General features: G+C 65.7%; 84 protein-coding genes and 2 pseudogenes (2 of these 86 only partly in view). 45 read left to right on the forward strand and 41 right to left on the reverse strand.

Translation table 11 applies throughout. The features are described 5' to 3' along the window. The 4 genes in view from ACQY5A_RS15070 to ACQY5A_RS15085 are tightly spaced (at most 4 nt apart) and all read left to right on the forward strand, a layout consistent with a single transcriptional unit that may run on beyond the window. Positions 1-750, forward strand: partial view of a carbohydrate ABC transporter permease gene (locus ACQY5A_RS15070; RefSeq protein WP_428341126.1) — the 3' portion only. Its footprint begins 129 nt before the window's first position; the window shows 750 of its 879 coding nt (coding positions 130-879); its start codon lies off the left edge, out of view; it ends in the stop codon at positions 748-750. Positions 751-754: 4 nt separating this feature from the next. After that, positions 755-1,579 (forward strand): carbohydrate ABC transporter permease, encoded by an 825-nt coding sequence (locus tag ACQY5A_RS15075; RefSeq protein ID WP_428341527.1) that lies wholly within the window; start codon positions 755-757, stop codon positions 1,577-1,579. 4 nt (positions 1,580-1,583) lie between these two features. Next, positions 1,584-2,774 carry an ABC transporter ATP-binding protein gene (locus tag ACQY5A_RS15080; protein WP_428341127.1) on the forward strand — a complete coding sequence of 397 codons (1,191 nt, stop codon included), beginning with the start codon at positions 1,584-1,586 and terminating at the stop codon, positions 2,772-2,774. Beyond that, complete coding sequence (locus tag ACQY5A_RS15085; protein ID WP_428341128.1) at positions 2,771-3,376, forward strand: suppressor of fused domain protein; 606 nt, start codon at positions 2,771-2,773, stop codon at positions 3,374-3,376. The genes ACQY5A_RS15080 and ACQY5A_RS15085 overlap by 4 nt, the downstream gene beginning before the upstream one ends. Before the next feature lie 74 nt (positions 3,377-3,450). Here ACQY5A_RS15085 and ACQY5A_RS15090 read toward each other — a convergent pair whose 3' ends face one another. Beyond that, positions 3,451-4,578 carry a magnesium and cobalt transport protein CorA gene (locus ACQY5A_RS15090; protein WP_428341129.1) on the reverse strand — a complete coding sequence of 376 codons (1,128 nt, stop codon included), beginning with the start codon at positions 4,576-4,578 and terminating at the stop codon, positions 3,451-3,453. A gap of 210 nt (positions 4,579-4,788) precedes the next feature. On the opposite strand from ACQY5A_RS15090, the gene ACQY5A_RS15095 reads away from it, so the two are divergent. Genes ACQY5A_RS15095 through ACQY5A_RS15105 form a run of 3 tightly spaced genes read left to right on the forward strand, consistent with a single transcriptional unit; the run spans position 4,789 to position 7,875 of the window. Next, the gene (locus ACQY5A_RS15095; RefSeq protein ID WP_428341130.1) at positions 4,789-5,778 is read left to right on the forward strand and encodes a malate dehydrogenase; all 990 of its coding nucleotides are present in this window, start codon (positions 4,789-4,791) and stop codon (positions 5,776-5,778) included. Positions 5,779-5,836: 58 nt separating this feature from the next. After that, positions 5,837-7,027 carry an NAD(P)-dependent malic enzyme gene (locus tag ACQY5A_RS15100; protein WP_428341131.1) on the forward strand — a complete coding sequence of 397 codons (1,191 nt, stop codon included), beginning with the start codon at positions 5,837-5,839 and terminating at the stop codon, positions 7,025-7,027. Next, a complete protein-coding gene (locus ACQY5A_RS15105) occupies positions 7,024-7,875 on the forward strand; it encodes a glycine betaine ABC transporter substrate-binding protein (protein WP_428341132.1) in 852 nt (283 codons plus the stop codon). The genes ACQY5A_RS15100 and ACQY5A_RS15105 overlap by 4 nt, the downstream gene beginning before the upstream one ends. Before the next feature lie 68 nt (positions 7,876-7,943). Here the strand turns inward: ACQY5A_RS15105 and ACQY5A_RS15110 are convergent, their stop codons facing one another. From ACQY5A_RS15110 to ACQY5A_RS15130, 5 genes are all read right to left on the reverse strand, one after another. Next, positions 7,944-8,774 carry an SDR family NAD(P)-dependent oxidoreductase gene (locus tag ACQY5A_RS15110; RefSeq protein ID WP_428341133.1) on the reverse strand — a complete coding sequence of 277 codons (831 nt, stop codon included), beginning with the start codon at positions 8,772-8,774 and terminating at the stop codon, positions 7,944-7,946. 347 nt (positions 8,775-9,121) lie between these two features. Next, positions 9,122-9,406: a WXG100 family type VII secretion target gene (locus ACQY5A_RS15115; RefSeq protein WP_428341134.1), complete on the reverse strand. Its 285-nt coding sequence runs from the start codon at positions 9,404-9,406 to the stop codon at positions 9,122-9,124. Positions 9,407-9,437: 31 nt separating this feature from the next. Then, positions 9,438-9,734: a WXG100 family type VII secretion target gene (locus tag ACQY5A_RS15120; RefSeq protein WP_428339132.1), complete on the reverse strand. Its 297-nt coding sequence runs from the start codon at positions 9,732-9,734 to the stop codon at positions 9,438-9,440. A 49-nt stretch (positions 9,735-9,783) separates the two neighbouring features. Then, a complete protein-coding gene (locus tag ACQY5A_RS15125; protein WP_428341135.1) occupies positions 9,784-11,007 on the reverse strand; it encodes a PPE family protein in 1,224 nt (407 codons plus the stop codon). A gap of 15 nt (positions 11,008-11,022) precedes the next feature. Then, complete coding sequence (locus ACQY5A_RS15130; protein WP_428341136.1) at positions 11,023-11,319, reverse strand: PE family protein; 297 nt, start codon at positions 11,317-11,319, stop codon at positions 11,023-11,025. Positions 11,320-11,620: 301 nt separating this feature from the next. On the opposite strand from ACQY5A_RS15130, the gene ACQY5A_RS15135 reads away from it, so the two are divergent. From ACQY5A_RS15135 to ACQY5A_RS15170, 8 genes are all read left to right on the forward strand, one after another. Continuing rightward, complete coding sequence (locus ACQY5A_RS15135) at positions 11,621-12,331, forward strand: thioesterase II family protein (RefSeq protein ID WP_428341137.1); 711 nt, start codon at positions 11,621-11,623, stop codon at positions 12,329-12,331. A gap of 623 nt (positions 12,332-12,954) precedes the next feature. Beyond that, on the forward strand, positions 12,955-14,700 hold the full coding sequence (locus ACQY5A_RS15140; RefSeq protein ID WP_428341138.1) for an AMP-binding protein: 1,746 nt from the start codon (positions 12,955-12,957) through the stop codon (positions 14,698-14,700). A gap of 258 nt (positions 14,701-14,958) precedes the next feature. Further along, positions 14,959-20,283 (forward strand): type I polyketide synthase, encoded by a 5,325-nt coding sequence (locus ACQY5A_RS15145; protein ID WP_428341139.1) that lies wholly within the window; start codon positions 14,959-14,961, stop codon positions 20,281-20,283. Then, on the forward strand, positions 20,283-25,067 hold the full coding sequence (locus ACQY5A_RS15150; RefSeq protein WP_428341140.1) for an SDR family NAD(P)-dependent oxidoreductase: 4,785 nt from the start codon (positions 20,283-20,285) through the stop codon (positions 25,065-25,067). Before ACQY5A_RS15145 ends, ACQY5A_RS15150 begins: the two co-directional genes overlap by 1 nt. A gap of 3 nt (positions 25,068-25,070) precedes the next feature. Continuing rightward, entirely contained in the window at positions 25,071-30,395 is a 5,325-nt protein-coding gene (locus ACQY5A_RS15155; RefSeq protein ID WP_428341141.1) for an SDR family NAD(P)-dependent oxidoreductase, read from the forward strand. After that, positions 30,395-35,815 (forward strand): type I polyketide synthase, encoded by a 5,421-nt coding sequence (locus tag ACQY5A_RS15160; protein ID WP_428341142.1) that lies wholly within the window; start codon positions 30,395-30,397, stop codon positions 35,813-35,815. Before ACQY5A_RS15155 ends, ACQY5A_RS15160 begins: the two co-directional genes overlap by 1 nt. After that, complete coding sequence (locus tag ACQY5A_RS15165) at positions 35,812-40,212, forward strand: type I polyketide synthase (protein WP_428341143.1); 4,401 nt, start codon at positions 35,812-35,814, stop codon at positions 40,210-40,212. The genes ACQY5A_RS15160 and ACQY5A_RS15165 overlap by 4 nt, the downstream gene beginning before the upstream one ends. A gap of 26 nt (positions 40,213-40,238) precedes the next feature. After that, positions 40,239-41,492 carry a phthiocerol/phthiodiolone dimycocerosyl transferase family protein gene (locus ACQY5A_RS15170; protein ID WP_428341144.1) on the forward strand — a complete coding sequence of 418 codons (1,254 nt, stop codon included), beginning with the start codon at positions 40,239-40,241 and terminating at the stop codon, positions 41,490-41,492. Here the strand turns inward: ACQY5A_RS15170 and ACQY5A_RS15175 are convergent. After that, the gene (locus tag ACQY5A_RS15175) at positions 41,485-42,315 is read right to left on the reverse strand and encodes a class I SAM-dependent methyltransferase (RefSeq protein ID WP_428341145.1); all 831 of its coding nucleotides are present in this window, start codon (positions 42,313-42,315) and stop codon (positions 41,485-41,487) included. The genes ACQY5A_RS15170 and ACQY5A_RS15175 overlap by 8 nt on opposite strands. 43 nt (positions 42,316-42,358) lie before the next feature. On the opposite strand from ACQY5A_RS15175, the gene ACQY5A_RS15180 reads away from it, so the two are divergent. From ACQY5A_RS15180 to ACQY5A_RS15205, 6 genes are all read left to right on the forward strand, one after another. Beyond that, positions 42,359-43,072, forward strand: a complete 714-nt coding sequence (locus ACQY5A_RS15180; RefSeq protein ID WP_428341146.1) for a flavodoxin family protein — start codon at positions 42,359-42,361, stop codon at positions 43,070-43,072. A 7-nt stretch (positions 43,073-43,079) separates the two neighbouring features. After that, positions 43,080-43,580, forward strand: a complete 501-nt coding sequence (locus ACQY5A_RS15185) for a DUF2505 domain-containing protein (protein WP_428341147.1) — start codon at positions 43,080-43,082, stop codon at positions 43,578-43,580. A 4-nt stretch (positions 43,581-43,584) separates the two neighbouring features. Next, positions 43,585-44,337 (forward strand): nitroreductase family protein, encoded by a 753-nt coding sequence (locus tag ACQY5A_RS15190; protein WP_428341148.1) that lies wholly within the window; start codon positions 43,585-43,587, stop codon positions 44,335-44,337. Between the two features lie 164 nt (positions 44,338-44,501). Next, on the forward strand, positions 44,502-44,648 hold the full coding sequence (locus tag ACQY5A_RS15195) for a hypothetical protein (protein WP_428341149.1): 147 nt from the start codon (positions 44,502-44,504) through the stop codon (positions 44,646-44,648). 232 nt (positions 44,649-44,880) lie between these two features. Beyond that, a complete protein-coding gene (locus tag ACQY5A_RS15200; protein WP_428341150.1) occupies positions 44,881-46,242 on the forward strand; it encodes a hypothetical protein in 1,362 nt (453 codons plus the stop codon). A gap of 196 nt (positions 46,243-46,438) precedes the next feature. Further along, a complete protein-coding gene (locus ACQY5A_RS15205; RefSeq protein ID WP_428341151.1) occupies positions 46,439-48,070 on the forward strand; it encodes a hypothetical protein in 1,632 nt (543 codons plus the stop codon). A 36-nt stretch (positions 48,071-48,106) separates the two neighbouring features. Here ACQY5A_RS15205 and ACQY5A_RS15210 read toward each other — a convergent pair whose 3' ends face one another. Both ACQY5A_RS15210 and ACQY5A_RS15215 read right to left on the reverse strand, forming a co-directional pair. Then, positions 48,107-48,925 carry an SDR family NAD(P)-dependent oxidoreductase gene (locus ACQY5A_RS15210; RefSeq protein ID WP_428341152.1) on the reverse strand — a complete coding sequence of 273 codons (819 nt, stop codon included), beginning with the start codon at positions 48,923-48,925 and terminating at the stop codon, positions 48,107-48,109. Positions 48,926-48,951: 26 nt separating this feature from the next. Next, the gene (locus ACQY5A_RS15215) at positions 48,952-50,226 is read right to left on the reverse strand and encodes a PE-PPE domain-containing protein (RefSeq protein WP_428341153.1); all 1,275 of its coding nucleotides are present in this window, start codon (positions 50,224-50,226) and stop codon (positions 48,952-48,954) included. A gap of 229 nt (positions 50,227-50,455) precedes the next feature. Here ACQY5A_RS15215 and ACQY5A_RS15220 point away from each other — a divergent pair, with 229 nt between their 5' ends. Both ACQY5A_RS15220 and ACQY5A_RS15225 read left to right on the forward strand, forming a co-directional pair. After that, on the forward strand, positions 50,456-51,262 hold the full coding sequence (locus ACQY5A_RS15220) for an SDR family NAD(P)-dependent oxidoreductase (RefSeq protein ID WP_428341154.1): 807 nt from the start codon (positions 50,456-50,458) through the stop codon (positions 51,260-51,262). Positions 51,263-51,340: 78 nt separating this feature from the next. Beyond that, positions 51,341-52,126, forward strand: coding sequence for an alpha/beta hydrolase (locus tag ACQY5A_RS15225; RefSeq protein WP_428341155.1), 786 nt, complete (start codon positions 51,341-51,343; stop codon positions 52,124-52,126). A 10-nt stretch (positions 52,127-52,136) separates the two neighbouring features. On the opposite strand, the gene ACQY5A_RS15230 is transcribed toward ACQY5A_RS15225, so the two are convergent. From ACQY5A_RS15230 to ACQY5A_RS15240, 3 genes are all read right to left on the reverse strand, one after another. Next, a complete protein-coding gene (locus ACQY5A_RS15230; protein WP_428341156.1) occupies positions 52,137-53,453 on the reverse strand; it encodes a cytochrome P450 in 1,317 nt (438 codons plus the stop codon). Positions 53,454-53,510: 57 nt separating this feature from the next. Continuing rightward, positions 53,511-54,347 (reverse strand): phthiotriol/phenolphthiotriol dimycocerosates methyltransferase, encoded by an 837-nt coding sequence (locus tag ACQY5A_RS15235; protein WP_428341157.1) that lies wholly within the window; start codon positions 54,345-54,347, stop codon positions 53,511-53,513. Positions 54,348-54,501: 154 nt separating this feature from the next. Then, a complete protein-coding gene (locus tag ACQY5A_RS15240; protein WP_428341158.1) occupies positions 54,502-55,527 on the reverse strand; it encodes an AurF N-oxygenase family protein in 1,026 nt (341 codons plus the stop codon). 516 nt (positions 55,528-56,043) lie between these two features. Here ACQY5A_RS15240 and ACQY5A_RS15245 point away from each other — a divergent pair. Continuing rightward, positions 56,044-57,537, forward strand: a complete 1,494-nt coding sequence (locus tag ACQY5A_RS15245; protein WP_428341159.1) for a flavin-containing monooxygenase — start codon at positions 56,044-56,046, stop codon at positions 57,535-57,537. 7 nt (positions 57,538-57,544) lie between these two features. On the opposite strand, the gene ACQY5A_RS15250 is transcribed toward ACQY5A_RS15245, so the two are convergent. From ACQY5A_RS15250 to ACQY5A_RS15260, 3 genes are read right to left on the reverse strand one after another with little or no spacing between them, the layout of a single operon-like run. Then, positions 57,545-58,351 carry a phthiotriol/phenolphthiotriol dimycocerosates methyltransferase gene (locus ACQY5A_RS15250; RefSeq protein ID WP_428341160.1) on the reverse strand — a complete coding sequence of 269 codons (807 nt, stop codon included), beginning with the start codon at positions 58,349-58,351 and terminating at the stop codon, positions 57,545-57,547. 30 nt (positions 58,352-58,381) lie between these two features. Beyond that, on the reverse strand, positions 58,382-59,749 hold the full coding sequence (locus ACQY5A_RS15255; protein ID WP_428341161.1) for a cytochrome P450: 1,368 nt from the start codon (positions 59,747-59,749) through the stop codon (positions 58,382-58,384). A 53-nt stretch (positions 59,750-59,802) separates the two neighbouring features. Continuing rightward, on the reverse strand, positions 59,803-60,642 hold the full coding sequence (locus tag ACQY5A_RS15260) for a phthiotriol/phenolphthiotriol dimycocerosates methyltransferase (protein ID WP_428341162.1): 840 nt from the start codon (positions 60,640-60,642) through the stop codon (positions 59,803-59,805). A gap of 509 nt (positions 60,643-61,151) precedes the next feature. On the opposite strand from ACQY5A_RS15260, the gene ACQY5A_RS15265 reads away from it, so the two are divergent. After that, a complete protein-coding gene (locus tag ACQY5A_RS15265; protein WP_428341163.1) occupies positions 61,152-61,589 on the forward strand; it encodes an MmpS family transport accessory protein in 438 nt (145 codons plus the stop codon). After that, on the forward strand, positions 61,586-64,525 hold the full coding sequence (locus tag ACQY5A_RS15270) for an RND family transporter (RefSeq protein WP_428341164.1): 2,940 nt from the start codon (positions 61,586-61,588) through the stop codon (positions 64,523-64,525). Before ACQY5A_RS15265 ends, ACQY5A_RS15270 begins: the two co-directional genes overlap by 4 nt. On the opposite strand, the gene ACQY5A_RS15275 is transcribed toward ACQY5A_RS15270, so the two are convergent. The 4 genes from ACQY5A_RS15275 to ACQY5A_RS15290 form a co-directional block, all read right to left on the reverse strand. Next, positions 64,522-65,808, reverse strand: a complete 1,287-nt coding sequence (locus tag ACQY5A_RS15275) for an MFS transporter (RefSeq protein WP_428341165.1) — start codon at positions 65,806-65,808, stop codon at positions 64,522-64,524. The genes ACQY5A_RS15270 and ACQY5A_RS15275 overlap by 4 nt on opposite strands. Before the next feature lie 30 nt (positions 65,809-65,838). After that, positions 65,839-66,981 (reverse strand): PPE family protein, encoded by a 1,143-nt coding sequence (locus tag ACQY5A_RS15280; protein ID WP_428341166.1) that lies wholly within the window; start codon positions 66,979-66,981, stop codon positions 65,839-65,841. 798 nt (positions 66,982-67,779) lie between these two features. Further along, on the reverse strand, positions 67,780-71,487 hold the full coding sequence (locus ACQY5A_RS15285; protein WP_428341167.1) for a multifunctional oxoglutarate decarboxylase/oxoglutarate dehydrogenase thiamine pyrophosphate-binding subunit/dihydrolipoyllysine-residue succinyltransferase subunit: 3,708 nt from the start codon (positions 71,485-71,487) through the stop codon (positions 67,780-67,782). Positions 71,488-71,617: 130 nt separating this feature from the next. Then, positions 71,618-72,373: a hypothetical protein gene (locus ACQY5A_RS15290; protein ID WP_428341168.1), complete on the reverse strand. Its 756-nt coding sequence runs from the start codon at positions 72,371-72,373 to the stop codon at positions 71,618-71,620. Between the two features lie 154 nt (positions 72,374-72,527). Here ACQY5A_RS15290 and ACQY5A_RS15295 point away from each other — a divergent pair, with 154 nt between their 5' ends. Next, a complete protein-coding gene (locus ACQY5A_RS15295; protein ID WP_428341169.1) occupies positions 72,528-73,154 on the forward strand; it encodes a PadR family transcriptional regulator in 627 nt (208 codons plus the stop codon). Next, the gene (locus ACQY5A_RS15300) at positions 73,151-75,232 is read left to right on the forward strand and encodes an MFS transporter (RefSeq protein ID WP_428341170.1); all 2,082 of its coding nucleotides are present in this window, start codon (positions 73,151-73,153) and stop codon (positions 75,230-75,232) included. The genes ACQY5A_RS15295 and ACQY5A_RS15300 overlap by 4 nt, the downstream gene beginning before the upstream one ends. A gap of 3 nt (positions 75,233-75,235) precedes the next feature. On the opposite strand, the gene ACQY5A_RS15305 is transcribed toward ACQY5A_RS15300, so the two are convergent. After that, entirely contained in the window at positions 75,236-78,658 is a 3,423-nt protein-coding gene (locus tag ACQY5A_RS15305) for a TM0106 family RecB-like putative nuclease (protein ID WP_428341171.1), read from the reverse strand. Between the two features lie 31 nt (positions 78,659-78,689). Continuing rightward, positions 78,690-79,277, reverse strand: a complete 588-nt coding sequence (locus ACQY5A_RS15310; protein ID WP_428341172.1) for an LppP/LprE family lipoprotein — start codon at positions 79,275-79,277, stop codon at positions 78,690-78,692. An 85-nt stretch (positions 79,278-79,362) separates the two neighbouring features. On the opposite strand from ACQY5A_RS15310, the gene ACQY5A_RS15315 reads away from it, so the two are divergent. Next, positions 79,363-81,072, forward strand: a complete 1,710-nt coding sequence (locus ACQY5A_RS15315) for a DEAD/DEAH box helicase (protein ID WP_428341173.1) — start codon at positions 79,363-79,365, stop codon at positions 81,070-81,072. Continuing rightward, positions 81,069-82,205, forward strand: a complete 1,137-nt coding sequence (locus tag ACQY5A_RS15320; protein WP_428341174.1) for an acyltransferase family protein — start codon at positions 81,069-81,071, stop codon at positions 82,203-82,205. The genes ACQY5A_RS15315 and ACQY5A_RS15320 overlap by 4 nt, the downstream gene beginning before the upstream one ends. Here ACQY5A_RS15320 and ACQY5A_RS15325 read toward each other — a convergent pair. After that, positions 82,186-82,773 (reverse strand): TetR/AcrR family transcriptional regulator, encoded by a 588-nt coding sequence (locus ACQY5A_RS15325; protein ID WP_428341175.1) that lies wholly within the window; start codon positions 82,771-82,773, stop codon positions 82,186-82,188. The genes ACQY5A_RS15320 and ACQY5A_RS15325 overlap by 20 nt on opposite strands. After that, positions 82,774-84,018: a cytochrome P450 gene (locus tag ACQY5A_RS15330; protein ID WP_428341176.1), complete on the reverse strand. Its 1,245-nt coding sequence runs from the start codon at positions 84,016-84,018 to the stop codon at positions 82,774-82,776. Positions 84,019-84,173: 155 nt separating this feature from the next. On the opposite strand from ACQY5A_RS15330, the gene ACQY5A_RS15335 reads away from it, so the two are divergent. Next, positions 84,174-84,575, forward strand: a complete 402-nt coding sequence (locus ACQY5A_RS15335; protein WP_428341177.1) for a VOC family protein — start codon at positions 84,174-84,176, stop codon at positions 84,573-84,575. On the opposite strand, the gene ACQY5A_RS15340 is transcribed toward ACQY5A_RS15335, so the two are convergent. Continuing rightward, entirely contained in the window at positions 84,509-85,255 is a 747-nt protein-coding gene (locus tag ACQY5A_RS15340; protein ID WP_428341178.1) for a helix-turn-helix domain-containing protein, read from the reverse strand. The genes ACQY5A_RS15335 and ACQY5A_RS15340 overlap by 67 nt on opposite strands. A gap of 246 nt (positions 85,256-85,501) precedes the next feature. Between ACQY5A_RS15340 and ACQY5A_RS15345 the strand changes: the two genes are divergently transcribed. Continuing rightward, entirely contained in the window at positions 85,502-85,666 is a 165-nt protein-coding gene (locus tag ACQY5A_RS15345; protein WP_428341179.1) for a hypothetical protein, read from the forward strand. A 163-nt stretch (positions 85,667-85,829) separates the two neighbouring features. Here the strand turns inward: ACQY5A_RS15345 and ACQY5A_RS15350 are convergent, their stop codons facing one another. The 8 genes from ACQY5A_RS15350 to ACQY5A_RS15385 form a co-directional block, all read right to left on the reverse strand. After that, positions 85,830-86,432: a nitroreductase/quinone reductase family protein gene (locus ACQY5A_RS15350; protein WP_428341180.1), complete on the reverse strand. Its 603-nt coding sequence runs from the start codon at positions 86,430-86,432 to the stop codon at positions 85,830-85,832. Then, positions 86,429-87,424: an SDR family oxidoreductase gene (locus ACQY5A_RS15355; RefSeq protein ID WP_428341181.1), complete on the reverse strand. Its 996-nt coding sequence runs from the start codon at positions 87,422-87,424 to the stop codon at positions 86,429-86,431. The genes ACQY5A_RS15350 and ACQY5A_RS15355 overlap by 4 nt, the downstream gene beginning before the upstream one ends. After that, positions 87,421-87,891, reverse strand: a complete 471-nt coding sequence (locus ACQY5A_RS15360; RefSeq protein ID WP_428341182.1) for an SRPBCC family protein — start codon at positions 87,889-87,891, stop codon at positions 87,421-87,423. The genes ACQY5A_RS15355 and ACQY5A_RS15360 overlap by 4 nt, the downstream gene beginning before the upstream one ends. Continuing rightward, positions 87,888-88,799 (reverse strand): NmrA family NAD(P)-binding protein, encoded by a 912-nt coding sequence (locus tag ACQY5A_RS15365; protein ID WP_428341183.1) that lies wholly within the window; start codon positions 88,797-88,799, stop codon positions 87,888-87,890. The genes ACQY5A_RS15360 and ACQY5A_RS15365 overlap by 4 nt, the downstream gene beginning before the upstream one ends. 62 nt (positions 88,800-88,861) lie before the next feature. Then, positions 88,862-89,404: a carbonic anhydrase gene (locus ACQY5A_RS15370; RefSeq protein ID WP_428341184.1), complete on the reverse strand. Its 543-nt coding sequence runs from the start codon at positions 89,402-89,404 to the stop codon at positions 88,862-88,864. A 66-nt stretch (positions 89,405-89,470) separates the two neighbouring features. Next, the gene (locus ACQY5A_RS15375; protein WP_428341185.1) at positions 89,471-90,295 is read right to left on the reverse strand and encodes a class I SAM-dependent methyltransferase; all 825 of its coding nucleotides are present in this window, start codon (positions 90,293-90,295) and stop codon (positions 89,471-89,473) included. Next, entirely contained in the window at positions 90,292-91,404 is a 1,113-nt protein-coding gene (locus tag ACQY5A_RS15380) for an NAD(P)H-binding protein (protein ID WP_428341186.1), read from the reverse strand. The genes ACQY5A_RS15375 and ACQY5A_RS15380 overlap by 4 nt, the downstream gene beginning before the upstream one ends. 244 nt (positions 91,405-91,648) lie before the next feature. Beyond that, positions 91,649-91,795 (reverse strand): MmpS family transport accessory protein, encoded by a 147-nt coding sequence (locus ACQY5A_RS15385; protein WP_428341528.1) that lies wholly within the window; start codon positions 91,793-91,795, stop codon positions 91,649-91,651. Between the two features lie 493 nt (positions 91,796-92,288). Here ACQY5A_RS15385 and ACQY5A_RS15390 point away from each other — a divergent pair, with 493 nt between their 5' ends. Continuing rightward, positions 92,289-92,951 (forward strand): winged helix-turn-helix transcriptional regulator, encoded by a 663-nt coding sequence (locus ACQY5A_RS15390; RefSeq protein ID WP_428341187.1) that lies wholly within the window; start codon positions 92,289-92,291, stop codon positions 92,949-92,951. Between the two features lie 92 nt (positions 92,952-93,043). Here the strand turns inward: ACQY5A_RS15390 and ACQY5A_RS15395 are convergent. Together ACQY5A_RS15395 and ACQY5A_RS15400 are read right to left on the reverse strand one after the other, a co-directional pair. After that, positions 93,044-93,646, reverse strand: a pseudogene (locus tag ACQY5A_RS15395) (IS110 family transposase); the annotation flags it as partial. A gap of 213 nt (positions 93,647-93,859) precedes the next feature. Next, on the reverse strand, positions 93,860-94,759 hold the full coding sequence (locus ACQY5A_RS15400; RefSeq protein ID WP_428341188.1) for a hypothetical protein: 900 nt from the start codon (positions 94,757-94,759) through the stop codon (positions 93,860-93,862). 647 nt (positions 94,760-95,406) lie between these two features. On the opposite strand from ACQY5A_RS15400, the gene ACQY5A_RS15405 reads away from it, so the two are divergent. From ACQY5A_RS15405 to ACQY5A_RS15425, 5 genes are all read left to right on the forward strand, one after another. Beyond that, on the forward strand, positions 95,407-95,553 hold the full coding sequence (locus tag ACQY5A_RS15405) for a GMC oxidoreductase (RefSeq protein ID WP_428341189.1): 147 nt from the start codon (positions 95,407-95,409) through the stop codon (positions 95,551-95,553). A 92-nt stretch (positions 95,554-95,645) separates the two neighbouring features. Continuing rightward, positions 95,646-96,335, forward strand: a complete 690-nt coding sequence (locus tag ACQY5A_RS15410) for an SDR family oxidoreductase (RefSeq protein WP_428341190.1) — start codon at positions 95,646-95,648, stop codon at positions 96,333-96,335. 527 nt (positions 96,336-96,862) lie between these two features. Beyond that, entirely contained in the window at positions 96,863-97,294 is a 432-nt protein-coding gene (locus ACQY5A_RS15415) for a MarR family winged helix-turn-helix transcriptional regulator (protein ID WP_428341191.1), read from the forward strand. Positions 97,295-97,304: 10 nt separating this feature from the next. Further along, the gene (locus ACQY5A_RS15420) at positions 97,305-97,760 is read left to right on the forward strand and encodes a hypothetical protein (protein WP_428341192.1); all 456 of its coding nucleotides are present in this window, start codon (positions 97,305-97,307) and stop codon (positions 97,758-97,760) included. Next, positions 97,757-98,023, forward strand: a complete 267-nt coding sequence (locus ACQY5A_RS15425) for a hypothetical protein (protein WP_428341193.1) — start codon at positions 97,757-97,759, stop codon at positions 98,021-98,023. Before ACQY5A_RS15420 ends, ACQY5A_RS15425 begins: the two co-directional genes overlap by 4 nt. 367 nt (positions 98,024-98,390) lie before the next feature. Here ACQY5A_RS15425 and ACQY5A_RS15430 read toward each other — a convergent pair. The 6 genes and pseudogenes from ACQY5A_RS15430 to ACQY5A_RS15455 form a co-directional block, all read right to left on the reverse strand. After that, positions 98,391-98,687: pseudogene (locus ACQY5A_RS15430) on the reverse strand (helix-turn-helix domain-containing protein); the annotation flags it as partial. Between the two features lie 293 nt (positions 98,688-98,980). After that, positions 98,981-99,727: an alpha/beta fold hydrolase gene (locus ACQY5A_RS15435; protein ID WP_428341194.1), complete on the reverse strand. Its 747-nt coding sequence runs from the start codon at positions 99,725-99,727 to the stop codon at positions 98,981-98,983. A gap of 104 nt (positions 99,728-99,831) precedes the next feature. After that, complete coding sequence (locus ACQY5A_RS15440; protein ID WP_428341195.1) at positions 99,832-101,223, reverse strand: FAD-dependent oxidoreductase; 1,392 nt, start codon at positions 101,221-101,223, stop codon at positions 99,832-99,834. 113 nt (positions 101,224-101,336) lie between these two features. Next, the gene (locus tag ACQY5A_RS15445) at positions 101,337-103,970 is read right to left on the reverse strand and encodes a LuxR C-terminal-related transcriptional regulator (RefSeq protein ID WP_428341196.1); all 2,634 of its coding nucleotides are present in this window, start codon (positions 103,968-103,970) and stop codon (positions 101,337-101,339) included. Positions 103,971-104,027: 57 nt separating this feature from the next. Beyond that, positions 104,028-104,237, reverse strand: a complete 210-nt coding sequence (locus tag ACQY5A_RS15450; RefSeq protein WP_428341197.1) for a hypothetical protein — start codon at positions 104,235-104,237, stop codon at positions 104,028-104,030. A gap of 86 nt (positions 104,238-104,323) precedes the next feature. Next, complete coding sequence (locus ACQY5A_RS15455) at positions 104,324-106,963, reverse strand: LuxR C-terminal-related transcriptional regulator (RefSeq protein WP_428341198.1); 2,640 nt, start codon at positions 106,961-106,963, stop codon at positions 104,324-104,326. Between the two features lie 745 nt (positions 106,964-107,708). Here ACQY5A_RS15455 and ACQY5A_RS15460 point away from each other — a divergent pair. Both ACQY5A_RS15460 and ACQY5A_RS15465 read left to right on the forward strand, forming a co-directional pair. Then, positions 107,709-108,062: a hypothetical protein gene (locus ACQY5A_RS15460; RefSeq protein WP_428341199.1), complete on the forward strand. Its 354-nt coding sequence runs from the start codon at positions 107,709-107,711 to the stop codon at positions 108,060-108,062. Positions 108,063-108,068: 6 nt separating this feature from the next. After that, a complete protein-coding gene (locus ACQY5A_RS15465) occupies positions 108,069-108,329 on the forward strand; it encodes a hypothetical protein (RefSeq protein WP_428341200.1) in 261 nt (86 codons plus the stop codon). Positions 108,330-108,961: 632 nt separating this feature from the next. On the opposite strand, the gene ACQY5A_RS15470 is transcribed toward ACQY5A_RS15465, so the two are convergent. Then, positions 108,962-110,773 carry a hypothetical protein gene (locus ACQY5A_RS15470; protein ID WP_428341201.1) on the reverse strand — a complete coding sequence of 604 codons (1,812 nt, stop codon included), beginning with the start codon at positions 110,771-110,773 and terminating at the stop codon, positions 108,962-108,964. A gap of 634 nt (positions 110,774-111,407) precedes the next feature. On the opposite strand from ACQY5A_RS15470, the gene ACQY5A_RS15475 reads away from it, so the two are divergent. The 5 genes in view from ACQY5A_RS15475 to ACQY5A_RS15495 are tightly spaced (at most 54 nt apart) and all read left to right on the forward strand, a layout consistent with a single transcriptional unit that may run on beyond the window. After that, positions 111,408-112,070, forward strand: coding sequence for a hypothetical protein (locus tag ACQY5A_RS15475; protein WP_428341202.1), 663 nt, complete (start codon positions 111,408-111,410; stop codon positions 112,068-112,070). A 54-nt stretch (positions 112,071-112,124) separates the two neighbouring features. Beyond that, positions 112,125-113,291 carry a hypothetical protein gene (locus tag ACQY5A_RS15480; protein ID WP_428341203.1) on the forward strand — a complete coding sequence of 389 codons (1,167 nt, stop codon included), beginning with the start codon at positions 112,125-112,127 and terminating at the stop codon, positions 113,289-113,291. Positions 113,292-113,303: 12 nt separating this feature from the next. Further along, the gene (locus ACQY5A_RS15485; RefSeq protein WP_428341204.1) at positions 113,304-113,777 is read left to right on the forward strand and encodes a hypothetical protein; all 474 of its coding nucleotides are present in this window, start codon (positions 113,304-113,306) and stop codon (positions 113,775-113,777) included. 17 nt (positions 113,778-113,794) lie between these two features. Then, complete coding sequence (locus ACQY5A_RS15490) at positions 113,795-114,040, forward strand: hypothetical protein (RefSeq protein WP_428341205.1); 246 nt, start codon at positions 113,795-113,797, stop codon at positions 114,038-114,040. After that, positions 114,037-115,343: the start of a hypothetical protein gene (locus ACQY5A_RS15495; protein WP_428341206.1), read on the forward strand. It continues 1,558 nt past the right edge of the window; the window shows 1,307 of its 2,865 coding nt (coding positions 1-1,307); the start codon lies at positions 114,037-114,039; the stop codon falls past the right edge of the window. Before ACQY5A_RS15490 ends, ACQY5A_RS15495 begins: the two co-directional genes overlap by 4 nt.

Consider the following 115,343-nt stretch of genomic DNA (forward strand, 5'->3'; position numbering starts at 1 on the left):
CTGGCCACCCCGAACGACACCCGGTTCATCGGTCTCGGCAACTATCAGACGATCCTGACCGACCGCTACTGGTGGACGGCGCTCGCGGTCACACTGGCGATCACGGTGGCGTCGGTGGCCATAGAGTTCGTGCTCGGCCTGGCGCTGGCGTTGACGATGCACCGCACGCTGATTGGCAAGGGTCTGGTGCGCACCGCCGTGCTGATCCCGTACGGGATCGTGACGGTGGCCGCCTCCTACAGCTGGTTCTACGCGTGGACACCGGGCACCGGCTATCTGGCTAACTTGTTGCCGCACGGCAGCGCTCCACTGGCGCACCAGTTTTCGTCGCTGGGCATCGTGGTGATCGCCGAGGTGTGGAAGACGACACCGTTCATGTCGTTGCTGTTGCTGGCCGGTTTGGCGTTGGTGCCGGCGGATCTGTTGAAGGCCGCGGAGGTCGACGGCGCCGGAGCGTGGCGTCGGCTGCGTACGATCACACTGCCGCTTATCAAACCAGCGATCCTGGTCGCGCTGCTGTTCCGTACCCTGGACGCGTTTCGGATCTTCGACAACATCTACGTGCTCACCGGGGGCACCGGCAACACCGGATCGGTGTCGGTCCTGGGCTACGACAATTTGTTCAAGGGCTTCAATGTCGGCCTCGGCTCGGCGATTTCGGTGCTGATCTTCTGCTGCGTCACCATGATCGCGTTGCTCTTCATCAAGGTCTTCGGCGCCGCGGCACCCGGTGGTGGCGATGGGCGCTGAACGGATCGCTGCGCGGCGCGCGGCCGGATGGGTGATCGTCGACGCCTTGGTGCTGCTGTACGCGTTGGTGCCGGTGCTGTGGATTCTCAGCCTCTCGCTCAAACCGACGTCAACGGTCAAGGACGGCAAGCTGATTCCGTCACACGCGACGTTCGACAACTACCGCGGAATTTTCCGCGGGAACTACTTCAGCTCCGCGTTGGTCAACTCGATCGGGATCGGTGTGCTCACCACGGTGATCGCGGTGGTGATCGGCGCGATGGCGGCGTATGCGGTGGCGCGCCTGGAGTTCCCCGGTAAACGCGCGCTGATCGGGGCGGTGCTGTTGATTTCGATGTTCCCGGCGATCTCGCTGGTCACCCCGCTGTTCAATATCGAACGCCGGATCGGGCTGTTCGACACCTGGCCCGGGCTGATCATCCCGTACATCACGTTCGCACTGCCGCTGTCGATCTACACGCTGTCGGCGTTCTTCCGGGAGATCCCGTGGGATCTGGAGAAGGCGGCCAAGATGGACGGCGCCACCCCGGCCCAGGCTTTCCGCAAGGTGATCGTGCCACTGGCGGCGCCGGGCATCGTGACGACGGCGATCCTGGTCTTCATCTTCGCCTGGAACGATCTGCTGTTGGCGTTGTCGCTGACCGCCACCAAAGCGGCGATCACCGCGCCGGTGGCGATCGCGAACTTCACCGGCAGTTCGCAATTCGAGGAGCCGACCGGCTCGATTGCGGCGGGCGCCATGGTGATCACGGTGCCGATCATCGTTTTTGTTCTAGTCTTCCAACGACGGATCGTTGCGGGGTTGACGTCCGGTGCGGTGAAGGGATAGCGCGATGGCCGAAATTGTGTTGGACCGAGTGACCAAGAACTACCCCGACGGCGCGTTGGCGGTGCAGGAATTCAGCCTCACCATCGCCGAGGGCGAGTTCATCATCCTGGTCGGGCCGTCCGGCTGCGGAAAATCGACGACGCTGAATATGATTGCCGGCCTTGAGGATATCTCGTCGGGGGAGCTGCGCATCGGCGGCGAGCGGGTGAACGAGAAGGCGCCCAAGGACCGCGACATCGCGATGGTGTTCCAGTCGTATGCGCTGTATCCGCACATGACGGTGCGCCAGAACATTGCCTTCCCGCTCACGCTGCAGAAGATGAAGAAGGCCGAGATCACCAAGAAGGTCGAGGACACCGCGAAGATTCTCGACCTGACCGAGCTGCTCGACCGAAAACCCGGGCAGTTGTCCGGCGGGCAACGCCAACGGGTGGCGATGGGCCGGGCGATCGTGCGGCACCCCAAGGCATTTCTGATGGACGAGCCGCTGTCCAACCTCGACGCGAAGCTGCGGGTGCAGATGCGCGGTGAGATCGCCCGGCTGCAGCGGAGGCTGGGCACCACCACCGTCTACGTCACCCACGATCAAACCGAGGCGATGACGCTCGGCGACCGCGTGGTGGTGATGCGCGGCGGCGTGGTACAGCAGATCGGGCCGCCCGACGAGCTGTACGAGCGGCCCGCCAACCTGTTCGTCGCGGGCTTCATCGGATCACCGGCGATGAACTTCTTCCCCGCCGGCGTGACCGCCACCGGGCTGCGCCTGCCGTTCGGCGAGGTGACCCTGACCCAGCCCGTCCTCGATGTGCTCGCGGCACATGCGGCGCCGGAGAACGTGATCGTCGGCGTCCGGCCGGAACATCTGAAGGACGCCGCCCTGATCGACGCCTACCAGCGGATCAGCGCGTTGAGCTTCGAGGTGAAGGTCGACATGGTCGAGTCGCTCGGTGCCGACAAGTACGTCTACTTCACCACCGAAGGCTCCGCCGTGCACTCCGACCAGCTGTCCGATCTCGCCGAGCTCGAGGCCGAATCCGGTTCCCCGGAGCACGAATTCGTCGCCAGGGTGCCGGCCGCGTCGAAGGCCGCGAAAGGCAAGACGCTGGAGTTGGCTTTCGACACAACGCAACTCGCCGTGTTCGATCCCGACACCGGGGCGAACTTGACTCTTCCGCCGCCGCCCGAGGCCGCGTGACCCAGCCGTTGGACCGGGTGCGCGCGCACCTGGATACCCACTTCGAGCACGCCGAGCCCGCTGTGGCCAGCGTGACGTTCTTGGGCGCCGAGTCGATCGAGGTGCTGCGCTACCGCGTCGACGCGGACGCCCGGGGTGCGGTGGCGCACTATGTCTCGCTGGGCTGCTCGCGCCACCCGATGGTCGACCCGACCGCGGTGCTGGCCGATCCCGAACTCGGCCCGCGGGCCGAAGTCGTTCTGCGGCTGCGTGATACGAAGGCCATTACCGGCCTGGCCCGCAGTCTGGCCATCGTGGCGGCATCGCCGGCCGTGGAGGGCGTCGTGCTGATGCCCGACGCGCTGGTCGACCTGAGCGGGCCGCTGTGGACCCAGCCGTCGGTGCGGGTGCCGTTCAGCGCGGTGTTGTTGGGCGACAGCGACATTGCCGAGCTGCCGCTGGACCCGCCTCGCGATCCGGTGCGCTTCCTGTCCGCGACACCGATCACCGCCACCGAGGCGGCGTGGGTCCGGCTGAAAGGCGCCGACGCGATGCGCGAGGCGTGGCAAGCCGACGGGGTCGACGTGCTGGACCCCAATCGGCCCGCCGCGCAGCCGCACTGAGCGTTGAGTCTGCGCCTGCGGCGGCAAAGTGCGAGAGAGCTCCGCCCGCAACGCAGAGTCAAACCCGTAGACCGTTACAGCCAGTCGTTGCGCCGGAAGTTGCGGTGCAGCAGTAGACATACCAACGCCGTGCCGACGATGGTCGTCGGATAGCCCCAATGCCATTTCAGCCCGGGCATGTACTCGAAGTTCATCCCGTAGATACCGGCGACCATCGTCGGTATCGCCAGCAACGCCGCCCACGCCGACATCTTGCGCATGTCGGTGTTCTGCTGCATCTCGACCCGAGCCAGCGCGGCCTGCACCAGCGAGCTGAGATTCTCGTCGTAGCTGGCGATCTGATCCGCCGCATGGGTGTGGTGGTCGCCGACGTCACGCAGATAGCGCCGGACCTCTTTGGAGACCAGGTCCTTGTGTTCGCTCTGCAATCGCGCGAACGGCACCGACAGCGGGTTGACCGACCGTCGCAGCTCGACCACCTCGCGCTTCATCTGATAGATCGGCTCGATCTGGGTGCGGTGGTCGGGCGCGAAGGCCTCTTCCTCGATGGCATCGATGTCGCCCTCCATCAACTGGGTGACGTCGAGGTAGTGGTCGACGACCGCGTCGGCGATGGCGTGCATCACGGCGAACGGGCCCAGCTGCATGTGCTCGGGGTCGGCATCCATCCGTCTGCGGACATCGGAGAGCCGTCCGTGATCGCCATGCCGGACCGTCACCACGAAATCGCGGTTGACGAAGACCATGATCTCGCCGGTCTCGACGATCTCGCGGGCCAGCAAGGTCGACTCGTGTGGGACGTAGTTGAGCGTCTTGAGGACCAGGAACAGCGACTCGTCGTAGCGCTCGAGTTTGGGCCGCTGGTGAGCGCAGACCGCGTCCTCGACGGCCAGCTCGTGCATGCCGAAGGCTTCGCCGACTTCCTGCATCTGGTGCTCGGTGGGCGCGTGCAAGCCGATCCAGGCGAAGGCTTCCTGGCCGCCGAGCTGAAGGTCGGTCACTTTGGCCCGCGCTTCGGCGTAGCTGAAGGTCCCCGGAAGCCGCTCGCCGTTGACGTAGATCCCGCAGTCGACCACCGCCTGGTCGGCGGTCAGACGATCGGGCTGCCCGTCGAGCGGCGGATGGGGAGGTTCGTCCCGCTGGGGCCATGCCAGTGGACGCAGTGTCTCGGGTATGTCGCGTAGTTCACGAAACGAAGGCATCCGTAACCTCCCGTCTGCAGCGCGAATCCAATTGAGCCTTGGTGATGCTACGCGCGTCGGCTGGCTATTTCGTGTCGGCGATCTCGCTGGCCAGCGTCTATCCGGGGTAAGGATTTCTCCAGCTGCTGCGTGCGCTAGTTTCGACGCGACGCGATTGGCGTACCAGGGCCGATATCCACCTGCCGATCTCCACGCAAGGAGCGAATGACCGTGAGCACTGCACCCCTGAAGGTTGCCGTCACCGGAGCCGCCGGCCAGATCGGCTATAGCCTGCTGTTTCGGCTGGCCAGCGGCTCGCTGTTGGGCCCAGACCGTCCGATCGAGCTGCGGCTGCTGGAGATCGAGCCGGCCCTCAAGACACTCGAGGGTGTCGTGATGGAGCTCGACGACGGCGCGTTCCCGCTGCTGTCCGGCGTCCAGATCGGCGCCGACCCCAACAAGATCTTCGACGGCGTGAACCTGGCCCTGCTCGTCGGCGCCCGCCCGCGTGGGCCGGGCATGGAGCGCGGCGATCTGCTGGAAGCCAACGGCGCGATCTTCACCGACCAGGGCAAGGCGCTGAACTCGGTGGCCGCCGACGACGTCCGCGTCGGCGTGACCGGCAACCCGGCCAACACCAACGCGCTGATCGCGCAGAACAACGCTCCCGACATTCCCAAGGAGCGGTTCTCCGCGCTGACCCGACTGGACCACAACCGGGCCCTCTCGCAGCTGGCCAAGAAGACCGGCGCGAAGGTCACCGACATCAAGAAGGTCACCATCTGGGGCAACCACTCGGCCACCCAGTACCCGGACATCTTCCACGCCGAGATCAACGGCAAGAACGCCGCCGAGGTCGTCGACGACGAGAAGTGGATCGCCGACGACTTCATCCCGACCGTCGCCAAGCGCGGCGCGGCGATCATCGACGCGCGCGGCAGCTCCTCGGCCGCCTCGGCGGCGTCGGCCACCGTGGACGCGGCCCGCGACTGGCTGCTGGGCACGCCGAAGGACGACTGGGTCTCGATGGCCGTCATCTCCGACGGCTCCTACGGCGTGCCGGAGGGTCTGATCTCGTCGTTCCCGGTGACCACCTCCGGTGGCGACTGGAGCATCGTGCAGGGTCTGGACATCAACGACTTCTCCCGTGGCCGGATCGACAAGTCGACTGCCGAGCTGGCCGACGAGCGCAGCGCGGTCACCGAGCTGGGCTTGATCTGAGCCGCCGGCAGCACTCGTCGATTAGGGCTACTAATGAGTAGTCGTTACGCTGGGCAACGTGTCTGAATTGGTTGAATCGATACAGACCCACAGTGACGAGGGCGCGATCACCGATGCGGAGATCTTCGAGGCGCACTCCGGGGGCAAACTGTCCGTCGGCTTGACGACGGCGCTGGACACTCAGCGCTCGCTGTCGATCGCCTACACCCCCGGTGTGGCGCAAGTGAGCCGTGCGATCGCCGGCGACCACACGCTGGCGGCCCGCTACACGTGGTCTGGCCGACTGGTCGCGGTCGTCAGCGACGGCAGCGCGGTGCTCGGTCTGGGCGACATCGGGCCGGCCGCCTCGCTGCCGGTGATGGAAGGCAAGTGCGGGCTGTTCAAAGAGTTCGCCGGCCTGGACGCCATCCCGATCGTGCTGGACACCAAGGACCCCGACGAGATCGTCGAGACGCTGGTCAGGCTGCGCCCGACATTTGGTGCGGTGAACCTCGAGGACATCTCCGCGCCGCGCTGCTTCGAGATCGAGCGCCGCGTCGTCGAGGCGCTGGACTGCCCGGTGATGCACGACGACCAGCACGGCACGGCGATCGTGGTGCTGGCCGCGCTGATGGGGGCTGCCACCGCGCTCGACCGTGACATGACCACGTTGCGGGTCGTCGTCTCCGGCGCCGGGGCAGCGGGCGTGGCATGCGCTAATCTTCTTCAGGCCAGGGGCATTTCGGACATCACCGTGCTCGACTCCCAAGGCGTCCTGCACCGCGACCGGGCCGGCATGAACGACGTCAAAGCCGAACTCGCCGCGCGCACCAACCCGCACGACCGCACCGGTGGCATGGTCGAGGCGCTCGAAGGCGCCGACGTCTTCCTCGGCGTCTCCGGCGGTGTGGTGCCCGAGGAACTGATCGCCACCATGGCGTCCAACAGCATCGTGTTCGCGCTGTCGAACCCCGACCCGGAGGTCCACCCGGACGTGGCGGCCAAGCACGCCGCGATCGTCGCCACCGGGCGCAGCGACTTCCCGAACCAGATCAACAACGTGCTGGCCTTCCCAGGCGTGTTCCGCGGAGCGCTGGACGCCGGTGCCCGCCGGATCACCGACGAGATGAAAATCGCTGCGGCCGAGGCTATTTACGCCATCGCCGCCGATGACCTGGCGAACGACCGAATCGTTCCGAGTCCGCTCGATCCCCGGGTCGAGCCGGCGGTTGCCGCCGCGGTTGCCGCGGCGGCAGACACCGCGGAGTGACGGCCGGCCGACTCCCTGCGCTGGCGCTGACCGCTGCGCTGGCGACGGCGGGTTGTGGCCACCGCACCGCACATCACCCAGCCGACTTGGTGGTCGGATCCCGCGCCGGTGTCGAGTCGACGCTGCTGGCGGACGTCTACACCGGGGCGTTGCGGTCGTATGGTTTTCCGACGCATACCGAGCAGGCGCCAGATCCACTGTCCAAGTTGGACTCCGGCGCGTTTGTCGTCGTCCCCAGCCTCACCGGACGGGTGTTGCAGGCGTTCCAGCCGGGGGCCAACGTGCGCTCCGACGCGCAGGTCTACAAGACGATGATCGGCGCGTTGCCGGAGGGCATCGCGGCCGGCGATTACGCCACCGCCGCCGAGGACAAGCCCGCGCTGGCGGTGGCCGGGTCCACGTCGAAGGATTGGGGCGGAAGTGATCTCGGCGTTTTGGCCAAGCACTGCGACGGACTGACCGTCGGATCGATCCCCGGCGCCCGGACACCCGCGGCGATCGGCGGCTGCCGACTATCTGCCGGTCACGAATTCAGCGACGATGCAGCGCTTTTCGCGGCTGTGAGGTCCGGCGAGGTGACGGCGGCCTGGACCACAACGGCGGACCCGAACGTGCCCGCCGATCTGGTGGTGCTGACCGACGGCAAGCCGGCGCTGGTGCAGGCCGAGAACGTGGTGCCGCTCTACCGTCGCAACGAGTTGACCGATCGTCAGTTGCTGGCGATCAACGAGGTGGCCGGCGTGCTGGACACCGCCGCGCTGGTCGACATGCGCCGCCTGGTGACCGCCGGGGCCGATCCGCAGGCGGTGGCCGACGCCTGGCTGAACGAACACCCGCTCGGCCGCTGACGACGATGCAGACCGGAACGGTCTGGGGAGGAGCAGCGCAAACGGCACCGCTGACGACGATGCAGACCCTAGCGCGACGCCGGTTTGATCCGGCGGATGACGGGGGCGAAAAGCTTCTGGTAGTTCGAACCGGTGATCCGCACAAGCAGGTCGATGATGACGGCGTCCTGGCCGACCAGCACCCGGGCCTTGTTCTTGCGAACGCCGTCCAAAATGATTTCCGCCGCTCGTTGCGGGGTGGTGGAGGCCAGTCGCTTGTCGAAGACTTTCGACTGCGCAGCGGGATCCACGCCCTCGGCGGTCAGGCCGTTGCGGGCGATCGCGGTCTTGATCCCGCCGGGGTGGATCGATGTCACCTTGACCGGCTCGCGGTTGAACACCATCTCCTGGCGTAACGCCTCGGTGAAGCCGCGGACCGCGAACTTGGCCGAGTTGTACGCGGCCTGCCCGGGGATGGACAGCATCCCGAACAGGCTGGAGATGTTGACGACGTGGCCGTCGCCGGAGGCGACCAGATGAGGCAGAAAAGCCTTGGTGCCGTTGACAACTCCCCAGAAGTCGACGTCCATCACCCGCTCGATGTCCTTGAACGCGGTGATGTCGACGTCGCCGGTGTAGGCGATTCCGGCATTGTTGTAGATCTGGTTGACCTTGCCGAAGTGGTCCTTGATGTGATCGGCGTAGACCTGGAAAGCCTCACGCTCGGTGACGTCGAGGCGGTCGCTGCGGACTGGGGCGCCGATGGCCTCGAGCTGTTCCCGGGTTTTCGCGAGCCCTTCGAGGTCGACATCGCTGATCGCCAGCGAGGCGCCCGAGCGGCCGAGCTCGAGGGCCAGTGCCTGGCCGATTCCCGATCCGGCGCCGGTCACTGCGGCAACTTTTCCGGCAAAGCCGTCCATGGACACTCCTCGTCACGTCATTGTTGTCCAGGCTAGCCGGTACCGGCGGTATCGCCCTCGCGCGGGTGGTCCCGACGACGAGACACGACCCTCGCATCCGCCGCTGAGGACGGCGGCACACGTTTTGGTTTGTGACCACTGGAGATATCACGGCCGGGCTGATATCGCGCGTGACCGCGTTTTACAAAAGAGCGGCAGCCAGCTGTCGGTGCTGCTGTGGCTCGTGGTGACTAACTCCTTAGCCACGAGCGGCTGTTACACACCAAAACGCCAACAGGCCCGCGTGGTGCGGGCGCTGCCGGCGCCTCGAACAACGTTCAACGCCAACGCAGTTGAGTTTTACAGCGTCAGGCCCAGCTGGAGCCGACGGCGGAGTCGGTGCTCGACATGTTGTTGCCAGCGGTCTGCACCTTCTGGCCGTGGCTGTTGGCCTGCTCGTAGATGGTCTGGAAGTTGCGACCCAACTGGGTGATGAACTCCTGGCAGGCTACGGAACCCGAGCCGCCCCAGAAGTCACCGGCAGCCAGCACATCGCGAACGATGGCCTGGTGCTCGGCCTCCAGGGAAGCGGCCTGGGAACGGATCATCGCGCCGTGGGCGTCGACATCACCGAACTGGTAACTGATCGACATGACTGTTCTCCTACAGGGTTTCGGTGATCGACTAGCTGGACAGGATCTGCTGCGAGCCCTGCTCTTGGGCCTCGTAGTTGTTGGCATCGCGGATCAGCCCGTCACGCACACCGTGCAGCATGTTGACGATGTTGCGGAACGCGGTGTTCATCTGGCCCATGGTGTCGTGCGACGTCATCTGAGCGGTACCGCTCCAGCCAGCTCCGGCGATGTTCTGCGAAGACGCCCACATCTTGCGGGCCTCGTCCTCGACAGTCTGGGCGTGCACGTCGAAACGTCCCGCCATCGACCGCATCTCGTGCGGGTCGGTCATGAAGCGTGTGGGCATGTTGTTCTCCTATCGGGGCGTGTTAGCTGGTCACTGCGTTGTGAGGATTTTATCCGCCGGCGGGCGAGCGCGGCATCACCTTGGCGGCGACACGCGAGCCCACGGTGCTCATACCGCGTCCGGCCAGCGCGCCCATCAACCCTTGCGAGAACGGGCTGGTGGGCAGGCCGTGCATCAGGCTCGGCGGCGCGACGCTGGTCGACGGCAGCAGCGGGGCGGCGCGGTCCAGGCCGCCTTCCGCACCGGTGTGCCACGCGTGCGGTACCGACAGCCCGCCCGCGTGCATCGCGTTGGCCATCTGCGCCTGGATCCCGGCCTGGATGCCGGCACCCCATTTGCCGAGTTGGCCGCTGACGCCGCTCATCACGGTCGAGGCCTTGTCGTCGATCAGCTTGCTGACGTTGCCCAGCAGCGAGTCCTTCATGCCGACCAGGGTGTCGCCGCTGACGCCGGCGCCGCTGCTGCCGCCGCCGCTCATGAACATACGAGCGGGCGTGCTGCCCAGCATGCCCATGTAGTACGTCGCCTGCACGGGAAGCAATGCGGCGGAAGGGTTAGCGGCGATCGCTGTGGCGACGGTCGGGAGGAAGGTCGGCAGATCGGCCAACGACGTCAGCGCGGTTTGACCCGTCGACCCGGCGGCTCCGTAGCCGAACAAGTCCGCAAGGGCGTTGATGGCGCCGATGGTCAGCGAGTCGGTGCTGCTGTCGGCCGCGGCCGCTGCGGGCGCCGCGGCCTGGGAGCCGCTCGTCACCAGCGGTGCGACCGTCTGCGCGGGCAGGGCGCCGGAGGCACCAGTCGATGCCTGCTGGTAGGTGTCCATGCCCAAGGCGTCCTGGATCCACATATCCAGGTACTCGGCCTCGTTCTGGGCGATCGCGCCGGTGTTCTGGCCGAGGAAGTTGTTGGAAACCAGCGTGGCCAACTCGGCGCGGTTGGCCGAGATCAGCGGCGGCGGAACCATCGATGCGTACGCCGTCGTGTAGGCGCCGGCAGCAGCCTTGGCCTGGGCCCCGGTCTGGGCGGCTTCGGCCGCGGTGCTCTGCAGCCAGGCGATGTACGGCTCAGCCGCCGCGGCCATGTGCGTCGACGACGGTCCGAGCCACGTTCCGGTGGTCAGGTTGGTGATCGCGGTCTGGTATTGCGTGGCGGTGGCCTCCAGATCGGCGGCCAGCCCGTCCCACGCCGTCGCGGCCTCCAACAACGGAGCGGACCCCGCGCCCTGGTACATCAGCGCAGAGTTGATCTCGGGAGGTATCAGCGAGAAGCTCATCGACCTACGCCCCGCCTAGCCGGACGCAGCCGCGTTGGCCGCTTCGGTCAACGCGTACGCGCCGGCGCCGGAGCGCAGCGCGGCCACCAACTGCTCGTGCACCTCTGCGGCCTGCGCGGCGATCTGCTGGTACGTCGCGCCGTGCGTGCCGAACTGCGCGGCCGTCATCGCCGAGACGAGATCCGAAGCCGCCGGGGCCAAGGACGTCGTCGGCCCAGCCGCGGCCGAGTTCTGAGCGATCATCGCGTCGCCGATTCCGGACAGCGTGCCTGCAGCCCCCTGCAACACGTCTGGCTGTGTGGTTACGAACACTTTCCAACCTCCTCCAACAACCGCACCGACTCTGAAGCTGAACACTACTTCAGATCGGGGCGTTTGGATTGACCTCCCCTAGAGCGATCGCCACACATGATGGCGTTGAAATCCTAAGGCTTTTTCGCCTTTGGCGATAGCCGAATCGGGAAACCGTTCGACCGGAAACGGCTCAGTTTTCTCTTTGCTTTTTCACAGGTCTTCATTTGGTTGTGTGAACGGCGTTAGCTCATCGGCCGTCGGAACATGCCGCCGTCGCGTCGCGGCGGGACCTGCACGTGGGGGACTGTATCGTTGCCGCGTGACCGGGCAGCCACCAAAGCTTTACATCTTTCCGCACGCAGGGGGATCGGCCGAGTTTTACGTCCCCTTTGCCAAAGCCTTTGCCAGCGATATAAAACGTGTCGCCGTCAGGTATCCCGGGCGCGGTGGTAATCACGACCTCGGGTCTTTCACCACGATCGGTGATCTGGCCGACAAGGTTTGCCAGATGATCAAGCCGCCTCAGGACGCGGACGAGAAAATCGCCTTCTTCGGCCACAGCATGGGCGGGCTGCTGGCCTTTGAGGTCGCGCGCCGATTCGAGCTGGCAGGCAGTCCGATTGCTGCACTGTTCGTCTCGGCCGTCGCCGCACCGGGCCACGTGGGCTACGAGCATGTGCCCGAATCCGACCGTGGACTGCTGGACGCGGTGAGCGAGATGACGGGGGTTGATCCGGAGTTTTTGGAAAACGAGGAATTCGCGGCCGCGATCCTGCCGACGCTTCGGGGCCTCAAGGCGATCTCGAAATACGATTGTCCGCCGGGCGAGAAGCTCTCCTGCCCGATCTCGGCGTTCTTGGGTGATGACGACGAAGTCGCGACCCCGGAGAAGGTTCAGCCTTGGGTTGAACGCACAACTTCACAGTTCACGATGAAAGTTTTTCCCGGTCACCATTTTTATCTGACCGAACACATCACCGAGTTGGTAGGCGACATCGAACCCAAGATCTTGTCCTCTTGTAGAGGTTGAGCTACTTCCCCAATTAAATCGATTCCTGTCAATTTTCTGTACGTATTCAATCGTCGAAATCCTTAAACAGCCAAACAATTGGACGTGACCACCGATAACCTGGACGGCGGGGCCCTCGGGTGCCGGATCCGGGTCTCCACGGGTGCCCAACTGGGGGATCTTCGAAAAAAGTGAATAACGCCACATCACGGTGCCAGTGCGGCGAAACACAGCAAACCCCCTCTTCGGCGGAGGTTTCACAGGCGCCGCAGGCGTCTCACGAGTCGCGCCGGCGCGTCGGCGCCTCCTCGCCCGCGGCCGAGTGGTCCCTGAACCTCCAGCACCGCCGCCACCACGCAAAAGAGCCCGCAAAGGAGTTAATTATTCGGCGTCGTGCGTTTCAACTAACCGTCCGGTAAGGTCGGCCTGTCGTGACTGGGGAGTGGATACCTCCGGAAGCGACCCAGATAGCAAACCTATAGTCTCAGCAATGACGCTGATGGGAACGGCCCATCCGTTTGGCGCGCGTCTTACATTCTTGGGTTTTTGGTCCGAGAAGTGCGTTGCCCCTGTTAATCTCCTGCATCACAAGCGCCCGTCTAGTTGTTGTCCGGGGCTCTAGATCTTTGAGGGGTGGTGTCCCGATGGCAGTTACGGAAGCCTCAATTGCCGTGGTACTGCGGGAATGGGCGCGGCAGCAACCAGACGCACCGGCCTATACGTACGTCGACTACGACGTCGACCCGGCCGGCTATCGCCAGACCCTCACGTGGTCTGAGCTCTACGGTCGCGTGCAAGCGCTGGCCGCGGAAATCGCCACCGTCGGCGCGCCGGGGGACCGCGCCGCCATCCTCGCGCCGCAGGGCCTGGAGTACATCGTTGCGTTCTACGGAGCGCTGGAGGCCGGGTTGGTTGCGGTGCCGCTTCCCGTACCGCAGTTCGGCGCCCACGACGAGCGGGCCTCGGCTGCGTTGCAGGATTGCGCTCCCACCGTTTTGCTGACCATCTCGTCGGTCGTCGACGACGTCGTCGGCAACGCCCGCTCGCTGCCCGGCAAGGCCCCGGCGCTGATCGAGGTCGACAGTCTCGACCTCGACGCGGTGCCGGACTTCCAAATCCCGCCGGCCCCGCGGACCAAGAACGCGGTGCTGCAGTACACCTCCGGCTCGACGCGTCAGCCGAAGGGCGTCGTGGTCACGCACAAGAACATCCTGGCCAACTGCCAGCAGGTGCGGGAGGACTACTTCGAGGCCGAGGGAGCAGTGCCGCCGTCCGACACCACGCTGCTGTCCTGGCTGCCCGTCTACCACGACATGGGTTTGCTACTGGGCGTCACCGGAGCGCTGACCATGGGCCTGCACTCGGTGCTGATGAGCCCGATGGCGTTCTTGCAGCGTCCCGCGCGTTGGATCCAGGAGATGGCGAACAACACTCGCGTCTTCACCGCGGTGCCGAACTTCGCCTTCGAGCTGGCCGCGCGGCGGACCACCGACGAGGACATGGTCGGGCTCGACCTGTCCGGCGTGCACACGATCCTGTCCGGCAGTGAGCGCGTGCACGCGGCCACCATCCGGCGTTTCACCGACCGCTTCGCGCAGTTCGGCTTCCCGGCCAGCTCGCTGAAGCCGTCGTACGGCCTGGCCGAGGCGATGGTCTACGTGAACTCGTCCGGCCCGAACCGCGCTCCGACGGTCGCCATTTTCGACTACGAGAAGCTGTCCGCCGGCCACGCGGAGGCCTGCGACAACGAGACCGGAGTCGAACTGGTCAGCGTCGGCATCCCGCGCGCGTCGACCATTCGCATCGTCGACCCGGAGACCCGGGTCGAAAACCCGGCCGGCATGGTCGGCGAAATCTGGCTCCATGGCGATAACATCGCCGCCGGTTACTGGCGCAAGCCGCAGCAGACCCAGAAGGCCTTCGGTGGTCAGCTGGTCGACCCGTCGAGCGGCACTCCGCTGGGCCCGTGGCTGCGTACCGGCGACCTTGGCACCATCCACGACGGCGAGCTGTACATCATCGGCCGGATCAAGGACCTGCTGATCGTCGACGGGCGTAACCACTACCCCGACGACATCGAGGCCACCACCCAGGAGATCAGCGGCGGCCGGGTCGCGGCGATCTCCATCGAGGACGGTCGCACCGAGCGCCTGATCGTGATCGCCGAGATGAAAGACAAGGGCAACTCCCAGGAGATGCAGAACCGTCTCCGCGATGTGAAAGCCCAAGTCACGTCGGCCATTTCGAAGTCGCATGGGCTGCGGGTGGCTGACCTCGTGCTGGTTCCGCCGGGGTCGATTCCGATCACCACCAGCGGGAAGATCCGCCGTTCGTCGTGTGTTGAGGTCTACCAGCAGGACGACTTCAGCCGTCTGGATTCCACTGCTTAGCGGGGCCCGGACGGCTTTACACCGCAGCGGGAGTAAAGCCAGTGTCTTCTTTAGAATTCTCAATGCCCGCTGTGCAGGGGGGGTGCGTTCGGCAACAGCCGAGTGACGGTAACATCAGTCACTTCGGCTGGGTGGAACGTTGTGGGCGCGACGAGGCGAACCGACTGGACACGCCCGGATGACATCGGTGGGCGGCGCGGCGTCTCTCGCACACGGTGTAAAACAACAACAACTTTCCGACAGACCGGGGGGAGCGCGATGACTGCTGCACCGTCGGACCGTCGGGCCATCATCACCGAGGCGTTGCGCAAGATCGACGACCTGACAGCGCGGCTGCACATCGCCGAACAAGGCGACACCGAACCCATCGCGGTAGTAGGGATAGGTTGCCGGCTCCCGGGTGGAGCAGACAGCCCCGATCAATTCTGGCGGATGCTGCAGGACGGCGAGAGCGGCATTGTCGGAGTTCCGGCCGGGCGCTGGGACGCCGACGCCTTCTTCGCCGAGGACCACTCCATCCCCGGCACGATCGTCAGCAAGGAGGGTGGATTCCTCACCTCCTGGCGTCCCGACGAGTTCGACGCCGACTTCTTCGGGATCTCACCACGCGAGGCCGCGGCGATGGATCCCCAGCAGCGGCTGTTGCTCGAAGTCACTTGGGAGGCACTAGAAAACGCGGGCATCACCGCGCCCGAGATCCGCGGCACCCAGACCTCGGTGTTCGTCGGCATGACGACACACGATTACGGGCTGAGCCTGTCCAGTCGGCTGCCGCCGGAACACGTCGACCCACACGTGCCGTTCGGTAACGCGGCGAACTTCGCTGCCGGACGCCTGTCCTACTTCCTGGGTGCGCACGGCCCCGCGGTCGTGCTCGACACCGCCTGCTCGTCGTCGCTGGTCACCGTGCACTTGGCCTGTCAGAGCCTGCGCCGGCGCGAGAGCGACCAGGCGCTGGTGGCCGGAGTCAACTTGATGCTGAGCCCGGAGAACAGCATCGCCACCTCGCGGTGGGGGATGCTGGCTCCCGACGGACGCTGCAAGACTTTCGACGCCAGCGCCGACGGCTACGTGCGCAGCGAGGGCTGCGGCGTCGTGGTGCTCAAACGGCTCAGTGACGCAGTGCGCGACGGTGATTCGGTGCTGGCCGTGGTGCGCGGGTCGGCGGTCAACCAGGACGGGCCCAGCAGCGGCCAGACCGTGCCCAGTGGGCCTGCCCAGCAGGCGGTGCTGCGGGCGGCGCTGGCCGCGGCTCGACTCGAGCCCTCGGACATCGATTACATCGAGGCCCACGGCACCGGTACCGCGCTGGGCGATCCGATCGAATTAGGAGCGCTACACCAGGTTTTCGGCGAACGCAGCGGCTCGGCTCCGTTGGTGCTGGGGTCGGTCAAGACCAACCTCGGCCACCTGGAGTCGGCCGCCGGCATCGCCGGTCTCATCAAGACCGTGCTCACCGTGCAGCGCGGCTACATTCCACGCCATCTGCACTTCACCGCGCTGACGCCCAACGCCGTTGAGGGAGCGTCGGACTTCACCATCGCCGCGGACGGTATGGACTGGCCTGCCGTCGGGCGTGTGCGCCGCGCCGGGGTGTCGTCGTTCGGGGTCAGTGGCACCAACGCCCACGTGGTCATCGAGCAGGCGCCGGCACTTGAATCTGTTGCGCCGCAACCGGAACCGGTAACCACCACGCTGGTGGTCTCGGGCAAGACTCCGGCGCGTGTCGCCTCGACGGCCGCGACGCTGGCCGACTGGATGATCGGTGCGGGCGCCGCGGTGCCGTTGGTCGATGTCGCCCACACGCTGAACCACCACCGCACTCAGCACAAGAGTTTCGCGACGCTGGTCGCGCGGGAACGAGCCCAAGCCGTTGCCGGTCTGCAGGCGCTGGCGGCCGGCCAGTCCGCGATCGGGCTCGTCGAGCCGCACGAGGGATTGTGCAAGCCCGGAACCGTTTTCGTGTATTCGGGGCAGGGCTCGCAGTGGCCCGGAATGGGCCGGCAGTTGCTGGTCGACGAGCCGGCGTTCGCCGCCGCGGTCGAGGAGTTGGAGCCGCTGTTCTTCGAGCACATGGGGTTCTCGCTGCATCAGGTGCTGATCGAGGGCCAGCGGGTCTCCGGCGACGCCCGGGTCCAGCCGGTGCTGATGGGCCTGCAGTTGGCGCTGACCGCGTTGTGGCGCTCCTACGGCGTGGAACCCGATGCGGTGATTGGACATTCGATGGGGGAGGTGACCGCGGCCGTGGTGTCCGGGGCGCTGACCCCGGACGAGGGTCTGCGTGTCATCGGGACCCGGTCGCGGCTGATGGCCCGGCTGGCCGGTCAGGGCGCGGTGGGCCTGCTGGAGATGGACGCCGAGGCGGCGGAGCAGCTGCTCGCTGACTACCCGCAGGTGGGCCTGGCCGGATTCCTGTCGCCGCGTCAAACCGTGATCGCCGGTGCGCCTGCGCAGGTCGACGCGGCGATCGTCGCGGTCGGCGAGCAGGAGCGTTTCGCGCGACGGGTGAAGATGGAAGTCGCCTCGCACACCGCGCTGATGGATCCCATTCTTCCCGAATTACGTTCAGCGCTGGCCGATTTGAAGCCCAAGGCGCCGACGATTCCATTCATCTCCACCGTCGCCGACCCGGCCGCGGCGCCGACGCTGGGCGCCGACTACTGGGTCGACAACGTGCGCCAGCCGGTGATGCTGCACCAGGCCGTCACCGCCGCCTCCGCGCAACACGCCACCTTCGTTGAGATCAGCCCGCACCCGACGCTTACCCATGCCATCACCGAGACGCTGGAGTCGGTGCACCATCACAGCGTTGGGACGTTGTCGCGCCAGGGCGATGACACCGTCAGCTTCCACACCAACCTCAACAGCACGCACGTCTTGCGCCCGCCGACGGTGCCGCATCCGCCCGAGCCGCACCCGGTGCTGCCGAGCGCGCCGTGGCACCACACTCAGCACTGGATCAGCGCCGAGGAATTCGTGAAGACCGCCGAGTCGGCGCCACAACGCGGCACGCTGCTCGGTCAGCATATCCCGGTCGCTGCGACACCGCCGACGCACCTGTGGCAGGCGCGCTTGACGTCCACCACCAAGCCGTACCCGGGCTCGCACCACAACAACGGTGTCGAGATCATCCCGATATCGATTCTGCTGCAGACGCTTTCGGCGGCCGGTGCAGAGTATGACGCATCGGCGCTGTCCGACATTCGCTTCGAGTACCCGATCGTCGTCGGAGAACCACGCGTCATTCAGGTGGTCGCCGACGGCGGTTCCGTCACGGTGTCATCGAGCGCCTCGGGGTCGAATTCCGAGGGCGGGGGCCAACATTGGATCCGGCACGCCACGGCGCGCATCGCCCGTGACGCCGATCGCCCGTCGGTCGGCTTGGCGGAGGCAGTGGCTGCCCCGGGTTCAGCCGACACGCAGTTCTCCGACGAGTCGGTGACGTCGCTGTGGCGGACCTGGGGAAGTGAAGGACGTCCGTTTGGTTGGTCGATCGTCTCGTGTGAATCGAAGGCCGGCGAACTGCGGGCCGACGTCGAACTGACCCAAGCCTCGCCGGTTGCGTTGCTGGACGCCGCTATTCACATCGCTCGACTGCTGGACAGTGACAATCCGCGGCTGATGGTTCCGGCCGCCGTAACCGACGTCCGGTTCGAGGGTGAGCTCGCCGACCCGAGCGGTCGCGTCGAGGTCCGCCGTCGCGGCGGCGACGACGACGAGCTCGTCGTCGACATCACCGTGACCGCGTCGGACGGTAGCCCCTGCATCGAGGTGCGCGGACTGCGTTACGCGGCGGTGGATTCCAGCGCAGCCGCCGGTCGTATCGACGATCCCGCCGCGATGGTGCACGCCATCGACTGGCAGCCGTTCACCCCCGACGAGGGCAACGACGGCAACACCGTCGGCGGTCCGAACACCCTCGCGGTGCTCGGCGAGGGCGACATTGCCGCCGGCCTGCGCGGCGGGCTGACCCACGACGGCTATTCATCAGCCGCGGCCGCCGATGCGCGCTACGTCCTCTATGTCGCCGAAACCCGTTCCGGGGAAAGCCATGTCGACGTTGCTGTACGGACGTCGATGGAGCTGGTGGACCTGGTCCGCGGGCTGGCCGAGCGCGACGAGAGTCATCCGGCCACGCTGTGGATCATCACCCGCGGTGTGCGCGAAGGCAGCTCCGACGCCGCGGTCGCGCAGAGCCCGCTGTGGGGGACCGCCGGAGTCATCCGGGCCGAGCAGCCGCAGCTGTGGGGCGGTCTGGTCGACCTGCCGGACGGCGCGACGATCACTTCGCTGCTGCCGGCATTGACCCCGATGCTGCGGACCCCGGCGAAGTCGATCCTGGCGCTGCGCGACGGCGAATTCCTGGCACCGGGCCTCGTGCCGCTCTCCGGCGAGCCGGTGCGCGAGCCGCTGCGCTGCCGCCCGGACGCGGCCTACCTGATCACCGGTGGACTGGGTGCGCTCGGTCTGCTGACGGCCGGTTGGCTGGCCGAGCGCGGAGCCCGTCGGGTGATCCTGGCCGGCCGCACCGCGCTACCGCCCCGCCGTGAGTGGGACAGCGACAGCAACGACGCCGCCACCGCGCAGAAGATCACCGCCGTCCGCGCGCTGGAGGCCCGCGGTGTGGTGGTCGAAGCTGTGGCGCTCGACATCGGATCACCCGAGGCCATCCGGGCGCTGCTGACCAAACGCGACGACGAGGGCGCGGTGCCGATCCGCGGCGTCGTCCACGGCGCCGGCATCACCGACGCCGAGCTGTTCACCGAGATGGAAGAAAGCCGGTTGCGGCGCACGGTCTGGCCCAAGATCGCCGGGGCGCAGGTCCTACACCAGGCTTTTCCGCCCGGCACCCTCGACTTCATGTTCTTGACGGCCGCGGCCGGCGCGGTCTTCGGCGTCCCGGGCCAGGGTGCCTACGCGGCGGCCAACGCCTACCTCGACGGCTTGGCCCAGGCCCGCCACCGGCAGGGCTGCCGCACCGTCAGCCAGGACTGGGTGGCCTGGCGCGGGCTCGGCTTCGGCGCCGAAGCCCAGATCGCGCTGCAGGAACTCGAGCGTCTCGGGTCGCGGGCCATCACCGCCGAGGAAGCCTTCGCCGCCTGGGATCACCTCGCGCGCTACGACGTCGCGCAAGCCGTCATGGCGCCGATGGCTTCGACTTCGGCGACCGCTGGCTCCAGTACCGAGTCGCACGCGGCGACCCCGGCCTGGTCAGAGATGCCCGCCGACGAGGTCCGCAGCGAACTGCAGACCGGGTTGCGGGCCATTCTGGCCCGCGAGCTGCACCTGGCCGAGGCCGATCTCGACCTGGACCGGCCGTTCGCGGAATACGGTCTGAACTCGGTGATGGCGATGTCGGTCCGGCGCGACACCGAGTTGTTCGTCGGCATCGAGCTATCCGCGACCATGCTCTTCAACTATCCGACTATCGTGGCGCTCGCGGAGCACCTCGCCAAAAAGTTGGCTCCGCAGCCGGAATCCGACAGCGAAATCGACGTTCTGGGCGATTCGGACGGCGGCGTGTTGAGTGAGCTGTTCGCTCACGTGGAGTCGGCACCGGCTGGCAGCGAAAGGGGCATCTGATGACGTCCTCGTATGACGAGGAAGCGCTGCGGCACTGGCTGGCCGACTACCTTGTGACCACTGTCGGTTGCAGCCCGTACGACATCGACTTCGACGCCCCGATGAGCGATCTAGGGCTGGGTTCGCGCGACGCCGTGGTGCTCTCCGGTGAGCTGTCCGAACTGCTCGGCCGCAAAGTCTCGCCCGTCGAGTTCTGGCAGCATCCGACGATTGCCGACCTGGCCCGGTTCCTGACCGGCGTCGAGTCGCTGCCCACCGAAGCCGAGGGCGAGGCCTTCCGCGGTCACCTGGACGAACCGGTCGCGGTGATCGGTCTGGGCTGCCGGCTCCCCGGCGGCATCTCCGGCCCGGACGAGTTCTGGCAGTTCATCTGCGAGGGCCGCAACGCGGTCACCGAGGTGCCGGCCGAACGCTGGGCACCATTCGACGACGGCACCCCCGAGGTCGCGGCGGCGCTGGCCGACACCACCCGGTTCGGCGGCTACATGGACAACCTCGACGCCTTCGACGCCGAGTTCTTCGACATCTCCAGCCGCGAGGCCGCCAAGATGGACCCGCAGCAGCGCATGCTGCTCGAAGTCGCTTGGGAGGCACTGGAACACGCGGGCATCCCGCCGAGTGCACTGCGCCGCTCGCAGACCGGGGTGTTCGCCGGCGCGTGCTACACCGACTACGGCTATGTCGCGGGCATGGACCTCACCAACGTCGACGCGTGGACCAATTCCGGTGGCGCACTGAGCATCATCGCCAACCGGCTGTCGTACTTCCTGGACTTCCGCGGACCATCGGTCACCGTCGACACCGCCTGCTCGTCGTCGATCGTGGCCCTGCACCTGGCCTGCCAGAGCCTGCGCACCGGCGACTCCGATGTGGCGCTCGCCGCGGGTGTGAACCTGATGCTGGCGCCGTCGGTTGTCCGCGCCTTCGACCAGACCGGCGCGCTGTCGGCCACCGGGGCTTGCCGCGCCTTCGACGCCGACGCCGATGGGTTCATCCGTGGTGAGGGCTGTGGCGTCGTGGTGCTCAAGCGCCTGAGCGACGCCGTGCGCGACGGCGATCGGGTGCTGGCAGTGGTGCGAGGCTCGGCGGTGAACCAGGACGGCCGGTCCAACGGCCTGCTGGCCCCCAACCCCGCTGCCCAGATGGCGGTGCTGCGCTCGGCCTACGTCAACGCGGGCGTGGCGCCGCAAGAAGTCGACTACGTCGAGGCGCACGGCACCGGAACGCCACTCGGCGACCCGATCGAGGCACGCGCTCTCGGCACGGTGCTGGGACGCGGTCGCGCCGAAGACGCGCCGCTGCTGATCGGTACCGCCAAGACCAACCTCGGCCACCTCGAGGCCGCCGCCGGCATCGCCGGTCTGATCAAGACCGTGCTCGCGGTGCACACCGGCACCATCCCGCCGAGCCTGCACTTCCACACCCCCAACCCGCACATCCCCTTCGACCAGCTGCGTCTGAAAGTGGTTGCCGAGCAACAGGACTGGCCGCACACCGGCCAGCCGCGCCGGGCGGGCGTGTCATCGTTCGGTTTCGGTGGCACCAACGCGCACGCGGTGATCGAGCAGGCGCCCCCAGCCCTGCCGGTGATCCGCGAGGCCGACCCGGCCGTGACCACGCTGGTGGTGTCGGGCAAGTCGAACGAGCGAATCTCCTCGCAGGCCCGCGCGCTGGCCGAGTGGCTGCAGGGTGCCGGCGCCGAGGTGCGACTGCCCGACGTGGCGCACACCCTCAACTATCACCGCGAGCGGCACGCCCAGTTCGCCACCGTGTGCGTCCGCGACCGCGAGCAGGCAGTGGCCCAGTTGCAGGCGCTGGCCGACGGCCGATACACCGATGGTGCAGAGGGAACAGTCGGCCCGCATGACGGGCCGTGCAGCCCCGGCACGGTGTTCGTGTTCTCCGGCCAAGGTTCGCACTGGGCCGGGATGGGCCGGCAACTGCTGGCCGACGAGCCGGTGTTCGCCGAGGCGATCGCCGAGCTGGACCCGATTTTCGTTGAGCAGGTTGGCTTTTCGCTGCAGCAGATCATCGCCAACGGCGAGGCGATCAGCGGCGATGCGCAAGTCCAGCCGGTGCTGATGGGCCTGCAACTGGCGCTGACCGAGTTGTGGCGGTCCTATGGCGTCCACCCGGACGCGGTGATCGGCCACTCGATGGGCGAGGTCACCGCGGCGGTGGTGGCCGGCGCGGTGAGCGTGGTCGACGGCCTGCGGGTGATCGCGATCCGGTCGAAACTGATGTCGAAGCTCGCCGGCCAGGGCGCGGTGGCGCTGCTCAAGCTCGACCCCGCGGCGACCGAGGCGTTGATCGCCAACCATGCGGGAGTCAGTGTGGCGGGCTACATCTCGCCGCGCGAGACGGTGATCGCCGGCCCGGTGGCCTCGGTCGACGCGGTGGTGGCCGCGGTGAGCGCGCAGAACAAGTTCGCCCGTCGGGTCAACATGGAGGTGGCGTCGCACACCGCGTTCATGGACCCGATCTTGGACGAATTGCGAACGGCGCTAGCCGATTTGACCCCCGAGATCCCCACAATCCCGTTCTATTCGACGGTGATGGAGGGCATCGCGTCGCCGATGCTGGACGCCGATTACTGGGTGTCCAACGTGCGTCAGCCTGCGCTGCTCAGCCAGGCCGTCGCCGCAGCGGCGGAAGAACACGGCACCTTCATCGAGATCAGCGCGCACCCGATCCTGACCAACGCGGTCGGCGACACGGTGGATCCTGCCAGCCACCATCACAGCGTCGGCACGTTGTGGCGCGACGGCGACGACACGGTCCGGTTCCACACCAACCTGAACGCCGTCCACACCAGCCACCCGCCGCAGACGCCGCATCCGGTCGAGCCGCACCCGATGCTGCCGACCACGCCGTGGCACCACAGCCGGTTCTGGGTCAATACGCGACCGGTCACACCGACCAGAAGTGTTGCGGCCATTGACAACACGGTCGTGCCCGTGGACGGCCCGATTCCGTCGCAGTGGTACCTCGACCTGGCCTGGCCGGCCCGTCCGCTGTCCGGGGCGCGCGAACTATCCGGAAAAGAGGGCGAGGCCGAAAGCTCGTGGCTGGTCATCACCGACTCCGAACTGGGCGATGAGATCGGCCACGTTCTCGGCGACGAATTCGCCGCCACGGTCGAGTCGACGTCGCTGCTGGCGCAGGGAGCCGACCCGGAGGCGATCACCGATGCGCTGGCCGGGGTGACCCACGTGCTCTACGCGCCGAAGGTGACCGGCGGCCAGTTCGATTTCGAGGACGGCTACGAACTGTTCAACGCCGCGCGTCGACTGACTGCGGCGATCGCCGAAATCGGCGTGCCACCAAAGCTTTACCTGCTCACCCGCAACGCCCAACCGGTCGGCGACGGCGACCGCGCCATCGCGTCCCAGGCGGTGCTGTGGGGCCTGGGTCGCACGCTGGCGCTGGAGCACCCCGAATTCTGGGGCCGCGTGATCGACATCGACGAGTCGGTGCCCGATGGTCTGGCCGCCGTCTACGTCGTGGACGAGGCCCAGGCCGACGACGACGAGGACCAGGTCGTCTACCGGGCCGGCCTGCGTCGGGTTCCGCGTCTTCAGCAGGCCCACCAGCCGTCGACCGGGCCCGCTGAATTGTCCAAAGCCAGCAGCTATCTGGTCATCGGCGCGACCGGAAACATTGGGCCGCACCTGATCCAGCAACTCGCCGACTCGGGTGCGGGCACCGTGGTCGCGGTCTCGCGTAATCCCGGTTCGCGCCTCGACGATCTCACCGCCCGGCTGGCGAGTTCCGGCACCACCGTGGTGACGGCCGCCGCCGACGCGGCGGACGAATCCGCCTTGAGCGCGGTGTTCGACCGCTTCGGCGCGGACCTGCCGCCGCTGGCCGGGATCTATGTGGCCGCATTCGGCGGTGGGCCGATCACGCTGCTGGACATGACCGACGACGACGTCACCGCGATGTTCCGGCCCAAGCTGGACGTGGTTGCGCTGCTGCACCGGCTTTCGTTGCGGCACAAGGTGGAACAGTTCGTGCTGTTCTCGTCGATCTCCGGCCTGACCGGGTCTCGCTGGCTGGCGCACTACACCGCGACCACCACGTTCCTGGACACCTTCGCGCTGGCCCGCCGGGCCGCCGGACTTGCGGCCACCGCGATCAACTGGGGACTGTGGAAGTCGTTGTCCGACGGGCAATCCGAAGAGGAGCGTCAGGTCACCCTGGCTTCCGGTCTGGAGCCGATGGCCGACGATGTCGCGATCCAGGCGCTGTCGTTGCTCACCGGCCCCGGTGCCGCGTCGCGGCCGACCGTGGTGGCCGCGGACTGGCCGCTGCTAGCCGCCGCGTACCGGACCCGGGCAGCGCTGCGCATCGTGGATGACCTGCTGGCCACCGACACCGCCGCTGGCGACAGCTCGGCTGAACGCAGCACCGAATTCCGGAATGCGTTGCGCGCGGCCGACCCGGCCCGGCGCCGCGGCATCCTGGTCGATCACGTCACCGCACAGGTGGTCGGGGCGATGGGATTGGCCTCGGCGCAACTGCTCGACCCGTCCGCCGGCTTCTTCCAGTCCGGCATGGACTCGCTGATGAGTGTGACGCTGCAGCGTGCCCTGTCGGACAGCCTCGGCGAGACGCTGCCCGCGTCGGTGGTGTTCGACTACCCGACCGTCGAGGCGTTGTCGGAGTACCTGGCCACGCTGATTCCGGAGGTGGCCGACGCCGCCGACGACGAAAGCGCTGACGACTACGACGACTTCAGCGACGACGAACTTCTCAAAGAGCTTTCGGAAAGGCTTGGTTAGGCGATGACAGCCCCAGATCGTCGGGCGATCATCACCGAGGCGCTCCGCAAGATCGATGACCTGACGGCTCGGCTGGAGATCGCCGAGAAGGCCGACCTCGAGCCGATCGCCGTCGTGGGCATGGCCTGTCGGCTGCCCGGTGGCATCAGCACTCCCGCCGACTACTGGCAGCTTCTGCATGACGGTCGCAGTGGGGTGATCCGGGTTCCTGAGGACCGCTGGGACGCCGACGCCTACTTCTCCGAGGACCACACCCGTCCGGGCACGATCTGCACCCGGGACGGCGGCTTCCTCACCTCGTGGCAGCCCGACCAGTTCGACGCCGAGTTCTTCGGGATCTCCCCGCGCGAGGCCGCTGCGATGGACCCGCAGCAGCGGCTGCTGCTCGAAGTCGCCTGGGAGGCACTGGAAAACGCCGGCGTCACGCCAAAGGCGGTTCGCAACACCAAGACCGGGATCTACGTCGGCCTGACCACCTATGACTACTCGTTGATGTTGGCGAAGGCGCCGCCAAAGGACGTCGACCCGTACGTTCCGTTCGGGAGTGCGTCGAACTTCGCCGCTGGGCGATTGTCATATTTCCTGGGAGTACACGGCCCGGCGGTGGTGCTCGATACCGCGTGCTCGTCGTCGCTGGTCGCCATCCATCTGGCGTGCCAGAGCCTGCGTCGGCGGGAAACCGATCAGGCGTTGGCCGCCGGAACCAATTTGATCATGAGCCCGGAAAACAGCATCGCGTGTTCGCGGTGGGGCATGCTGGCGCCCGACGGGCAGTGCAAGACCTTTGACGCCGCCGCCAACGGTTACGTGCGCAGCGAGGGATGCGGCGTCGTCGTGCTCAAGCGGCTCAGCGATGCACTGCGCGACCGGGATCCGGTGTTGGCCGTGGTGCGCGGTTCAGCGGTCAACCAAGACGGACCAAGCAGTGGGCAGACGGTGCCCAGCGGGCCCGCCCAGCAAGCAGTCCTGCGTGCGGCGCTGGCATCGGCCCGGCTGCAGCCTTCCGACATCGACTACATCGAGGCGCACGGCACCGGCACCGCGCTCGGCGACCCGATCGAACTCGACGCCTTGAGCCAGGTTTTCGGCGAGCGCGACGAGTCGGCGCCGCTGGTGTTGGGATCGGTCAAAACCAACCTGGGCCACCTGGAGAACTCGGCGGGAATCGCCGGCTTCATCAAGACCGTGCTCAGCCTGAATCACGGGTATATCCCGCCGCACCTGCACTTTACGGCGCTGACGCCGAATGCCGGTGCCGGTGCGTCGAAATTCACCATTGCCGCCGACGGCATGGCATGGCCGGCGGTGAGCCGGCCGCGCCGCGCCGGGGTGTCGTCGTTCGGTGTCAGCGGCACGAACGCCCACGTGGTGATCGAGCAGGCGCCCGTCTCCGAATCGGTTGCCGTGCAATCAGAGCCGGTGATCAGCACGCTGGTCATCTCCGGGAAGACCCCGGCGCGCATCGCGCCGATCGCCGAAATGCTGGCCGACTGGATGGCGGGTGCCGGCGTCGAGGTGCCGCTGGCCGACGTGGCGCACACCGTCAACAACTACCGCGGCCGCTACCGGAGCTTCGCCGCCGTTGCTGCCCGCAGCCGCGAGCAGGCCGTCGCCGGATTGCGTGCGCTGGCCGCCGGCGATCCCGCGACCGGGGTGGTGGAGCCGACGGAGAAGCCGAACGGTTCGGGCACGGTGTTCTTGTATTCGGGTCAGGGTTCGCAGTGGGCCGGTATGGGTCGGCAGTTGCTGGCCGATGAGCCGGCGTTCGCTGCGGCGGTGGCCGAGTTGGAGCCGGACTTCGTTGCGCAGGTGGGTTTTTCGTTGCGTGAGACGTTGCTCTCCGGTGAGCCGGTGGTGGGGATCGAGCGGATTCAGCCGGTGCTGGTGGGTATGCAGTTGGCGTTGACCGCGTTGTGGCGCTCCTATGGGGTTGAGCCGGATGCGGTGATCGGTCATTCGATGGGTGAGGTGACCGCGGCGGTGGTGTCGGGTGCGTTGAGCCCGGCGGATGGTTTGAAAGTCATTGCGACGCGGTCGACGTTGATGTCGCGGCTGTCGGGTCAGGGTGCGATGGCGTTGCTGGAGTTGGGCGCTGCCGAGGCCGAGAAGCTGGTCGGCCAATACCCGGACACCACGGTGGCGGTGTACGCCGCTCCGCAGCAGACGGTGATCGCGGGCCCGCCTGAGCAGGTCGATGCGGTCATCGCGGTGGTGGACGCCCGCGGTCTGTTGGCGCGTCGGGTCGAGGTGGACGTGGCCTCGCATCACCGGACGGTCGACCCGATCCTGGCCGACCTCGAGGTCGCACTGGCCGACCTCAAGCCCCAGACGCCCAAAATCCCGTTGATCAGCACGGTCGGTCAGGCGAATGAGGCCGAAGTGCCAAGTTTCGACGCCGACTACTGGGTGGTGAACCTGCGTAACCCGGTGCGGTTCAGCCAGGCTGTAACCAAGGCCTTGGAAGGGCCAGTAAGTCACACCACGTTCGTCGAGATCAGCCCGCACCCACTGCTGACCCACGCCATCGGCGAGACGCTGGCCGCGGTGTCCTCGCGCGACCAGTTCGCCGTCACCGCCGCGATGAAACGCGGCGATGACGAAACACTCTCTGTGCATGAGCAACTCGCCTCTCTCGGCGTCACCGAGCCGGTGACCGAAGGGCGTCGCCGCGTCGACATTCCGGCGTCGCCGTGGCTGCATTCCAGCTACTGGCTCGAGGTGAAGCCTGCGGGGCCGCAAGCGTCCGATGCGCACCCGTTGTTGGGTGCGCACGTCGACCTGCCGTCCGGCCGTGAGCATGTGTGGCAGACCGACATCGGTGTCGCGTCGCTGCCGTGGCTGGCCGACCACACCGTCGGCGGTCAGGCCGTCGTCACGGCGGCCGGCTTCGCCGAGATGGCTTTGGCCGCCGCCGCTCAGGCGCTCGGCGACGGTGTGCAGGTCAGCACGCTCGCCGTCGAACGCCCGCTGATCCTGGATGCCCAGACCCGCGTCAGCACGCAGCTTTCGCTGAGCCCGGACGTGAATCGTCTTGAGATTCAAGCCCGCTCGGCCGGCGGCAGCTGGACCCGCCACGCGGTCGCTGACGTAACCCGGCAAAGCGCGCCGGCCGGTCCGGCCGCCGGGCAGGGTGTCGAGATCACGCTGCCGGACGAGGTCGCCGATCACCCCGAGTACCGCATCCATCCGGTACTGCTGGACGCGGCGTTGCAGCAACTGGCCGCCGCCATCCCGACCGAACCCGAAGACGGCTCTTACCAAGCGGTTTCGGTGGAGACGATCCGGGTGTTCGCCCCGATCCAACGCCGAGCCCGCGCACACGCCGAGTTGGCCGACGAACGCGGCCACCGTGGCCATATCGTACTGACCGACACTGCCGGCGCTGTGCTCGCGGAACTGACCGGTGTCGAGCTCAAGCCGGTCGACCTGGCCACCGTCCCGCTGTCGCTGGAGCAGATGATCTTCGACGCCGCCTGGGTGCAGAGCCCGGCGGCACAGGGCGGCGCCGTCGCCGACGGCACCTGGGTGGTGTTGTCAGAATTTGACCCTGCCGGCGAGACAGCTGATCTCGCGGCCGCGCTGACGGACAAGCTCACCTCGTCGACCCGGCGTGCGGTCAGCGCCACGCTGGGTGATGAGTCCGCGGTGGCGGAAGTCTTCGCCAAGACCGCCGCCGACGCGAAGCGGGTCGGGATCGTCGTGTTGCTGGCCACGCCGCCGTTCGACGGTGTCGACACCGACGTCGCCCTGCATCGTGCCCACAATCTGGTGCTGGACATCACCGCGGCGGCGCACGCGGCCGTCGACGGCTGGAAGGGCACCTCAGCACGGCTGTGGCTGGTCACCCGCGACGGGCTGTCGGTGCACGACGAAGAGCCGGGCGACCCGGCGATCGGCGCACTCAAGGGACTGATCCGCAACTGGCGGTTCCCCGGCGAGGCCGCCCGCGTGCTGGCCGGCGAACCGGATCTCGGCGCCACGCTGCTCGATGTGGGCAGCGGCCCCGATGTCGTCGCCGCACTTGCCGATGAACTCGCCGCCGCGACCGGCGACGACGTGGTGGCCGTCCGCCACGACGGCCGCTACGTGGAACGGCTGATGCGCGCCACCCTCGACGGTGGCCCGCACGAAGCGGTGGTCCGCGCCGACGGCTCCTACATCATCACCGGTGGGCTCGGTGGTTTAGGCACCGTCGTCACCCGCTGGCTGGTTGAGCGTGGGGCCGGCCGGATCGTACTCAACGGCCGCAGCGAGCCGTCCGACGAGCAGCGCGAATACATGAACAGCCTGGGCACGGAGGTCGTCTTCGTGGCGGGCGACATCGCCACCGCAGGTGTGGCGGAACGGCTGGTGGCCGCCGCCGAAGAGACCGGACGCCCGCTTCGCGGACTGGTGCACGGCGCCGGCGTCACCGGCGACGGCCTGGTGAGCGCCGTGACCCGGGGGAGTCTGGAACGGGTCTGGACGCCCAAGGTCGCCGGCGCACTGCGATTGAACGCTGCGACCGCTGACACAGAGATGGACTGGTGGGTCGGCTTCTCGTCGATGGCCACCATGCTCGGCCTGCCCGGCCAGCTGGCCTACGCGACCGGCAACGCGTGGCTCGACGCGCTGATGACGTGGCGGCGCGCATCCGGGCGGCCCGCCACCGCGATCAACTGGGGTCAGTGGTCCGCCGTCGGCATGAGCAGCAAGCTGACCTACAGCGTGCTCGACCCGATCACGCCCGAGGAGGGCGTCGAGGCGCTGCAAACCCTGGTCGGCGGCCCGCTCAACCGGGTCGGCGTCGGAAGACTGCGGCTGGACCGCGCGGTCGCGGCGACCCCGGAGTTCCGCGAACTCGCCTACTTCGACCGGATCGCCTCGGAATTCGAGGCCGCCGTCGCGATCGTCGAGCACCGGCCCGCCGCCGAGGACGCGGTGGCCGCGGCAGCAGCGGCCCCGGACTGGTCGACGCTGTCCGCCGAAGAGCGGCTGACCGAGTTGCAGACCAGGCTGCAAGCCATCCTGGGCCGTGAGCTTCGGATGTCGCCGTCGTCGATCAGCCTCGACGCGCCGTTCCCGGAGCTGGGCCTGGACTCGATGATGGCGATGACGGTGCTCAAGGAGACCAAGAAGCTGGTCGGCCTCGATGTGTCCGCGAACATGTTGTTCAACCATCCGACGATCGCCTCGCTGGCGACCTACGTCGCAGGTCTGCTTGCACCTCCCGACGCGCCAGAGGAAGATACCGCCGAGCTAGCGGCCGACTCGGCGAGCAGCGTGTTGGATGAATTGTTTTCCCATGTGGAGTCGGCTTCGGCGGGCAGTGAGAGCGGTATCTTCTGATGGCGACCATTTACGACAGAGTTTCGGCGATGCCCGACGAGAAACGGGATGCGCTGACCCAGCAGTTCGACAAGGCGTCGCGAATCGCCGCCGCCGAGCCGATTGCGGTCGTGGGTGTGGGTTGCCGTTTCCCCGGCGGCGCGGACGGCCCCGAGGGCTACTGGAATTTTTTGGCCAACGGCGGCGACGGGATCAGCGAGATCCCGGCGGACCGCTGGAACGCCGACGAGTTCTACGACGCCGACCAATTCGCGCCCGGCCGGATGTCGTCCAAGTGGGGCGGCTTCCTCTCTGATGTGTCCGGCTTCGACGCCGACTACTTCGGCATCTCGCCGCGTGAAGCCGAGGCGATGGACCCCCAGCAGCGGTTGATGCTCGAGGTGGCCTACGAAGCCCTCGAGCATGCCGGGATCGCGACCGAGGATCTGTCCGGTGTGCGCGCCGCCGTGCTGATAGGCGTGTATTACGGGGAATACCAGACGATTTCGGCGGCTAACCCGGACGCCATCGACGCCTACTCCGCGACCGGCAACGCGCACGCCGTCGCCGTCGGGCGCATCGCCTATCTGCTGGGGCTACGCGGTCCGGCCGTCGCCATCGACTCCGCGTGCTCCTCGTCACTGGTGACGATCCACCTGGCCTGTCAAAGCCTGCGGCTGCGCGAAAGCGACCTCGCCCTGGCCGGCGGGGTCAGCCTGATCCTGCGCCCGGAGACGCAGATCGCGATGGCCAAGTGGGGAATGCTGTCGCCGAACGGCCGCTGCTACTCCTTCGACTCGCGCGCCGACGGGTTCGTCCGCGGCGAGGGCTGCGGTGTCGTGGTGCTCAAACGCCTCACCGACGCGGTGCGCGACGGTGACCGGGTCCTCGCGGTTGTGCGGGGGTCGGCGGTCAACCAGGACGGCCGGTCCAACGGCCTGACCGCGCCCAATACCATTGCGCAGCAAGACGTGATCAAGGCCGCGTTGCGCAGCGCGGACGTCACCGCGGGCTCGGTCAACTACATCGAGGCGCACGGAACCGGCACCGGGCTGGGCGACCCGATCGAATTCGAGGCGCTGGCCGACCAATACGGTCGCGGCGAGGCTCAATGTGCCCTCGGGGCAGTGAAATCCAACTTCGGCCACCTCGAGGCCGCCGCGGGCATCGCCGGCTTCATCAAGGCCGCCCTGTCGGTGCAGCGGTCGCAAATACCGCCGAACCTCAACTTCGCACAATGGAATCCGGCGATCGACCACAAGTCCACCCGGCTGTTCGTGCCGACCGAGCCCATCCCGTGGCCGCTGGAAGAAGGTCCGCGCCGCGCCGCCATCTCGTCGTTCGGCATCGGCGGGACCAACGCCCACGTGGTGATCGAGCAAGGTCCCGAACCCGTAGCGGTTTCCGATGGTGAGTCCGCATCGCCGGTGACGACGCTGACCATCGCCGGTAAGTCCGAGCAGCGGATCGCCTCGTGGGCCGCCGCACTCGCCGACTGGATGTCGGGTCAGGGTGCCGAGGTGCCGCTGGCCGACATCGCACATACCGTCAACCTCTATCGCAGCCGGCACAACAAGATCGCGACCGTGTCCGCCCGCGACCGCAACGAGGTGGTGGCCGGGCTGCGGGCACTTGCTGCCGGCCAGCCCACGCCGGGAGTCGTTGGAGCGCACGAGGTTCCGCGCGGCAAGGGCACGGTGTTCTTGTATTCGGGTCAGGGTTCGCAGTGGGCCGGTATGGGTCGGCAGTTGCTGGCCGATGAGCCGGCGTTCGCTGCGGCGGTGGCCGAGTTGGAGCCGGACTTCGTTGCGCAGGTGGGTTTTTCGTTGCGTGAGACGTTGCTCTCCGGTGAGCCGGTGGTGGGGATCGAGCGGATCCAGCCGGTGCTGGTGGGTATGCAGTTGGCGTTGACCGCGTTGTGGCGCTCCTATGGGGTTGAGCCGGATGCGGTGATCGGTCATTCGATGGGTGAGGTGACCGCGGCGGTGGTGTCGGGTGCGTTGAGCCCGGCGGATGGTTTGAAAGTCATTGCGACGCGGTCGAGGTTGATGTCGCGGCTGTCGGGTCAGGGTGCGATGGCGTTGCTGGAGTTGGGCGCTGCCGAGGCCGAGAAGCTGGTCGGCCAATACCCGGACACCACGGTGGCGGTGTACGCCGCTCCGCAGCAGACGGTGATCGCGGGCCCGCCCGAGCAGGTCGATGCGGTCATCGCGGTGGTGGACGCCCGCGGTCTGCTGGCGCGTCGGGTCGAGGTGGACGTGGCCTCGCATCACCGGACGGTCGACCCGATCCTGACCGACCTCGAGGTCGCACTGGCCGACCTCAAGCCCCAGACGCCTAAAATCCCGTTGATCAGCACGGTCGGTCAGGTGAATGAGGCCGAAGTGCCAAGTTTCGACGCCGACTACTGGGTGGTGAACCTGCGTAACCCGGTGCGGTTCAGCCAGGCTGTAACCAAGGCCTTGGATGGGCCAGTAAGTCACACCACGTTCGTCGAGATCAGCCCGCACCCACTGCTCAGCCACGCCATCAACGGCACACTGGAAGCGGCCAAGCCGCGCGGCGGCGCACTGGTGTCGGGGACGCTGACTCGCGACAACCCGGAAACGCTGACGTTCCACACCCAGCTGGCGACGGTCCGGCCGCCGTCGGTCGCCGCGGCCCAGAACGCCAGCGGCATCAAGAAACTCATCGACCTGCCGCCGACGCCCTGGCAGCACGTCCGCTACTGGGCGGCGCCGACGGCGACCAACCGTGGGCCGGCCAGCGCCCACCCACTGCTGGGCACACACGTCGAGCTGCCATCCGGCCGCGACCACGTCTTCACCGCCGACGTCGGGACCGATCTCGTCCCCTACCTGCTCGACCACAAGGTGCACGGCCAACCCGTCATGCCCGGCACCGGTTTCGGCGAGATCGCTTTGGCCGCCGCCAGCGAAGCCCTCGGCTTGCCGGCCACCTCGGTGTCCGTCGGCGTCGAGGTCGAGCAGATGCTGCCGCTGGGCGAGTCGACTCAGCTCACCACGCAACTCACCCGCGGCGAAAAGGACGGCGACGAGATTCGCGTCGAGATCCATTCGCGGTCGGCCAACGGCGCCTGGATCCGTCACGCCGTCGCGAAAGTCGAAGTGGGGCAGTCGGAAGCGCCGACCGTGCCGCCCGTCTCGTCGGAGCCCGGCACGGTGCTCTCGCCCGCCGACTTGTACTCCGCGTTGCGCGCCACCGGCCTGCACCACGGGCAGGCGTTCGCCGCTCTGACCCGCATCGTCCGGCGACCCAACGGCACGTCGGAGACCGAGATCGTCCTGCCCGACGAGGCGACCGGCCACCGCGGATACCGGATCCATCCGGTGCTGCTCGACGCGGCCCTGCAGGGCCTGGCCGCCGCGCTGAGCAGTGATTCGCTGGCCGACGCCGACGAGGCGACCTATCTTCCGGTGTCGTTCGAGAAGATCCGGGTGTTCGGCGAAGTCGGCCGTCGCGCCCGGTGCCGGGCCGAGTTGGTCAACCCGGACGGCGAAGGCGCGGGGATCGAGGGCCGCGTCCTGATCACCGACGAGACGGGTACGCCCACCGCCGAGATCAGCGGCATCTACCTGCAGCGCGTGCAACGCCGCAGTGTGCCATTGCCGTTGGAGCAGAAGATCTTCGACACCGAATGGGTCGAGACGCCGGTGGACGCCGCCGCGTCGGCCCCGGACGGCAGCTGGCTGGTGCTGACCGACGGCGCCGAGTCCGAGGCGGTCGCCAAGGAATTCACCGCCGCTTTCGGCTCCCCGACGCGACGGGTGCTCACCGCCGACCTGTCCCGGGAATCGGCTGTGCTGGAAGCGTTCTCGCAAGCCGCCGGGGACGCCGAGCTACCGCCGGTCGGCGTGGTCGTCTTCGCGGGCCACCAGTCCTTCGACGGCTCCGAGTCCGGTGACGCGCCGGGCCGCGGCCGCGACCTGACATGGGGAGTCGCATCGACGGTCCGCACGATCCTCACCGGGTGGCACGGCAAACCGCCGCGGCTGTGGGTGGTGTCCCGCAACGGACTGCCCGTCGGCGACGGCGAGTCGGGCGATCCGTCGATCGCGGCCCTGACCGGTCTGATCCGGGTGCTGGCCTACGAGCACCCGGACCTGCGCACCACGCTGGTGGACCTCTCCGGCGATGACGTCTCCTCGCTGACCGCAGAGTTCGGCCTGACTGGTGACGATGTCATCGGCTGGCGTAACGAAAAGCGTTACGTGAAACGGCTTTCCCGCGCGACGCTCGGCCCGGCCAAGACCGAGACGGTGGTCCGGCCGGACGGCTCCTACATTCTCACCGGCGGTCTGCGTGGGCTTGGGTTGGCCATGGCCCGTTGGCTGGTCGACAGCGGCGCGGGTGGGGTCGTGCTCAACGGCCGTTCGGAACCGTCCGAGGAGGCGCAGGCGCTGATCTCCGAACTCGAGCAGCGTGCCCACATCGCTGTGGTGCTGGGGGACATCGCCGCACCGGGCGTCGCCGAGAAGCTGGTGAGCGCGGCCGAGCAGACCGGGCTGACGCTGCGCGGCCTGATGCACAGCGCCGTCGTGCTGGACGACCAGATCGTCGCCGGCCTCAGCCAGGACAGCCTGGAGCGGGTGTGGGCGCCGAAAGCGATTGGTGCGCTGCGCCTGCACGTCGCGACCGCCGACAAAAAGCTCGACTGGTGGGTCGGCTTCTCGTCGACGTCCTCACTGCTGGGCGCGCCCGGGCAGGGTGCCTACGCGGCCGCCAGCGCGTGGCTCGACGGCTTGGTCGACTGGCGACGGGCATCGGGATTGCCTGCCACCACGATCAACTGGGGCCAGTGGTCCGACATCGGTGTGGCCCGCGCGCTGACCTTCAGCGCGCTGGACCCGATTTCGCCGGCCGAGGGCATCGAGGCGCTGGAGGCCATCCTGGCCAGCCGGCCCACCAACATCGGCGTGGCCCGGCTGCGGCTGGACCGTGCCGCGGCCGCCTTCCCGGAGATCCAGCAACTCGGCTTCTTCGCCAAGCTGGCCGAGGAATTGGACATCGACGACGAGGACGACGACTGGGCCGGCCCCGACGCGCTGCGCGAGCTGGACCCCGCCGAGGCGAACCGGGTGGTCATCGGGCGACTGGGCGCGCGGATCCTGGCCATCATGGGCTATCCGAAGGGGAGCACCCTAGATGCTGATCAGCCGTTGACCGAGTTGGGCATGGATTCGCTCATGGCGGTGCGAATCCGCAACACTGTTCGTGGCGACTTCGGTGTGGAACCGCCGGTGGCCCTGCTGTTGCAGGGCGCCTCGTTGACCGCATTGACCACCGACTTGATCCGCCAGCTGGGCTTGGAGAGCGACGACAAGGCTGACAGCGGTGGCGGTGTTCGCGACCGAGCCAAGCAGCGCGCCGCAGCCCGGCAGCGAGCGGCGGCTCGGCGAAAGGTAGGAGATCGAGTGTGACCAGCAACGGCGAACTGCCGCCCAACGCAATCGCGGTGGTCGGCATGGCGGCCCGCTTGCCAGGCGCCAACACGCTGTCGGCATTCTGGGACAACCTGCGCCGCGGCGAGGAGTCGATCGTCACGCTGGCCGAAGACGACCTGCTGGCCGAGGGCATTCCCGAGAAGGCGCTGGCGAACCACGCGTACGTGCGGCGTGCCGCATTGATGGACGGCATCGACGAATTCGACGCCGACTTCTTCGGCTTCACCCCGCAGGTGGCGCGTTCGACCGATCCGCAGCACCGGCTTTTCCTGCAGACCGCGTTCCACGCGATCGAGGACGCCGGCTACGACCCCGCCGAGATCGAGGGTTCGGTTGGCGTCTACGCGACCAGCACCACCAGCGGCTACCTGCTGCACAACATCATGTCCAACCATGACCCCAATGTGGTTCTGGGACAAGGCATCACCTTCGACATGGTCAACCTGTCGATGCAGAACGACAAGGACTACCTGGCCACCAAGGTCGCGTACGCGCTGAATCTGCGCGGGCCCGCCCTGTCGGTGCAGACGGCCTGCTCGTCGGCGTTGGTCGCGGTGCACCTGGCCTGCCAGAGCATCCTGAACGGCGAATGCGAGCTGGCGCTGGCCGGTGGCGCGTCGCTGCGCATCCCGCACCACGTCGGATACTGGTACGCCCCAGGCTCGATGGTGTCGCCGACCGGACACTGCCGACCGTTCGACGCCCGTTCCGACGGCACGATTTTCGGCAGCGGCGTCGGGGTCGTCGTGCTCAAGTCGCTGCAGGACGCCGTCGACGACGGCGACCGGATCCACGCGGTGATCCGCGGTTCGGCGTTGAACAACGACGGCTCGACGAAGATGACCTACGCCGCCCCCACCGCGGCCGGCCAGGCCGACGTCATCGCCGAAGCGCACGCGATCGCCGACGTCGACTCGTCGGAGATCAGCTACATCGAGACCCATGGCACCGGCACGCCGCTGGGTGACCCGATCGAAATCGAAGGCCTGCGACAGGCTTTCGAGGTATCCGAGGAGACCCGCTCCGGCCCGTGCTATGTCGGCTCGGTGAAGTCGAACATCGGCCACCTGGAATCCGCCGCCGGTATCGCCGGCCTGATCAAGGCCATTCTGTGCCTCAAGCACCGGGCCATCCCCGCGACCCTGCACTACACCAGCCCGAACCCCGAATTACATCTGGACCGTGGACCTTTCAAGGTTCGCAGCGAATACGGCCCGTGGGAATGGGACGGCGTGCTGCGCGCCGGGGTCAGCTCATTCGGTGTCGGTGGCACCAATGCGCACCTGGTGCTCGAAGAAGCGCCCGCCGTCGCGGCGTCGGTGTCTTCGGCACCGGTGTCCGGCCCGCAGGTGCTGCTGATGTCGGCGCGAAGCATCGACGCGCTGGAACAGTCACGCAAGTCGCTGGCCGCCGCAAGCTCCGGCGACGACGCGCTGAACTTAGCTGATGTCGCCTACACCCTCGGCCGTCGCCGCAAAGAGAAGATCCGGATGGCCGCGGTGGTCAACGACGAGCAGCATGCGAGAACCGTGCTGGAGACCGCCGAGAACGACAACGTGTTCGTCGGCGAATTCGCCGGGAACAAAGATAATTCAGATCAGGTGGTCTTCCTGTTCCCCGGTCAGGGCGCGCAGCACGTCGGGATGGCGCGCGGCCTCTACGACGCCGAGCCGGTGTTCGCTGAGCACTTCGACCAGTGTGCGACCGGGTTCGGCGAGGAGCTCGGCGTCGACCTGCGCGCTGACATCTTCGAGGGCACAGCCCGCAACCTCGAGCGCACCGACCGGACTCAGCCCGCGCTGTTCACCGTCGAGTACGCGCTGGCGAAACTGGTCGAGAGCTACGGTGTCCTGCCCGCAGCGCTGGCCGGACACAGCATCGGCGAGTACGTCGCCGGCACCATCGCCGGGGTCTTCGACATCGATACGGCCATCAAGGTGGTCGCGATGCGCGCGCGCCTGATGCACGCCGCGCCGCGTGGCGTCATGGTCGCGGTGGCGCTGAGCCCCGAGGCGGTCAGCGAATACCTCAACGGTGAGGTCGACATCGCCGCGATCAACGAGCCGGGTGGCTGCGTCGTCGCGGGGTCCGAGGAGGGCATTCGCCAATTCAGCGAACGCCTCACCGAAAAGGGCATCGTGGCGCGCCGGGTCCGCACGTCGCACGCGTTCCACTCGCGGCTGATGGACTCGATGATCCCGGAGTTCACCGGCTTCCTGTCCCGCCAGACGCTGCGCGAACCGCAGATTCCGTTGCTGTCCAACGTGACCGGAACCTGGCTGGCCGCGAGCGAAGCCACCAACCCGGCAACCTGGGCGCGCCAGGTGCGCTCGACCGTCCGGTTCTCCGACGAGGTCGACGTGGTGCTCGGCGAGCCGAACCGCATCCTGGTCGAGGTCGGCCCGGGCGGCACGCTGACCTCATCGGCGAGCCGACACCCCCGGTGGTCGAACGGGCACCGGGCGGTACGGTTGATGCGCCATCACGCGCAGAACCGCGACGACCGCGACGCATTCCTGCTTGCCCTCGGCCAGCTCTGGGCGGCCGATGTCGAGGTGGACTGGTCGCCGCTGCGCGGCGGGCAGCGCGGGCAGCTGATCACGTTGCCCGGCTATCCTTTTGAACGTCAACGGCATTGGATCGAGCACCGTCACACGACCTGGACCGGTGACGCCGCAGCGACCAACGGGGCCGCCGGCGCGGCGGGCGCCGAGGCAACCCCGGCGGCGGCCAAGAACGGCCAGTCGCCGATGGAAGCCACCCTTCAGCGCATCTGGGAACAATGCCTGGGCCTGAGCGCGGTCGACCGCAAAGCCAACTTCTTCGAACTCGGCGGTGACTCGCTGGTCGCGATCAGCGTGGCGATGACCGCCTCCAACGAGGGTCTCGACCTCACCCCGCAGGATCTCTACGAGAATCAAACCGTTGCCGCACTTGCCAAGGCGTTGACGGCCCGGTACGCGGCCGGCGGTCTGGGGCGGCAATCGCCGGCCGACGTCGCGCATCCGCCGGTTCCGCCGAACATCGCGTATTTCCTCGAGCACGGGGTGCGTGAGCATGAGCAGTGGCGCGTTCCGCTGATCCTGCAACTGCGGCCCGACGTGAAGGTCGACGACGTGTGCGCGGTGCTGACCGCGCTTCGTAACCATCACGAGGCGCTGCGGCTGCGACTCGTGGAACGCGCAGGTACCTGGGAGCAGGTGATCGGTGAACCCGGTGACTTCGACGACCTGGCCGCCCGTTCGCTGCCGGAAGACATCAAGCCGGGCACACCGCAGGAACGCGATGCGATGCTGTCGACGCTGATAGACGTTGTCCGCCAACAGGACCCGTCCAACCCGCTGATCGCCACCTACGTCAACGGGGTGCCGGGCGGCTCGTGTTATCTGGCGATCAGTGTGCGGGCGATCGTGGCCGACAACGCTTCTCGCGACATCCTGCTCAATGACATCTTCACCGCGTTCGGGCAACAACTGGCCGGCGAAGACATCGCGCTGCAGCCGGTGACGACGCCGTGGACCGAATGGTCCCAGCGATGCGCGGCACTGGCCGTGCACCCGGCCGTCGTGGAGAGTCGCGACTACTGGCTCACGACCGCGACGGCGTCGACGCTGAACGTGGTGGGCGAGCAGACCGCTGGGGCGCCGAGCCTGCCGGAGCTGGCGCGCAGCGCGTCGTCGCTGACCGTGGCGGAGACGACTGAGATCGACGATGCCCGCCGACGGCTGCGGGTGCCGATCGACGAAATGCTGTTGGCTGCCTTGGGCCGGACGATCGCTCACCAGGTCGGTGACGGGACCATCGCCGTCGACGTCAGCGGCGAGGGTCGGTCGGTACTCAAACCCGACGTCGACCTGCGTCGCACTGTCGGCTGGTTCACCACCATCTATCCGATCGCGCTCAACTGTGCCAAGGACGACGACGCCAAGCAGCTGCTCGACAGCGTGCACAGCACACTGACCGCCGTCCCACACTACGGACTCGGCTACGGGCTACTGCGTTACCTGTATGCCCCGACGGCGCGACAGCTCGGCGCTGCCGCTCCGGCCGACATCTTCTTCTCTTACATCGGCACCATTCCCGATCTGCCGCCGCTCGGCGAGGATGTCGCGGTCAGATTCGACTCCGACACGTCATTGTCGGTGCGCGAAGCGATTCCGGGCCTGGGCCATGGAATAGAGCTGCGTGTCTTCCGTACGGCCGGTGTGCTGCATCTGGACTGGTGGTACGACAGCCGGCGGGTCGACGGGGACACCGTGCAGACACTCGTCGGCGGGTTCTCCCGGACACTGCTGGAGTTGATCCGGGAAGCGCTCGCGGCGGACGAGATGGACTCCGGCAGCGACGAGATGGAACTCGTTGACCTGTCGTAGATCTCGACAAGGCTAGGAAGGCAATCGTGTTTCCATCGTCGGTCATTCGCAAGTTGGCGCTCAGTGAGGAAATGCTCGCCGAGACGCACAACTTCGTGGGTCTCTCTGCACACCTCGAGGGTCCCATCGACGTCGACGCGTTGACCGACGCCTTCGACCTACTGCTCGAGGTGCACCCGGTGCTGACCGCGCGCCTCGAGCGCGGCGCCGACGGCCGTCACGAACTGGTCGCCGACGACCTGATGCACGCCGGGCTCGAAGTCGTCGACGTCGACTCGTCGCAGATCGACAATCCGCCACCGCATTTCGACCAGGGCGAGTCGCTGGTGCACCTACGGCTGTTCATCCGCGACGGGCAGGCGCATCCCACGCTGTATGTTCACCACGCCCTGGCTGACGGTCACCACATGTACGGCCTGATCGAAGAACTGTTGTCGTTCTACACCGATCTGGTCGCAGGCGGGAAGACCGGTCCGGTGACCGCGCAACCCGCGCCGGAATCGATCGAGACCGTGCTCGCCGACCGGGGCATCCAAAAGGGGCCGCGATCGGGCATCGAGCGGTTCATGCCGGCGCTGTTCGCCTACGACCTGCCGCCGTCGCGGCGAGGCGACACTGGCGCGAAACCCAAGTCGCCCGTACGTGTTCCGATGGTGTCGTGCCGGCTGAGCGAGGAGCAGACACACTCAATCGTCGAACTGTGCCGCGCCGAAAAGCTCGGACTGCACTCGGTGTTGTCGGCCGCCATCCTGATCGCGGAGTGGCAGGTGCGCGGCCGGCTGAACATCCCGGTGCCGTTCATCTATACCGTCGACCTGCGGTACTTCCTGTCGCCGCCGGTGTCGGCGACCGGATGCACCAACCCGGTGGGGCTGGGCACCTACCTCGCCGAGATCAGCCAGAAAACCACAGTGGTCGAGCTGGCCCGCGACATCGCGGCAACGTTCAAGGGCGACCTGGACGGCGGTGTGATCCAGCAGTCGCGGCTGCACTTCAGCCCGCAGTACGTCGGCAACGCACCGGGCATGCCGGACGTTGTTCTGTTGTCCGACAACGGTTTAGTGCCCCCGGTGCGCACCCCTGAAGGCGTGGAAGTGACCGCGACGCACGGCGAGCTCTACTTCAAGGTCAGCGCCGGCATCGAGATCTACTTCACCCAGATCTACGCCGAACAGCTCAACGTCGAATACCACTCACACGGGCCAGAACCGGAGAAGTCGATCGAGGCCGTCCATTCGCTGCTCGTCGAGGTCGCCGAGCAGCACGTAAGCGTCAGCTGATCGGTCCGTAGGCATAGCGGTGGTACTGGAAGGTTCGGCGCAGCGGCGGCAACGGGCGAACCAACTGCCGCATCACCCGGAACACTCCCGACGCGCGACCGAAGGTGCTGGCGTCGAAAAACGTCACCCCGTCCACCAATCGGGCACCGGACAGGCGATCAAGAACCTCCGACGGCTTGTTCACGGCCCAGTACAGCGTCGAACCGGACTGCCGTTGCAGGCGATGCGTTTTCTGCGATCGGACGACGAGCCGGCTGTAGTAGTCGATCTGAATCTCGCCGGTACCGAAACGGTCGATGACGTGCTGCAGGAGCGCGACGCCGTCATCCTCGGCCAGGTACATGCTGATGCCCTCGGCCAGCAGCAGCGTGGGCCGGTCGGCCGGGATCTGGTCCAGCCAGGACGGGTCAGTCGCCGGCGTGGCAATCAGATGGTAGTTCGGCCGGCTCGGAAAAACTCTCTCGCGCAACGCGATTACCGACGGAAAGTCGACGTCGTACCATTCCACGCCGGGGCCGGGATCCAGCCGGAACACCCGGCTGTCCAGACCGCACCCGACGTGGATGACGGCGGCCTCGGGATGAGCGGCCAGGAATTGGCCGGCCCACACGTCGAACTGCGCGGTGCGCACGGTCACCAGCGGCGTCCAGCGGTTGGCGACCTTGAGTTCAGTCCAGTCGTAGTCGATTCGGGCGACAGCCGCCTTGGCGAAGTCGTCACCCAGTATCGGCCGGTCCCAGTCGGCGTCCAGTGCCTTGCAGTACAGCGTGGTCAGCATCGTCTGCGAAGGACCGCTGAGGTCGATGGAAACTTTGTCGGTCACGACGCTAGAGCCTAGTGTCTGACATTTGGAGAGGGAGGAAGCCATGACGGATGCGACCACTGCCGGTGGCGGTACACGCCCGCCGCGGGTCTTGCTGTTGTACTACTCGTACACCGGTCAGGCGCACAAGGTGCTCGACGCCGCGGGCGAGGTTTTTCGCGACCGGGGCTGTGACGTGCAGACCGCCGAGATCACATTCACCGACCCGAAGTACGCGGAGAAGTTTTCGCGCTTCCCGATGCGACGGGTGTGGCCCGACATGCTCAGCGTGCTGGGCGCCCAGAAGCGCAACGAGATCGGGGAGATACAAACCCCGGACACCGTGCGCGACGGCGACTACGACCTGATCCTGATCGGCTCGCCCACTTGGTGGGACAACGTCAGCATGCCGCTGCGCTCCTTCCTGAAGTCGGATGAGGCACGAAAGTTGCTGTCCGGCAAGCCGTTTGCGGTGTTCGTGGTGTGCCGCACGTTCTGGCAGGCGAACCTCGAGGGGGTCCGTGAGCTCGCTGAGGAACAGGGCGGCCGATACGTCGACGAAATTCACTTCACCTATCCCGGCGACAACCTCCATTCCATGCTGGCGCTGACCAGCTATCTCGGGACGGGGGAGTACCGCAAGAAGTCGCTGGGTCTGAAGCTTCCGCCGACCAATGTGCAGCCCGAACAGCTGGAGCAGACTCGGACGTTCGCCGCCCGACTGGCGGATCGGTTGTTGGCCAAGAGTTCGGCGTTGCCGGGCAAGGATCCGGTGTAGGACCGATATGCCACGCCCTTTCGATGTATCGGTCGAATCGCCCGCCAGCGTCGACCAGGTTCACACCGCTTTCAGCGCCGAGGACTACTGGCGGGCACGGCTCGCCAACATGAGCGGCAGCACCACGCTGGAATCCCTGGTCGTCGACGACGACCGGACCGTACGGGTGACCACCGTGCAGGACCTAGGCCGCGACGTGCTGCCAGGGATCGTCTCCAAGTTCTATCGGCGCGACATCAACGTCCGCAGCACCGAGACGTGGACGCCGTCGGGCGATCAACTCCGCGGAAAGATCACCGTCGCCGTGACCGGAGCGCCCGGATCGGGATCGGCGGAGGCATTGGTGACACCCATGAACAGCGGGTCGCTGCTGATGCTGAACGGCACCGTGGAGTTCAAAGTCCCGCTGGTCGGCGGGACGGTAGAGAGCTTCATCGCGCGCGAGTTCGCGCAAGGGATCCCGGACGTCCAGGACTTCACCACCCGGTGGGTCAGCGAGCACGCCTGAACGTATGACCGACTCTCCCTACGCCGACGCCTTTCAGGTAGCGCCGACCACATCCGACGCGCTCGATGGCCTGAACATGCCGCTGCAGCACGCGATGCTGACTCAGCGTGCGGTGCGCCGGGTGCATGCCGAGCCGGTCGACGACGCAGTGGTGCTGAAGTGCATCGAGTTGGCGTTGCGTGCGCCGACCGGCGCCAACGGCCAGAACTGGGAGTTCATCGTCGTCAAGGACCGGCGGGTGATCAAGAAACTCGCCGGGCGCTATCGCAAAGGCTGGAAGTTCTCTTACGGCGGACTGCTCAGCAGCGCCGGCGACAACGACCCGTCCCTGGCCAAGGTGATCCGCGCGGCGCAATGGCAGGTCGACCACTTCAACGAGATCCCGGTTCTGGTGGTGGCCTGTCTGCGGCTCACCCTCCGCGAAGGCCGGGCGCCCTACTCGTTGATGCCCCACGCGGCGGTGTCGGGATATTGGGGTTCGATCTATCCGAGCGTGCAGAACCTTCTGTTGGCGGCCCGCGCGATGGGCTTGGGCGCGTCGTTGATCACGTTGCCGCTGTGGGGAGTGAGCCGGGCCCGCAAAATCCTCGGCCTTCCACGCGCGGTGACACCGTGCTGCGTGGTGGCGCTCGGCTGGCCGCGCGGCCGCTACGGGCCGACCACCCGCGTGCCCGTCGAGCAGGTGGTCCACCTCGACGCCTACGGCAACCGGGCGTGGCTCGATGCCGACACGCCACCACCCGGGCTCAGTTATTAAATACAGCGCCAATTTGTTGAGCCCGGCCATTACCTTTCCGGTCGATTTGGCTCGACGGAGCCTGAACCCAACCGCCGAGAACCCGAGCTTCAAGAACGAAGTCGAGGCTCTGGCCCACCTCACAGAATTCGGTAGATTGCTCACTCCGCCGGCAGGTGGTCTGCGTGCGGTTCACCATCCGCGAGGCTCGTGCGTTTCTGCATCGTCGCCGCGGGCTGGCCGCGGGGGCAATAGGGCCCGGCACCCGGATACCCGTCGAGCAGGTCGCGCGCCTCGACACCTACGGCAACCGCGCCGGGCTCACGGCCTGATCCGCGCCATTCGTGTCGCCCAAAGACTGGGCGAATTCAGCGCCCCTAATTTGACATTGCTCTAAATATGCGGCTGGCCAGATAGATATGAGGTTGAAATGAAGGGCACCGTCAATGCGACAGTTGAGGCTTTCTGAGTTTGAATTCAGGAGCCATTCAGCTATTCGACTCGGAGGGGGTACGCGTCATGCACGTCGCTGCGCGCCCATATGTCATGGCAGGTGCCATGCTCGTGGCGGCAAGCTTGGTCGCCGTCACACCGTTGGCATCGCAGGTCGCCACGGAGGCTGCGCAGCGTGCCGTCCGCAACATCGAAACGACTCTCGTGGACTCGTCGATCTTCAACATCCCGTTCAACCTGCTCCAGGAGATCGTCAACATCCCGAACAGCGAGGTCGATGCGATGACCTACGCTGCTCAGTCGCTGTTCAATAGCGGGCCTTGGTTTGTGGTGAGCGCCACCAACCTGTGGGGGGTTGACCAAGGTGACCCGAGCCACTTCATGTCGGTGACCAACTTCCTGGTTCCGTTCGAGGGGCTCAGCGGAATCAACGCGCCCGAAACAGACTTCGCCGGTGGCCTGGGCCAGCAGCTATGGGGGCTGGTCGCCACTACATTGCCCACGAGTGCGGGCTGCGACGCTTTCGACTGTCTGCCGGTGTCGCCGACCAGCCCTGTCACTGGTATTTCCGGCCTGGACTGGTTCATCCGTCTGAACGACATCGCGACCGGGCAACAGGAATTCCCGCTGTTCGACAACTGGTTCAAGGTGGGTCTCAATGAGCTCTGGCCCAACAGCCCGGGCGGGGGGTACTTCTTCGATCCCGCTGGACCTGGATCCTTCGATCCCAGCGGTCCGGCCTACACCATATTTCCCAACATCCCAGGAACCGTGGGCGACGGAAATCTTTACCCGTGGGCTGGCGAGACGTACACGCTGCAGCCGTGGGTGCCGTTCGAAAACTGGATCAACGGCCTGATGGAGGATCCGGACTACTCCAATTTCCAGATCCCGAGTATGGAAGAGGCCGGCCGGGCGCTCCAGTCGTTGGCCGCTGCATCGGCGGTATTCACCCCGTTCACGCCGGGCAGTCCATTCTGCCCCGGTGAGTGCACAATCATCACCGACAACAACCTCGACTACCCCGACTTGGTCAGATACATCGATCAAGCCTGGCCGGGTAACGAGACGATCGGGGCCTGGCTAGGCGCCTACGACAACGGCATGGCCAATGTGCCGACCGAGGAGCAGATCGCGCGTTCGATCGAGATCCTGCAGCAAGGCTTCTGGAGTTTTGGTAACCCGAGCCCCGAACCTGGGACGGGTCCGGACTACACCGAGACGGTCGCGCAGTGGTATCAGTTCTGGACGTCGCTCGGCTTCGATCCCAGCAATAACCCGGTAACGGCCGACTTTTCGACCGACCTCGCGGCGCTGACAAATGTGCTCGGCCCCGAGCAGCTGACCGAGGATTGGGCCGCGTTGGCTGCGTCGTTCGCCCCGGAGCAGTTGGCCGATGATTGGGCCGGGCTGTTGGGCTCCTTCGATTTCGCGAGTTTCTCGGCGGACTGGGCCTCAGCGCTGGCCGGGTAGCTTCGCCCGCCGACGGCTCCAGATGATTAATCCAAGTAATCAGACAAATCGGGCAACCCGTTGCATGCGACGCCGTTTTATGTGACTCTCTTCACGGAATCTTTGTGGGGGAATCATTTCAGATTCCGATCGAGCTTAGAAAATCTTAGTGTAGGTTAAGTTACCGTTGCGTTGATCGAAGTGAAGGGGGGGCGCCATGCTGGCTGTTTCGCGTCCATACGTAATGGCAGCTGCCGCGCTGGCGGCGACAAGCTTGGTCGTCGCTACGCCGCGGGCCGCGGAGCCGGCCACCGCGACGGCGCAGCTTCCGGTCCGCAGCATTCCGACTCGTCTCGTCGACGAATCCTTGCTCAATGTTCCGATCAACCTGTTCGACGACCTGATCAACATCCCGGCCAACGAGATCTACGCAACGCAGTTCTTCTCGGACAACCTGTTGATGGCCGGCCCCTGGTTCGTGGTCGGCCCGACGAACCTCTGGGGAGTCGACCCCGGGGACCCAACGCACTTCATGTCGGTCACCAACTTCCTACTTCCATTCCCGGAACTGAGCGGAATGAACGCCCCTGAAACTGACTTCAGCGCAGGCCTGGGTCAGCAGCTATGGGGCCTCGTCGCCTCCGAGCTACCCACCAACGCCTCGTGCGACGAGGCCGCCTGTCTCCCGTTCGAGCCGGCGAGCCCCATTACCGGTATCTCTTCGGTCGACTTCTACGAGTGGCTGGGGGCCACCCTGAGCGGCCAGGAGAAGTTCGGCCTGTTCGACAACTGGTTCAACCCGACGTACGACAACGGTTCGTACACCTTCAGCGACTCCAATCCCGGCAGCATCGACCCCAACGCGACCTCGCCCGGTGGTGTTGGCTTGCCGGAAGCAGGTACTCCGATCGCCAGCGGTGAGGTGCATCCCTTCGAAGGCTGGTCAGGCATTTCGACTGCGGGCGCGTTGAACAGCACCCCGGGCACGAACGACGCCAACCTGCTTGGTGGAGTGGGCATTCCGGGTACGGGGGCCGAAGCCCCTGACGGCTCGGGGTACTACATGCCGTGGGCGGGCGACACCTACACATTCTCACCGCAGACCCCGTTCGAGAACTTCTTCAACAGTCTGATGGAGACACCGTCAACGACCGGTCTCGGCGGCACCGGCATCGACCCGATCTACGGCGACCCGACCGAGATCATGCAGACGTTCCAGTCCTTCGCGGCCGGGTTGATGATGTTCGACCCATTCACGCCGGGCAGCCCGTTCTGCCCGGGTGACTGCAGCGCGGTCGTCAACGCTCACATGGACTACCCGGATCTGATCAGGGACATCAACAACTGGACCCCCGGCGGCAATCCGGTGATCAACGAGTGGTTGGCGGACTACACCGGTACCACCGTCAACGGCGTAGCCCCCACCGACGGCGGGGCCAACGTACCGTCGGAGGCGACGATCCAGCAGTCCATCGCGTTGCTGCAGAACAAGGACTTCTGGGACTTCGGTAACGCGAAAGACCCCGGCCAAAATGCGCCCGGCACCCCTGACCTCGGTCAGGTGTACCCGCAATTCGAAACCTTCTGGCACGACCTCGGTTTCGACACCTCCAACGCGCCGTACGACCCGACCACGAGCCTCACCGGGCTGGAGAACGCTTTCAGCCCCGATCAGCTGGGCGCAGATTTCACCGCACTGGCCAACGCGTTCAGCCCCGATCAGCTCACGGCGGACTGGGCTGCGTTATTGGGCGGCGTCGACCCGGGCGCTCTCGCGGGTGCCGTGGATCCGGCCGCCGCAGCAAGTGCCATCGACCCGGCTGCTCTGCTGAGCGCGATCGGTCTTTAACACAGCTGGAACAGCAGTCGAAACGACTTTCAGCAGTTAGCCTTTGAGACCCGCGCCCATGACCCGATTCCACATGCGGTCGGTCAGCAGTTGCCGGGCCAGCACCGACACTTTGCCGGACACCCCAACCACATAGCGCGGTTTCGGGTCTTTCTGCTCGATCGTGCGAACGACGACGCGGGCCACGGTATCGGCATCGACCATCAGACCACGTGTCTGTGCCAGCCCGTGGGTCGTCGCAGTGTAACGGTGTTTGAACTCAGCATAAGGATCATCGTCGGCGTACGACGTCGGAGCTGCTTCCAATTGGGAAGCAACGAATTTGGTGCGCACCCCGGTGGGGTCAATCAGGACGACGCGAACGCCGAACGGGGCCACCTCGGCGCCCAGCGCCAACGACAGAGCCTCGACGCCGTACTTGACGACGTGGTAAGCGCCCGCGCCCGGGCTGGTGAACCGTCCGCCCGTGCTGCCGATGATGATGATGCGGCCAACTCTCCGCTCACGCATTCCGGGTAGGACAAGCTGTGACAAGTGAAGCGTCGCAACGACATTAGTCTCAAACAAATCGCGAAGGGCATCGCGCCCAACTTGTTCGAGCGGCGACGGCAGCGGGTATCCCGCGCTGTTGACCAAGACGTCGACGCCGCCATGAGTCGTGTTGATCTCCTCGACGAGGTCCGCCGCGGCGGTCTCGTCAGTGACGTCGAGAGCGCGGGCCTGTAACCCTCTGGACCGCAACGCATCAAGGGCCTTCGGGTTGCGCCCGGCAGCGAACACGACGTAGCCCCGGTCGTGCAGTCGGTGGGCGGTCGCCTCGCCAATGCCGCTTGTCGCGCCCGTAACCAACGCCACCGGTGTGGAATTCAACGGACTTGATGTCAGAGCGATGGCAGGTAAGTGCCGAAATAGTTGGCGAGATCGGTGGCGAAGCCGGGCAGGAAAGTCAGGAGCGTTGGCGCCAGAGGGTTGTCCGACACGGTCAGCGCATCGATGAGCGCGCTGGCCGACGTCGACGCGTCCGCCGTCGCGATCGCGACGGACGCCGGGTCATGCGACGAGAGTGCACCCTCGAACAGGCCCCCGACATCTGGCACGTACGGATAGAGATCGAGCAGGTCGGATTTCGGCAAGACCCCGACGTCAACCAGCGCGGCCATGATGCCTTGGTTGGCCCCCGCCAGGAGATACGCGTCGACAGCGGTCGGGTCGAAATCCGGAGACCCCGTGTCCGCCAGCGTGGTGACGTCCGCGCCGCGCGTGTAGTCGTAACCCAGGTCGACGATGACGCGCATGTCGGGCTGCATCAGGTCGGCGGACGCGTTGCCGCCGAAATCCCGCGTCAGATCAAGCAGCGGCAAGTTCTGGGTGGGAATGAGGTAATAGTCGGTGTTTCCGGCATCGCCATCAGATGTCGGCTCCAGCATGGCGTTTCCGAGTGACGAAAAGTCAAAGCTCGATGGGTAGCCAGGAAGCAGCAGGGGATGCAGGTCGACGAAGCCGGCCATGGCGTTTTCGTCGGCCAGGGTGTTGGACGTGAATTCGGGAAAGTCTGAGCTCCCGCTGTACTGGACCGTGTAAATGGTGGTGTCGTAGGCCGTGTCTGCCGGGGTCGCCGGAAACGCGGTGCCGGCCAGGCCCGGGAAGCGTTCCAGGAAGCCGCCATTGGGATTGTCGAGATCCTCGAGGAGCACGAATTGCAGATGCGCCGGGTCGTACTGTTGGTCGGCCGGAAGCCCGGCGATGTTGATCAGTTCCTGGGTAGCGATGCTGGTGCTCTCGGAGTAGCCCCACACCACGACGTTGTTGTCGCCCGAAGTTCCGAGAGCCGTGTTGATCGCCGCGTCCAATTGCGCCGAACCCAGGGTGAAAACTTGTTGGTAGTTCGCACCTTCCTCAGTGGGCACCACTAGCGCCGAGTAGCCGTCGTAGGTTGGCTGACCGTTGAAGAGCGGAGGGCTCGGATCGATGAAAAGGCTCATCACCTGCGAAACGTAAGACTCAAGCGGGTTCGGCGTTTCGGTGTAGCCCATAATCAGCGCCGTGTCATCGGCCAAACTCGGCGCCGGGGTCATGACGGCTGTCATGTCCAGCAGGCCGACGCCGGTAGTGGCCAGCAGGCCGGCTTTCAGCCAGCGCGAACCACGTCGTGTCATCGATCCTCAATTCCCCCCAAAGGTGCTGCTCAGCGTGGTTTTGTCAGCGGACGCACCACGACGCAGCCGAAATCATCTCAGCTCTGAAATGTTGTATCTATTTTGCCTCGCTGTGCGCCATAGCGTATAGACATTCGTCACATTGGCGTTTCGCGAATCCCACCCTTCGCGGTCGCTGGCGGCGCTTTTTCGCCCGCACTGCCGGGACAGGCCGGTTAAGGTCGGGCTCGTGGGGATTCCGGCACCGGCTGACGATCGGGTGGCCTTGGTCACCGGCGCATCGTCAGGAATTGGGGAGGCGATCGCGCTGGAGCTTGCCCGGCGCGGCCATCAGTTGGTGCTGGTCGCCCGACGGACGGACCGCCTGCACGCACTGGCCGCGAGCGTGAATCAGGAGGCGCATGTGCTGACCGCCGATCTCTCGAGCAGTAAAGACCGCGCAGATCTACCTGGCCGCGTCGCCGAGTTGGGGTTGGAGCCCAACATTCTGGTCAACAACGCCGGCCTCTCCGTCGGTGCGCCTATAGCGAAATCAGTCCCAGAACAGCAACTCAATTTGGTCGAAGTAGACGTCGCCGCCGTGGTCGATCTGTGCAGCAGATTCTTGCCCGGCATGGTCGACCGTAATCGCGGGGCCGTGTTGAACGTGTCGTCGTTAGCAGGCTTTCTTCCGGTGCCCGGGCAAGCGGCTTACGGTGCGGCCAAGGCATTTGTCTTGTCGTACACCGAAGGTCTGCGCAACGAATTGCGGGGCACTGGTGTCACAGTGACTGCGTTGTGCCCGGGGCCGGTTGCAACCGGATTCGACGACGCCGCGGGTTTTGGTTTCGGAGAACGGGCCGCGGTACTTCCTGGCTTCATGTGGAAGTCAGCCGACCATGTGGCGCGGGCGGGGCTCGACGGCCTGGACGCCGACAGGTGCCGGGTCGTCCCTGGGCGGATCAACGCAATCGTCGCGGCCTGCTGTCGATTTGCGCCGCACGACCAGCTGCTGCCGCTGCTCGCCCGGCGCGCGCTGGCGAAAAAACTGAATTGACGCCGTCGCGAGGCCGCGCGGCATACGGATTATTGGACACGGCGCGGTCCCGGTTGAACGGACAGATAGGCTAAAGCCGTGCTAGAGGTGATCGAAAAGGGCAGCACCAGCGATGCACATCCGATGCCGCTGCTCTTCGTCCACGGAGCCTGGCATGCCGCGTGGTGTTGGGACGAAAATTTCCTCAGCTACTTCGCTGACAAGGGTTACCGTGCGGTGGCGTTGAGCTTCCGCGCGCACGGCGAAAGCTCGAGCAACAAGCCGCTGTGGTCGTGTTCGGTGGCTGACTATGTCGCCGACGTCCATTCGGTTGCCCGGCTCTTGCCCGGGCCGCCTGTGATAATCGGCCATTCCATGGGCGGCCTCATCGTGCAGAAGTATCTCGAGAAGCACGCCGCGCCGGCCGGTGTGTTGATGTCTTCGATTCCCCCACGGGGAAACCTCGGAAATGCATTGCGTTGGCTTCGGCAACGGCCGTCGGACTTCGTCAGGATGACGATTACCGGAAAGGCATTGCCCTACATAAATTCGCCCGAATCGGCCCGCGAGCGGTTTTTTTCCTCGCACACGCCGGAGGCCGACGTTCGGAAGTACGCCGCCCGGATGCAAGAAGACAGCTCGCGCATTGGCCTCGACGGCCTGCTGTTGAAATTGCCGCGACCCAAGCGGGTATCGGCACCGATCCTGGTTCTCGGAGCTGAGAACGACGGCGCACACACCCGCGAGGAAATAGTTGCCACCGCTCGCGCCTACGGGACCACGGCGGAGTTCTTTCCCGATATGGGCCACAACATGATGCTCGAGCCCGGCTGGGCCGCCGTGGCCGAGCGAATCGACGGCTGGCTTACGACACGCGGACTCTAAACCCTGCGCGTCACGACTCGCTGGTAGGTATCAGTTTCAGCGGAAGATGTTCCAGCCCACGCATTGTCGGGTTGTCGAGGTAGCGGTACTGGCCGGTCAGCCGGATCTCGGAGACCCTGGGCAGCAGTTGGGAGAAGACCCGCGCGCCCTCCAGTCGGGTCAGAGGCACACCCAGGCAGTAGTGCACGCCGCCGCCGAAAGCGAGATGGTCGGTCGGATTGCGGTCGAGGTCGAAAGTATCCGGATCGGCGTACTTACGGGGGTCCCGATTGGCCGCGGCGAACAGCAGCAGCACCCTAGCGCCGGCCGGAATCGTCTGCGCCCCAACGGTGTAGTCGCGCGTCGCGGTGCGGTAGAAACCCTGTACAGGCGAGCCCATCCGCAGCTGCTCCTCCACCGCGGCGGGGATCAGCTCCGGCTGCGTACGCAGCCGTGCGTAGAGGTCGGGTCGTTGCGCCAACGTCAACATCAATCCGGATAACATGTTCGTCGTCGTCTCGCTGCCGGCGCCGATCAACATGGCGGCGCTCCAGAAAATTTCGTCATCGGTGAGAGCGTCGTCGGCGTCGGCCGGCGTCATCATCGATATCAGGTCGTCGCCGGGGGTGCGGCGCCGCTGCGCGATCAGCGGGTCCAGGCTGCGGTGCATGGCCGCGGTGGCACTGGCCGAGCGCGCCGACAGTCGCATCCCGTGCGCGGTCAGCGGCGCGAACGCGCCCGCGACCATGTGGTCCGACCACGCCACGAACTGAGCCTGATCCTGCTGTGGGATGCCCAGCATCCTGGCTATCAGCCGGGTCGGCAGCGGTTTGGCAAGTTGGGTGACCGCCTCGGTGTGACCTTGGGCGATCACGGTGTCGACGAGTTCGTCGGCGACCTCGTTGATGTTGGTCTGCCAGGCCCCCATCGCCCGTGCGGTGAAAGCGCGCGAAACGAACTTGCGCAGCCGGGTGTGCGCCGGCGGGTCGGCCGCGTTCATCGACGGCAGATAGACGCGGAAGCGGCTCTGGCTTTGCGCCGACGACAGTTCTTCGTTGTCGCGCAATGCCTTTCGCACATCGTCGTAGCCCGCGATGATCCATATGCCGCGCTTGCGGTTGTACCAGACGTTAGGAACGTCGTCGCCGGCGAGCAACGACTGATAGCCCGGGTACGGATCGTGCATGATCTCAGCCGAGAACGGGTCGAAGTTGGTGGCGGGCGCGGTTTCCCGGCCGGTCAACGAGTAGCGGTAGGAGGTGGCCTTATCCCGCGCCACCCCGAGCGCCCCGTCGACGCCGACCTTCATCAGGCTGGCGCGGAATCGCAGCCTGCGAGCCAGCGTCATGCTGACAAACCCCCTCGTGAAGACTTAGCGACGCAAGGGCAATCGCCTGGATGGACTTCAGTCCTTCATGAGATGGTATGCGCGATAGTCGATTTCGCCGCGTTCGAGGTCGTTGTAGAACCACGAACCGTCAACCACCGCGAACTCGCGGCCGAACTTGCGCAGGAAGGCCGGCAGGCGGGTGTTGATGATCTCGTTCGAGCGAGCCGAGTTCTTCTTGAGGCCGCGCAGCACCTCTGCGTTGATGACTCGCGAAGAGACCTGCCGCAGACCCGAGTCGGCCAGATCCGACTCCCATCCCGCGAAGTTGTCGCGGTTGCGGAAGTCGACGTGGAGGAAGTGCCCGCCGGGACGCAGCACCCGGTTGACTTCACTGAGGAAGCGGTCGAAGTGCGGGTAGATGTGCGAGGCCTCGACGTTGATCACGGTGTCGAAGGATTCGTCCGGGAACGGCAGGTTCTCGGCGTCGCCGTGCACGAAGCTCAGGCCCGGCACCTTGTGCCGCTCGTTGCAGAATTTGACGCCGGCGGCGTTGAAGTCCAGACCGGTGTAGGAGGCCGGCTTCAGCGTGCGGGACAGATAAGAGGCACCACCGCCGTGTCCGGAGCTGCACTCCAGCACCTTCTTGCCGGCGAGGTCGACGCCGTCCTGGGTCGCGGTCTGGTGGTAGAGCTGAATGCTGTACCGGTTGGGCTCGTCGACCGGGTCGAGCGGCAGGCCCAGCGGCGGGTCCTCCTCGTAGCCCCAGTTCAGGAACTGGACGTCGTCGCCGTGATTCAGGCGCTTGGTCATCAGGGGGTACCAGTACCGGAAGAGTTTTTTGTACGTCGCCGTCGAACCAATGCGGTAGACGAGACTTGCGCCGACGTTGTCCAATGAAGGGCTACGAACCATGCAGGAAGTATCGCACAGGGTCGAGAGTGCTTGTTGGGGCATGCCTTGTTCGGGCAACGCGCACTGATCGACTGATTTGCTGTCGACCTAACGCGTCGCGTCAGCCGAGTACGGATTGCGCAATCGATTGATGTTGTGTTGCGCAGCAGGGGATTTAGGCCGCAGCTGCCGGGCTGGCTACCCGGGTGCGCTGGGGCTCACCGCGGTAGCGCGAGGGTTGACCGTCGATTTTGCAGATACGCCAAAGCAATAGGGACAGCGGGTTCATCAACCCGACACCTTCGCACAGCATTCGCACATCGCCGTACATGTCGCGCAACGCCTGCCGCGACTCTGGCGCATCGAAAAACACTTCTTTTCGCACTGAACGTGGGATGTCGAACTTCCGGAAAAATCCGTGCGACGGCACGACTATCCCTTGGCACAGCGCGCGCATGACGATCGGTACATACAGCGACAACGCGAACCGACTCCGCCGTGCCATCCTCGGAACGCGTTTACTCAAGAACTGGTCGGCAAAGGAGATGTGGCGCGCTTCCTCGGCGACGTGAATCGCCATGACCTTCTCCATGATCGGGTGCGGCGCCCAGTCTTCTCTCAGCATGCTCTTCTGCATGTTGTGTATCGGCAGCTCGCCTGCGAGAACACCGAAGAAAAACGTGCCCGGCAGTGGCCCCGCGTAGAGCGGGATTGCGGGCGAAATCCAACGCAGCCACCGAGGCATGCCGGGAGCGTTGACACCGATGCGATTCACCAATTCTTGGAACATCATCGCGTGGTTGCACTCTTCGATGGATTCGTGCACGCAGTAGCGGTATTCAGGAGATCCGTTAGGCACCCAGAATGTGTAGTGCATCAAACCTCTGATGAGGATGCTTTCCAGCTGCAGCGAAATCTTGGCGGTGTTGGCCTGGTGCCAGAGACCGATCTTGATTTGCTTGTCCAACGGTAGTGCTTGGTACCAAGAGTGACCTCCCAGCGGGTTGCTCGGCGGTAGTACCCAGCGCGCATCGTCGTTCCTGACGTGATACTCCGGCGCGTCCCAGTCGATGTCGGTGAATGGGTTGAAATGCCGCCGTACCGACGCCTCAGACAGAGTTGTGAGTGCTGCGCAGTACTCAGAGTCGTCGCTGACGTCCATGTTGCGACGCCACCGCCGGACCATCCGAGTCCACGCCACGAGTAGTAACAAGGTGGCCAGAAGAGAAGCACCCAGTACGAGTGTTAGCGACAAACCGAGGCCTCCCTCCGGCTCAGCTCGGCATGCGACTCTTCTGCACATGCGCTGTGTAGGCACAGTCGGGACGTGAGCCTACCGGTTGAGTGTGAAAGACCTAGTACGGAACGGCCTCATTCTCATGTCTAAATCTGAAGCCCCGGGTGGCTGAGATCCTCGTCGGTCGCGCCCCCAAACAGCCAATTCCCATTAGACAGTACACATGCGCTGTCCGCTGGTTAACGCTCCCATGCCAGAGGCTTAGGGGGATGAGGCCGGCGACACTGACCGCGCTGTCATCGCTGGTTTCGGAGGTCCCGGACCAGCGCAAACAGGACCCCCCACACGTCGGTCGCAATCAGCGGACCAATCCTGCCGATTGAAATCGCCGGCCGCACCCAAATCCAGCCCGCTTGCGCAGCCTCGGCGCGTTCGGTGTCGTTTCATCGTCGCCGCAGCAGAAGGTACCGTTTAGTAACTATGGGCGAGCAGCAGTTCGATGTGGTCATCGTGGGGGCGGGTTTCGGCGGAATCGGCGCCGCGATCCAGCTGAGCAGCTTGGGCTACGAGAACATGCTCATCGTCGACCGTGAAGACGACCTGGGTGGAACGTGGCACGTCAACCACTATCCGGGGCTTTCGGTGGACCAGCCGTCACCCACCTTCTCCTACCGATTCGAGCCGAACCCGTACTGGTCGCGGCTGTACGCGCCGGGCTCGGAGCTCAAGAGCTACGCCGTCAGCGTGGCCGAGAAGTACGACGTGCGGCGATTCATGCGGTTCAACACCACCGTCGAGGGTGCCCGGTGGGACGAGGACGCGCAGGTGTGGCGCCTGGCGCTGGCCGGCGGCGAGACGCTGAGCACGCAGTACCTGATCGTGGCGACGGGGTTCCTGTGTCAGCCGAAAACGCCGGACATCCCCGGGATCGAGACGTTCGGCGGCCGCATCGTCCACACCGCCGTCTGGGACGACGACTTCTCGGCTACCGGCCGACGTGCTGCCGTCATCGGAACCGGATCCACCGGTGTGCAGGTTGTTCCGGAGTTGGCCAAAGAAGTCGCCGAGCTGACCGTGTATCAGCGCACCCCGATCTGGGTGCTTCCGAAGTTTGACATGAAGTTCTTCCCGTTGATGCAGCGGCTTTTCGCCAAGTACCCGGCGACTCAGCGCGCCCTGCGCTGGTACACCGACGCGATTCTGGAATGGTCCATGGTCATCACGATGTGGAAGTTCCGTTACTTCAAGGTGTTCAACAAAGGCATCTCGCAGTTCTCGAGGCTGTACCGGCTATTGCTGGTGCGCAACCGGGAGCTGTCGCGAAAGCTGGACCCCGACTTCGACTTCGGTTGCAAGCGGCCCACCATCTCCAACGACTTCTACCGGGCGTTCACCAAGTCGCACGTGCATCTGGAGACCAACGGTATCGACCGGATCGAGCCCGACGGCATCGTCGCCAGCGACGGCAGCAAGCGCCTGATCGACACCTTGGTGCTGGCAACCGGATTCGACGTCTGGGAGGCCAACTTGCCCGCGATCGAGGTGATCGGACGCGACGGCAAGAACCTCGGAAAGTGGTGGCGCGAAACCCAATTCCAGGCGTACCAAGGCATTTCGATGCCCGGCTTCCCGAACTTCCTGTCGATGGCAAGCCCCTACGCATGGGTGGGCCTGTCGTGGTTCAACACCGTCGAATACCAGATGAAGCACATGGAACGGCTTTTCGGTGAGATGCAGCAGCGCGACGCCAGTACCTTCGAGGTCACCGAAGACGCCAACGCCCGCTTCCTGGAGCGGATGACCAGCCTGATGAAGGACTCCGCGTTCGAACTCGGCAACTGCGTCGGCTCGCGGTCCTACTGGTTCAGGAACCACACCGGTAAAGGTGAAGCGCCGCTGTTCCGTCCGACATCGGTGCGCAATGCGGTGAAGGAGCAGGAGACCTTCCCGATGTCGGACTACGCGATCGCCTGACCGGCGATCAGTCCTTGATGAACTGGTAGATGCGGTATTCCGCGCCGCCGCTCTCGATGACGTTGTAGATCCCGGTGCCCGGTACGCCGGCGAAGTGGCGGCCGAACGGCCGGAACCACTTCGGCAGTTGCGCGCTGATCAGGTCCAGCTTGTGCTGCGCGCTGGCGTCGAGTGAGCGGATCACCCCGTCGTTGATGACCCGCTTGGACACCTGACGCAGCGGCATCGCGTCGAGAGCGCCCTCCCACACCGGGAATTCGGGTCGGCCGCGGAAGTCGGCATAAAGCAGGCTGCCGCCCGGCTTGAGGACGCGGGTGACCTCGGACAGGAACTTCGACAGCGTCGGATAGGCGTGCGAGGCCTCGACATTCACGATCGCGTCAAAGCTGTTGTCCGGGAACGGCAGGTCTTCGGCGTTGCCGTGCACGAAGTCCAGGCCGGGCAGCTTGTGGTGCTCGGTGCAGTAGGCGACGCCGTCCGGGTTGTAGTCCAACCCGGTGTAGGAAGCCGGCTTGAACGTGCGCACGATGTACGACGCGCCGCCGCCGTGGCCGCAGCTGCACTCCAGCACCTTCTTGCCGGCCAGGTCGATCTGGGAGGCAACCTGGTTGTACAGATTGATCGAGTACCGGTTTGCCGCGTCGTTCTCGTCCAGCGAGAGGTTCAGCGGCGGGTCACCTTCGTACCCGTAGTTGAGGAAAGTGACGTCTTGGGTGTTGAGCCGACGGGTGAGGAACGGGTACCAGATCTTGTTCATGAAGGCCTTGTAGCCCCGGTAGCCGATGTCGGTGACGCGGTCCTTAGTCGTAGGCATGCCGGGAAGTATGCCAGGCCAGGCTTGGCGTCAGCTGCTGTGGTCGGCGACTGACACCGAGGTGCGAGCCCTGGCCGGCGCATCGATACGGCGATAGACCACCGCGCGCGCACCCTTGCCCGGAGCAATCGCCACGCCGCGAAAGTTGCGGCTCTCGTCGGGTGCATCGGTAGGGGTGAAGCGGAATTCGCGGAACAGCGTGCGCAGGGTTACGTCCATCTCCATATGCGCGAAAGCTGCTCCCACGCAACGGTTTATACCGCCACCAAACGGCACCCACCGGAATGATGGCGGGGTGCCACCGATGAACCGGTCTGGGTTGAACGCCTCGGGGTCGGTGTAGTTGACGTCCGACTCGTGAGCGAGTTGGAAGTCGACCATGATCGCGGTGTCGGGGGGAAGAACCCACTCGCCCACCCGGACTCTGGCCTTCGTGGTTCGCAGTGAGGCCGCGATGGTGGGCCGGACACGCTGGACTTCGTAGATCGTCGCTTGTCGGAGATCGGATCCGCCAGCGTCGACTTCTTCGGTGAGCTTCGTCATCACATCGGGATGGCGCCGCAATCGTTCGATGGCCCAGGCCAATTGGGAGGCGGTAGTCTCGTGACCGGCGGCGACGAGCGTGAGCAGCTCGTCGGCGATGTGGCGATCGGTGATTGGTTGGCCATCTTCGTAGCGGGCCTGCAACAGCAGCGCGAGCATGTCGGAGCGGCCCTCGAGGGATGCCTCGGCACGTGCCTCGGCGAGGAGTTCGTCGATGACGGCGTCGAACCTTCGCCGGTAACCCGCCAGCTTGCTGCCCGGGCTCCAGCGACCGTATTCGCGTCGTACGATGAGCGGCATCCGCTGCATGAGCGAGCCGAGCGTGATCAACGAAGGAATGACGAGCTTGAGCTCGTCGAGCGCGTCGGCCCGCTCGCCGAACGTGGCCCGCATGATCGCGTTGAGCGTTAGTCGGGTCATGGTCTCCAGCGTCTTGAACTCTTGGCCCTCCGGCCAGTGCGCGGTTTCACGCAGCACCTCGTCTTCGACGATGCGCTCGTAGTTTTTCACCCGCTTGCCGGAGAAGTTGGGCAGTACCAACTTTCGCCGTTCTGCGTGCTCCTTGCCGAGCAGGCTGAACGTCGAGCCGGGCCCAAAGGCCTGCCCAAGCACCTTGGTGGGGCGTTCGATGAGATCGAAGCTGCTGCTGTAGACCTCTTTGACGATGTCGCGGTCGTGGATGACGATCGTCTTGCCGAATAACGGCAGGTTGATGGTGAACGGGCCACCGTAATGTCGGCTCAGTCGGGGTGCGACGGAGTACTGCAGTGAGGTGAGGAACAGCACGGCCTGGACCACCTTCGGCAGCCGCAGTGCGGGCGGCAGCCGCACCGGATCGGTCGTCTCCGTTGCCATGTCAACCCCCCTTCCTGTTGTCTGGCAGCAATTTTCAGCGTACCGATGTGGCGCTAGTCCTTGGTAAACAGGTACACGCGGTAGGTGTACTCGCCTCCGCGCAGCGCACCGTTGAAAGCCCAGTCGGTCATGTCGCTGGCGTAGCGGGCAAAGGTGCGACTGACTGCCGACCCGTGGTGCTGGCTGATCCGGTCTTGCTTGCGCGGTGCGTTCTTCTCGTTGCCGCGCAGCACTTTCTGATCGACGACCGATTCGGAGACTTTCCGCAGACCCGAGTTGGCCAAGTCCGACTCCCACTCGGCGACTTCTGACCGCGGGCGGAAGTCGGTGTAGAGGAAGTGCCCGCCCGGGCGCAGCACGCGCTTCACTTCGCTGAGGAATTTCGGCACGTCCGGGTAGAGGTGCGAGGCCTCGACGTTGAGCAGCGCGTCGAAGGACTCGTCGGCGAACGGCAGAGCCTGAGCGTTGCCCTCGACGAAATCCAGGTTCAGCAGGTGGTGCCGGTTCTTGGCGAACTCGACGCCGGCCGGGTTCACGTCCAGTCCGGTGTAGGAGGCCGGGTGCTGAGTACGCACCAGATACGAGGCCCCGCCGCCATGGCCGCAGCTGCACTCGAGCACCTTCTTGCCGGCCAGGTCCACCTGGGTGGCCGTGCGGTGATAGAGCTGGATGAAGTACCGGTGAGGTTCGTCGGCCGCGTCGAGCGGGATACCCATCGCCGGGTCTTCTTCATATCCGTAGTTGAAGAACAGCCAGTCGTCGCCGCCGAGCAGTTTGGTTTGTGTGGCGAACCGGGCAGTCGCGTTGGACTGGAAAATCAAACGAAACATGAAGGGATTGATTACCAGTCGGTGCACCAGTGGGCGGCGGGTTAGGCGGTTCGCGGTGGCCATCGCGGAAGTATGACAGACGTGCGCGGTCGCCAGACAACGCGGCTGGCTTGGCTGACGGCCTGCGATCGCGGAAACCGCAGGTCTATCCCGAAACCGAGGTTCCACCCGGCCGGCATGCAGCGCGCAGCGGCGTGAAGCATTACCGCGAAACGCCAATTTCACTGCGGAGTCCGGCGAGACCATTCGCCGGCGTCGGCAGGCCTTAAGTAAAACGTCGGTCATTGGCAATTCGAAGGGGGTCGAATAACAGTGGCAATTAGTGCCGGTGATATCGGCGGTGACCGACCGCTGACCGAGGCATGTACGATTGATTGCAGGGTAAAGTAAATTGCCAGAAATCCGGAAATCTAGCCGGTATAACTGCAGGTAGAAGCCTTGTCGAGGCTGAACTCAATTCTTAGATAAAGCATGGGAAAACCCCTGACACATTGGCGTGACAGCGTGGTTTACTCGTCCCACTGGTCGCTTGCGTATCGAGGCGCCACAGGCGTTCGGAACGGGGCAAGGAGATGGCGTTCGCTGGAGTGCTCAGGCGGGTATGGATACCGCTGGTGGTGCTGGCGGTCGTCGGTGGCGCGGCGTTCTCGGTGTCTCGGGTCCGCTCCGCCACCACATCGGACACACCGTCGTCGTACGGAAAATCCGAGGTCACCGACGTCGGGCAGCAGTCGCATAAGTCGGTCGTCTACGAGATCTTCGGCCCGGTGGGCACCGTCGCAGACATCAGCTATTTTGATGTGAACTCCGATCCTCAGCGCGTCGACGGGGCACGACTACCGTGGTCCATCAAGATCACGGCGGACAGCCCTGCTGTCGTGGGCAACGTTGTGGCACAGGGTGACAGCGACAATATTGGCTGCCGGATCTTGGTGGACGGTCAGGTCAAAGCCGAGAGGATCTCGAACGAAGTGAACGCGTTCACGTATTGCCGGGTCAAGGGCGCATGACCAGCCACCACCTGCGTCACAAGCACGCCACGGGGACCTTCGCCGCGCGACTGGTCCGTCGGTTGTCGGTGCCGATCATTCTCGGGTGGTTGGCGATCACCGTGGTCGTCAGTCTCGCTGTTCCCTCCCTGGAGCAGGTGGCGCGCGACCATGCCGTGTCACTGGGTACCAAGGACGCGCCGTCGGTCAAAGCGATGGCACGGATCGGAAAGGTGTTCAAGGAGTCGAACTCCGACGCCATGGCGATGATCGTCATCGAGGGTGACAACAAACTCGGCGACGACGCGCACAAGTACTACCAGGACATCATTGGCCGGTTGAAGGCCGACCCGAAGGACGTGCAGCACATCCAGGACTTCTGGGGTGATCCGCTGACCGCGGCGGGTGCGCAGAGTCCCGACGGCAAAGCCGCCTACGTCCAGCTGAATCTTGTTGGCAATCAAGGCGAGACGGCGTCCAACACATCCGTCGCCGACGTCCGCAAGGTCGTGGACAGTATCCCCGCGCCGAAAGGCGTGAAGGCTTATGTCACCGGGCCGGCCGCCGTCGCCGCCGACGGTCTTACCAGCGGTGACAAAACGGTTGTGAAGATCATGATCACCACGGTTGCGGTGATCTTCGTGATGCTGCTGTTCGTCTACCGGTCTTTCATCACCGTCGCGCTGCTACTCGCCATGGTTGGTATCGAAGTAGCTACTGCGCGAGGCATTGTCGCCTTCCTCGCGATGCACGATGCGATCCGATTGTCGACCTTTGCCACCAGTATGTTGGTGTCGCTGGCCATCGCGGCGGGCACCGACTACGGGATCTTCTTCATCGGCCGCTACCACGAGGCGCGTCACGCGGGTGAGGATCGCAGGACCGCTTACTTCACCGCCTATCGTGGTGTCGCCCATGTGGTTTTGGCGTCTGGCCTGACCATCGCCGGCGCCACGTATTGCCTGAGCTTCGCCCGGCTGCCGGTGTTCCAGACCGTGGGGGTGCCGTGCGCGATCGGCATGCTGGTCGCCGTCGCCGTCGCGCTGACGCTGATCCCGGCGGTCATCGCGGTCGGCAGTCGATTCGGTCTACTGGAGCCCAAGCGGCTGCACAATGTCCGCGGCTGGCGACGGGTGGGTACGGCGGTCGTGCGTTGGCCGGCACCGATTTTCGCCGCGACATGTGCGGTCACCATGGTTGGTCTGCTCGCTCTGCCGAGCTACAAGCTCAGCTACATCGACCGCGACTATCTCCCGAAGGGCACCCCCGGAAACGTCGGAATGGCAGCTGCGGAGCGGCATTTCTCTCAGGCGCGAATGATGCCCGAGATGCTGATGATCGAGTCCGATCACGATATGCGCAACTCCGCGGACTTCCTGGTGCTGGACAAGCTGGCCAAGAGTATCTTCCGCGTCGAGGGCATCGCGCGGGTGCAGAGCATCACCCGGCCGCAGGGCACCCCGCTCGAGCACACCTCGATCCCGTTCCTGCTGAGCTTGCAGAACGCCGGGCAGTTGCAGAACCTGCAGGTGGCCAAGGGACGCCTCGATGACCTGACCAAGCTGTCCGACCAACTCGGCGGAACCATCAAATCGCTGGAGCGCGTCAACGGTCTGATGAACCAGATGGCCGCCACCACCCATCACGTCGCCGGTGTCACCAAAGACACCAAGGCGATCACCGACGAAGTGCGCGACAACATCGCCGACTTCGACGACACCTTCCGCCCGCTGCGCAGCTACTTCTACGCGGATCAGCACTGCTACAACATCCCGATCTGCTGGGGAATCCGCTCGGCGTATAACGCCACCGACGGTGTGGACAAGCTCAGCGAAAAGCTGGGGGAGCTCAGCAAGGACATGGACAGCGTCGATGCTGTTGTGCCGCAACTGGTTGCGCTGCTGCCGCCGCAGATCGAGACCATGCGAAGCCTGCGCACCATGGTGCTGACTATGCACAGCACGCTGTCGGGGGTGTTCGATCAGGCAAACGAACTGAGCGACGACGCGACCGCCATGGGCAAAGACTTCGATGCCGCCAAGACCGGCGACTCCTTCTACCTGCCGCACGAGGCTTTCTCCAACCCGGACTTCCAGCGGGTCGAAAAGCTGTTCCTGTCTCCGGACGGCAAGGCGGCAAGGTTCATCATCTCGCACAAGGGCGATCCCGCAACGGGCGAAGGCATGTCGCGGATCGACGCCATCAAGACGGCCGCCTACGAGTCACTCAAGGGAACCGCGCTGGAGGACTCCAAGGTCTACGTGTCCGGCACTGCAGCGACTTTCAAGGATTTGCGGGAAGCCTCGAGCTACGACTTCATGATCGCGGGCATCTCGTCGCTGTGCATGATCTTCATCATCATGCTGCTCATCACACGCAGCCTGGTGGCCGCTCTGGTAATCGTCGGAACGGTCGCGTTGTCGTTGGCTGCGTCGTTCGGGATGTCGGTTCTGCTGTGGCAGTACATCATTGGCGTCAAGCTACATTGGCTTGTGATGGTGATGTCGGTGATCATCCTGTTGGCCGTCGGCTCCGACTACAACCTGCTACTGGTCGCGCGGTTCAAAGAGGAGATCGGCGCCGGGCTCAAGACGGGCATCATCCGGGCGATGGGCGGTACCGGCCGGGTGGTGACGGCCGCGGGTCTGGTGTTCGCGTTCACCATGGCGTCGATGATCGTCAGCGACAACGGCGCGGTCGGTCAGGTGGGTACGACCATCGGCCTGGGTCTGCTGTTCGACACGTTGGTGGTGCGCTCGTTCCTGATGCCGTCCATCGCGGCGATGCTGGGACGCTGGTTCTGGTGGCCGACGAACGTCCCGTCGCGGCCACCGCGGATCCGTCGCCAGAGTGCCGGTTTGGCAACGACTTACGACGGACCGTTGGATGCCGATGCCACCGGGCCGTTGGCGACGGCCGGCAACGGGTCAAGGCACGAGCGGGCGCTGCACCGCTAGCCCTGCGGCCGGCTTGGCATGGTCGAAGGTTCGGGCGTTAATCCCGTCCTTGGGCTAACGCCCGGTGGTGATCCCGTGGAAACGTCAACGGGCACGAGCGGTATTGCCAGTAGCGGAAATAACGCGCACAAGGCGAATGTCAGTGGGTAGCCGCCTGCGGTGATCAGGGCCCCAAAGGCGGGGGGCACCGCTGCAGCGGTCACTCGCTGCCAGGTGTTCTGCGAGCCGAGCGCGCGTCCACTCCAGAACGGGCCGGCGTATTCGGTGATGGCGGTCGCTGCTAATCCGTTGTAGCCCATCGCAATCACCGATGCGCCGACCATCATGGCCACGCAGAGCGGAGAACGCACGTAGTCGCTGAACGCGAGCATCACAAGCGCCAGCACGCACGCGACGGCGACCGCCCGTTTCGGCCGCAGTGCAGAATTGACACGATCAGACCAGCGTCCGACGGCAATCCGGCCCAGCGCACCAAGGAGCTGGGCGATGGTGACCAGCGCACCGGCGGCTGGTATCGACCATCGGTGCTCGATGATCAACCAGGTCAACACAAATGTGGTGGTCAGCGACTGCGGCACCATCAGAAGAGCCGAAGCCACGTGAATACGCTTCAGCACAGAGGATTTCCGATACGGGTTCATCAGCTGCGCTGGGGTGGCTTCGGCCCGCGTCGGCCGGGCCGGGTCGCTGAGAAGAACCGCGCTTACCGCCGCGGCCACAGCGCACGCGATCGCCGGGTACAGCAACGCGGCAAAGAAGCCGTTTTCGATCTCAGTCAGCTCAGGCATTGCCATAGCGCCGATCGCAACACCGATCGGCTGGGCGGTCTGGCGTATTCCCATCGCCAGGCCACGCTGGTGCGACGGGAACCAGCCCGACACCATCCGGCCGCCGGCGGTGTTGCAGCTGGCGGCGGCCATTCCACCCAAAAACAGCAGTGCGCCAATGGCTCCCAGCGAGTGCAGAGGCGCCGCGACGAACGCCGTCACAGCGGTCAGTCCGGCGCCTGCGGTGAGCACGATTCGTTCACCGAAACGATCCGCCAGATGACCCCACCCTATCAGCGTGACGACCATCCCGAGGCTCGGCATGGCCGACATCAGCCCGGCCAGCGCCAAGGATGTGTGGCGCTGAGTTTGCAACGCGGGCACAAGGAAGATCCCGCAGTTGATGAACAAGAATGAGCACGACGTCACCGCCAGCGTGACCGCAAGAGTGACCCACCGCCGCGCCGAGCCGCCGGACACCTCCGGCTTCACTTTTTCTGTCGTGGAAATCAACATCGGAAATCCTCCTGAGTGGGTGGGGTGGGGCTAACCGGCGGCGGGTGAGCGGGGTATCACCCTGGGACGCATGTCATATCGGGGAGTTGCGGCCACGGCGGTGCGACCGCCGGGGTTGCCTATCGGCATCACCGGCGTGATCCCCGATCCGCTACCCGGACTGCCGGCCGCGGCTGCCGCAGGCGTGATGGCATGTGCCGTCGTTGACGACCAGGTGCTCGGCACCGACAGTGGCCCGAAGGTGTGCGCCTGGCCCATTCCGGCCGAAACGGCAGGTGCGTAACTGATCAACCCCACGCGCGCGGCGACCGTGCTGGCCGACGAGCCGGCACCGCCGGTCAAGCCCGGCCCGGTGGCGGCGGCGCCGGTGGTGAGGGCACTGGCCGGTGCTGCCGCTGACTTGGAAAACCCGAAGGCCTTGGAAAGGAAGTTGAGCGGGTAGGTCGCGAATCGTGCCGGGTAGGAGAGCAGATTCAGGGTAGTCAGCGATGACAGCGTCGAGGTCGACTCCGTCGGCATTGTCGGCGACGCCATCCCGTTCAGCGCGGCCGGGATATCCGAGAAAGTCTGTGTTGCAGTGGATTCCGCAGTGCCGGTGGACGCCGAATTGACTGCCTGGGCGGGCGACGCCGCCCGATCAGGCTGATTGGTGGTTGGTGGCGGTGTCTGGAATGGGGCGACGGTCGCAGCCACGGCCGATGAGGCGGCGTACGCATACATCGCTGTGGCATCTTGGGCCCACATCTCGTAGTACGAAGCCTCGGTCATGGCGATCGCCGGTGCGTTTTGGCCCAGGACATTGGTCGCAATCAATGTCGCGAGTGCGGCGCGGTTTTCGGCGACCAACGCCGGTGGCACCGTCATCGCCAATGCCGTTTCGTATGCGCCGGCAGCCGCCTCGGCCTGACTGGCGGTCTGCTCGGCCTGCGTAGCGCTGGCCCGCAACCAGGCCGCAAATGGTGCGGCCGCCGCCGCCATCGCCGCCGATGATGGGCCCAGCCAGGATCCTTCGGTGAGTGCGGTGATCGACGACCAGTACGACGCCGCGGCCCAGTGCAGCTCGGCGGCCAGCTCGGTCCAGGCCAGAGAGGCGGACAGCATCGAGCCGGGTCCAGGTCCTGCGTAGATTCGCCCGGAATTGATTTCGGGCGCCAGCATTCCAAAATCCGTCACTTCTTGTAATCCTTCAAACAGATTGGCTGTGTGAGGCACGCGTGGTCGGCCCGATCCGATACGCCGCAGCGCAACACCACGGCGTGGGGTGGTGATCGGCGTGCTAACTCAGCGCTGCGCCGGCAATGGCCATGGCGCAGCGCGGCGGGTACCGCGCGACGTACTACTCGGCGGTCACGGCAAAGCTGCGACGGCCGGTGTCGGTCAGCGTCGAGATACGCAGAGTTGCGTCAGGAGATTGAGTTTCGGGACTGTTGTCGCGGGCGCGCGGGCTTGATTGGAGCCAGACCCAATCCAACTGTCATGCAACGCAACTGGCGGTAGGAGTATCGGCAGTGGGCCCACGCGTGGTTGCGTTGGTGGCCGGTCGCGGCACAATCCAGCGGATTTGATCGGCGTCTTGGTCGTCGGAGTCGTTGCGTGATCGAGATGCCCCGCATCGTTGTGACTCCACGCAGCCGATGTCGATTCAAGCGGAACGATCGGGTTGCTGTGTTCCAGTCGCAGCAGCCAGCACCCTGACACAGCGGCGAGCACACAAACTGCCGTCATCACGGCGACGACCAGCCGCACCCGGGCGAGTCTCGAAGGGAAAATCACCGACGAATTCCGCGCGCCCCGTTCACCTTCGGCGTGGGTCGACGTCACCGCCGCGTCGTTGTGCGACGCTGCGGCATCGCCGCAACGGGTGCGCAACTCGGGATCACAGTTGGTCAACATTTCATTGCGAGGGTAAAAGCGGCCCGTTGAGAAACCGCTGAGAAGACCAGATCGACGCGACTGGTCGCGCTCAATCGATCAGCGGAACGCCTCGTCGATGATCTCCTGCTGCTCGACGGCGTGCACCTTCGACGAACCCGACGACGGCGCCGACATCGCGCGACGGGAAATCCGCTTGATCCCGGTCAGGGTGTCGGGGAACAACTCCGGCAGCTCCAGGCCGAACCGGGGCCACGCGCCCTGGTTGGCCGGCTCCTCCTGAACCCAGAAGTACTGGTCGACGTTCGGATAGTGCTCCAACGTATCGCTGAGGCGGTGGAACGGCAGCGGTGCCAGCTGCTCGATGCGCACGATCGCGACGTCGTCACGGTTGTCCTTGGCTTTGCGCGCCGCCAGCTCGTAGTAGATCTTGCCGCTGGTCAACAACATTCGCGTCGCCTTGCTACGGTCGCCGATGCCCTCGTCATAGGTGGGCTCCTCGAGCACCGAGTGGAACCTCGTCTCGGTGAACTCTTTGATGTCACTCACCGCAGCCTTGTTGCGCAGCATCGACTTCGGGGTGAAGACGATCAGCGGTCGCTGCACCCCGTCGAGGGCGTGGCGGCGCAGCAGGTGGAAGTAGTTGGCCGGAGTCGACGGCACCGCGATCGTCATCGAGCCCTCCGCCCACAACTGCAGGAATCGCTCGATGCGGCCGGAGGTGTGGTCGGGACCCTGGCCCTCATGGCCGTGCGGCAGCAATAGCACCACGCTGGACAGCTGGCCCCACTTGGCCTCGCCGGAGCTGATGAACTCATCGATGATCGACTGGGCTCCGTTGACGAAGTCGCCGAATTGGCCCTCCCACAGAACCAATGCGTCCGGGTTGCCGACCGTGTAGCCGTATTCGAACCCGACGGCGGCGTACTCCGACAGCGGCGAGTCGAACACCATGAACTTGCCGCCGGTCGGGTTGCCGTCTTTGTCGATCGTCAGCAACTGCAGCGGGGTGAACTCTTCGCCGGTCTGGCGGTCGATGATCACCGAATGCCGCTGGGAGAAGGTGCCACGGCGGGTGTCCTGCCCGGACAACCGGATCAACTTCCCTTCGGCCACCAGCGAACCCAGCGCCAGCAGCTCACCGAACGCCCAGTCGATCTTGCCTTCGTAGGCCATCTCCCGGCGCTTCTCCAGCACCGGTGTGACGCGTGGATGGGCGGCGAATCCCTCTGGCAGAGCCAGGAATGCGTCACCGATGCGGGCCAGCAACGCCTTGTCGACCGCAGTGTCCAGGCCGGCCGCGAGCATCTGGTTGGACTCCACCGACATGCTCGCCTGCACGCCGTGCTTCTCCAGTTCGCGGACGTCGTTGAAGACCCGCTCGAGTTGGCCCTGGTAGTCGCGCAACGCGTCCTCGGCCTCTTTCATCGAGATGTCGCCACGGCCGATCAGGGCTTCGGTGTAGGTCTTGCGGACGCCACGCTTGACGTCGACGACGTCATACATATACGGGTTCGTCATCGACGGGTCATCGCCCTCGTTGTGACCGCGGCGGCGGTAACACAGCATGTCGATGATGACGTCCTTCTTGAACTTCTGCCGGAAATCGACGGCCAGCTTGGCCACCCAGACGCAGGCTTCCGGGTCGTCGCCGTTGACGTGAAAGATCGGCGCACCAATCATTTTCGCGACGTCGGTGCAGTACTCGCTGGACCGCGAGTATTCCGGCGCGGTGGTGAAGCCGATCTGATTGTTGACGATGATGTGGATGGTCCCGCCGACCCGGTAGCCGGGCAGCTTGGCCAGGTTCAGGGTTTCGGCGACGACACCCTGACCGGCGAAGGCGGCGTCACCGTGCAGCATCATCGGCACCACGGAGTTGCCGCGTTCGCCCTCGCCCTTGTCGAGCAGATCCTGCTTGGCGCGGACCAGGCCCTCCAGCACCGGGTCGACGGCCTCCAGGTGCGACGGGTTCGCGGTCAGCGACACCTGAATGTCGTTGTCGCCGAACATCTGGATGTACACGCCGGTCGCACCGAGGTGATACTTGACGTCCCCGGAGCCGTGCGCCTGAGCCGGATTGAGATTGCCTTCGAACTCGCTGAAGATCTGCGAATACGGCTTGCCGACGATATTGGCCAGCACGTTGAGCCGGCCGCGGTGCGGCATCGCGATGACCACTTCGTCGAGCCCGTGCTCGGCGCACTGGTCGATCGCCGCATCCATCAGCGGGATGGTGCTCTCGGCGCCTTCGAGTGAGAACCGCTTCTGCCCAACGTACTTCGTCTGCAGGAAGGTCTCGAACGCTTCCGCGGCGTTGAGCTTGCTCAGGATGTACTTCTGCTGCGCGACAGTCGGTTTGACATGCTTGGTCTCGACGCGCTCTTCCAGCCAGGCCAATTGCTCGGGGTCGAGGATGTGGGTGTACTCGACGCCGGTGTGCCGACAGTAGGCATCACGCAGCAAGCCCAGGATGTCGCGGAGCTTGCGGTACTCCCAGCCGCCGAAGCCGTTGACCTTGAACACCCGGTCCAGGTCCCACAGCGTCAACCCGTGGGTGACCACTTCGAGGTCGGGGTGGCTGCGGAATCGGGTGTTGTCCAACCGAAGTGGGTCGATGTCGGCCATCAGGTGCCCGCGGTTGCGGTAGGCCGCGATCAGCTCCATCACGCGGGCGTTCTTGTCGACGATCGAGTCGGGGTTGTCGGTGCTCCACCGGATCGGTAGGTAGGGCACGCCCATCTCGCGGAACAGGTCGTCCCAGAAGTCGTCGGCGAGCAGCAGCTCGTGGACGGTGCGCAGGAAGTCGCCCGACTCCGCGCCCTGAATGATGCGGTGATCGTAGGTCGAGGTCAGGGTGATCAGCTTGCCGATACCCAACTCGGCGATGCGCTCCGCGCTGGCGCCCTGGAGTTCGGCCGGGTACTCCATCGCGCCGACACCGATGATCGCGCCCTGGCCGGCCATCAGCCGCGGCACCGAGTGCACGGTGCCGATCGTGCCCGGGTTGGTCAACGAAATCGTCACGCCGGCAAAGTCTTCGGCGGTCAGCTTGCCGTCGCGGGCCCGCCGGACGATGTCTTCGTACGCCGCGACAAACTCGCCGAAACTCATTGTCTCGCAACGCTTGATGCCCGCGACCACCAGCGAGCGCTTGCCGTCCTTGCCCTGCAGGTCGATGGCCAGACCCAGGTTGGTGTGCGCCGGCGTCACCGAGTTCGGCTTGCCGTCGATCTCGGCATAGTGCCGGTTCATGTTCGGGAAGCTCTTGAGCGCCTGCACCAACGCGTAGCCCAGGATGTGGGTGAACGAGATCTTGCCGCCGCGGGTGCGTTTGAGCTGATTGTTGATCACGACGCGGTTGTCGATCATCAGCTTGGCCGGGATGGCCCGAACGCTGGTCGCCGTCGGGAGGTCCAGCGACATCGACATGTTCTTCACGACGGCTGCCGCGGCGCCACGCAGCACCTGGTTTTCGTCGCCTTCGGCGGGCGGGGGGCCGGCCGGTTTGGCCGCCGCCGCCGGCGCAGGTGCGGGTGCCGCCGGCGCGGCGGGCCTGGCCGCGCCGTTGCCGCCCACGGCAGGGGCGGGGTCCGCCGGTCGCGGGGGAGCCGCCGCCGGCGGTGCTGCGGCGTTAGCCCGAGCCGGCTTCACCTCTGCCGGGGACTCGCCCGTCGCGTCGGGGTTGTAGTCGACCAAGAACTCATGCCAGCTCGGATCGACGGAGGCCGGGTCGTCGCGGAACTTGCGGTACATCTCCTCGACCAGCCATTCGTTCTGTCCGAATGGTGAACTCGTACTGCTCACAGCAGCTGCTCGCCTCGATTCCTCTGTTCGAAAAAGCGCGATCCCACGCGTGCCGCGGCCCGCTGACCGCCCCATAAAGGCTAACCCTTCGACAGCGATCCGCCATGTGACTTGTGACGAGCGGTCGCGGTCAGCCTGCGTCGGACGCCGTCGGCAGCAGGTGCAAGGTGACCGGCCATTTCGCCGGCGGCGTGCCGAAGGCGTTGCGGGCGTTGCGCACGATCTTCTTGCCTGCCAGCCGGTTGCCGGTGGCACCGATCAGGGCGCCGATACCGACCGGCAGGGCCTTGCCGAACAGCAGCGCGCTGCGGCGCAGCGTGAACCGGCGCACGGCGCGCTTGAGCAGCCGCGAGTTCAGCTGTGACAATGCCGGCATCGGCAGGGATGCCACCCCTTCCGAGAGCCACGCGCCGCTGGTGCGGCCGCCGCCGATGATTTCAGCCATGGCGTGCCTGCTGTCGTCACCGATCAGCACCGACAGCACCAGTGCGCGGCGTCGTTCCCGCTCGTCGGTCGACACCCCGTAGACGGACGCGACCGCCAGCACGTAGAACGCGGTGGCCTCCAGGAATACCGCGGTCTCGCCGGCGCCCGCCGTCAGCGCGGCCAGCGTGCCCAGCCCCGGCAGCACCGCGGTCGAACCCACCGCGGCGCCGCTGGCCGTCACGGCCGTGACGTAACGCTTTTCCAACTTCGCGACGATCGTGGCCGGTCCGGCGTCGGGATCCGCGCGCCGCAGTCGCTCGACGTACGCGGCCGCGGCGGGCCCCTGGAGACGGGCGCTGCGCTCGATGATGCTGGCTAACGCGCGCGCCGACATCTTGGGCTTCTCCCCGGTGGTGGCGGGCAGCGAGTCGGCTGATGACTTTTTACGCCAGGCGCTCATAGATGCCTCCGCATATCTGTTGGCTCAGCGTCTTCGCGGGATGCGACAGTGCTTTCAGGCTAGCGCCGGACCCGGCAAACGTGGGGCCAGGCGTCCCACCGAATAGCCCGTTAGGAATAATCCGGAGCAGACACGTGCGACGACGATGCGGGTCATGCCTGACTCGACGACGAGCTGGGGCGGCCCGCCGAGCAAAGACGGATTGTCGATGACCTACCGCATCACCTCGCTGGGTATCTCGGTGTTGGCGCTTCTCCGAGGGCGCCCGATGCACGGCTATGAGATGTTCCAGACGCTGGTCGAGCGGCACGCGGACCGCATCGTGAAGGTACGGCCAGGTTCGCTGTATCACGTCGTGGACCGGCTCACCGACGAGAAGTTGATCCGTCACGCCGGGACTGTGCGCGACGGTAAGCGACCCGAGCGGGCCATCTTCGAGATCACCGACGCCGGTGTCGAGGCGCTCGCCGATCGGGTGGGTCAACTGATTGCCGAGCCGACCCATGAGTTTCCGCAGTTCGCGGTCGCGCTCGCCGAGATCGATACTCTGAGTGGAGACGCCGCGGCGGATGCAGTGGACGACCGTGTCGGGGCGTTGGAAGCTCGGGCCGCGGAAATCATGGCGCTTCGAGACGCCAGCGTCGCGCCTGCCGGATACCTGGTGGCATTTGACTACTTGCTGGCAACGACGCAAGCCGAGCTCTGCTGGCTACGAGGCTTTGCCAGCTCGATGCGATCCGGTCGGCCGAGACAGCAACAGACGGACGGGGTGGGGATATGACCACGGCGATGGCTCGTCGGGGACCGGGCGGGGGCCCGGCGACCAAGCGTGCCGACGACATCAACCCATGGCACGCGCTGTGGGCGATGATGGTGGGCTTCTTCATGATCCTGCTCGACTCGACGATCGTCGCGGTCGCCAATCCCAGCATCATGGTCAAGCTCGGCACCGGCTACGACACCGTCATCTGGGTGACCAGCGCCTACCTGCTGGCCTACGCGGTCCCGCTGCTGGTGGCCGGTCGGCTCGGTGACCGGTTCGGCCCGAAGAACCTGTATCTGGTCGGCCTGGCGATCTTCACCGCTGCCTCGCTGTGGTGTGGCCTGTCGGGCACCATCGGCATGCTCATCACGGCGCGGGTGGCCCAAGGCATTGGCGCGGCGGTGATGAGCCCGCAGACGCTGTCCCTGATCACCCGGATCTTCCCGTCGGAGGGCCGCGGGGTGGCGGTGAGCGTCTGGGGCGCCACCGCCGGAGTGGCCACGCTGGTCGGGCCGCTGGCCGGCGGTGTGCTGGTGGACGCGATGGGCTGGGCCTGGATCTTCTTCGTCAATGTCCCGATCGGCCTCCTCGGATTGGCGTTGGCGTTCTGGTTGGTGCCGGAACTGCCCACCCACCACCACCGCTTCGACCTGATCGGAGTCGGCCTGTCCGGGGTCGGGATGTTCCTGATCGTGTTCTCGCTGCAGGAAGGCCAGTCCCACAACTGGGCGCCGTGGATCTGGGCGGTGCTGGTCGCCGGCATCGGCCTGATGACGGCATTCGTCTACTGGCAGTCGATCAGCACCCACGAGCCGCTGATTCCGCTGGACCTCTTCCGATACCGCGACTTCAGCCTGTGCAATGTCGCGGCCGTGGTGATCGCGTTCGCGGCGACCGGCATGATCCTGCCGCTGATGTTCTACGCCCAGTCGGTGTGCGGGTTGTCGCCGACCCGCTCCGCCTTGCTGACCGCGCCGATGGCGATCACCAGCGGCGTGCTCGCGCCGATCGCCGGCCGGCTCGTCGACCGGGTCCCCCCGCGGCCGGTGGTCGGATTCGGGTTCTCGTGCCTGGCGATCGGCCTCACCTGGCTCTCCGTTGTGATGACCCCGTCCACCGCGATCTGGGAATTGGTGCTGCCGTTCTTCGTGCTCGGGGCGGCGATGGCGTTCATCTGGGCGCCGATCACTGCGACCGCGACGCGTAACCTGCCGATGCGGTTGGCCGGTGCCAGTTCCGGGGTGTTCAACGCTACCCGCCAGGTGGGTGCCGTGCTGGGCAGCGCCGGCATGGCGTCGTTCATGACGTCGCGGATCACCAGCGCATTGGGGCCGCTGCCCGACGGGGGTTCGGGGCCGCCGTCCGGGCCCGGTGGGGGCTTGGAGATGCCGGAGTTTCTGCACGATCCTTTCGCCGCCGCGATGTCGCAGTCGATGCTGTTGCCGGCGTTCGTTGCGCTGTTCGGGGTCGGTGCGGCGCTGTTTCTGGTCGGATCCGGCGGATCGTCGACGGCTGTCGATGCGCCGCCCACCGGCGGGGCGGACAGCACCGATGCGCCGACCCGTCGCGTTCGGGTGCGGCCAAGTGCCGCAGACGGTTTGGAGAGCGACTTCGACAGCTTCGGGGGGGACGGTTTCGACGACGACGACGACTATGTCGAGTACACGCTGTCGCCGACGCCTTCCGCGCCGCCGCGGCCATCGCGCGCCGCGGCGCCGCCCCGTCGGCCGGCCGTCGAACCGCAGACCGAACCGTTGGCGAAGCCCACCGAGCACCCTCGCCCCGCGCCGGCGGAGAACTGGCGAACCGCACCGGTCGAGTCGTGGCACAGCTTGCTCGACGACATGACGACAACGACCGAACTCGAGCCGATTACCGACGCCCACAACGGTTTTCAGGTCGAGGACGAACAGCGCTTCCATCCGGTCGAGGAATTCCCACCTCGGGACGAGCCGTTTCTCGACGACATCGACACCTACGGCGGCTCGACGTACCGCGACAACGGGCGCAACGGCTATCACCGGCCGCCGCCCAGTGGCCGGCGTCGCGCGGATCCCGATGAGGGCACCGGGCGGCATTCCCATCCCGGTAGGTAGCCGCTAAGCCGTACCTTTAGGCGCCGTCAACGCCAGGAATGCTCCGAGTTCGACCAGACCGTTCGGTGCGGCCGGAAGGTATTCGGTCAGCGCATCCGCACGGACGATCACAGCCGCATACTGCGCGCGGCTGATCGCCACATTCAGCCGATTCCGGTTGAGCAGGAACGGTATTCCGCGCGGTATGTCGTCGACGGACGAGGCTGTCATCGAGACGATGGCCACCGGCGCCTCGGCACCCTGGAACTTGTCGACGGTCCCGACCCGCACGTCGCCGAGTCCTGCGTCGGCAAGATACCGGCGCAGCAGCACGACCTGAGCGTTGTAGGGCGCCAACACCAGCACGTCATTGGCCGTCAACGGCCGGGTGCCGCCTTCGGCCGTCCAGTCCCGGCCGACCAGCGCGTGGATGAGGTCGACGATGGCCGCGGCTTCCTCGGGGCTCTCGGTCGCGTTGCCGTCGTGGTGAACCCGAAGCACCTGCAGCCCCGGCGGATACCCGTCGAGCCGACGCGCGCCGGTGACTTCGGTGTACGGCTGCAACCGGCCCTCGTAGGCCAGCGCCGACACCGGAGCACACACCGCCGGATGCATGCGATGCGTGCGGTCCAGGAAGTAGCCGCGTTCGGCGGGCAACGTGCGATGGTCTTCGACCAGCCAGCCCAGCGCGGAGCCGTCGACCGGTTCGGGATGCGTGCCCTGGCTGACCTGAGGCAGCTGCTGCGGGTCGCCGAGCAGGAGCAGGTTGGCGGCCGACCCGGCCACCGCGACCGTGTTGGCCAGGCAGAACTGGCCGGCCTCGTCGATCACCAGCAGGTCCAGGCTTCCCGGCGGCACCCGGCTCGGGTTGGCGAAGTCCCAGGCCGTCCCGCCGATCACGCAACCTGGTGTGCCGCTGATGAATCCGGCGTACTCGCTCTCGCTGATCTGCTGCCACGCGACCTCGGCGCGATCGGATTTCTTCTTGGCGACCCTGGTCGGGTCGATGCCGGCCTTGATCGCGCCGCGCAGCAGGTTCTCCACCACCGCGTGCGACTGCGCAACGACCCCGATGCGCCAGCTATGGTCGGCGACCAGCCGGGTGATCACATGTGCTGCGGTGTAGGTCTTACCGGTCCCGGGCGGTCCATGCACCGCGACGTACGACGAATCCAGGCCGAGCAGCGCGGCAGTGATGTCGTCGATCGCCTCGCCAGTTCTGGGAAGGTCCGCACCACTGTGCGTCCGGGGCCGCTCGCGCAGCAGGATGTCGGCCACCGCGGTGCGGGGGAGATGTGGCAGGCCCGCCGCGACGTCGACCGCTGCCGCTTCGATGGCCTCGCGCAGCGGTTTGGTGTTGACCGGCCCACCGGGCGTCAGCGCGAACGGCAGCTCGTGAAAAGTGTTGCCGTCGGCGGGCGTCCGCTCGCAGATGATGACCTCTGTCGGCACGCTCGGATCGTTGGCCTCCATCACCTGGGCCCGGCCGGTCGCCCGTCGATCGGGGTTGTCCGTCAACCCGGATGGCGCCGGCGGGTCGTAGAGCGCGTAGACCTCAGAATTGAGCGCGCCGCGGGCCAGTTCGCCGGTCAGCTGCAACCGGCGCTGGAGCTTCTGCGCGCGCGGCGGCTTGTTCCAGTCGACCGCGACCTTTGCCTGGTCGACGATGAAAACGTCGGTGTCGTTGGACCATTCGTCGACGGGGTAGTTCAGCCGATCGAAGTGCGCCCACCAGAACGGCTTGTCCTCGCGGCGGTGATAGCCGCGGGCGGCCGATACCAGTGCGACCGCCGTCTGCTCGGGCGTGCGGTCAGGGCTGGCCGCAACGCCGGAGAACTCCTCCAGCTTCACCGCCAGCGCATCTGCCTCCTCGACCGCGTCGCCATCCGGAATCGGTTGGGCGCCAACCGGTGTGATGCCGCTTTCGTAGGCCCGCATCAAGAGCCAGTTGCGCAGCTCGCGGGTGGACCGGCAGTCGTACTGGTTGTAGTCCTCGATCTCTTTGAGTACCGCCGCCGCCTTGTCGAGTTCGCCGTTGGCGCGCAGCTCGCTGTACTTCGCGTACTGAGTGATCGAGTCGGCCGCCGTCGTGACATCACCCGATCGCAGCTGCGACCCCATGTACAGCGGCTCCAGCGCCTTCAGGCTCAGCGACTCGCTGCCGGTCCGAATGCTCTTGCGCACAATCGGATACAAGTCGACCAACGTTCCGCTGCGCAGCAAGTCGTCGACCTCGTCTTCGCCGACGCCATGGCGCCCCGCCAGCCGCAGCAGCGCCGTCTTCTCGTATGCGGCGTAGTGGTAGATGTGCATGTTCGGAAACCGCCTGCGCCGCTTGGAGACCAGCGCGAGAAAGTCGATCAGCGCTTTCCGCTCATCTGGCCGGTTATGCGCCCACAGCGGGTGAAAGGTACTCGCTTTTCCGCTTTCGAGAACGCCGAACAGATATTCCAGGCCCCAGTCGACGCCGTCGGCCGTCCACAGCGGGTCGCCCTCGAAGTCGAAGAACAGGTCTCCGTCGTCGGGCTCGGGCAGCAGGGTCAGCGGCTGCGGGTCGGCCACCTCGAACTGCGGTGTGCCGGTGGTTCGTTCGCGGATCTGCAGGGCGGCCTGGGCGACCAGTGCGTCCACCGAGCGGGCGGACATGTTGGCCACCGGGCCGGCGTGCTCGGCCAGCTGGGCCACCGTGCTGATACCGGCGTCGAGCAGCTTGGCGCGCTGGCTGACCCGCAGACCCGCGACGAGCAACAGATCGTCGGTCGCGCGCACCTGCTCCTCGCACACCGGGCATCGGAAGCACGCGCGCACCCGGTCGTCGTCCCAGCGAACCGGGGAGCCGCCCGCGTAATGCTCGTCGAGCAGGCGCTGCAGCCGTGCGCGCTGCTCGCGGTACACCGGGATCAGTTCGTCGACCTGGTAGGTGACCTCGGTGCCGTTGCCGAGGATCAATTCGGCTTCCGGGTGCACCGCAATCCCGGTTTGGCTCAATGCATCGGCGTAGGCGGCGATCTGAAGCAGCGCGGTGACTTTGGCCGAGCGGGCCAGTTTGGTGTCCGACACCTGGTACTTCCCGTCCCGGCGAACCAGGAAGTCGGCGAACCCGATGAAACGGCCGTCGAACGTCGCGGCCTGGTAGACCACCGACACGCCACGGTCGATGGCCCGCCGGGTCTGGCAGGCCGCCGCGGTGACATTTTCGAGGGTGAACGGGGCGGGACGGCCGATGACGGCAACATCGCCGTCGTTCCCGTCGCGTAACTGGTCAAGCCGGCGCTGCTCGTGCTCGTCACCGAGAGACGCGGTGCGCGCCAGCAATTCGTCGGTGACGCTGACTCGTGGACCCCAGCCGAGTTTCGCGTCGAATTCCCGCAGCAGGGCATATTCACAGCGTGCCGCGGACGCGAGGTCCGAGGCGCTGTAGATGACGCTGTCGCCTGCCATGAACACAGCAGCCACTGTAGGCGGCTACACCGACAATTCAGCGTGCGTTGGCGATCAACTCGACCCCGTTGCCGTTCCAGCGGAACTTCACCACGCTGGGTAGGCCGATCCCGCCGGAATAGCTCAGCGCCACCGTGTCGCCGGTGCACTGCGAGTTGTCGAGCCCGTTGAAGCCGTAGGTGTCGGGCACGCCCTGCGGCGGAATCAGCTTGCCGAGATGGAACAGCACCGCCCGGGTGTTGGGGCTCTCGGCGTTGGTGTTGGCCTTGACGATGACCGCGGACAGCTGCGCGCACTGGTTGAAGTTGCCGGCCAGCGGCTCCGGATTCCACGGCTGGTGGCTGCGCGGGTCCTGCGGCAGCTCGGACACCCCGCGCGCGATCGCGGGATCGGCCAGGTTGACCGCGCAGGGGTCGATGGGGCCGGGGGTGGTCGGGGCGGTGGTCGCGGTCGGTGGCGGCGCTGCCGGGCGCGGCGCCGCGGTCGGATGTGCGGTGGGCTCCGGGGTCTTGGCGACCGTCGAATCCCCTGATCCGCACCCGCTCAGTACCGCGGCCAGCAGTGCGGCAGCGGTCAGCCCTTCAAGAAAGCCAACGCCGCGCGTCCTGCACTGCCGTGTCCACACAACGCCGCACCGTACCCTGACCAGCCTTGTCGACGCGGCAGGCGTGGCCGAGCGGCAGTTGACCACGCCGTAAGATTTTTCTGACATGGACTCCCAGCATGACGACACCGTGAGCTTCGCCGACCTGCAGATTCACCCTTCGGTGCTGCAGGCGCTCTCTGACGTGGGCTACGAGTCGCCGTCAGCGATCCAGGCAGCGACCATTCCGGCCCTGATGGCGGGCTCGGATGTGGTGGGGCTGGCCCAGACCGGGACCGGGAAGACGGCCGCCTTCGCGGTGCCGATCTTGTCGAAGATCGACACCAGCAGCAAGGCCACCCAGGCGCTGGTGCTGGCGCCGACTCGTGAGCTGGCATTGCAGGTCGCCGAGGCCTTCAGCCGGTATGGCACCCACCTCCCGAAGATCAACGTGCTGCCGATCTACGGCGGAGCGTCCTACATGACGCAGCTGACCGGGCTGAAGCGCGGCGCGCAGGTGGTGGTAGGGACGCCCGGCCGCGTGATCGATCACCTCGAGCGCGGGACGCTGGATCTGTCCCATGTGGATTACCTGGTGCTTGATGAGGCCGACGAGATGCTGACGATGGGTTTCGCCGAGGAAGTCGAGCGGATCCTGGCCGACACCCCGGAGTACAAGCAGGTGGCGCTGTTCTCCGCGACGATGCCGCCGGCGATCCGCAAGCTCAGCAACAAGTATCTGCACGACCCGATCGAGGTCAAGGTCGACGCGAAAACCGCGACTGCCGACAACATTTCGCAGCGCTACATCCAGGTTGCCGGTCCGCGCAAGATGGACGCACTGACCCGGATCCTGGAAGTCGAGCCGTTCGAGGCGATGATCGTCTTCGTCCGCACCAAGCAGGCCACCGAAGAGGTTGCCGAAAAGCTGCGCGCCCGAGGCTTTTCCGCGGCGGCCATCAACGGCGACATCCCGCAGGCGGTGCGTGAGCGAACCATCGCCGCGCTCAAAAGAGGCGGCGGCAACGGAATCGACATCCTGGTCGCCACCGATGTTGCGGCCCGCGGGTTGGACGTCGAGCGGATATCGCACGTGCTGAACTACGACATTCCGCACGACACCGAGTCGTATGTGCACCGGATCGGTCGAACCGGCCGGGCCGGGCGATCGGGTGCTGCGCTGCTGTTCGTTTCGCCACGAGAACGTCATCTGCTCAAGGCGATCGAGAAAGCGACCCGGCAGAAGCTCACCGAAGCTCAACTGCCCAGCGTCGACGACGTCAACGCACAGCGGGTGGCCAAGTTCGCCGATTCGATCACCAACAGCCTGGGCGCACCCGGGCTCGAGTTGTTCCGTCGTCTGGTCTCGGATTACGAGCGTGAGCACGACGTTCCGATGGCCGACATCGCCGCGGCACTGGCGGCGCAATTGCGCGACGGCGAAGCCTTCTTGTTGGCACCCGAGCCCCCGCCCGAACGGCGGGTCCGGGAACATCAGGACCGGCCCGACAGACCCGCCCGCGGTACCGGCGATGGTCCCAGGAAAGGGCTGGCCACCTACCGCATCGCAGTCGGCAAGCGGCACAAGGTCGGACCGGGCTCGATCGTCGGCGCAATCGCCAACGAAGGCGGCTTGCACCGCAGCGATTTCGGGCACATCACGATCAAGCCGGACTTCTCGCTGGTAGAACTGCCGGTCAAGATGTCCCGCGAGACGTTGAAAGCGCTTGAAAAGACCCGTATTTCCGGCGTGCTGATCAACCTGCAGCCCGACCACGCTCCGGACAAGAACCGCCGCGGCGGTCATGGCGCACCGCGGCGGGACCGTAAAGGATGACCCGGGCCGACACGTCGGCTCAAGGCGGCCTCGAACAGGTCGCCGGCCCCGATCGGGTCGCATCGTTGACCGGCATCCGTGCCGTTGCAGCACTTCTGGTGGTGGCCACCCACGCCGCCTACACCACCGGTAAATACATCGAGGGCTATTTCGGTCTGTTCTGCTCTCGGATGGAGATGGGCGTCCCGATTTTCTTTGCGCTGTCCGGATTTCTGTTGTTCCGGCCGTGGGTGAAATCGGTCGCGACGAACGGTCCGCCGCCGTCGATCCGGCGGTACGCCTGGCACCGGGTGCGACGCATCATGCCGGCCTACGTCGTCACGGTGCTGACCGCGTACGTCATCTACCACTTCCGGCATGCCGGGCCGAATTTCGGCCACACCTGGTTCGGGTTGTTCCGAAATCTCACGCTGACCCAGATCTACACCTTCAACTACATGAGGGGATATCTCCATCAGGGTCTGACCCAGATGTGGAGCCTGGCGGTGGAAGCCTCGTTCTACCTACTGCTTCCGCTGCTGGCCTATCTGCTGGTGGTGGTGCTGTGTCGTCGGCAATGGCGTCCGAAGCTGTTGCTGTCCGGTATCGCTGCGCTGGCGCTGATCTCGCCGGCGTGGTTGGTCGGTGTACACCTCGCCACCTCGATACCCAACGGGTCTCGGCTGTGGCTACCCACTTACCTGATCTGGTTTCTGGCGGGCATGAGTCTGACTGTGCTGCAACGGATGGGCGCACGCTGCTACGCGTTCGTCGCGCTGCCGCTCGCAGCGGTCTGCTACTTGATCGCCTCCACGCCGATCGCCGGAGATCCGACGACGTCGCCGCTCGGCCTGTCCCAAGCGCTGTGGAAAGCGGTGTTCTACGCGGTGATCTCCGGGCTGGCACTGGCGCCGTTGGCGCTGGGCAACGAGGGCCTGTACTGCCGACTACTGGCGAGCAAGCCGATGGTGTGGCTCGGCGAAATCTCCTACGAGATCTTCCTGATCCATTTGATCACCATGGAATTCGCGATGGTCTACATCATGCAGGACCACGTCTACACCGGCTCGATGGCCGGGTTGTTCGTGGCGACGGTGGTGATCACCATCCCACCGGCCTGGCTGTTGCACCGGTTCACCCGAGTGCGCGACTGACCTGTTCGGCAGGGACCACGACCGGCGCGACGAACTCGGTGAGCATCGCACGCTCGTCGGCCTCGTCGCGGCCGGGAAAGATCAGTAGCGACGTGATCGCCCGCACCAGCCAGCGGCCGCGGCCGGCCACGTTCGCCCGATGGTCGTCGCCAAGTGAGGTGACGAAGGCGGCGGACAACCCGGTGATCACATCGGACTGCTCGGCCAACTCGGCGCCCAGCGGGCCTGAGGTCGTTGCGAACCAGGCTGACAGCTCGGGGCTTTCGCGCACCAGGCGAAGGGTCGTGAGGATGCCGGTGACCAGCCGTTCGCGCGGGTCCTTGATGTCGTCTACGTCGATCGACTCCGACAGCCGATGGGTTTCGCGGGCGACGTAGGCGTTGCGCAGTGCCTCACGGTTTTCGAAGTAGCGATATAGCGTCGCGCGGGAACACCCTGCGGCCTTGGCGATCTCGTTCATGCCCACCGAGCCGGGGTCGTGGCGGGTGAACAGTTGCTCCGCGGCGTCGAGGATGCGGTCGGCGGCGACCTCGGTCCGGCGCTCGGCGAGCCAGTCGTTGGCCGGCATCTAGGCCTTGACCCGGAACGGGACCGACAGCGGGCGTCGAACATAGCTGCCGCCGGCCCAGACGATGTGGTCCTCGTCGACCTCGAAATCGGGGCAGCGGTCAAGTAATTCGGACAGCGTGACCCGTGACTGCATCCGGGCGGCCGCGGCACCCAGGCAGTGGTGAGCGCCGTGGCTGAAGGTCAGCAGGTTGCGCGGCTTGCGCTCGACCTCGAGTTCGCCTGCGTTCGTGCCGAATTGGCGCTCGTCGCGGTTGGCGGAGCCGTAGACCAGTAACACTCGGCGCCCTTCCGGCACGGTGGTGTCGCCGATGGTGACGTCGCGGCTCACGGTGCGGGCCAGGGCCTGCGCAGGCGAGGTGAGCCGCAGGAATTCGTCGACGGCCCCGGGCATCAGGTCTGGCTGCGCGACGAGCAGCCGCCGCTGGTCGGGTCGCTGGTGCAGCAATTGCACTGCGCCACCCAGCAAGCCGGTAGTGGTGTCGTTTCCGCCGGTGATCATCGTGAATACGAACGCGAGTGTCGATAGCGTGCCGGCGATGTCACCGGCCTCATCTTTGCTGCCGATTCCGGCAGAGACCAGATGCGAGATGGTGTCGTCTTCGGGCTCGGTGCGGCGGCGTTCGATCAGCTCGGTGAAGTAGGCCATCATGGATCCGACCGCCTCGCCAACGGATTCCAGCGCGGAGGCGATGCCGCCCTCGGTGGTGTTGGCCGCGACGATGGCCTCGGTCCAGCCGTCGAACTGCCCGCGGTCTTCCTCCGGGACGCCGAGGTAGTGCGCCACGACCATCGACGGCAGTGGTTTGAACAGCTCGGCCACGATGTCGCCACCGCCGTTGGCGATCAGCCGGTCGAGGCGCTCGACGACGAATTCGCGGACCTTCGGCTCGACCGCCTCCACCTGTCGCGGGGTGAACCCGCGGGCCACCAGTTTGCGGAACTCGGTGTGCAGCGGGGGATCCTGCATCACCATCGGCGGATTATCCGCCAGCCCAATCATTTCCAGGTCGCCGTAGTTGACGGTCAGACCCTGTGCCGAGGAGTACGTCTCGTGGTCTTTGGCCGCGGCCCAGATGTCGGCGTGCCGGGTCAGCACGTAGTAGTCGTCACCGGGATTGCTGGCCGGCACCACGTGGTGGACGGGGTCGTGGTCGCGCAGCACGCGGTACATCGGCCAGGGGTCGGCCCAGGTCTGCGCGGTGGCGAGCCGGAACTGCGGCGCGTGAGACAAAGTTGTCGTCATGTCTTATTGCTACGACAAGATGGGAGGGATGTCAACAGCAGCAGCCGTGCAACATCAGCGTCCCCCGCTAGATGATCTTTGACCGGGACGGTCGGACCCAGTGATGTCCGAAACGTTCAAGCTTGGCCACGGATGGCCCGGCTACGGTTGCCGCTATGAAGCTGCGTCCTGCCGTGATCGAGCTGGTCGTCTCCGACATGGCGGCCACACTCGAGTTTTACCGCCTGTTGGGACTAGACATCGCTGCGACAGCTGATGCTGAGCCCCACGTGGATGTCGAGCTCGCCGGCGGTATACGCCTGGCCTGGGATACCGAGGACACTATTCGCTCGTTCGATTCGGGGTGGTCACCCCCAACGGGAGGCGGGCACCGAATGAATTTCGCCTTCGCCTGCGAGAGCCCGGCCGAGGTCGATGCCGCCTGGCGCGACCTCACCGACGCTGGTTACGAGGGCCATCTCGAGCCGTGGGATGCGTTCTGGGGCATGCGCTACGCCGTAGTCCGCGATCCTGACGGTCGGCCGGTCGACCTGTTCGCTCCGCTGCCGCCCCCGTAGTGCGCGCCACGCAGAGTTGCGGGTGTTGTGCCGGCCAGGGCGCGCACCTCCCGGGAGAGGTGCGCCTGGTCGGCGTACCCACAAACTGCCGCCACCTTGGCTAGCGGCGCACCGCAGCGGATCTCTTCGAGCGCCCGCCTGAACCGCATGACCCGAGCCAGGTGCCGGGACCCATAGCCGAACGTCTGTCGGCAGCGTCGATGCAGCTGGCGGGTCGTCATACACAGCCGCTCGGCCATCACCATCGTCGGCGTCCCGGCCTTCGCCATGGCCAGGACACGCGGTCCGAACGGGTCCAGATCACAGCGAACTGCCCGCTCGACCACCCACGCTTGCAACACCGCGGCGGGGTCCAACTCGACTTGCTCAGTTAGCACCTGGGCCTCGCGCGTAGGCCAGAGCTGTTCGAGGTTCAAGGTCTGATCCCGCAGTTTGTCGGCTGGGACGCCCAGCACGGTCGGGCCGAGCCCAGCCGAGAAGCGTAGTGCGACATAGGTGGCGCCCGCCGGACTCGGGTGCCAGCGTGCTGCCGTGTCCGGGCCAGCAACGAACAGGCGGTTGGCGTCCCACAGCAGGTCCAGGCAACCATCCGGCATGATCGATGTGACCCGCGGGCTGTCGAGTGTGCGCTGCCACAGCACGGCGCCGACCACAGGCGTGGCACGCTCCTGATAGTTCATCTGGACGATCCTGCCATCCTTCGAGGGGCTCCCTGTGGTAACGGATGTGGTGATTGCAGCGCCGGTCATCCCGCGACATGGCCACCGTCATTCCCCGCCAGCCAACTCAACGCCGGTTCCTACATCGGATATGGCGAATTACTCCAGCTTTAGGCCCGTCGGCGGCCTCAGCCGAGGGCGTCAGCCCCGGTTTCACCGGTGTCTTGTCGGCGGAGCCGGTCAGCTTGTCTCTATCTTGTTGTCGACGTGGCGCAGGCTCTGCTCCTCGAGCGCGGAAACTTCAGCGAGGCAACGCATCCGCCGGCCTTCGTCGAGTCGCTGGTGGGTGTTTTCCTCGATCTCAAGCAGGGGTGGGACCTGGGCCAGGAGAGTCTGAGCACCAGGCACCTGATGCAGGCGTGCTCATGTTGACAGGGCGTTCCGTTGGCATCTCATGGGTTGACTGCATAGGGCTAGATCCGTCCGCTGCCCGGCGCCGATTCCACCCGCGGACCGACAGTCAGTCCGTCACGCCAAGTTGGCGCCTGACGTGTCAGACCGGGATCAGATTCGCCGCTGTCCCGGTGACGCCTGGCTATCGGATCGTGAGCCGGATGACGGGTAGTCGGCGGTCGGTTCGTTGCTGGTATTGCGCGAATTGCGGAGCGGTGCCGGTGATTTGCTGCCACGCGGCTTCGCGGGCGTCGTGATGAAGTTCTTCGGCAGCGACCAGAATCATCCTCCCACCTGATCCTCCGCCGAGGTGAATCCGAACGTTGCAGGGACAGGCGGCGAGGTTGTAGTACCAGGAGGGACTGTTGGCTGCCCCATTCGCAGAGGCCACGATGAGCCAGGATCTGGGACCGTCAGGAAACCAAATCAGCGGCGTGCGACGTGGGGTGCCGCTCTTGGCGCCGATAGTGTCAAGGATTAGACCATCGATCCCGTTGATTGTGCCGCCGCGGCGGAGACGTTGAGCGACGCGGGCGTTGCGCCACCGAACGAAGCGCCCTCGGGGCTGACGGGCACCCCGGGTGCCGTTCAGCGTAGTGAAGCTCCCAGTAGTTTGATTGTGGGCCGCGGCGCTGTGATCAGTTCGTTCACTTAGTTGCAGCGTTCGGGTGGCAAAGGTCAGCGGCCGGTCAGATCGATTGGGGGTGAACAGGTCTGATTGCAGGGTTGTTGGTTGTTTGATCATCGGGCTGGTTCCTTCTGGTAGTTCTGGTCGAGGTAGTCGGCGACGGTCAGTTGTGGGGGCAAACCGAATTGGGCGACGATGGGGGCGGAATCCCAGTGGGGTTGGTAGGCCGCGACGAAGCCCATCAGCGCGAAGATGCTGGCCGCCGCCGGGGAGAACGGTTGGGCCAGGGTCTGATTGAGACGGGCCAGCCAGCCCGGCAGCGGGATGATGCGGATTTTGCGGCCGGTCTTGGCGGCGATGATGTCGGTGATTTGGCGCCAGGTCAGCCATTGCGGGCCGCTGGCTTCGATAAGCAGATCCTGGGTTCCTGGAGAAAGCGCGGCGCCGACGATCATTTCGGCGACGTCGCGAGTGGCGATGATGGGCGTGCCATGCTTGGCTCCGCCCGGAGCCAGGAACAGACCGCGCTTTTCGACGAGGTTGCCGGTCAACGACATCCACAGTTTGGTGAATCCGTAGTTGCGGTTGACGGTGGCGTGAGCGCTGTGGTCGGCGGCCTGTTTGAACCCGGCCATCACCAGAAAAACATCCATGAAGGCGGCGTTGCGCACGATGACCGACTGCATCGGTGAGGCTTGCAGACGTCGTTCGAGGCGTCGTTTCCCGGCGAGTTCGGGAACGCGGTCCTCGTGTGGGTAGCTCGGGGTGGAGGACTGGACGAACCGTGCGACGCCGGCGCGTTCGCAGATTTCGATGAACGTCAGCGCGTGGTCGTTGACGCTGGCGGCGGTGTCCGTTTTCTTTTGCGGGATGATGCCGTTGGCAGTCGAGATGACCACGTCGATGCCGTCGACGGCCTTCATCATCGATTCTCGGTTGGCCAAATCGCCGGTCACGTAGCGGATGGCCCCCTGGTAGGGGTCGCGGATGGTGGCGCCGTCACTGCGCACCAGTGCCGTCACGTCAAGTCCCTTGTTCGCTAGCAGGACGGCGATCTTCGAGCCGACATGGCCGGTCGCGCCGACCACCAGAAACCGCTGGTTTTTCATTTTGTTCTCAGCTCCTCGTCTTCGGTCCTAGGTTCGTGTGGGGTGCGGGGGGCTCCCTGCCGGTGCGGTGCCGGTGCTTGTGCCGCCGTCCACGGGGCGCTCCAGGTTCGGGTGTGAAGGATTCGGGTGGCGCTGGTGGCGTCGGCGGTGAGCTCGAAGGTCACCATTGTGGTGGGGGTGTGCGGCGCGTCTTGGCGCCATTGCAGTCGGGTGGGTGCGGTCAATTCGGTGACGGTGCATTCTGCGGTGGCGTCGCGGCCGCGGCGGTGGCTTCGGAGCCGAAAAGAGCTGCCCAGCTTCAGTCGTGGGTGGTTGGTGTCGTGTTCGACGGTGTCCCAGGTGTCGTACCACTCGTGGATGGTTGCGGTGGTGGTGATCAGATCCCATACGGTGTCTGGTGGCGCGGCGATGTCGATGGAGCCGGTCTGGGTGTGGCTGGCGCCGCGGCGGTGCGTGGAGATCTTCATGAGGATTGCCCCATCGCCGCGGGCACGGCTTCGTAGACCGCGCGGTGCTGGTGGAAGAAGTCGTTCATGCCGACTGGGGTTCTGCCGGTGAGGCGGTGCACGTTGTCGTTGGTGCCCGCGAAGCGGCCGCGCTGATAGTCATCGGAGACGTGGCGCAGGTGCTGAATCAGGTGCGGCCCGAACCCGGCCGCGGTCAGCATGTCGGCGAACTGGTCGTAGGAGATGGGTTCGTAGCGCACCGTCCGGCCCAGTACGGCGGACAGTTCCCGCGCGATCTCGTGGTGGTCCATTTCGACCGGCCCGAACAAGGGGTAGGTCTTGCCGGCGTGGGGCTGGGGATGTTCCAGGATGGCGGCAATGACGTGGGCCTGGTCCTCGACGGTGATGGGGGCGTGGCGGCCCTGACCCAGCGGGAAGCGGATGGCTGCGTGCTCGGCGGTGTCGGCGGCGCTCAGCAGCAGGTTCTCGGCGAAGAAGGTGGGCCGCAGGTGGGTGACTGGGACTGGGGCGCGGTCCAGGAGGCGTTCGGCGATCCAGTGCTGTTGGGCGGCGTGGCTTTGTGCGTCGCGGCGCGCCGAGATCTGCGACATGTTCACGACGGCGGTCAGGTCGGCCTCGTGGGCGGCTTGGGCAAACACGGCGGTGGCCTCGATCAGGCCGGGGGCGATCGGATACACGAAGTAACCGGCCTGGGTGCCGGTCACCGCGGTGGCGACGGCATCCAGATCGAGTAGGTCCCCGATGATCACCTCGGCGCCGGCCCGGGTGAGGTCTTTGGAGCGCTGATCATCGTGGTGGGCGAAGGCCCGCACGTGATACCCGCGGTCCAGCAACAGGTGTGCGGTGCGGGCGCCGGTGCCGCTGGTCGCGCCGGCGACGAAAAAGGAGTGAGCTTCTTTGTCGGTCATGGTGTTGCCTCAGATCGGATCTCTGGAATGGGTCAGCTGGTGGCCATGTGAAGGACGGGAGGTTAGGCGGCTTGGGGTGGTTCAGTGCTGATGACCGTGGTGATCAGGCCGGTGTCGAGGTCGTAGACGTGGCCGGAGACGGTGATCCGGGCCGGGAACTGGGGTGCGGCCCGTAGGCGCGCAACATCGGTTGCCACCGTGTGCGCCGGGTCGGTGACTGCCTGGTCGGCCAGTGTGGCCTCGGGGTAGCCGGTGTGCTGGGCGTAGCGGTGGCGCAGGTCGGGGTTGGCCAGGGCGGCCATGCCGCATCCGGTGTGGTGGACGATGGCGACCTCGAACAGCGGCCCCTCGGGTTGCGCCATTCCCGAGCCGAAGCCGATGAACGCGATGTCGGCGATGACGGCGTCGGTGACGCGGCCGCCGGCGTTGCGCAGCACCGGCGCGTCACCGAGTTGCAGACCCAGGGTCGCCGCCGGGTCTACCCGTGGATCGAGGCAGGTCAGAATCACGGCCGATAGTTTCGGGCGGGTGCCCAGGTGGTGGTGTGCGCCGGTGTCGGCGAACGCACGGTTGCGCATGACTACGGGAAGCAGTGGATGCTCCATCGGTCGTCCTTTCGCGTGGTTGGTTGATCTCGATCGTGGCCGGCTAGAGGGAGAGCGGTTGCGGGGTTAGGTCGCGGTGGCGACGGCCTGGATGAGCCGAATGCGGTCTTCGCGGGCGTTGCGCAGGATGGTGTGGCCTTTGGTTTGGATGTCGGGGACGACCAGCTGTAGTCCGAGGGGATCAGGGGGTGCCTGAAAGACTGGGGTCATGGCGGTGATGGCGAAGTCGGTCAGGTCGTTCCAGGTCTCGACGCGGAAGCCGACGTCGTGCAGCTGAGTGGCGAGTTGCTCGGGGGTGATGAGGTGGCTGCGCTCGGCGGTGTCGGCCCAGGGGACGGGGAAGTGAATGGGTTGGTGGGGTCCGGCGGTGACGTCCCACAGCGCCAGGCGCCCGCCAGGGCGCAGCACGCGGCGTAGTTCGCGGTAGAGCCCGGCCTTGTCGGGGATGTTCATTTGGACGTGCTGGGTGACGATGAGGTCGATGCTGGCGTCGGGCACGGGCAGTGCGGTGATGTCGGCTTCGACGACGTCGATCTGCTCGGCCAGGCCGACTAGCTCGTTGAGCCAGCGGGCGGTGTCGCAGTAATCGGCGGTCAGGTCCACGGCGGTGACGTGGCAGCCGTGTTCGGCTGCCAGCAGCCGGGCGGTGCCGCCGATGCCGGTGCCGGCGTCGAGCACCCGGTCGGCGCCGGTGACACCAGCGGCCTCCAGCAGACTCGTGGTACCCAACCGGCCCAGGGAGTGGAAGTCCTCGAAGGTGGCGAAATCAGCCGGCGTGAGTTGGTCGAGATCCTTGCCGGCGGCGCGCAGAGCGCGCTCGATGCGGGCGCGGGTCCCGTCACCGGTGGTGTACTGCGCCAGCACACCTGGGTTGGTTGCGGGGGTGTTCATCGGGCCTGCTCGGTGCCGGTGGGGGCGCGCCGGGGCGGGATCGGTCGCAGTCGGCGCGTGGGGTCGTGGGTGGCACGCCATTGCTCGGAGTCGGCGGACAGCGTCCCGTAGGCGGCGCCGTCCTGATAGGCGGCCAGGTAGCGCTTCTCGTTGGGCGCCGCGGTGAGGATGGTTTTGGTCAACACGGTCATCGCGCGGGCCATCCCTGCTGGGCTGCGGGTGGTGCCCGGTGTGCTGGCCAGGTAGCGGCGCGCGATGGTCTCCATGTCCTCGGGCGGGCGGCCGGTCAGCGTTTGGACGGCGTCGGTGGGGGCACCGACGGCGAAGGTGCCCCGTTTGAGCTCCTCGACGTACCACTTCAGTTGCATCACGGTGTACTCGTTGAAGCCGGTCACGCGGGCGGCCTTGGCCATGATCGGGAATGGCACGTCGACATAGCGGATGCGGCGTCCGAAGATTCGGGACAGGATTTCGGCGAACTCGCCCGCGTTCAGCAGCGTCGGGCCGGTGGGACGGTAGGTGCGGCCCATATGTGGTCCGGGGTCGGCCAGCAGCGCTGCGGCGACCGCGGCGATGTCTTCATTGGAGGGTGGGGCGTTGCGGCCGTCACCGTAGGGGGCGGTCAACATGCCGAATTGGGCGACCGCGTCCAGGGTGTAAAGGTAGTTTTCGGCGAAGAAGCCGGGGTTGACGGTGATCGAGCCAACGGTCGGCATCCAGGAGAAGACCTGATCCGAGAGCCATTCAGCGCGGGTGTGCGCCGAAGGATGGGCTGGGTCGGCCAGCCACTGACTCAGCGACACCACCACCTCCAAGTGCTGTTCCTCGGCGACGGTGGCGAAGATGGTCGCCAACTCCAGCGCCAACGGCGTAATGGGGGCCGCCCAGTAGGCGCGCTGCACGCCGTGCAGCGCGCGGCGCACGTCGGTCACATCGGCGATGTTGCCGACGACAACCTCGGCCCCACCGCCACGCAGTGCGGCGGCGCGGGCGTCCTCGCGGCGCACCAAGGCCCGCACCGGTAAACCGCGTGCCAGCAGCGATGCGGCGACCTGACGGCCGGTTTTGCCGGCGGCGGAGGTCACCAAGGTGGTCGGTGCACTGCTCATGTAGTGCCGTCCTTTCGGTCGTGCTCGGTGGTGATTGCTTCAACCTAGCCGCATGTAGATGCAAAAACAAGTAGCAACTGATACATGAAAGCAAAGTTTTCAACTTCAGTAAGGTATCGCCGCTGAGCGCGCGAGGCTCTGCATGGCGGCGGGAACACTCCGCGGGCCATTCGACGACGGAGCGCGACAGACCTGCCTGCTGCGGGATGAATGCTGCGCCCTGGGCCGCCGGCGTCGAATGGGGTCAGCTTTCGCGTGTGTTCCCGAAGGCCAGTTGCGCGGAACGCTGCCGTGCGGGTGTGGACGTAACGTCGTGGGAGCCGAAGATCCCGTTGAGGCGGTACACCGCGGATCCCGCGACCGCCACGAGCACGACCCCGACCAGGACCATCCACCACCGACGCGGCGGACGGTCACCTCGGCCCGAAAGTCGCTGCCGTGCGCTCGTCGACGAAATCTGTTCGGTGCGCCAGAACGCCATGATCACCGCCTCCGGCCACGGCGTCTGAGCGCGCTGATCATGATGTGGAGGCCCTAAAGCGCAGCTCATCGGCGTGGGCACAGACGCGTCCATGTCGACTACGAAGCCGACGCTGTCGGGGCATCGAGGGTAAGGCGGGTGGTGCAGTCATCAATGGCGCTCCATCGTGGGTCTGAGCGTGACGGTCCGAACACTACACATTTTTGCTTCGTTAATCAGTAGTAGATACAATTGGATTGCGCATAGCGCTTGAGATGGGAGTCTGCATCGTGAACCGAAAACGACATATCGGCACGGGAGATCATCCACCTGCCGGCAGCCCTGCGAGGTCAAGCACTGAGGTCAGCATCGACCGAGCTCCGCGGTCGCCGACTCCACGCCAGTCCATGGTTAGGTTGCTGCCGTGACCACCGCGCGTAGCTACGGCCAAAATTGCAGTCTGGCCCGCGCGATGGATCTGCTCGGCGAGCGGTGGGCGGTGCTGATTGTGCGGGAGTTGGCCCGCGGACCCAAACGCTTCGGGGACCTACTCGAGGGCCTGCATGGCATCGGGACCACCATGCTGGCCGCCCGGCTCAAACGTCTGGAATCCGCAGACGTCATTGCCCGCGCGGAGCCGGGCCTTGGCACCGGATATCACCTGACCGCCCGCGGGGAACAACTCGCGCATGCACTTGGGGAGTTGATGCTGTGGGGTCTGGATCTGCCCGACATGTATCAACTCGGCGACCAAACCCGCGCGGTGTGGCTGGCGATGAACATGCAATCGGCCCTCAACCGCGCCACTGGGAACGCCCCGGCGGGAACCCACGTCCCTGCAGGGACTTACGCCTTCCACGTCGACGACGAACGGTTCTGGCTGCGCGTGGCCGATGATGCACCCTCGGTCCTGCGTGATGGCACACCGCCCTACCCCGCCGATGCCACCCTCACCCTCACCCGCAAGGACTTCTATGCCGTTGCCACCGGCACCGCCCTCGACGCCCTGCACGACGCGACCGTCGAGGGTGATCGCAAGCGCCTCGCGCAGCTGACGGGACTGCTCACCCTCAGCCCCACTCGTTGATACCAGCAAGGCCACATCGATGCCTGACGTCGACACCCAAACTTCGAAGCGGGACTGAAAGGCTTTTGCCGAGCGAAGCAGATTAGGTGCGGTAGGCGATCGCGTGCTGCGCTCGCCGCTAACACAGCATCGAAGCTGTAGTCGTAGGCGGCTTTGAGGTGGATGTCGTCGAAGCGTTGTCGTCGCAGCCACTGTTCGTGCACTCCGGTCCACGGTGTGCCGCCGTAGTACACGATCCCCTGCCGCAGAAGCAGTTTGGAGAGCCGGTGGCGCACCCGCATCAGATCAGCGCGGGCATCTTCACGAGCCCGCACCAAATCGCGCACCGCCTCGATCTCACGATCAGGCACGCCTACTTCGGTGATCTCACCCAACCGCAGCAGCCGAGCCAAATGTGCTGCGTCACGGGCATCGGTTTTGACCCGATCCCCGGCCGGGCGCTGCAGCTTCGACGGCGCAGCGACCACACACGCCATTCCGGTCTCGTTGATCGCACGGGCAAGCCCGAATCCGGTCGGCCCAGCCTCATAGGTCACCCGCACCGGATCCCGCAGCTGCCGTAACCAGCTCAGCACCTCCTCATGGGCCGGACATAGCCGGGCCCGCGCGATCTTGCCGGTCTCCTCATCCACTGCGTGCGCGACAACCGAAAGCGCGTGCACGTCCAACCCGACACTCGTACCCTGAACAATCACCGGAGGCCTCCTGATCTGCAAAAGTGGCTTTGCCGGTGTGAGTGTTCACCCACACCGGCAACCCACGAATCGTTCTGCAGCGCGAGGCCTTCGGCCTCAGCTAGCCCCCATACACCAATTATCGATCCCGGGGCTGTACTTTCCCGTGTCTCGCCGTTCGGGTCCGTCAGTCCACCGGTGTGCAGGTCGCCGCGGCGCTCGACGTGCTTGGACTTAGGTCGGTGCGGGTGACCGGTCGGGTTTGATTGGGTGGCCGAGGGATTCGCCAGTGCGTGTGACGAGTTGGTGGGAGACCACGGCGAGCACCGTGAGCCCGAGCCCTAAATTGACCAGACCGGCAAACCCCTTGATTGCAAAGTCGACGAGTGCATTAGAGAACGTGAACGCCAAGGCAGCCAGGCGAAGACAGCGTAGCGGCCACAGCGCGGTCGGGTCATGCGTCCAGGCAATAATGGCCGGCAGGGCGAGTGCGAGAGTCGCGGCACCAGCGATCAGCAAGATCCGCCTGGCCAGCGTGTTGTGACTGAGTTCGAAGTAGCGACCGATCGCACCCAGGACGGCGGGATCGTAGATGTGGGTGGCCAGCCCGGCGATTAAGAGCACCACCGACACCGCGGCCAGGATCCAGCCCGCCACGCTCACCACCCAGCGTTCGAGCAAAAATCGGGGCACGAGCCTGTTCACGCAGGCGCGAAACCCTGTTACCACGTCGGGTACTTGGTTGCTCGACTCGATCAGACCGCGGAGGTGGCCGATGACGTGTGCGTCGGCGCCCCTGCTGGCGGCCAGGTCGAGTTGGCCGCTGGCTTGGCTACGCAACCGGGCGGGCAACCCGTGTCCGACTCCGTCGGTCGCGATAGCGGCGGCGTTGGCCAAGGCTTCGGGCACAGTCGGCTTTTTGACGTCCCGCACTACGCGCGCGATCAGCAAGACGGCGACCACCGTGACGTACATGATTTCCGGTGAGGGACCGTAGAAGTAGTTGTTGGTTTTCGTGACGAATTTGCCTACTTCGTCCAAGAAGAGGCCAAACCCGATGCCGCTCAGTGTGATCGAGACAAGCCGCGGTGTCGATCCCACGAATAGCCAGCCGATGATGAGAGCCAATACCATCAGTGCGCCGCCCCACAGCGCGTGCGCGATGTGTAACTGACCACCGCCAATTTGGGGGTATCCCGTGAGCTTGAGGTATAGGCGGGTGGTTAACACAGTGCCGACAGCGACAATTAGGAACCACTGCACCGAATCAGCGCCACCGCTATCGCGTATTACCCATGCGGTCTGCCGCGGTCTGTGTCCATTGCCCATCGTGGCAGTATCTCAGCGGCACAGGTCGCCGCTTGCCTATTGCGCTCACTGGTCAACCTGGAGCGGGGCAGCCACAAGATGGCACCGCCGGCCCCCAACTCGAAATGCTCAGGCAACAGGTGTCAACCTGGACAGGGCGCTAGTACAGCGACGAACAAAATGTTCGGGCTGCATGCGTGTGCCGGTCAGGTAAGGCGGGGTTACAGCACGACCGTACGGTTCTAGGATTCGCCACGAAGATGAGAAAAACCGGTCCGCCATTTCGATGAGAATTCTGCAGAGAAGCAGTTAGAGCGATCAGCGTGCGCCACGCAGGATGACAACCTGCAGTTGTCTTGGCGGAGGCCTGGAATCGGCAGCTACAAGAGCAACGTGCTCGAGGCGCTGGCCGACACCACCTCACCAAGGACCTTTGCGGCGGCGCCGTCATCGTCGACACTCCAGCCCACGGCGTGATCGTTAAGGACTTGCGCGTCTTCGGATACCGGAACAAGCTGATCTGCGACGGTTCGGCAATGCCGGCCAACCCCGGCGTCAAACCCGCCCTGACCATCACCGCCCTTGCCGAATACGCCATGGCTCAAGTCTCCGCGTCATAGCCGGCGCCCTCGCCGACCACTCCGGTTGTACCCACCTCGATCAGTATCCAATTCCGTTGTCCATGAACGAATCTCGAAGTTAGGAGACACGAGTGACCACTCTTGCCGATCAGACCGTCCTTGTGACCGGAGCCAACCGCGGCATGGGCGGCGAATACGTCACCCAATTGCTTGATCGCGGCGTGGCGAAGGTGTACGCCGCAGCCCGCAACCCGGACGCCATCGAGGGGACCGATTCCCGTGTGGTCGCGCTGCGCCTCGATGTGACTGATGCCGCCTCTGTCGCGGCGGCCGCTCAATCGGCCGACGACGTGTCGGTGCTGATCAACAACGCTGGCATCTTCCGTGGCGCCTCCGTGTTGTCGGCTGACACCGCAGGTTTACGAGAACAGTTGGAGACCAACCTGTTCGGCCCGTTGGTGCTGGCGTCGGCGTTCGCCGACCGGATCGCTGAACGCTGCGGCGCGATCGTCAACGTCGCATCGGTGTTGGCGTGGCTGCCGGTGGGCGCCAGCTACGGTGTCAGCAAAGCGGCGCTGTGGAGCGCGACGAACTCCATGCGCCGGGAACTGGCGCCGCGAGGCGTGCAGGTGGTCGGCGTGTATGTGGGGCTGGTCGACACCGACATGGCCTCTTTCGCCGCTGACAGTCCGAAATCGTCACCGGTCGACGTGGTGCGCCAGGTCCTTGACGGCGTGGAGTCCGGTGCGGACGAGGTGCTGGCCGACGACATGACCCGCAAGGTACGAGCCCAACTCGGCACGCCGACGGGTCAACCATAACGCTCGACGGTGCTGGAAGTTTCGACACACTGTGCGCCTCCGGATAGACAGGGACGACACCGATGCCGAAATCAGTCAAGGCGGCGTCGACGTCCACGTCTGGCCTCAAGCCGAGTAACCCTCGGCTCGATCGTGAATCCGCCCTAGCTTGACTGGTTTCTGCGGCCATCGCGTTGCTGGCCGACAAAGGGCCAACAGAGCTCAGAGTCGGCGCGGTCGCCGATGCCGCCGGCATGTCGACGATTGCGGTGCCGCTGTCCGACACGCCTATTTCGACGGAGCGAAGTCGATCATTCAAGAGGTTGCTGCGCACCGTCCACCAGGAGGATCGGATGCGACCGAATCCAAACAGCTTTGGAACTGTTCATCATTTGGTCTCGTCGCTACAACTCGCCCCACCGTCACCGACCCAGTGTGCCAGCGCCCCTGCACCCGAGGTGAATTCGCATCGACGCGCCCCTGGCCTCGACCGGGGATCAAAACGGAGCTGCGGCTGAACTCGCTGATAGGGCAGGTAACCTGCCCCCATGTCCGAGGTGCCGCCCTTCAGCCCTACCGTGATGCTGCTGTCGGTGGGCCGGGTGTGGGAGGCTGCGCTCGCTGAGGCCCTCAAGCCCATTGGGCTGACCACCCGTAAGTACGGGCTGCTGGGGCACGTGCGGGCAACGCCGGGCATCTCTTTCAGCGAGCTCGCCCGACGCTCACGCATCACGGTGCAGAGTGCGCACGCGATGGTGATGGCCTTCGTCGAGGCGGGTCTCGTTGACGACGGGACCGCCCACCCCGGGTCCGCATCGACCCTGCGGGTGACGGCGGCCGGGGAGTCGGTGCTGGTTTGGGCCGCCGACGCGGTGAACCGTCTGGACGCGGCGTTCGCCGAGCAGCACCCCGAGCTTACCGAGGCGCTGCGCGTCCAGATAGCGGAAATAGCATCGAGTAACCCGACAACCTTCAGCTAGTCTGAAGGTTATGAAATCGTTTCTTTTGTCGATCCATATTCTGGCGGGCATCCTTTTCGTCGGCCCAGTTGCCTTGTCCACCAGCCTGTTTCCCCGGTACGCTCCGGTGGCCGCCACCGCCGCGGGCACCGAGGACGCCGGCCGGAGCTTCGATACCGCCGGCCTGCTGCACCGCATCACCCGCCGCTACGGCGTCTTAGCGCTCGTAATTCCCGTCGTCGGCCTCGCACTCGCGGTCGCACAGCGACGCACGACCGAGGTCTGGGTCCTCGTCGCGATGGTGCTCACCGCCATCGCGGGTGGCCTGCTCGCCCTGCAGATCACGCCGCGCCAACGAGAGGCCCTGGCCAGCCCCGACGACGGCGTCGAGCTGCGCCGCCTCGGCATGCTCAGTGGCATTTTCAACCTGCTGTGGGCGGCAGTCGTGGTGCTCATGATCGTTCGCCCTGGATCGAGCTCCGCATGACCGCACTGCTGCGCACGCTGGCCGTGCTCTCAGTGCTTGAGATGGTCAGCGTCCTGGTGCTACTGATGAACCTCGCCACCGTGCACAACCCCACGGTCGCGAGCGTCCTGGGCCCGGCCCACGGCGCCGTCTACCTGGCCGTAGCTGTCACGGCGCTGCTCGGTCGCGGCCTGTCGACGCGGACCCGTATCAGCGCGCTCGTGCCGGTACTCAGCGGCCCGCTCACGATGGTCAACGTGCGGCGGGAGGTGCGCAGCGCATGAGGTTCGGCACTACCCTGCAACGTCCGCCCGCCATCAGCGCCGCCGAAACAGTCCGTCTTATCGCAGAGGCCGCGTCGGTCGTGGACGACCGGTGAGCGGCGAAGTACGTCTTGATCATGCGTCCGATGGCCGAAAGTACTGGCAGGCTATGGCGATCGACCTGCGTTCTGGTGTTTCGGCTTTGAACGCAGCTGCGGGCGGGTGCGTCCGGTTTTGCTGGTGCGCAGGCGGTCGGACCGTGTGCCAGTTTCCTCCGCTATGCGGGTGTTCCTGCAACGTGTCGAATGGTCGCCGCTGCCGTCTGAGCTGTCGGGCGTGTAAAACCACGCAGATCGCGCTCAGCGGGCGGATAACCGACACCGCGGTCGCGAAAGGTAGCGCGATAGGCCTGCGGTGACACTCCGGAGAACCGCTTGAATTGTTCACGGAAATTAGCCGCTGACTCGAAACCGACTCGGTAGCCGATGGTTTCGACGCTGTCGGACGTGCGCTCCAGCAATTCCTGCGCGTGGCGAATTCGCACGCCGATGAGCCATTGTGTTGGCGTTTGTCCCGTTTCAGCCTGAAATCGGCGGTTTAAGGTGCGAATGCTTGTGGCCGCGTGGGCGGCGATGTCATGCAACGAGAGCTTTTCGTAGGAATGCAGTTCAATCCAGCCCAGCACCGCATCGAGTCCGGTGGTTTTCGGCTGCCGATTGCGGACGGTGCCACGATTCCGATTTCGCGTCGAAGGGAGGGGCCGGCAGTCGTCGCTCCCACGTCGCAGCGAAGGCCAGTTCTTCGGGGGGCGTGACCGAAGTATCGGTTAGCACCACCGAGAAACTTGACACGAATCTGAGACGCAACCCAGATGACACGATGCAGGACTCGACGCATCGTCGCAGTCACTGCGCCGCGACGTGACACACAGAATGAGAACCGACACTCGGTTTAGGTGACTCGGCCGCAGCCTGCGCATTAATCGAGTGATGCCCAGAAGCGGCTGAGCGCTGCCGCGCCGCGAGCGGGGTCTTGCACCATCCACCAGTGCCCCAGCCCGTCAAGCACCTCGGTGTGGGCGCCGGCTCGGTCGGCCGCGCGCCGCCGGATGTCATCGGAACCGATGTAGGGATCCTCCGTGGCCATCAGGGATAGGCCGGGTCGAGCCCGAGCGTTCTCGAGCGCGCCCCCGGCCTCAGCCATCGCGGGTTGGCGCGCCGAACGGTATAACGACAGGATCGCCCGACCCATCTCCGGGCCCTGCGCTGCGGCGATCGTCGTCGCGATGTCCACCGGTATACCCAACGCAGTCAGCTGCGCAGCCCGGTCCTGCACCGTGCCACCTAGCATCGTGTCGACCAGCTGCTCACCATCGCCGGGCGTCTGCCATACCTGGGCGAGGTCGTGCCAGACGTAGTCGGGGTCGAACAATCCGATCACGTCGCTGGCCCAGCTGCGTACCAGCTCGGGTCGATGCATGACCAGGTTCAACACATGGCCGCCGCCCCAGTCGTGTCCGACGAGGTCGACCGGCCCGTCGATAGCCTCGAGCTCGTCTTCGAGCCAGTCACGGTAGGCAAGGTACGTTGCCGAAAAGTCGTCGGGCAGTGGGGCACCGAATCCCGGGGGTGACAACTGCACCACATCCTCGCGCCCGAGAGCATCGACCAACGGACCCCAGATCGCGTTCGTCTCCGGATTGCCGTGCACCAGAACAACCGTCATCGTTCACATCTTGGCATGGCGCAGTGCTGGGAGCGGCCGCTTGGCGACCAGGGGTGATCGCTACGGCGCCGGTGATAAGGGCGGCCGCTTCGGGTCATAAGCGACTAATCCGACAAGCTATCGGGAAGCGGCGCACGTCCGTCCGCTAGGCCAATCGCGACCGCCGGCGCGGACTTCGAGTTACCTTGCCGGCGACGCCGGTTGACGGTTGCAACCCGGTAAATGAACGACGGGTTGAAGAGCCGGGCAGGCGGGTCGATAAGGCCGGTTACCTTGAAGAACTGGGCATGCACCACGGCGTCGGTCTCACAGGCGCTGAGCACCCAGTTCGCGTACCGGTTGGTCATTCGCATCGAGGCCGTTCGTCGTCCTTCGACCTTCGGGCACGCCAGGTCAGTACCCGCCCCGAGTCCCCACGCCACCCCGATCGATTTCGCCGCAGCCCGAAAGTAGCGCCGCGGCAGGCCGTTGACGCCGCGGCCCAACGCCTCCCGCAGTGCCAGAGCATCCATCGCGGCCACCGACATTCCTTGGCCGTAGATCGGGTTGAAGCTGCACATCGCATCACCGGTCACGAGCAGGCCGTCGGGGAATCGCCGCATCTTGTCAAAGCGTCGCCATTGGCTGGACGGTAGCCGGTGTTGCACCACCGGCGCGAGTGGTTCACCGGTGCGTACCGCCGCCAGCAGGTGCGCTGGGGCGTAATCCTGCGCGAAAGACAGCATGCCGGCCAAATCGCGGGGGGGTTCGTGACCCACCATGCCGCAGACCGTAAAGATCCAGGTGTCGTTCTCGTTGTTGACCAGAAACATCCCGGTCGGTCGGTCAGGGGTAGGGCTGATGAGCACCAGCATCTCTTTCAGGGTGCCCGGCGGAATGCGCAGCGGTTGGCTGACGTAAGTGGTGTGCGTGATGATGTGATCCTCGACGGGCCGGCCATAACCGAGGCTTTGCAGAAGGGAAGGGGTGTGTGCGGCGCGGCCCATGGCGTCCACGACGAGGTCCGCGGTCAACTCCTTTTCGGCGCCGTCGTCGCGTTCGACTATCCGAACACCGTTGACGCGCTTGTGATCCGCCGTCGATGTCAGCTCGGCCACATCGTGTCCGTCGAGGATGGTCACATTCTCCAACGCCCGAAGGCGTCGCCGAACGTGGCCTTCCAGCAGCGGCCTGCTCGGCTGATACATCGCGAAGGCCTTCGGATCGTCGACTGCGACCTTGCCGGAGCGCGGCATCAGGTGCCCATTGAAGGAGAGAAAAAGCCGGGCGTATTCGGCGTCGTCCCACACGGGCGCACCGTCACCGACCAGCTCATCGAAAATCCCCGGGAAGAACTCGCCCAAGGTCTGGGCGCCGCGCGCCAGCAGCGCATGCGGATGTCGGCCTTGGGGCACGCCACGCCGGTTGGCAGTTCCGTCGGGCAATACATCCCGTTCGACCACGGTGACGGTTCGGAAGAAGTCGGCAAGCACCCTGGCGGCGAGCAGTCCGCCCATGCTCGCTCCTAGAACTACCGCATGCTCACCGAGCTTGGCCATTAATCACTCCTGACCTTGATTTGGTTTAGGTCAGTTTGTCTCGCGTGCACAGCCGCGGTCTGCGTAGTGGGCTACTCGCTTTTAGGTTGGGGCGGTTGCTTTCTTGGCGCGGATTCGGTGACGACTGCCGCTAGCGCTTGACGGTTGGCGAGGCCGAGCGCGGTGGTCGCGCGGTAGATGTGGCCTTCCACGGTGCGTACCGGTATGGCCAGACTGTCTGCGATGTCGTAGTTGGACATCCCGTCGGCGACCATCGTGGCGATCTCCCGTTGACGCGGGGTCAGCGGTAGGGGAGCCATCACGGCACGTGTGGCGGGGCTGACCGCGCCGCGGGGGCCCATGATGGCGGCTGCGTGCTCGGCGGCGGTCAGTGCGGACCCTCGGCGCCCCTGGTGGGTGTATGCCGCGCTGGCCTGCGCGAAGGCGTCGGCGGCGGCGAGATGATCGCCCATCCGCTGCAGTTCAGCTGCCGCCTGGTTGAGCGCATCTGCGTTATCGTTTGCCAGTGCGTGCGCGTAGCGGGCAGCCAACCGGGCGCGGGGACCGTCGACCACCTCCGCGAGTTCGTCGAGGCGGGCGGCGATCGCGGGGTCCCGGTCACCGAACTGCACCAGCGTCTGCAGGCACCACACTTCTCGCGACCGCTGTGTGTGGTCGCGGGCGAATTCCGCTGCCCGGCGGGCCAGCATCTGCGCGGCGGTGATCCGGCTGCGGCCGGCGGCCACCCATGCGTCGGCAATCAGGCTGTCGGATTGGACGAAGGAGAAGGTGGGATGGCGGCTGGCGTGCATCTTGGCCTGAACATCCAGCGCGGCGGCCGCGTCGCCGGAGCGGGCCACCGCCTCGGTGCACACGATGCTGAATCGATAGAAGACACCCGTCGTATCACCGTAGGCCTCGAAGACCGCACACGCGGGTTGCAGGCAGGCCAGCGCGGTCCGCAGATCGCCGGTCAACAGTGCCGCCAGTCCCTTCACGGCACCAGCGACCGACCGCGAGATGCCGGGTGCCTCAGCGCATTGCTGGAAGGTGCGCTCCGCCACAGTGCGGGCATCGTCGAGCAGACCCGCGAATGCCAGCGCGCATAAATGGAATTCGGCCAGCCCGACGCCCTGATAGGTCGCCTCCGGCGAACTTGCGGCTAGCAGATAACCCTCGCCGGCGTACTCGGCAGCCAGGCTGGGGGATCCGAGATCTCCGTAGGCAATGGTCAGACCCCACACTGCGACCAAGGCCGGCAGCACCCCGAGCTGCGAACGGTCCACCCCGTTCATCACTTCGGGGACCTCGGCTGGGCGAGCCGCCATCGCCAGCTGCACCGCGCGCACCGCCCGCAGGGGCGCGGTCAGCGTGGGAGAGGGCGCCGCCTCGGCGAGCGCGGTCTCGATGAGCTCCGCAGCGGCCGCGGGCTGGGTCAACGGCCACAACAGGTTGGCCGCGCGCAGGTGCAGCACGTTGGCCCACTGTGCTTCCGAGATGGTCTGCCGGTCAATGCTGGTGAGCAGACGGTCGGCCTCCCCGCCCTGGTTGAGAAGAACCAGCAGGTGGGCCTGCATGATCTGCGCGTCCGGTCCCGCACCGCCGGACGCGGCAGCGTCGGCGAAGCGCTCTGCCAACACCAAATCCAGCCGAACGGTGGCCTGTTCGGCCGCCCGTCGAAACAAGCCGGGATCGGGGTCGCGGTCGGACTCCAGCCAGAGCATGCCGACGCGAACCGGGTCAGCCCTCGGGTCACGAGCCAGCGTTGAGGCCACGCGACCACGTAACCGGCGCAGCCGGATCCGACCTGCGCGCGCCAGCCGGACCTCGCCGTACAACGGATGACCGACGATCACGACGTCGCCTGCCGCCGCGATGAGGCCGCGACGTTCGGCTTCGTCGACCAGAACGGGGTCGGCCAGTTCGGCGAGGCATGCGCGTTCCAGCGGCGCGGCCACTGCCACCAGGTCGACGACGTCGTGGACAGGCTCGGTGGTGGCGCCGAGATGCATTTCCACCAGATCGATCAGCGTGGGACTGACGTCGAGGTGCCCGCTCCAGTGCCACAGACCGCCGCGGGCCAGAAGGCGACCGGCATCGCGTTCTTGACTTACCAGCTGTCGCAGATAGAGCACGTTGCCGCGGGTCTTATCCCAGAGCCGTCCAGAGCAATCCGCGCTGACGGGGCTGCCCAGTGCGGCGTGCAGCAACCGATCACTTTCATGCTGGGAGAGCGGCTGCAGGTCCAGGCGCCGCAGATGACCTTCCTTCCACAGCGCTGTCACCGGCTCCGGGACAGGTCCCCCCGACCGGATGGTGGCCACCACGGCGGCGGCTCCGTTCACCACGAGTTGCCGCAGGACGAACGCCGACAGGTCGTCGAGCAGCTGCGCGTCGTCGACGGCGATCAACAACTCGGCGTCGACGACCGTGGCGGTGAGGGCGTCGGTGATCTGGCGGACCAGCCGCAGTGGGTTTCCGTCCAGTCCGTCGGTCCACTCCGCGAATGCACCCATCGGGATTCCGCGGGTGGTGGCGGTTCCGATGATCCAGCGCACCGCCCATCCGCGCGCGCCGGCAGCAGTAGCAGCTTCGTGTGCCAAGCGGGTCTTGCCGACGCCGGCCGGTCCGACGATCCCCACGCCTCGGTATCCACCGCGGGTCGCGATCACATCGGTGATGGCGTCCAGTTCCTCATCGCGGCCGGTGAGTGGCCATCCGCCCATGGATGCTGATGGTAAAGGCTGATCCGGCAACTGCCGCGACAAGACGCGTGTTTGTGGTTACTGCCCGATCTTGGTCAGCTCGTTGGCCAACTTCTGGCGGGCCACCGACAACAGGGTGTCGAAGCCCTCGGGTTCGATGTGGAGATATTCGCATACCACCTCGTCGGCTACCCCCGCGTCATGGAGGCGCAGCACGAGTGAATGGGCTTCCGGTAAAAGCCGTAACGCCGCTTCGTAGGGATCGGGATGCTGATCACAAGACTCCACGTCTCCATGGTGCGCGGCAAGCCACGATCAGCTGGCGTAGCGCGCTACCTGAAACCGTCGCGCGGCCAAGGCGCGGAGTCACATCATCAGCTGAAGCATTCGGTCATGATCTCCGCGAGCTCGTTGCGGCTGCCGACTCCGAACTTGCAGCAGATCCGATACACGTGTCCCTCGATGGTGCGTGCCGATAGGCTCAGGCTGTGGGCGATGCGCTTGTTGGTCAAGCCCTTCCCGACGAGGACGGCGACCTCGTGTTCGCGGGGGGTCAGCGCAAGCGGTACCGCGGCGTCACGGGTGGCCAGGGTGATGGCCCCACATTCGTCGGTAATCCGCCGGGCGCGCATGCTTGCCGCGAAAGCTGCACCCAGGCGTTGGTGTCGGGTAAAGGCCACCGTTGCGTGGGCCGCGGCGTCGGCGGCGGCAATGCGGTCGCCGATGGATTCCAGACCCGCGGCCACCTCCAGCAGGTCGTCACCGTTGTCGAGCAGCCGAGCGCGCGCCCACCGGGCCACAAGCCCGGCACGGGGCCCGTCGACGACGCCGACGAGGTGCTCGAGTCGCTCAACGTGCGCGTGGTCGATTTCGCCGAACTGCACCGCCGTCTGCAACGCGAGGACTTCTCGGGCCCACTGGTCATGGCGGCCCGCAAACAGCGCGGCCAGGTTGGCCAGGCGGCGGGCCTCGACGGGATGGCCTTCGGCAGCGGCGACCCAGGCCGCGGCTAGAAGGTTGTCGGACTCGATGTAGTCCCATGCCGGCGGACGGTTCTGCCGCATCAGGGTGAGCGCGCCGCGGGCAGCTTCGGCGTTGCCGGCGCGAGCGAGTGCCTCGGCATGCAGGATCAGGAATTGGTAGGACATTCCGTTGGCGTGATAGGACACTCCATCACCACCGCCATGAGCGCCGAACTCTGCGACTGCGGAGCTCAAGCAGTCCACCGCGGAAGACAGGTCGCCGCGGTAGAGGGCCGCCATGCCGGTGATGGCGGTGGCGACCGACCGGGTGATCCCGGGCATATCGGCTTGTTGGGTGAGAGTGCGTTCGGCCACCATCCGGGCCTGCGCGAGGTCACCGGCCAGACTCAAGCTGGCGACGTGAAAGCAGGCGAGAGTGACTGTTTCGTAACTGATTTCAGGGGCGGTTGCCGCCAGCGCGTAACCTTCCCGGGCGAGCTCGTCGGCGCGTTGCGATTGCCCGGCATCACCGGCCGCGATGGTCTGCGCCCACAAAGCAAGCATTGCGGGCATCGGCGGCAGTGCAACCCGCTCGACGTCCGCGGCCAAGGCGAGCGCCTCGGTGGGTCGAGCCGCGGTGACCAACTGCACCGATCGGAAGGCCAACAACGCTTGGGCCACCACACCGGCCTCGACGGCAAGACCATCGTCGATGACGTTCCACGACTCCTCGGGCTGCGACAGAATCCACAACAGATTGGCGGCACGCAACACCACAACGGTGGCACGCAGCGGGTCCGGCAGCTCACCGGTGAGGATGGAATCGAGCAACGCCGCGGCAGGGGTGCCCCGGTTGAGCAGGATCAGCATCTGGGCGCGCAGGATTTGGACATCGATCCCTGCGCCGGCGCCGATCGCCGCCTCGGCGAGCCGCTCAGTGAGCGCAAGATCCAGACGCATGATCGCCGTCCAGGCGGCGACGGCGAGGATGTCCTGGTTGGGGGACAGGTCAGACTCGAGCCACAGCACACCGAGCCGCAGCGGATCTGCTGGCTCGCGATGCGCAACCGTCGACGCCATGCAGTGAGCCAGCCGGCCCCGTAAGTGGCTGAGCCGCAACGGCCCTGACTGGGTACGCTGCACCTCGCCGTACAGCGGGTGTCCCATCCGAACAATTGGGTCGCCGGTCGGTGAGATGGTGATCAGGCCACGCCGCTCGGCTTCTTCGATGGCGGCCGAATTACAGATGGCCTCGACATACTCCAGTTCGACCGGCTCGGCGACGGCGACGAGGTCGATGACGTCGCGGATCGGCTGACTGAGTTCACCGACTTGGACTCCGACAATGTCGATCAGGGCGGCCGGCAATGTCGCGTGGTTGGTCCACTGCCACTGCTGGCCACTGAATGTCAGACGTCCAGCGTGGACTTCGTGTTCGACGATCTGATGAATGAACAGAGCGTTGCCGCGCGTGAGCTCCCAGACGCGCTCAGCGCACCGCGCGCCGACCGGGCCGCCCAGTGCACAGGTCAGTAGGCGATCGGTATCGCTGCGCGACAGGGGATACACGTCCAAGCGCGCCACGTGCCTGTCCTTCCATAACGCATTGATGGCGTCGGGTGCCACCTGCCCGGCCCGGATGGTGGCCACCACACACGCCTTTTGGCGCACCACGAGCTGCATGACGGTGAAGGCGGAGATCTCGTCCAGCAGATGCGCGTCGTCGACGACGACGAGGACGGGACTGTTGTCCGGTGTGGAGCTGACCGCGTCGATGACGTGACGCACCAGATGCAGAGGATCCGTTGCGGCTCCGTCGGTCCATTGCGCGAACACGCCCATCGGAATCGCGCGGGCCGCAGTCGTTCCCATGACCTCGCGAATCACCCAACCGCGTCCTGCTGCGGCAGCGGCCGTTTCGTGTGCCAGACGTGTCTTCCCTACACCCGCGGCACCGACGATGGCCACCCCGCGGTAGGAGCTGTCGGCGCCCAAAGCGGCATCGATGGTGAGGCGTTCTGCGGCACGACCGGTCAACGCCCAGTTGGTCATATGTCGAATAGTAAACCGTCGCAATGCTTTGCGGCGCTTGTCGAGGCGATTCGGATGCCGAACACCCGTGACCGGTCGCCGCGGGCGGGACTCACCTCGACCACCGACATGTGCTCAACGCCCGGTCTCGTCCACTGAGCTCGCGCTACTCACGACAGGGCAATCAAGTGGCATGGGTTCAGCCTCGAGCGGGAGCGACACGTCGGCTCCCACTGGGATGTGATGATCGATCTGGTCGCAGCTGGTGCCCCGGGACGGGCCCGCGCTGGGCGCCATATCGGACGCGGCGGTGCTCGAAGCGAAGCGGCCCGTTAATCGTGGTGTCGCACAGGCGGTGTCAACACCGAGCCGAATCGGGCACCGTTTGTACACTGACGCGGCCCGCGCAGCGCTGTGCGCTGTGATTTGTTCGGCTATCCCAACGCGTCGCTGCGCGACCATTCCGGGGCGCCACCACCGCGGCCCGGCCGGGCAGGGCGCTGGTGGGCGAAAATCGAGTAGTCGACTACTCATGGCGACCCCCGGACGCAGGTCGATGCTCGGACGGGCCGCATCTCATCGCGGGAGGAATGCTAACAATGGACGAACTGATCCACGTTGGATCTTCGGGCGCTGCTGATCGCTCCGTTGTCAATCAAAACCAAACCACCTGCCGAACCGGGCGTGAGTGTCAATGGGCCGCAATCAGTACAGCGGCCACCCTTTTGTCCAACACCGTAAGTCGACAATAAATAGGGAAGGCAGCATGGATAACCCGTACGCCGGGCAAGCAAATTACGAAGAGGCCTGGGCTCAAGGATTTGATTATGGAACCAACAATCCCAACGATGATCAACCAGTTCCCCCGGACTTTTCCGGTTTAGGCTTGGATCAAGAGACGACCAACAACGTAAGCAGGGTTTGGCTTGAAGGCGCGCTAGCAGGACGGGAGGCCGCGGCCAAACCTGCTACCGGCTATGACGCCGCAACGGACACCTTTATCGGTGCGGCCGACGACTTTCCAGCTCTGACGCTAATATCCCAGCACCCCGACTTCGATGACTGGCTTTCAGCTATCGGAGTCGACCCAGCCGTGTTTACCGACGATCCGGTCGCGTGAATCGCCATGCCTTGTGGAGCTGAAAATCGCAGCGTCGCAAAATCATTTGGTTCGTTAACGAAATCGCTCGTCTCTTCTACGGGCAAAACGATAACCTTCACAGGTGTTATAGGCTGGATTGCTGCGGCGCTGGGACTTCTTGGCGCAATGGAGGAGTTGACGAAGTGCGCCGAGCTGAATCAAATCGGTAATATCGAGGCGCTGCGAGAAGAAGTAGACAAGCTGCAAGAAGAAGTGGATCGGCTTAAGCAAGAGATTAATAACTAAAGACGATTGACACTTTCGACAACATGAGGAGTTTGCATTCATGGCATGTGGAATCCAGAAAGCTGCAGTAGCGGCGACGTGGTTCGGTGTCGCTGGGTCGGTGGCAATCGACGTCGCCTCCGCCGGGACGCTAACGGTGGCCGCAGTGGCAGGAGTACTCGCGTCTGCGGCGGGGGTTGTAACTGGCATGATGGCACTCGAAGACTGTCTTGAAACCAACAATAAATTGGAGGAAGCACGGGCGCTTAAAGCTCGTCGCGAAGACCTGCAGCGGGAGTTAGAGCGACTACAACAACTTGTTGGGCACTAATACCACATTAATATGACCGCCCGCGGCCCTTGACCCAGAAGTAACATCCCGATTCTTTCCGTCCCATGTTAATGAACCATCGCGCTAACCCGAGACGAAAAGTCGGTGGCGGCGAATTCGTTTGCAGTCGTACTCGAAGATTCCGGTACTGGGGCGGGCTTGTCGGTGTGATAGTAGACGGTTAGCTATATGTGTTGTTGACGATCGATTCTGCCAGCGCGGCGATGTCGTCGGGCAGTGTCACGGTGCTGTACCTAATTGCGACGTCTGTCCCCGATCTGATCAGAAACGGGCTCGTGATCGATTCTCGCTGTTTGGCAGCCTAGGGCGGTGTGGGTGCGTCGCCGAGCCAGAATTTCAGCTCTGCGGCGTCGGCCTGCAAGTGGCCGTCTTGCCAGGTTTCGTTGTCCTCTAGGCCGTGCCAGGCGGTCGGATCCGCCGTATGCGCGTTGACGTACTGGCGCCAGCGGTACTCCTGGAAGATAGCGATGATGTTCAGCGCATAGGCCTGCGCCAGCGCATTGTTGCCCTCGATGATGATGAGGTTGTCGTCGTTCGCACGGCTCGCCTTCATGCCCATGTTGTGCGAGCCCGTCATCACTACCGGGTGGTCCCCGAACGGGTCGGCGACTACCACCTTGCTGTGGATCATTACGCTGGACGCGCCTTTCAATTCAGCCTCCCAGTCGTGGTATTTGTTTTTGACGTTCGCCGGGACCAACACGTCCTTGCTGAGCCGGATCGGCGGCGTCGCTCCGCCGGTGAACAGGGCCACCGGATGAGTGGGTGCGCTGGGGTCCATCGGCGCCGCCGGCGCGCCGTCTGTCGGCGGAGCGTCCGTCAGGCCCTTGATCTCTTGATTGACCACGCCACGGATGTAGAGGCTGGCGTCGAGGTCGGGATTGGGTGCCGGCGCATGGCGGTTGAGCACGGACTGCAGCAGCGTCCAATCGCTTGGATCCTGCTCGAAGATGCCGGGGTTGAAGAACAGGAACAGCAGACCCTGCTTGGCGCCGTTGATGACGGTGCGCGCCTGAGTCATGTCCTCGCCCGCGTCGGTGGCGGCGAACCAGGCCGACACCTGGTCGGCGCCGCCGTCATCGCGCGTCACCTGGAAATTGCGAGCGAACGAATTGGCCTTAACCAGCGGCGCAGGATAGGTGTTGCCCGCCGTGTGCAGCCGATTCCAGGCGTCGAGATAGGCGCCGGCCACCGCCGCATCGTTGATCAGGATGCCGTTGTTGGCCTGGGTGCAGAGGCCGGTCTCGGTGGTGTTGGTGCTGCCGGTCCAGACCGATTGCGGCGCATCATTTGCATCGCAGAACACGATGAATTTGTTGTGGGCGAAATGACCGCTGGAGACCATGCGGTCGAAGACGTGCACCTGGCTGTTGGCTTTCAGGTCGGCGCGAACGTCTTGGTTCTCGTCGTTGGTCGGCGGCTTGAACGCGCCGTTGCCGAGCAACAGCGAAAGACGCGCGCCCAGCGCCTTGAACTGGGTGAGCACCTCGGGGTCATTCAGTTCGTAGAGCGAGGCATAGACGTGTCCGGTCCCGGCCGCCGCGTCGCTGAGCAGCTTGATCAGCTGTGTGCGCAGCAGGCCCCCGAGCGCCTTGCGAAGATTGTTGTTCGGGTCCTGGATCGCTGCCATCAGCTCGGCCCTGGGCGAACCTTTGGTGGTCTGAGCGGCGGCTTCGGCGGCTAGTTCCCGCGCCACCCATTGTGAGGCGATAATCCCGCGATTGAAGTAGGCCGAGATGGTGCGCCCGTCCTGGCCGGTGATCTGCTGCTCGTCGCTCCAGGGCGTAGCGGAGGCCTCGTTCACCGCCAGATCGGCCGCGTCCGCTCCACAGACTGGAGCGACGCGGTAGACGACGACATCGCCGGTCGTGACGGCGTAGTCAGACCAGAGATACCGCTGGATCGGCCAACGCCACTCGAACCCAGCCGGGGGCGGCGGTGCGTTCTCGGTGAAGCCGATGTGGTTGGCGAGCCAGCTCGTGGTCTCGATACCGCCGCGCGTCAGCTTGCGTTGGATGGCGAAGCCGCGACAGCCCGCGATCTTCTGGCCATCGTCTGGGAACCACATCAAGCCGGCATGATCGCCGTTGTCCACCACGCGCAGCTTCAGCATGTCTTTCCCCTATGCAACCTCGGCCGCTATTAGTCGCAGCACTAGCGAATGGGCCTTTAACAGTTTGCGCAACGCTGCTTCGTTGGAATCGATGCCGTCGGGCACCATAGAGGTATTGTCTGCCGGCGCCAGGGTGGGGTGTTAGGTAGTCGACTACTCGGTTTGCTTTACGTAGAGGCCGAATGTCGATTCGCTGCGGATTACTGGTCTGCCAGGCAGGGTTGTCACCCCGTAAAGCGTGGCTCGCGTTGCCGCTTCAGTCGCCGGTTGGTGGGTTCACTACGGCAATTCGAGTACCGCGGTACTCATTCCTGCTCTGGTTCAGCGACTTACATTCGCACCCAGCCAATCAAAGCCGTCAGGAGCAGGTTGCTATGTCGAATTGCGCGCCGTCAGTTGATGTGCGCCGAGATCATCACAACCGGCCGGGTTCCAGCGAGGGAACCGGCGTCATGCTGATCGGTCGCAGCGGGGTCATGGCTTCAAGGTGCACAACAACACGCCGTCGGCTTACACCAACTCCCACGACCGCGCGAAGTACTCTGCCCGCCTCGATCACGAGCACGGCTCCGCCGCTCATCAAATGCATGCCGCAGCAAGACGGTCTTAGCGAAGTGACGCAGGAGAAGCGGCAATGATGAACAGCACGGACCAGACGCTGTTGAAGCTCGCCGATCCCACGGCGCGGCCCACGCTTCTACAGTCCGAACAACTCCTCGAGATCGCAGCGACGGCCTACGAAATCGACCCTGACCTCGTGGTCGGGCCGACAACCGCCGTGTACGACAAAGTGGACCTCGCTTTGCCGAGTCCCGGTCCGGACGCGGTGTGGGTCGGCTCGGTGGTCGTGCGCGTGGGTTCGGGCTCCGGCGTCATTGCCGCCGCCGAGGTCGCCGATCAGGGCCGCAACGGCCACGGCGCCGACACGTTGGCCGTGACGGTCACCTTCAGCGCACCGCCCGCCGTGGATCAGGACACGGCGCCGACGGTTCTGCCGGTGATTGTCGCCTTCGTCGTCGCGAGCCCGGATGCGTCACCCAAGGCTTTATTACAGCAAAGCCAAACGGCCCGACAGGTCGCCTCGCACTACGCGATCACCGCACCTCCTCGGGGTGCGCCGAACGTACGGTTCGACCGCGTCGTGTGTTGGGTGCTTTCGCAAGCGGCATTCGACGACACTGGCTGGCCAGGAGGTGGACCCGGCGACGCGGCGCAGAAACGTGCCGCCCGGCTGTCCGCGGCGCGGCTGTGGTTGGCCGACCAAGGCATCGCGCTGGTCACCACTTCGCCGCCCTGACACACTCCGCGCAGTCCCGACCACTCGGCCGACACCCAACCAACTGGAGGATCCATGGCAACCCTATTGCAGCCGGCATACCCGTTCGTCGCGGTGACGATCGACCTCAGCGGGCTGCGCGTCCCGGCTCAGCGCTCGCCGAGCGTCGTCGCGATCGTCGGTCTCGCGGACGACGCTGCCGCCACCGCAGCGAACACACCCGCCGTGGTCACCGGCCACGACTCGGTCATGGCAACTTTTGCGAAGGGCAAGACCCCCAACGCGCTGACCAACAGCCTCGACCTCGTCCTGCAGCAAGAACCGCCGCCGTCGAAGATTTACGGCGTCAGAACCGATGCGGGTAAGGACTATGCGTCGGCATTAACCGGTCTGGAAGCCGCCGACGACGTCACGTTCGTGTGCCTGGCAAACGAAACCGACATCGGCGCCGCGGCCGCTGGAGCTAACCCGCCGACAAACCTGACGGCGTTGGCCGCGCATGTCGAGAACATGTCAGCTGCGGGCAACAAGCAGATGGCCGTGGCGATGGTCAACCCGGCCACCGCCAAGTCGGCCACGTATAAAGAAGACGTCCTGAGCGCCTACGCGGCGCTGAAGAGTAGCGACGGCCGCTTCATCCTCGTTGCGGCCCGCGGCGCCACAGCCGATGCCGCCGCGGCGGCGATGGGAGCCATTGCGGGCTACCCGCCCGCCGTCAGCCCAGTCCTCAAACAGGTCCGCGGCTTCACCGTGCCGGTGACGAGCCAGTACGCACCCGCCGAGATCACCGGCCTCGCCGAGCAGGGGGTCATCCCACTGATCGACCCAGCGCTGATCCCGGGGACCGGCCTGTACTTCGCCGACGGTGGCTCCTGGTCGTCGGACCCGAACCGCAACTACATCGACGTCGTACGAGTGTGCGACGACGTCGAGTTCAAGCTGCGGTCCGGGCTGATCGGCAGTATCGGCGACAGCAGGATCACCAAGGCCGGTCTCATGCAGGTGCTGGTGCGCACCGAAGGGATCCTCGGCACGTTGCAGCGGGCCGCCGAGATCGACGACTTCTCCGTCCAGATTCCGCTGCTCGACGTCCTCTCAATTCCCGAAAGTGCCAGGACGCCTGCCGATGACGATCAGGTGACGACCGCGCGGGGCACACGCCACGTCAGCATGTTCGTTGCGATCGTGCTCGGCCCGCAGATCCACCAGCTCGACATTTCCCTAGCGATCACCAACGCCTGATCAGGAGCACACGTGACCACCGAATGGAACACCCGGCTGCTCGTGCACTACACGGACAGCAACGATAGGGACTTCGACGTAACCCCGATCACGTCGTTCACCCCGACCTTCGCCACCACAGCCGAGGCGCAGCACAGCATCGAACGCACCCACGTCGGGGTGATCTACTCGCCGTACTCGATCACGTTCTCGCTTACCGCCCCGGCGAACTCCGCCGCGGTGGCCACCCTCACCCAGATGGCGCTGACCGGTCAGCGCTTCAAAATTCTGCTTCAGGAGGGGACCGGCGACGACTGGGCGTTTCAGCGGATCGTCCTGGACAACTGCGTCATCACCAGCGCGAGTCCCACGCCGGCGGCGATCAGTGGCGTCCCGTCGGCGCAGTTCTCCGGGTTCTCCCTGCAGGCGGCCGCGACCGACAACGCCAGCGTCACCGCGGCCGCACCGCCCAACGTCGTCGGCTCCTCGCCCACCACTGGGCATTAGGTCGCGTCGGCGACGTCATGTCAAATACCGAGGTGGACCCGGTCCGGGTCGAGCGCACAGGGTTGGCGTTGCTGCATCAGGGCGAACTGATCGTGCCTGCAGAAGGCAGTGAAGCGCTGACATCGGTGCTCGACGGCGACGGCACTCTGGTCCTGGAATTCCCGGTGGAGGTCGAGGTTCGCATTGTCGACCCGTGTGATCCGGAGCAGCACGCCGACCACACCCTCAAGCGGTTGCTCCATGCCCTGGACGGACTCGGATGACGGTGGTTCGGGTGCCGATCCGGTTGCGGCTCAACGTAATCGAGGGTGAGCCGTGCGACGGACTGATCGCCTCGGCGCTTGCCGCGGCGGACGCCGCGGTGACGCGTTCGGTCGCCCGCGCCGCGGCGTTGCAGGTGGTCCGCCAGGCGCGCGCCGATGCGGTCACCGGCCCGCGCGTCGACGTGACCATGCGAGGCGCGAGGTTGCCCACCGACGCTGAGCACACGTTGCGGCTAGGCATGGCTGCGCTGGCACGGCGCCAGGCCGGCGTGCTCCTGGATCGCGCCAACGACTCGCGCCGGATCGGTACTCCTCCGGTCGGGCCGAACGAGTCGGCACGTGAGCGGTACGACAACGAGCGCTGGGTTTACGACGAGCAGGATCCAACCGCCGAGGGTTATCTGATTCCCAGCTACCGCGATGCCGGGGCGTCGGTCACGCTGCCGGTCCGCGGCGGCGGCAGCGTGCCGACCGAATCGCTGCGGCAGCGCCCGCAGTTGCGCACCTTCCACTCGCGCCCGGAGCTTGTCGAGGCCATCTACGCGCGCTACGACGGCGACCCACCAGAGCGCTTCGTCACGGTGTTCACGTACGCTGCTCATCCCGTGGGATGGCTCTGGCAGCTGGACCCGGAGGCCGGGCGCCTGATCGAGCCCATCTCGCTGGGAACCTGGACATTCTTTGAACCACAAAGCGGCACGGACCCAGTTTTGACCGGCGACCTCAACGTATCCAGGGGAGACCGACTCGCGTTCGTCAGCGACGCCACCACTGACGAACAGGTGAAGGCCAAGCATGTCGACATGCTCAGGCTCTACTTGGAACGGCAGACGGGCGGCCGGGCCGTGGGTCCGCTGAAACTTGAATCGCAGGCGAAAAAGCTTGCTGCAGGCCTCCCGTTGCCGCCGCTACCCGTCCGCTACTACGCGCTGATGAGCGGAGCCCGGCAGCTCAAGACCGTCGAGTTGTCGTTGGCGAATTCCGGGCTCACCGCACTACCTGCCGGGGATCTGCCGGTATGCATCTTCAGCGAGTTCGACTCGGTCGCTGAGCGCGACAGGCGCGAGCCCACGGCCGACCTGCCGCTCGAGGAGCTCGGTTTGTTTTTCGAGCCCGATCCGACCAAGCCATTCCTCGCCGAGCCGCCGGTGGAGTTCTGGACGCCGGACATCTCTCTGACATTCGCCGACCTGATCGCCGATATTGCGGGCCGGCTCGATATGCCCCCGGGCGACTATCCGGCGATGTTCGCGCTGGCCGCCTGCAATCGGATCAACAAACTCGCCGTGTCCTACGGTGCCAT

Source organism: Mycobacterium sp. (genome assembly GCF_965277065.1).
Taxonomy (GTDB): Bacteria; Actinomycetota; Actinomycetes; order Mycobacteriales; family Mycobacteriaceae; genus Mycobacterium.

Coding starts and splice junctions, on each gene's coding strand:
- ACQY5A_RS15080 (WP_428341127.1), top strand. CDS start 1,584: ATGGCCGAAATTGTGTTGGACCGAGTGACCAAGAACTACCCCGACGGC.
- ACQY5A_RS15090 (WP_428341129.1), bottom strand. CDS start 4,578: ATGCCTTCGTTTCGTGAACTACGCGACATACCCGAGACACTGCGTCCA.
- ACQY5A_RS15110 (WP_428341133.1), bottom strand. CDS start 8,774: ATGGACGGCTTTGCCGGAAAAGTTGCCGCAGTGACCGGCGCCGGATCG.
- ACQY5A_RS15115 (WP_428341134.1), bottom strand. CDS start 9,406: ATGTCGATCAGTTACCAGTTCGGTGATGTCGACGCCCACGGCGCGATG.
- ACQY5A_RS15120 (WP_428339132.1), bottom strand. CDS start 9,734: ATGCCCACACGCTTCATGACCGACCCGCACGAGATGCGGTCGATGGCG.
- ACQY5A_RS15125 (WP_428341135.1), bottom strand. CDS start 11,007: ATGAGCTTCTCGCTGATACCTCCCGAGATCAACTCTGCGCTGATGTAC.
- ACQY5A_RS15140 (WP_428341138.1), top strand. CDS start 12,955: ATGGCAGTTACGGAAGCCTCAATTGCCGTGGTACTGCGGGAATGGGCG.
- ACQY5A_RS15145 (WP_428341139.1), top strand. CDS start 14,959: ATGACTGCTGCACCGTCGGACCGTCGGGCCATCATCACCGAGGCGTTG.
- ACQY5A_RS15150 (WP_428341140.1), top strand. CDS start 20,283: ATGACGTCCTCGTATGACGAGGAAGCGCTGCGGCACTGGCTGGCCGAC.
- ACQY5A_RS15155 (WP_428341141.1), top strand. CDS start 25,071: ATGACAGCCCCAGATCGTCGGGCGATCATCACCGAGGCGCTCCGCAAG.
- ACQY5A_RS15160 (WP_428341142.1), top strand. CDS start 30,395: ATGGCGACCATTTACGACAGAGTTTCGGCGATGCCCGACGAGAAACGG.
- ACQY5A_RS15180 (WP_428341146.1), top strand. CDS start 42,359: ATGACGGATGCGACCACTGCCGGTGGCGGTACACGCCCGCCGCGGGTC.
- ACQY5A_RS15185 (WP_428341147.1), top strand. CDS start 43,080: ATGCCACGCCCTTTCGATGTATCGGTCGAATCGCCCGCCAGCGTCGAC.
- ACQY5A_RS15190 (WP_428341148.1), top strand. CDS start 43,585: ATGACCGACTCTCCCTACGCCGACGCCTTTCAGGTAGCGCCGACCACA.
- ACQY5A_RS15205 (WP_428341151.1), top strand. CDS start 46,439: ATGCTGGCTGTTTCGCGTCCATACGTAATGGCAGCTGCCGCGCTGGCG.
- ACQY5A_RS15215 (WP_428341153.1), bottom strand. CDS start 50,226: ATGACACGACGTGGTTCGCGCTGGCTGAAAGCCGGCCTGCTGGCCACT.
- ACQY5A_RS15230 (WP_428341156.1), bottom strand. CDS start 53,453: ATGACGCTGGCTCGCAGGCTGCGATTCCGCGCCAGCCTGATGAAGGTC.
- ACQY5A_RS15235 (WP_428341157.1), bottom strand. CDS start 54,347: ATGGTTCGTAGCCCTTCATTGGACAACGTCGGCGCAAGTCTCGTCTAC.
- ACQY5A_RS15245 (WP_428341159.1), top strand. CDS start 56,044: ATGGGCGAGCAGCAGTTCGATGTGGTCATCGTGGGGGCGGGTTTCGGC.
- ACQY5A_RS15250 (WP_428341160.1), bottom strand. CDS start 58,351: ATGCCTACGACTAAGGACCGCGTCACCGACATCGGCTACCGGGGCTAC.
- ACQY5A_RS15255 (WP_428341161.1), bottom strand. CDS start 59,749: ATGGCAACGGAGACGACCGATCCGGTGCGGCTGCCGCCCGCACTGCGG.
- ACQY5A_RS15260 (WP_428341162.1), bottom strand. CDS start 60,642: ATGGCCACCGCGAACCGCCTAACCCGCCGCCCACTGGTGCACCGACTG.
- ACQY5A_RS15265 (WP_428341163.1), top strand. CDS start 61,152: ATGGCGTTCGCTGGAGTGCTCAGGCGGGTATGGATACCGCTGGTGGTG.
- ACQY5A_RS15270 (WP_428341164.1), top strand. CDS start 61,586: ATGACCAGCCACCACCTGCGTCACAAGCACGCCACGGGGACCTTCGCC.
- ACQY5A_RS15275 (WP_428341165.1), bottom strand. CDS start 65,808: ATGTTGATTTCCACGACAGAAAAAGTGAAGCCGGAGGTGTCCGGCGGC.
- ACQY5A_RS15290 (WP_428341168.1), bottom strand. CDS start 72,373: ATGAGCGCCTGGCGTAAAAAGTCATCAGCCGACTCGCTGCCCGCCACC.
- ACQY5A_RS15295 (WP_428341169.1), top strand. CDS start 72,528: ATGCCTGACTCGACGACGAGCTGGGGCGGCCCGCCGAGCAAAGACGGA.
- ACQY5A_RS15300 (WP_428341170.1), top strand. CDS start 73,151: ATGACCACGGCGATGGCTCGTCGGGGACCGGGCGGGGGCCCGGCGACC.
- ACQY5A_RS15315 (WP_428341173.1), top strand. CDS start 79,363: ATGGACTCCCAGCATGACGACACCGTGAGCTTCGCCGACCTGCAGATT.
- ACQY5A_RS15320 (WP_428341174.1), top strand. CDS start 81,069: ATGACCCGGGCCGACACGTCGGCTCAAGGCGGCCTCGAACAGGTCGCC.
- ACQY5A_RS15325 (WP_428341175.1), bottom strand. CDS start 82,773: ATGCCGGCCAACGACTGGCTCGCCGAGCGCCGGACCGAGGTCGCCGCC.
- ACQY5A_RS15330 (WP_428341176.1), bottom strand. CDS start 84,018: ATGACGACAACTTTGTCTCACGCGCCGCAGTTCCGGCTCGCCACCGCG.
- ACQY5A_RS15335 (WP_428341177.1), top strand. CDS start 84,174: ATGAAGCTGCGTCCTGCCGTGATCGAGCTGGTCGTCTCCGACATGGCG.
- ACQY5A_RS15340 (WP_428341178.1), bottom strand. CDS start 85,255: ATGAACTATCAGGAGCGTGCCACGCCTGTGGTCGGCGCCGTGCTGTGG.
- ACQY5A_RS15350 (WP_428341180.1), bottom strand. CDS start 86,432: ATGATCAAACAACCAACAACCCTGCAATCAGACCTGTTCACCCCCAAT.
- ACQY5A_RS15355 (WP_428341181.1), bottom strand. CDS start 87,424: ATGAAAAACCAGCGGTTTCTGGTGGTCGGCGCGACCGGCCATGTCGGC.
- ACQY5A_RS15360 (WP_428341182.1), bottom strand. CDS start 87,891: ATGAAGATCTCCACGCACCGCCGCGGCGCCAGCCACACCCAGACCGGC.
- ACQY5A_RS15365 (WP_428341183.1), bottom strand. CDS start 88,799: ATGACCGACAAAGAAGCTCACTCCTTTTTCGTCGCCGGCGCGACCAGC.
- ACQY5A_RS15370 (WP_428341184.1), bottom strand. CDS start 89,404: ATGGAGCATCCACTGCTTCCCGTAGTCATGCGCAACCGTGCGTTCGCC.
- ACQY5A_RS15375 (WP_428341185.1), bottom strand. CDS start 90,295: ATGAACACCCCCGCAACCAACCCAGGTGTGCTGGCGCAGTACACCACC.
- ACQY5A_RS15380 (WP_428341186.1), bottom strand. CDS start 91,404: ATGAGCAGTGCACCGACCACCTTGGTGACCTCCGCCGCCGGCAAAACC.
- ACQY5A_RS15385 (WP_428341528.1), bottom strand. CDS start 91,795: ATGGTCCTGGTCGGGGTCGTGCTCGTGGCGGTCGCGGGATCCGCGGTG.
- ACQY5A_RS15400 (WP_428341188.1), bottom strand. CDS start 94,759: ATGGTATTGGCTCTCATCATCGGCTGGCTATTCGTGGGATCGACACCG.
- ACQY5A_RS15415 (WP_428341191.1), top strand. CDS start 96,863: ATGTCCGAGGTGCCGCCCTTCAGCCCTACCGTGATGCTGCTGTCGGTG.
- ACQY5A_RS15420 (WP_428341192.1), top strand. CDS start 97,305: ATGAAATCGTTTCTTTTGTCGATCCATATTCTGGCGGGCATCCTTTTC.
- ACQY5A_RS15425 (WP_428341193.1), top strand. CDS start 97,757: ATGACCGCACTGCTGCGCACGCTGGCCGTGCTCTCAGTGCTTGAGATG.
- ACQY5A_RS15435 (WP_428341194.1), bottom strand. CDS start 99,727: ATGACGGTTGTTCTGGTGCACGGCAATCCGGAGACGAACGCGATCTGG.
- ACQY5A_RS15440 (WP_428341195.1), bottom strand. CDS start 101,223: ATGGGCGGACTGCTCGCCGCCAGGGTGCTTGCCGACTTCTTCCGAACC.
- ACQY5A_RS15445 (WP_428341196.1), bottom strand. CDS start 103,970: ATGGGCGGATGGCCACTCACCGGCCGCGATGAGGAACTGGACGCCATC.
- ACQY5A_RS15455 (WP_428341198.1), bottom strand. CDS start 106,963: ATGACCAACTGGGCGTTGACCGGTCGTGCCGCAGAACGCCTCACCATC.
- ACQY5A_RS15460 (WP_428341199.1), top strand. CDS start 107,709: ATGGATAACCCGTACGCCGGGCAAGCAAATTACGAAGAGGCCTGGGCT.
- ACQY5A_RS15465 (WP_428341200.1), top strand. CDS start 108,069: ATGCCTTGTGGAGCTGAAAATCGCAGCGTCGCAAAATCATTTGGTTCG.
- ACQY5A_RS15470 (WP_428341201.1), bottom strand. CDS start 110,773: ATGCTGAAGCTGCGCGTGGTGGACAACGGCGATCATGCCGGCTTGATG.
- ACQY5A_RS15475 (WP_428341202.1), top strand. CDS start 111,408: ATGATGAACAGCACGGACCAGACGCTGTTGAAGCTCGCCGATCCCACG.
- ACQY5A_RS15480 (WP_428341203.1), top strand. CDS start 112,125: ATGGCAACCCTATTGCAGCCGGCATACCCGTTCGTCGCGGTGACGATC.
- ACQY5A_RS15490 (WP_428341205.1), top strand. CDS start 113,795: ATGTCAAATACCGAGGTGGACCCGGTCCGGGTCGAGCGCACAGGGTTG.